At 71.6% G+C, this 112,620-nt stretch carries 100 protein-coding genes, 4 tRNA genes, 1 pseudogene and 1 riboswitch (2 of these 106 running past the window's edge); of the genes and pseudogenes, 51 read left to right on the top strand and 54 right to left on the bottom strand.

Features of this window, described 5'->3' with window-relative positions:
* Both ACGFSH_RS00965 and ACGFSH_RS00960 read right to left on the bottom strand, forming a co-directional pair.
* A protein-coding gene (locus tag ACGFSH_RS00965; RefSeq protein ID WP_393343641.1) for a carbohydrate ABC transporter permease crosses the window boundary here: on the bottom strand, positions 1–771 show its 5' portion. The gene continues 222 nt to the left of window position 1, outside the view; only the first 771 of its 993 coding nucleotides appear in the window; its start codon is at positions 769–771; the stop codon falls past the left edge of the window.
* Positions 772–1,108: 337 nt separating this feature from the next.
* On the bottom strand, positions 1,109–2,428 hold the full coding sequence (locus ACGFSH_RS00960; RefSeq protein WP_393343639.1) for an ABC transporter substrate-binding protein: 1,320 nt from the start codon (positions 2,426–2,428) through the stop codon (positions 1,109–1,111).
* A 940-nt stretch (positions 2,429–3,368) separates the two neighbouring features.
* Here ACGFSH_RS00960 and ACGFSH_RS00955 point away from each other — a divergent pair.
* A complete protein-coding gene (locus ACGFSH_RS00955) occupies positions 3,369–4,796 on the top strand; it encodes a GH1 family beta-glucosidase (RefSeq protein ID WP_393343637.1) in 1,428 nt (475 codons plus the stop codon).
* Between the two features lie 138 nt (positions 4,797–4,934).
* Here the strand turns inward: ACGFSH_RS00955 and ACGFSH_RS00950 are convergent, their stop codons facing one another.
* From ACGFSH_RS00950 to ACGFSH_RS00925, 6 genes are all read right to left on the bottom strand, one after another.
* Positions 4,935–5,822 carry a carbohydrate ABC transporter permease gene (locus tag ACGFSH_RS00950; protein ID WP_393343635.1) on the bottom strand — a complete coding sequence of 296 codons (888 nt, stop codon included), beginning with the start codon at positions 5,820–5,822 and terminating at the stop codon, positions 4,935–4,937.
* A complete protein-coding gene (locus ACGFSH_RS00945) occupies positions 5,819–6,799 on the bottom strand; it encodes a carbohydrate ABC transporter permease (protein ID WP_393343633.1) in 981 nt (326 codons plus the stop codon). The genes ACGFSH_RS00950 and ACGFSH_RS00945 overlap by 4 nt, the downstream gene beginning before the upstream one ends.
* Entirely contained in the window at positions 6,796–8,112 is a 1,317-nt protein-coding gene (locus tag ACGFSH_RS00940) for an ABC transporter substrate-binding protein (protein WP_393343631.1), read from the bottom strand. Before ACGFSH_RS00940 ends, ACGFSH_RS00945 begins: the two co-directional genes overlap by 4 nt.
* Positions 8,113–8,387: 275 nt before the next feature.
* Complete coding sequence (locus ACGFSH_RS00935) at positions 8,388–9,860, bottom strand: cellulose binding domain-containing protein (RefSeq protein ID WP_393343629.1); 1,473 nt, start codon at positions 9,858–9,860, stop codon at positions 8,388–8,390.
* 203 nt (positions 9,861–10,063) lie between these two features.
* Positions 10,064–11,434: an ATP-binding protein gene (locus ACGFSH_RS00930; protein ID WP_393343627.1), complete on the bottom strand. Its 1,371-nt coding sequence runs from the start codon at positions 11,432–11,434 to the stop codon at positions 10,064–10,066.
* Positions 11,431–12,138 carry a response regulator transcription factor gene (locus ACGFSH_RS00925; RefSeq protein WP_393343625.1) on the bottom strand — a complete coding sequence of 236 codons (708 nt, stop codon included), beginning with the start codon at positions 12,136–12,138 and terminating at the stop codon, positions 11,431–11,433. The genes ACGFSH_RS00930 and ACGFSH_RS00925 overlap by 4 nt, the downstream gene beginning before the upstream one ends.
* Positions 12,139–12,281: 143 nt before the next feature.
* On the opposite strand from ACGFSH_RS00925, the gene ACGFSH_RS00920 reads away from it, so the two are divergent.
* Positions 12,282–12,800: a hypothetical protein gene (locus ACGFSH_RS00920; protein ID WP_393343623.1), complete on the top strand. Its 519-nt coding sequence runs from the start codon at positions 12,282–12,284 to the stop codon at positions 12,798–12,800.
* A gap of 53 nt (positions 12,801–12,853) precedes the next feature.
* Here ACGFSH_RS00920 and ACGFSH_RS00915 read toward each other — a convergent pair whose 3' ends face one another.
* Both ACGFSH_RS00915 and ACGFSH_RS00910 read right to left on the bottom strand, forming a co-directional pair.
* Positions 12,854–13,720 carry a spermidine synthase gene (locus ACGFSH_RS00915; RefSeq protein ID WP_393343621.1) on the bottom strand — a complete coding sequence of 289 codons (867 nt, stop codon included), beginning with the start codon at positions 13,718–13,720 and terminating at the stop codon, positions 12,854–12,856.
* 250 nt (positions 13,721–13,970) lie between these two features.
* Positions 13,971–14,363 carry a hypothetical protein gene (locus ACGFSH_RS00910; protein ID WP_393343619.1) on the bottom strand — a complete coding sequence of 131 codons (393 nt, stop codon included), beginning with the start codon at positions 14,361–14,363 and terminating at the stop codon, positions 13,971–13,973.
* A 256-nt stretch (positions 14,364–14,619) separates the two neighbouring features.
* Here ACGFSH_RS00910 and ACGFSH_RS00905 point away from each other — a divergent pair, with 256 nt between their 5' ends.
* A complete protein-coding gene (locus ACGFSH_RS00905) occupies positions 14,620–16,080 on the top strand; it encodes a hypothetical protein (protein WP_393343617.1) in 1,461 nt (486 codons plus the stop codon).
* Positions 16,081–16,130: 50 nt separating this feature from the next.
* On the opposite strand, the gene ACGFSH_RS00900 is transcribed toward ACGFSH_RS00905, so the two are convergent.
* Positions 16,131–16,724 (bottom strand): histidine phosphatase family protein, encoded by a 594-nt coding sequence (locus ACGFSH_RS00900; protein ID WP_393343615.1) that lies wholly within the window; start codon positions 16,722–16,724, stop codon positions 16,131–16,133.
* A 221-nt stretch (positions 16,725–16,945) separates the two neighbouring features.
* Here ACGFSH_RS00900 and ACGFSH_RS00895 point away from each other — a divergent pair, with 221 nt between their 5' ends.
* From ACGFSH_RS00895 to ACGFSH_RS00865, 7 genes are all read left to right on the top strand, one after another.
* Positions 16,946–17,899: a phosphatase PAP2 family protein gene (locus ACGFSH_RS00895; protein WP_393343613.1), complete on the top strand. Its 954-nt coding sequence runs from the start codon at positions 16,946–16,948 to the stop codon at positions 17,897–17,899.
* A gap of 1 nt (position 17,900) precedes the next feature.
* Positions 17,901–19,040: a hypothetical protein gene (locus tag ACGFSH_RS00890; RefSeq protein ID WP_393345440.1), complete on the top strand. Its 1,140-nt coding sequence runs from the start codon at positions 17,901–17,903 to the stop codon at positions 19,038–19,040.
* Complete coding sequence (locus tag ACGFSH_RS00885) at positions 19,031–20,719, top strand: hypothetical protein (protein WP_393343611.1); 1,689 nt, start codon at positions 19,031–19,033, stop codon at positions 20,717–20,719. Before ACGFSH_RS00890 ends, ACGFSH_RS00885 begins: the two co-directional genes overlap by 10 nt.
* On the top strand, positions 20,716–22,056 hold the full coding sequence (locus tag ACGFSH_RS00880) for an AAA family ATPase (RefSeq protein WP_393343609.1): 1,341 nt from the start codon (positions 20,716–20,718) through the stop codon (positions 22,054–22,056). Before ACGFSH_RS00885 ends, ACGFSH_RS00880 begins: the two co-directional genes overlap by 4 nt.
* A 191-nt stretch (positions 22,057–22,247) precedes the next feature.
* Positions 22,248–22,616 (top strand): hypothetical protein, encoded by a 369-nt coding sequence (locus ACGFSH_RS00875; RefSeq protein WP_393343607.1) that lies wholly within the window; start codon positions 22,248–22,250, stop codon positions 22,614–22,616.
* A gap of 228 nt (positions 22,617–22,844) precedes the next feature.
* Positions 22,845–23,432: a bifunctional DNA primase/polymerase gene (locus tag ACGFSH_RS00870; protein ID WP_393343605.1), complete on the top strand. Its 588-nt coding sequence runs from the start codon at positions 22,845–22,847 to the stop codon at positions 23,430–23,432.
* A tRNA-Lys gene (locus ACGFSH_RS00865) sits at positions 23,423–23,496 on the top strand. The genes ACGFSH_RS00870 and ACGFSH_RS00865 overlap by 10 nt, the downstream gene beginning before the upstream one ends.
* A 62-nt stretch (positions 23,497–23,558) precedes the next feature.
* Here ACGFSH_RS00865 and ACGFSH_RS00860 read toward each other — a convergent pair.
* On the bottom strand, positions 23,559–24,878 hold the full coding sequence (locus ACGFSH_RS00860; protein ID WP_393345439.1) for a M6 family metalloprotease domain-containing protein: 1,320 nt from the start codon (positions 24,876–24,878) through the stop codon (positions 23,559–23,561).
* A 285-nt stretch (positions 24,879–25,163) separates the two neighbouring features.
* Here ACGFSH_RS00860 and ACGFSH_RS00855 point away from each other — a divergent pair, with 285 nt between their 5' ends.
* Complete coding sequence (locus tag ACGFSH_RS00855) at positions 25,164–27,044, top strand: putative bifunctional diguanylate cyclase/phosphodiesterase (protein WP_393343603.1); 1,881 nt, start codon at positions 25,164–25,166, stop codon at positions 27,042–27,044.
* Here the strand turns inward: ACGFSH_RS00855 and ACGFSH_RS00850 are convergent.
* A complete protein-coding gene (locus ACGFSH_RS00850; RefSeq protein WP_393343601.1) occupies positions 27,023–28,201 on the bottom strand; it encodes an LLM class flavin-dependent oxidoreductase in 1,179 nt (392 codons plus the stop codon). The two genes, ACGFSH_RS00855 and ACGFSH_RS00850, sit on opposite strands and share 22 nt — an antisense overlap.
* 92 nt (positions 28,202–28,293) lie before the next feature.
* Positions 28,294–29,025, bottom strand: coding sequence for a decarboxylase (locus ACGFSH_RS00845; RefSeq protein WP_393343599.1), 732 nt, complete (start codon positions 29,023–29,025; stop codon positions 28,294–28,296).
* A 407-nt stretch (positions 29,026–29,432) separates the two neighbouring features.
* Here ACGFSH_RS00845 and ACGFSH_RS00840 point away from each other — a divergent pair, with 407 nt between their 5' ends.
* Complete coding sequence (locus ACGFSH_RS00840) at positions 29,433–30,395, top strand: D-2-hydroxyacid dehydrogenase (RefSeq protein WP_393343597.1); 963 nt, start codon at positions 29,433–29,435, stop codon at positions 30,393–30,395.
* A 38-nt stretch (positions 30,396–30,433) separates the two neighbouring features.
* Here the strand turns inward: ACGFSH_RS00840 and ACGFSH_RS00835 are convergent, their stop codons facing one another.
* Positions 30,434–30,931 carry a cupin domain-containing protein gene (locus ACGFSH_RS00835; RefSeq protein ID WP_393343595.1) on the bottom strand — a complete coding sequence of 166 codons (498 nt, stop codon included), beginning with the start codon at positions 30,929–30,931 and terminating at the stop codon, positions 30,434–30,436.
* Positions 30,932–31,366: 435 nt separating this feature from the next.
* Here ACGFSH_RS00835 and ehuB point away from each other — a divergent pair, with 435 nt between their 5' ends.
* The 6 genes from ehuB to ACGFSH_RS00805 all read left to right on the top strand — a co-directional run bounded on the left by ehuB (position 31,367) and on the right by ACGFSH_RS00805 (position 35,671).
* Positions 31,367–32,293: an ectoine/hydroxyectoine ABC transporter substrate-binding protein EhuB gene (gene ehuB, locus ACGFSH_RS00830; RefSeq protein ID WP_393343593.1), complete on the top strand. Its 927-nt coding sequence runs from the start codon at positions 31,367–31,369 to the stop codon at positions 32,291–32,293.
* Positions 32,293–33,042 carry an ectoine/hydroxyectoine ABC transporter permease subunit EhuC gene (gene ehuC / locus ACGFSH_RS00825; protein ID WP_393343591.1) on the top strand — a complete coding sequence of 250 codons (750 nt, stop codon included), beginning with the start codon at positions 32,293–32,295 and terminating at the stop codon, positions 33,040–33,042. The genes ehuB and ehuC overlap by 1 nt, the downstream gene beginning before the upstream one ends.
* A complete protein-coding gene (ehuD, locus tag ACGFSH_RS00820; RefSeq protein ID WP_393343589.1) occupies positions 33,039–33,686 on the top strand; it encodes an ectoine/hydroxyectoine ABC transporter permease subunit EhuD in 648 nt (215 codons plus the stop codon). Before ehuC ends, ehuD begins: the two co-directional genes overlap by 4 nt.
* On the top strand, positions 33,676–34,500 hold the full coding sequence (ehuA, locus tag ACGFSH_RS00815; RefSeq protein ID WP_393343587.1) for an ectoine/hydroxyectoine ABC transporter ATP-binding protein EhuA: 825 nt from the start codon (positions 33,676–33,678) through the stop codon (positions 34,498–34,500). Before ehuD ends, ehuA begins: the two co-directional genes overlap by 11 nt.
* A gap of 225 nt (positions 34,501–34,725) precedes the next feature.
* Positions 34,726–35,484, top strand: a complete 759-nt coding sequence (locus tag ACGFSH_RS00810; RefSeq protein WP_393343585.1) for an IclR family transcriptional regulator — start codon at positions 34,726–34,728, stop codon at positions 35,482–35,484.
* A gap of 113 nt (positions 35,485–35,597) precedes the next feature.
* Positions 35,598–35,671 (top strand) — tRNA-Lys (locus ACGFSH_RS00805).
* Here ACGFSH_RS00805 and ACGFSH_RS00800 read toward each other — a convergent pair.
* The 5 genes from ACGFSH_RS00800 to ACGFSH_RS00780 all read right to left on the bottom strand — a co-directional run bounded on the left by ACGFSH_RS00800 (position 35,637) and on the right by ACGFSH_RS00780 (position 41,310).
* A complete protein-coding gene (locus ACGFSH_RS00800) occupies positions 35,637–37,328 on the bottom strand; it encodes an AMP-binding protein (protein ID WP_393343583.1) in 1,692 nt (563 codons plus the stop codon). The genes ACGFSH_RS00805 and ACGFSH_RS00800 overlap by 35 nt on opposite strands.
* Positions 37,329–37,368: 40 nt before the next feature.
* Positions 37,369–37,836, bottom strand: coding sequence for a DUF3592 domain-containing protein (locus tag ACGFSH_RS00795; RefSeq protein WP_393343581.1), 468 nt, complete (start codon positions 37,834–37,836; stop codon positions 37,369–37,371).
* Positions 37,837–37,946: 110 nt separating this feature from the next.
* Positions 37,947–38,576, bottom strand: a complete 630-nt coding sequence (locus ACGFSH_RS00790) for a lytic polysaccharide monooxygenase (RefSeq protein ID WP_393343579.1) — start codon at positions 38,574–38,576, stop codon at positions 37,947–37,949.
* Between the two features lie 108 nt (positions 38,577–38,684).
* The gene (locus tag ACGFSH_RS00785; RefSeq protein ID WP_393343577.1) at positions 38,685–39,791 is read right to left on the bottom strand and encodes an SPFH domain-containing protein; all 1,107 of its coding nucleotides are present in this window, start codon (positions 39,789–39,791) and stop codon (positions 38,685–38,687) included.
* 130 nt (positions 39,792–39,921) lie between these two features.
* Positions 39,922–41,310 carry a peptidoglycan-binding protein gene (locus tag ACGFSH_RS00780; RefSeq protein ID WP_393343575.1) on the bottom strand — a complete coding sequence of 463 codons (1,389 nt, stop codon included), beginning with the start codon at positions 41,308–41,310 and terminating at the stop codon, positions 39,922–39,924.
* A gap of 204 nt (positions 41,311–41,514) precedes the next feature.
* Here ACGFSH_RS00780 and ACGFSH_RS00775 point away from each other — a divergent pair.
* A tRNA-Lys gene (locus ACGFSH_RS00775) sits at positions 41,515–41,588 on the top strand.
* A gap of 290 nt (positions 41,589–41,878) precedes the next feature.
* Here ACGFSH_RS00775 and ACGFSH_RS00770 read toward each other — a convergent pair.
* The 4 genes from ACGFSH_RS00770 to ACGFSH_RS00755 all read right to left on the bottom strand — a co-directional run bounded on the left by ACGFSH_RS00770 (position 41,879) and on the right by ACGFSH_RS00755 (position 46,104).
* On the bottom strand, positions 41,879–42,706 hold the full coding sequence (locus ACGFSH_RS00770; RefSeq protein WP_393343573.1) for a hypothetical protein: 828 nt from the start codon (positions 42,704–42,706) through the stop codon (positions 41,879–41,881).
* Positions 42,707–42,810: 104 nt separating this feature from the next.
* Positions 42,811–43,590, bottom strand: coding sequence for an HAD-IIA family hydrolase (locus ACGFSH_RS00765; protein WP_069769631.1), 780 nt, complete (start codon positions 43,588–43,590; stop codon positions 42,811–42,813).
* 159 nt (positions 43,591–43,749) lie between these two features.
* Positions 43,750–44,646 (bottom strand): LPXTG cell wall anchor domain-containing protein, encoded by an 897-nt coding sequence (locus ACGFSH_RS00760; RefSeq protein WP_393343571.1) that lies wholly within the window; start codon positions 44,644–44,646, stop codon positions 43,750–43,752.
* A 207-nt stretch (positions 44,647–44,853) separates the two neighbouring features.
* A complete protein-coding gene (locus ACGFSH_RS00755) occupies positions 44,854–46,104 on the bottom strand; it encodes an ROK family protein (protein ID WP_393343569.1) in 1,251 nt (416 codons plus the stop codon).
* An 82-nt stretch (positions 46,105–46,186) separates the two neighbouring features.
* On the opposite strand from ACGFSH_RS00755, the gene ACGFSH_RS00750 reads away from it, so the two are divergent.
* Both ACGFSH_RS00750 and ACGFSH_RS00745 read left to right on the top strand, forming a co-directional pair.
* On the top strand, positions 46,187–47,263 hold the full coding sequence (locus ACGFSH_RS00750) for a Gfo/Idh/MocA family oxidoreductase (protein ID WP_393343567.1): 1,077 nt from the start codon (positions 46,187–46,189) through the stop codon (positions 47,261–47,263).
* Positions 47,263–47,769 carry a heme-degrading domain-containing protein gene (locus ACGFSH_RS00745; RefSeq protein ID WP_393343565.1) on the top strand — a complete coding sequence of 169 codons (507 nt, stop codon included), beginning with the start codon at positions 47,263–47,265 and terminating at the stop codon, positions 47,767–47,769. The genes ACGFSH_RS00750 and ACGFSH_RS00745 overlap by 1 nt, the downstream gene beginning before the upstream one ends.
* A gap of 338 nt (positions 47,770–48,107) precedes the next feature.
* On the opposite strand, the gene ACGFSH_RS00740 is transcribed toward ACGFSH_RS00745, so the two are convergent.
* The 3 genes from ACGFSH_RS00740 to ACGFSH_RS00730 form a co-directional block, all read right to left on the bottom strand.
* Complete coding sequence (locus ACGFSH_RS00740; RefSeq protein WP_393343563.1) at positions 48,108–48,965, bottom strand: fumarylacetoacetate hydrolase family protein; 858 nt, start codon at positions 48,963–48,965, stop codon at positions 48,108–48,110.
* Between the two features lie 115 nt (positions 48,966–49,080).
* Positions 49,081–49,779 (bottom strand): YidC/Oxa1 family membrane protein insertase, encoded by a 699-nt coding sequence (locus ACGFSH_RS00735; protein WP_393343561.1) that lies wholly within the window; start codon positions 49,777–49,779, stop codon positions 49,081–49,083.
* A gap of 131 nt (positions 49,780–49,910) precedes the next feature.
* On the bottom strand, positions 49,911–50,192 hold the full coding sequence (locus ACGFSH_RS00730; RefSeq protein ID WP_393345437.1) for a DUF6412 domain-containing protein: 282 nt from the start codon (positions 50,190–50,192) through the stop codon (positions 49,911–49,913).
* A gap of 285 nt (positions 50,193–50,477) precedes the next feature.
* Between ACGFSH_RS00730 and ACGFSH_RS00725 the strand changes: the two genes are divergently transcribed.
* The 3 genes and pseudogenes from ACGFSH_RS00725 to ACGFSH_RS00715 all read left to right on the top strand — a co-directional run.
* Positions 50,478–51,233 carry a hypothetical protein gene (locus ACGFSH_RS00725; RefSeq protein ID WP_329410318.1) on the top strand — a complete coding sequence of 252 codons (756 nt, stop codon included), beginning with the start codon at positions 50,478–50,480 and terminating at the stop codon, positions 51,231–51,233.
* A complete protein-coding gene (locus ACGFSH_RS00720; RefSeq protein ID WP_393343559.1) occupies positions 51,226–51,609 on the top strand; it encodes a GntR family transcriptional regulator in 384 nt (127 codons plus the stop codon). Before ACGFSH_RS00725 ends, ACGFSH_RS00720 begins: the two co-directional genes overlap by 8 nt.
* A gap of 106 nt (positions 51,610–51,715) precedes the next feature.
* Positions 51,716–52,543: pseudogene (locus ACGFSH_RS00715) on the top strand (DUF817 domain-containing protein); the annotation flags it as partial.
* A 51-nt stretch (positions 52,544–52,594) separates the two neighbouring features.
* Here ACGFSH_RS00715 and ACGFSH_RS00710 read toward each other — a convergent pair.
* Positions 52,595–53,410 carry a class E sortase gene (locus tag ACGFSH_RS00710; protein WP_393343557.1) on the bottom strand — a complete coding sequence of 272 codons (816 nt, stop codon included), beginning with the start codon at positions 53,408–53,410 and terminating at the stop codon, positions 52,595–52,597.
* 351 nt (positions 53,411–53,761) lie between these two features.
* Here ACGFSH_RS00710 and ACGFSH_RS00705 point away from each other — a divergent pair, with 351 nt between their 5' ends.
* The 5 genes from ACGFSH_RS00705 (at position 53,762) to ACGFSH_RS00685 (ending at position 59,526) form a co-directional block, all read left to right on the top strand.
* Entirely contained in the window at positions 53,762–55,237 is a 1,476-nt protein-coding gene (locus tag ACGFSH_RS00705; protein ID WP_393343555.1) for a beta-1,6-galactanase, read from the top strand.
* A gap of 119 nt (positions 55,238–55,356) precedes the next feature.
* Entirely contained in the window at positions 55,357–56,379 is a 1,023-nt protein-coding gene (locus ACGFSH_RS00700; RefSeq protein ID WP_393343553.1) for an SEC-C metal-binding domain-containing protein, read from the top strand.
* A gap of 124 nt (positions 56,380–56,503) precedes the next feature.
* The gene (locus ACGFSH_RS00695; protein ID WP_393345436.1) at positions 56,504–56,962 is read left to right on the top strand and encodes a very short patch repair endonuclease; all 459 of its coding nucleotides are present in this window, start codon (positions 56,504–56,506) and stop codon (positions 56,960–56,962) included.
* Complete coding sequence (locus tag ACGFSH_RS00690) at positions 56,922–57,932, top strand: DNA cytosine methyltransferase (RefSeq protein WP_393343552.1); 1,011 nt, start codon at positions 56,922–56,924, stop codon at positions 57,930–57,932. The genes ACGFSH_RS00695 and ACGFSH_RS00690 overlap by 41 nt, the downstream gene beginning before the upstream one ends.
* A 55-nt stretch (positions 57,933–57,987) precedes the next feature.
* A complete protein-coding gene (locus ACGFSH_RS00685) occupies positions 57,988–59,526 on the top strand; it encodes a DNA cytosine methyltransferase (protein WP_393343551.1) in 1,539 nt (512 codons plus the stop codon).
* 9 nt (positions 59,527–59,535) lie between these two features.
* On the opposite strand, the gene ACGFSH_RS00680 is transcribed toward ACGFSH_RS00685, so the two are convergent.
* Genes ACGFSH_RS00680 through ACGFSH_RS00670 form a run of 3 tightly spaced genes read right to left on the bottom strand, consistent with a single transcriptional unit; the run spans position 59,536 to position 63,553 of the window.
* Entirely contained in the window at positions 59,536–60,429 is an 894-nt protein-coding gene (locus ACGFSH_RS00680; RefSeq protein ID WP_393343550.1) for a DUF6339 family protein, read from the bottom strand.
* Positions 60,426–61,421, bottom strand: a complete 996-nt coding sequence (locus ACGFSH_RS00675; protein ID WP_393343548.1) for a hypothetical protein — start codon at positions 61,419–61,421, stop codon at positions 60,426–60,428. Before ACGFSH_RS00675 ends, ACGFSH_RS00680 begins: the two co-directional genes overlap by 4 nt.
* Complete coding sequence (locus tag ACGFSH_RS00670) at positions 61,418–63,553, bottom strand: helix-turn-helix domain-containing protein (RefSeq protein ID WP_393343546.1); 2,136 nt, start codon at positions 63,551–63,553, stop codon at positions 61,418–61,420. The genes ACGFSH_RS00675 and ACGFSH_RS00670 overlap by 4 nt, the downstream gene beginning before the upstream one ends.
* Before the next feature lie 771 nt (positions 63,554–64,324).
* Here ACGFSH_RS00670 and ACGFSH_RS00665 point away from each other — a divergent pair.
* The 6 genes from ACGFSH_RS00665 (at position 64,325) to ACGFSH_RS00640 (ending at position 78,167) form a co-directional block, all read left to right on the top strand.
* Positions 64,325–69,079 (top strand): DEAD/DEAH box helicase, encoded by a 4,755-nt coding sequence (locus ACGFSH_RS00665; protein WP_393343544.1) that lies wholly within the window; start codon positions 64,325–64,327, stop codon positions 69,077–69,079.
* Positions 69,076–70,980, top strand: a complete 1,905-nt coding sequence (locus ACGFSH_RS00660) for a UvrD-helicase domain-containing protein (protein WP_393343542.1) — start codon at positions 69,076–69,078, stop codon at positions 70,978–70,980. The genes ACGFSH_RS00665 and ACGFSH_RS00660 overlap by 4 nt, the downstream gene beginning before the upstream one ends.
* On the top strand, positions 70,977–74,249 hold the full coding sequence (locus ACGFSH_RS00655; RefSeq protein WP_393343540.1) for a helicase-related protein: 3,273 nt from the start codon (positions 70,977–70,979) through the stop codon (positions 74,247–74,249). Before ACGFSH_RS00660 ends, ACGFSH_RS00655 begins: the two co-directional genes overlap by 4 nt.
* Positions 74,246–76,102 carry a DrmB family protein gene (drmB, locus tag ACGFSH_RS00650; RefSeq protein ID WP_393343538.1) on the top strand — a complete coding sequence of 619 codons (1,857 nt, stop codon included), beginning with the start codon at positions 74,246–74,248 and terminating at the stop codon, positions 76,100–76,102. Before ACGFSH_RS00655 ends, drmB begins: the two co-directional genes overlap by 4 nt.
* 281 nt (positions 76,103–76,383) lie before the next feature.
* On the top strand, positions 76,384–77,034 hold the full coding sequence (locus ACGFSH_RS00645; RefSeq protein ID WP_393345435.1) for an RNA polymerase sigma factor: 651 nt from the start codon (positions 76,384–76,386) through the stop codon (positions 77,032–77,034).
* The gene (locus tag ACGFSH_RS00640) at positions 77,031–78,167 is read left to right on the top strand and encodes a CU044_5270 family protein (protein WP_393343536.1); all 1,137 of its coding nucleotides are present in this window, start codon (positions 77,031–77,033) and stop codon (positions 78,165–78,167) included. Before ACGFSH_RS00645 ends, ACGFSH_RS00640 begins: the two co-directional genes overlap by 4 nt.
* On the opposite strand, the gene ACGFSH_RS00635 is transcribed toward ACGFSH_RS00640, so the two are convergent.
* Positions 78,164–78,724, bottom strand: a complete 561-nt coding sequence (locus tag ACGFSH_RS00635; protein ID WP_393343534.1) for a hypothetical protein — start codon at positions 78,722–78,724, stop codon at positions 78,164–78,166. The two genes, ACGFSH_RS00640 and ACGFSH_RS00635, sit on opposite strands and share 4 nt — an antisense overlap.
* A 117-nt stretch (positions 78,725–78,841) precedes the next feature.
* Between ACGFSH_RS00635 and ACGFSH_RS00630 the strand changes: the two genes are divergently transcribed.
* On the top strand, positions 78,842–79,144 hold the full coding sequence (locus ACGFSH_RS00630; RefSeq protein WP_393343532.1) for a hypothetical protein: 303 nt from the start codon (positions 78,842–78,844) through the stop codon (positions 79,142–79,144).
* Between the two features lie 171 nt (positions 79,145–79,315).
* On the opposite strand, the gene ACGFSH_RS00625 is transcribed toward ACGFSH_RS00630, so the two are convergent.
* A complete protein-coding gene (locus ACGFSH_RS00625) occupies positions 79,316–80,335 on the bottom strand; it encodes a GlxA family transcriptional regulator (RefSeq protein WP_393343530.1) in 1,020 nt (339 codons plus the stop codon).
* 218 nt (positions 80,336–80,553) lie between these two features.
* On the opposite strand from ACGFSH_RS00625, the gene ACGFSH_RS00620 reads away from it, so the two are divergent.
* Complete coding sequence (locus ACGFSH_RS00620) at positions 80,554–81,003, top strand: hypothetical protein (RefSeq protein ID WP_393343528.1); 450 nt, start codon at positions 80,554–80,556, stop codon at positions 81,001–81,003.
* 87 nt (positions 81,004–81,090) lie between these two features.
* Here ACGFSH_RS00620 and ACGFSH_RS00615 read toward each other — a convergent pair whose 3' ends face one another.
* Complete coding sequence (locus tag ACGFSH_RS00615) at positions 81,091–82,566, bottom strand: MFS transporter (RefSeq protein ID WP_393343526.1); 1,476 nt, start codon at positions 82,564–82,566, stop codon at positions 81,091–81,093.
* A 141-nt stretch (positions 82,567–82,707) separates the two neighbouring features.
* Positions 82,708–84,021 (bottom strand): DUF445 domain-containing protein, encoded by a 1,314-nt coding sequence (locus tag ACGFSH_RS00610; RefSeq protein ID WP_393343524.1) that lies wholly within the window; start codon positions 84,019–84,021, stop codon positions 82,708–82,710.
* 163 nt (positions 84,022–84,184) lie between these two features.
* Here ACGFSH_RS00610 and ACGFSH_RS00605 point away from each other — a divergent pair, with 163 nt between their 5' ends.
* On the top strand, positions 84,185–85,519 hold the full coding sequence (locus ACGFSH_RS00605) for an SGNH/GDSL hydrolase family protein (RefSeq protein ID WP_393343522.1): 1,335 nt from the start codon (positions 84,185–84,187) through the stop codon (positions 85,517–85,519).
* A 67-nt stretch (positions 85,520–85,586) separates the two neighbouring features.
* Here ACGFSH_RS00605 and ACGFSH_RS00600 read toward each other — a convergent pair whose 3' ends face one another.
* From ACGFSH_RS00600 to ACGFSH_RS00585, 4 genes are read right to left on the bottom strand one after another with little or no spacing between them, the layout of a single operon-like run.
* Positions 85,587–86,444 carry a DUF1707 domain-containing protein gene (locus ACGFSH_RS00600; protein WP_393343520.1) on the bottom strand — a complete coding sequence of 286 codons (858 nt, stop codon included), beginning with the start codon at positions 86,442–86,444 and terminating at the stop codon, positions 85,587–85,589.
* Between the two features lie 9 nt (positions 86,445–86,453).
* A complete protein-coding gene (locus ACGFSH_RS00595; RefSeq protein ID WP_393343518.1) occupies positions 86,454–87,482 on the bottom strand; it encodes an ATP-binding cassette domain-containing protein in 1,029 nt (342 codons plus the stop codon).
* Positions 87,483–87,484: 2 nt separating this feature from the next.
* Positions 87,485–88,249, bottom strand: coding sequence for an ABC transporter permease (locus ACGFSH_RS00590; protein ID WP_393345434.1), 765 nt, complete (start codon positions 88,247–88,249; stop codon positions 87,485–87,487).
* 49 nt (positions 88,250–88,298) lie between these two features.
* Positions 88,299–89,099: an ABC transporter permease gene (locus ACGFSH_RS00585; RefSeq protein WP_393343516.1), complete on the bottom strand. Its 801-nt coding sequence runs from the start codon at positions 89,097–89,099 to the stop codon at positions 88,299–88,301.
* A 233-nt stretch (positions 89,100–89,332) separates the two neighbouring features.
* On the opposite strand from ACGFSH_RS00585, the gene ACGFSH_RS00580 reads away from it, so the two are divergent.
* Positions 89,333–91,756 carry a transglycosylase domain-containing protein gene (locus tag ACGFSH_RS00580; RefSeq protein ID WP_393343514.1) on the top strand — a complete coding sequence of 808 codons (2,424 nt, stop codon included), beginning with the start codon at positions 89,333–89,335 and terminating at the stop codon, positions 91,754–91,756.
* 58 nt (positions 91,757–91,814) lie between these two features.
* Here ACGFSH_RS00580 and ACGFSH_RS00575 read toward each other — a convergent pair whose 3' ends face one another.
* The 3 genes from ACGFSH_RS00575 to ACGFSH_RS00565 form a co-directional block, all read right to left on the bottom strand.
* Positions 91,815–92,135: an SMR family transporter gene (locus ACGFSH_RS00575; protein ID WP_329410381.1), complete on the bottom strand. Its 321-nt coding sequence runs from the start codon at positions 92,133–92,135 to the stop codon at positions 91,815–91,817.
* A 33-nt stretch (positions 92,136–92,168) separates the two neighbouring features.
* Positions 92,169–92,237, bottom strand: a riboswitch (guanidine-III (ykkC-III) riboswitch).
* Positions 92,238–92,310: 73 nt separating this feature from the next.
* Positions 92,311–92,613: a GroES family chaperonin gene (locus ACGFSH_RS00570; RefSeq protein WP_393345432.1), complete on the bottom strand. Its 303-nt coding sequence runs from the start codon at positions 92,611–92,613 to the stop codon at positions 92,311–92,313.
* Between the two features lie 120 nt (positions 92,614–92,733).
* Positions 92,734–93,063, bottom strand: a complete 330-nt coding sequence (locus ACGFSH_RS00565; RefSeq protein ID WP_351368793.1) for a DUF3618 domain-containing protein — start codon at positions 93,061–93,063, stop codon at positions 92,734–92,736.
* A 109-nt stretch (positions 93,064–93,172) separates the two neighbouring features.
* Here ACGFSH_RS00565 and bcp point away from each other — a divergent pair, with 109 nt between their 5' ends.
* The 4 genes from bcp (at position 93,173) to ACGFSH_RS00545 (ending at position 95,348) form a co-directional block, all read left to right on the top strand.
* Entirely contained in the window at positions 93,173–93,640 is a 468-nt protein-coding gene (bcp, locus tag ACGFSH_RS00560) for a thioredoxin-dependent thiol peroxidase (protein ID WP_256910197.1), read from the top strand.
* 137 nt (positions 93,641–93,777) lie between these two features.
* Positions 93,778–94,401, top strand: coding sequence for an HNH endonuclease (locus tag ACGFSH_RS00555; RefSeq protein WP_393343511.1), 624 nt, complete (start codon positions 93,778–93,780; stop codon positions 94,399–94,401).
* Positions 94,398–95,252: an HNH endonuclease gene (locus ACGFSH_RS00550; RefSeq protein ID WP_393343509.1), complete on the top strand. Its 855-nt coding sequence runs from the start codon at positions 94,398–94,400 to the stop codon at positions 95,250–95,252. The genes ACGFSH_RS00555 and ACGFSH_RS00550 overlap by 4 nt, the downstream gene beginning before the upstream one ends.
* Positions 95,253–95,273: 21 nt before the next feature.
* Positions 95,274–95,348 (top strand) — tRNA-Leu (locus ACGFSH_RS00545).
* Between the two features lie 57 nt (positions 95,349–95,405).
* Here ACGFSH_RS00545 and rdgB read toward each other — a convergent pair.
* The 4 genes from rdgB to ACGFSH_RS00525 form a co-directional block, all read right to left on the bottom strand.
* On the bottom strand, positions 95,406–96,008 hold the full coding sequence (gene rdgB / locus ACGFSH_RS00540; RefSeq protein ID WP_393343507.1) for an RdgB/HAM1 family non-canonical purine NTP pyrophosphatase: 603 nt from the start codon (positions 96,006–96,008) through the stop codon (positions 95,406–95,408).
* Between the two features lie 32 nt (positions 96,009–96,040).
* Positions 96,041–96,457, bottom strand: a complete 417-nt coding sequence (locus ACGFSH_RS00535; protein ID WP_393343505.1) for a hypothetical protein — start codon at positions 96,455–96,457, stop codon at positions 96,041–96,043.
* A 109-nt stretch (positions 96,458–96,566) separates the two neighbouring features.
* Complete coding sequence (rph, locus tag ACGFSH_RS00530) at positions 96,567–97,304, bottom strand: ribonuclease PH (protein ID WP_393343503.1); 738 nt, start codon at positions 97,302–97,304, stop codon at positions 96,567–96,569.
* Between the two features lie 78 nt (positions 97,305–97,382).
* Positions 97,383–97,616 (bottom strand): PTS glucose/sucrose transporter subunit IIB, encoded by a 234-nt coding sequence (locus ACGFSH_RS00525; protein WP_329410395.1) that lies wholly within the window; start codon positions 97,614–97,616, stop codon positions 97,383–97,385.
* A 177-nt stretch (positions 97,617–97,793) separates the two neighbouring features.
* Between ACGFSH_RS00525 and ACGFSH_RS00520 the strand changes: the two genes are divergently transcribed.
* The gene (locus tag ACGFSH_RS00520) at positions 97,794–99,092 is read left to right on the top strand and encodes a PTS transporter subunit EIIC (RefSeq protein ID WP_393343501.1); all 1,299 of its coding nucleotides are present in this window, start codon (positions 97,794–97,796) and stop codon (positions 99,090–99,092) included.
* A gap of 156 nt (positions 99,093–99,248) precedes the next feature.
* Positions 99,249–100,499, top strand: coding sequence for a PTS transporter subunit EIIC (locus ACGFSH_RS00515; RefSeq protein ID WP_393343499.1), 1,251 nt, complete (start codon positions 99,249–99,251; stop codon positions 100,497–100,499).
* A 110-nt stretch (positions 100,500–100,609) separates the two neighbouring features.
* On the opposite strand, the gene ACGFSH_RS00510 is transcribed toward ACGFSH_RS00515, so the two are convergent.
* Positions 100,610–101,362 (bottom strand): MBL fold metallo-hydrolase, encoded by a 753-nt coding sequence (locus tag ACGFSH_RS00510; protein WP_393343497.1) that lies wholly within the window; start codon positions 101,360–101,362, stop codon positions 100,610–100,612.
* Between the two features lie 260 nt (positions 101,363–101,622).
* On the opposite strand from ACGFSH_RS00510, the gene ACGFSH_RS00505 reads away from it, so the two are divergent.
* On the top strand, positions 101,623–102,135 hold the full coding sequence (locus tag ACGFSH_RS00505) for a type II toxin-antitoxin system PemK/MazF family toxin (RefSeq protein ID WP_393343495.1): 513 nt from the start codon (positions 101,623–101,625) through the stop codon (positions 102,133–102,135).
* Here the strand turns inward: ACGFSH_RS00505 and ACGFSH_RS00500 are convergent.
* The 5 genes from ACGFSH_RS00500 to ACGFSH_RS00480 form a co-directional block, all read right to left on the bottom strand.
* Positions 102,132–103,082 (bottom strand): PLP-dependent cysteine synthase family protein, encoded by a 951-nt coding sequence (locus ACGFSH_RS00500; RefSeq protein ID WP_393343493.1) that lies wholly within the window; start codon positions 103,080–103,082, stop codon positions 102,132–102,134. The two genes, ACGFSH_RS00505 and ACGFSH_RS00500, sit on opposite strands and share 4 nt — an antisense overlap.
* A gap of 16 nt (positions 103,083–103,098) precedes the next feature.
* Positions 103,099–103,377 carry a MoaD/ThiS family protein gene (locus ACGFSH_RS00495; RefSeq protein WP_079661963.1) on the bottom strand — a complete coding sequence of 93 codons (279 nt, stop codon included), beginning with the start codon at positions 103,375–103,377 and terminating at the stop codon, positions 103,099–103,101.
* Between the two features lie 127 nt (positions 103,378–103,504).
* Entirely contained in the window at positions 103,505–103,600 is a 96-nt protein-coding gene (locus tag ACGFSH_RS00490; protein WP_319301368.1) for a putative leader peptide, read from the bottom strand.
* A gap of 283 nt (positions 103,601–103,883) precedes the next feature.
* Positions 103,884–104,468 (bottom strand): isochorismatase family protein, encoded by a 585-nt coding sequence (locus ACGFSH_RS00485; RefSeq protein WP_329410410.1) that lies wholly within the window; start codon positions 104,466–104,468, stop codon positions 103,884–103,886.
* 125 nt (positions 104,469–104,593) lie between these two features.
* The gene (locus ACGFSH_RS00480) at positions 104,594–105,940 is read right to left on the bottom strand and encodes a nicotinate phosphoribosyltransferase (RefSeq protein ID WP_393343490.1); all 1,347 of its coding nucleotides are present in this window, start codon (positions 105,938–105,940) and stop codon (positions 104,594–104,596) included.
* A gap of 57 nt (positions 105,941–105,997) precedes the next feature.
* On the opposite strand from ACGFSH_RS00480, the gene clpS reads away from it, so the two are divergent.
* The 4 genes from clpS (at position 105,998) to ACGFSH_RS00460 (ending at position 109,339) form a co-directional block, all read left to right on the top strand.
* Positions 105,998–106,315 (top strand): ATP-dependent Clp protease adapter ClpS, encoded by a 318-nt coding sequence (gene clpS, locus ACGFSH_RS00475; RefSeq protein WP_190147340.1) that lies wholly within the window; start codon positions 105,998–106,000, stop codon positions 106,313–106,315.
* Positions 106,316–106,326: 11 nt separating this feature from the next.
* On the top strand, positions 106,327–106,935 hold the full coding sequence (locus ACGFSH_RS00470) for a DUF2017 domain-containing protein (protein ID WP_393343488.1): 609 nt from the start codon (positions 106,327–106,329) through the stop codon (positions 106,933–106,935).
* A gap of 320 nt (positions 106,936–107,255) precedes the next feature.
* On the top strand, positions 107,256–108,689 hold the full coding sequence (locus ACGFSH_RS00465; RefSeq protein ID WP_393343486.1) for an amino acid permease: 1,434 nt from the start codon (positions 107,256–107,258) through the stop codon (positions 108,687–108,689).
* Between the two features lie 227 nt (positions 108,690–108,916).
* A complete protein-coding gene (locus ACGFSH_RS00460; RefSeq protein WP_329410421.1) occupies positions 108,917–109,339 on the top strand; it encodes a M67 family metallopeptidase in 423 nt (140 codons plus the stop codon).
* Between the two features lie 26 nt (positions 109,340–109,365).
* Here ACGFSH_RS00460 and ACGFSH_RS00455 read toward each other — a convergent pair whose 3' ends face one another.
* Both ACGFSH_RS00455 and ACGFSH_RS00450 read right to left on the bottom strand, forming a co-directional pair.
* Positions 109,366–109,719 carry a hypothetical protein gene (locus ACGFSH_RS00455; protein ID WP_329410423.1) on the bottom strand — a complete coding sequence of 118 codons (354 nt, stop codon included), beginning with the start codon at positions 109,717–109,719 and terminating at the stop codon, positions 109,366–109,368.
* 132 nt (positions 109,720–109,851) lie between these two features.
* Positions 109,852–112,200: an immune inhibitor A domain-containing protein gene (locus ACGFSH_RS00450; RefSeq protein WP_393343483.1), complete on the bottom strand. Its 2,349-nt coding sequence runs from the start codon at positions 112,198–112,200 to the stop codon at positions 109,852–109,854.
* Between the two features lie 373 nt (positions 112,201–112,573).
* Between ACGFSH_RS00450 and ACGFSH_RS00445 the strand changes: the two genes are divergently transcribed.
* Positions 112,574–112,620, top strand: the beginning of a protein-coding gene (locus tag ACGFSH_RS00445; RefSeq protein ID WP_393343481.1) for a hypothetical protein. 322 nt of this gene lie beyond the right edge of the window; only the first 47 of its 369 coding nucleotides appear in the window; it begins with the start codon at positions 112,574–112,576; the stop codon falls past the right edge of the window.

The following is a 112,620-nucleotide window of genomic DNA, read 5'->3' as shown; positions in this document are numbered from 1 at the left end:
CTGCATGGAACCGATCGTCGAGATGACGATGGTGAACAGGATCGTCGGTCGCAGCGAGGGAATGGTCACCTTGCGGAACTGCTGCCAGCGCGTGGCGCCGTCGATCGACGCCGCTTCGTAGAGGTCGGTGGGCACGGCCTGCATGGCCGCGAGGTAGATCAGGGCGTTGTAGCCGGTCCAGCGCCAGATCACGATGATGGAGATGGCGATCTTGGACGTCCACTCGCCGTCGCCCCAGTCGGTGTTGCCGATGCCGACGAAATGGAGCACCCAGTTGAGCAGGCCGCCGTCGGCCCGGAACACCAGGGCGAAGACCAGGGCCGCGGTGGCCACCGAGGTGGCGTACGGGGTGAGGATCACCGTCCGCCAGAACGTGCTGGCACGCAGCTTGTAGTTGAGCAGATGGGCGAGGCCCAGCGCCACGAGGAGCTGCGGGACGGTCGAGATGACGCCGATCACGAAGGTGTTCGTGACGGCGGTCCAGAACTCGGAGTCCTGGAGGATCTTGGCGAAGTTGTCGAAGCCGACCCACTCGGACTGGTCGAGGCCCGTCATCTCCACCCGGTGCAGGGCTATCCAGCCCGTGTACAGGAGCGGGTAGAGCCCGAAGGCTCCGAAGATGAGGAAGAAGGGGGCGATGTACGCGTAGGGCGACGCCTTGTCGTCGAAGCGCCACAGCCGCGTGCGCCACGCGCTGGGTCCGTTCGGCGCGACGCCGGAGCCGCCGGTCGGCGGGGTGTGGGCACCCCGTGCAGGGGTTGTGGTTGCCACGGAGGGAGTCCTTCCCTTGATGCTTGGGCCGGGTGGGGCGGGAGGCGGGGGCACGGGCCGGGGGGCGGTGCGCCGCCCGGCCGCGGATCGGTACGACGCCGAGCGGTCACGCGTCCCGGCGGACCTGCGCCTCCTGCTCGAGCGGAGCCTGTCACGGGGCTCGCGTCACGTCCTCGGGCTCCGGTCACCAGCCCGTACGACACGGTGCCGCGACGTCCGGTCAGTATCTGCCGGACGCCGCGGAGCGGACCGGCGCCGGATGGCCGGCCCGGTGTGGACGACCCCCGCGCCGCAACGCGGTGCGGGCGGCCCGTCGGGCCGCCCGCACCGGCGGGTGTCAGCCGATCACCTTGTCGATCGTGTCGGTAGCGGCCTTCCACGCGTCGGCGGGCTTGGTGCCGCGCTTCTCCATGTTGTTGATCTGCGTGGAGATCGTGTCCTTGATCGTGGCGTCCTTCGGGCCGAGCACGGTCTCCGGGATGGCCTTGGCCTCCTCGGCGTAGATCTGGCCGATGGGGGCGTCGCTGAAGTACGGGAGCTTCGCGTCCTTGACGTCGGCGAGCTCGTAGGCGCCCTTGTTGGAGGGGAAGACGCCGATCGCCTTGAACACGGCGGCCTGCTGCTCGGGAGCCGTCAGCCACTTGACCAGCTCGGTGGCCTCCTTGACGTGCTTGCCGCCCTTGGGAACGGCCAGGAAGGAGCCGCCCCAGTTGGCCGCGGTGGCGCCGGGCGCCCGGCTGATGTCCCACTTGCCCTTGTAGGCGTCACCGGAGTTGATGGAGATCTGGCCGGCCATCCACGCGGGGCACGCCACGGTGGCCACGGTGCCCTTGCGGAGCGCGGCCTTCCACGGGTCGGTGAACTGCGGCAGACCCTGGGTCAGCTTCTTCGACGCGGCCTCGGCCGACAGGTTCCAGGCCTGCTGCACGGAGGGGCTGTCCTTGTAGATCGCCTTGCCGTCGGCGTCGTAGTACTGCTTCGCCGAGGAGCCGACGACGGCGTTGTACATGGCGCTCGCGGAGTCCATGAAGTAGGTGCCCGCCGGCGCCTTCGCCTTGAACTTCTCGCCGAGCTTGATGTAGTCCTCCCAGCCGCCCTTGACCGCCGCGGCGACGGCCTCACGGTCGGCCGGCAGGCCCGCCTGCGCGAAGAGGTCCTTGCGATAGCACAGGGACATCGGGCCGATGTCGGTGCCGGCGCCTATGACCGAGCCGTCCTTCGCGGTGGCCTGCTTCTCCTTCCAGGAGACCCAGTCGGCCACGTTGATCGTCTTGCTCAGGTCGGCGAACTTGGCCGCCTGGGTGTCGACGACCTCCTTGATGCGGCCGACCTCGATGCCGGTGACGTCCGCCAGACCGCTGCCCGTGTTCAGCTGCTGAAGGAGCTTCGGGTAGTAGTCCTGCTCGTTGGCGGTCGTCTCCTCCTTCACCGTGATGTTCGGGTGCAACGTGTGGTACTTGGCGAACAGACCGGCTTCCTTGTAACCGAACTGCCCGAAGTCGGCCACCTTGAGAGTGATGTTCCCGTTGGAGTCCGAGGCGTCCGAGTCGCCGTCGTCGCTGCAGCCGGTCAGCAGCAGCGCCGAGGCCGTCAGGACCGTGGTGGTCAGGGCCGCTGCTCTGCGGCCACGACCGCCGCTGGTACGGGTGATGCGCATTCCACTACTCCTTGTTCCAGTGGGAACGGGGTCTCAGGAATCGGACCGCCGGGGGTTCGACGCTCCCGACCTGCCCTCTCGAATCGAGCGCCGGCCAACCCACAGCACTCGGGGTGCGGTGAAAAGGTGCTGGTCAACGGTGCGCCATATGAGGCAGAGGGAAGGACTGTTGGTGGTTCGGTTTACGGAGGAGAGGGCCCTCGACTGTCCGTGGGACCGCTCCCACGCGGCATGCCGGAAGACTCCTTGCTGCCGGACCGGGTGTCAAGACTTGAAAACGGCGTTGTTGCGCAAGCGTGTTCTCCACGTCACGTGAACGTGTCGCACCGGGGCGGGCCGACGGCCCGGACACCGGCCCGTTCCCCGACGGAATCACGCAGGTCACGAACGGATCGGCGCGCGGCGCGGGAGGACGGCGCCGCCCGGCGGCGGCCGCGCGGGGATTTCCGGGGCCGTGACCGCGAGCCGTCGGACGGACCCGCCGGAAGGTGAACGATCAGCTGACCCCGGCCCCGCACGACGCCGGAGCGGACGGCCGCCCGGGCGGCGCACGGACGACACGCGACGGCCGGACTCCGGGACTTCCGGAAAACAGGAACTCCCGAACCCGGACTCCGGGGGTTCCGGAACCGGAGGACTCGGGACTCCGGAACCGAGGGACGGGACTCCGGAACCAAGGCACTCCAGGGCTCCGGGGCTACAGCACCCGGACTCCAGAACCCCGGGGCTCCGGAACTCCGGGGACTTCGGGGCCCGGGGACTCCCCTCGCGAGGCCGGAGCGGGCGGGGCGGAAGGGCCGGAGGTCGCGCCCGTGCCCGCGCCCGAGCCGGTGCCGGACGAGGGAGCCGACCCTGGGACGGACTCGTTCGGCATGGCCCCTTTTGCCGTGGGAGCGCTCCCATGCATAATGGGCGCTCACCCGACCACGGGAGCGACTCCATGTCCGACCTGACGACCCCGGTCTTCCCTCCCTCCTTCCTCTGGGGCGCCGCGACGTCCGCCTACCAGATCGAGGGGGCGGTGCGGGAGGACGGCCGTACGCCGTCGATCTGGGACACCTTCAGCCACACGCCGGGCAAGACGGCCGGCGGCGACACCGGCGACATCGCCGTCGACCACTACCACCGCTACCGCGACGACGTGGCGCTGATGGCGGACCTCGGCCTGACCGCGTACCGCTTCTCCGTGTCCTGGTCCCGGGTGCAGCCGACGGGCCGCGGGCCCGCGGTGCAGGTGGGCCTCGACTTCTACCGCCGCCTGGTGGACGAGCTGCTGGCGAAGGGCATCAAGCCGGCCGTCACCCTCTACCACTGGGACCTCCCGCAGGAGCTGGAGGACGCGGGCGGCTGGCCCGAGCGGGACACCGCTTACCGGTTCGCCGAGTACGCGCAGATCGTCGGCGAGGCGCTGGGCGACCGGGTGGAGAACTGGATCACGCTGAACGAGCCGTGGTGCAGCGCCTTCCTGGGCTACGCGTCCGGCGTGCACGCGCCGGGCCGCACCGAACCGGTGGCGTCGCTGAGGGCGGCCCACCACCTGAACCTGGCGCACGGGCTGGGCGTCTCGGCGCTGCGCTCGGTGATGCCGGCCCGCAACGCGGTGGCGATCAGCCTCAACTCGTCGGTCGTGCGGCCGCTCTCGCCGGGCAACGCCGAGGACCTGACGGCCGTCCGGAAGATCGACGACCTCGCCAACGGCGTCTTCCACGGCCCGATCCTGCGGGGCGCCTATCCGCGGACGCTGCTGGCGGCGACGTCGTCGCTGACGGACTGGTCGTTCGTCCAGGACGGCGACCTGCGCACCGTCAACCAGCCGCTGGACGCCCTGGGGCTGAACTACTACACGCCCACGCTGGTCTCGGCGGCGGACGCGGAGCCGAAGGGGCCGCGCTCCGACGGCCACGGTGCGAGCGACCACTCCCCCTGGCCGGGCGCGGAGGACGTCGCCTTCCACCAGACCCCGGGCGAGCGCACGGAGATGGGCTGGACGATCGACCCGACCGGGCTGCACGAGCTGATCATGCGCTACACCGAGGAGGCCCCGGGCCTGCCGCTGTACATCACCGAGAACGGCGCGGCCTACGACGACAAGCCGGACTCGGACGGGCGCGTCCACGACCCGGAGCGCGTCGCGTACCTGCACGGTCACCTCTCGGCGGTGCGTCGCGCGATCGCGGACGGCGCGGACGTCCGCGGCTACTACCTGTGGTCCCTGCTCGACAACTTCGAGTGGGCGTACGGCTACGAGAAGCGCTTCGGGGCGGTGTACGTCGACTACGCGACGCTGGCCCGCACGCCGAAGTCGAGCGCGCTCTGGTACGGCCGGGCGGCCAGGGCGGGGGCCCTGCCGGAGGTCGGTACGGCCTGACCAGGAGACCACCTGCTGGGGGGCAGGAGGAGGGGGAGGGCGCGGCAGGCCGTGGGGGCCTGCCGCGCCCCGGCCGTTGCGGGGACCGCTCCGCGTGCCGAGTGGTGGTGGCCGGGTAATTCTCGTCGAGGACGGGGCTCAGCCCTTGTTGGCGCCCAGGGTGAGGCCGCTGACGAACTGGCGCTGGAGCACGAAGTACACGGTCAGGGTGGGGATCGCGGTGAGCAGGGCGCCGGCGGCGACGAGGTTGGGGTCGGTGAAGTACTGGCCGGAGAGGTTGTTCAGCGCGGAGGTGATCGGCATGTTCTCGCCGGTGGAGATGAGCACGATCGCCCAGAAGAAGTCGTTGTAGATCCAGATGGACAGCAGGGTCGCCAGGGCGGCCATCGCCGGCTTGCACAGCGGGAGCACGATCTGCCAGTACATGCGCCACACCGAGGCGCCGTCGACGAGGGCGGCCTCGGTCAGTTCGTGCGGCAGCATCCGCATGTAGTTGCTGAGGACGAAGGCGCAGAAGCCGGACTGGAAGGCGACGTGGATGAGGACCAGGCCGAGGGCTGAGTCGTAGAGCTTGCCGCTCGTGGTGACGCCGGGCAGGTCGACGAGGAGGTAGAGGCGGTACAGGGGGGTGATGATGACCTGCTGCGGGAGCAGGTTGCCGGCGGTGAAGACGAGCAGCAGCGCGATGTTGAGCCGGAAGTCGAAGCGGCTGACGTAGAAGGCGACCATCGACGCCAGGAGCAGGGTGAGCAGCACGGCCGGGACCGCGATGATCAGCGTGTTGCCGAAGTAGTGCAGCATGTCGGACTGCTGGAAGGCGTTGGTGAAGTTGTCGAGGCTGAGCTTGTCGGGCCAGGAGACGTATCCCTTGTCGCTGGTCTCCGCGTAGGGGCGCAGGGCCGCGAACACCGCCCACAGCAGGGGGGCGAGCCATGCCAGAGCCGTGACGACGAGGAAGGCGTGCAGCAGGATCCGGGCGGGCCGCAGTGGGGCGCGCTGCTTTCCGAGCGCGTTCACGGTGCTCATGCGCGCCGCTCCTTCCGGAAGGTCGCGATCAGGTACGGGATGATCACGGCGAGGGAGATGACGAGCAGGACGACGGCGATCGCGGAGCCGTAGCCGATCCGGCTGGACTCTCCGATGATGTTGTTGGTGATCAGGATCGACAGCAGCTCGGTGCCCTGGGCGCCCTTGTTGAAGACGAAGACCAGGTCGAAGGCGCGCAGTGCCTCGATGATCGTGACGACGAGGACGACGGTGTTGGTGGGGCGCAGGGTGGGGAAGACGACATTCTTGAAGGTCTGCCACTCGTTGGCGCCGTCCAGTGCGGACGCCTCCCGCAGCGAGGGGTCGACGCCCTTCAGGCCGGCGAGGTAGAGGATCATCATGTAGCCGGTGTGCCGCCAGGAGGCGGCGACCAGGACGGCCCACAGGTTCAGGTGCGGGTCGCCGATCCAGTCGATGTAGTGGCCGGGCTCGTTGGCCCCGATGAGGCTGTTGATCAGTCCGGTGTCGGGGTTGTAGACGAGCTGCCAGACGAATCCGGTGACCGCCAGCGACATCACGACCGGCAGGAAGAACGCGGTCTGGTAGACCCGGCTGAAGCGGATCTTCTTGTCCAGCTGCACGGCCAGGAACAGCCCGAGCGGGGTCGGCACCAGGATGAGCACGACGAACCAGACGACGTTGTGCTGGAGCGCGGGCCAGAACTGCGGGTTGTCGGTGAACAGCTGGCGGAAGTTGTCCAGGCCGACCCACTTGATGGAGCCGAAGCCGATGCCGTCCCAATTGGTGAACGCCAGGGCGACCGAAGCCAGTGCGGTGAGCCAGACCAGGGCGACGTGCAGGACCGTCGGCACGCCCGCCATGAGGGCGAGCGTGACGCGGTCACGGCGGGTCAGCAGACGTCGCGGGCCGCGCGGGGTCCGCTCGCCGGCGGGCGCGGGGCGCGGAGGCGGCACGGCGGCCGCCTCCGGGCTCTTCGGAGAGGTGTCGGTGGTCATGCGGACGCGAAGATCGTCTTCTTCTGGCGCTCGATCGACGCCAGCAGGCCGTCGACGCCCTTGGGGTTCTGGAGGAACTTCTGGAGGCCGGGCTGCATCACCGTGGAGGTGAAGTCGGGGCGCGAGTCGCGGTCCATGAACTGGGTGAGGCTCTTGGCCTCGCTGATCATGGTGTACGCCTTCTTCTGAAGCGGCGTGTACGACGAGGTGTCGGCCTTGCTGGAGGCGGCCACCACGCTGGAGTCGGCCTTCAGGTAGATCTGCTCGGCCGCCGGCGTGCCCAGGAACTCCAGGAGCTTGACGACGCCGTCGTGGTTCTTCGGGGATTTGCTGACCATGAAGCCGTCGGTGGGAGCCTCGACGGTGTCCTGTCCGAACGCGGAGTCGATCTCCGGGAACGCGAAGAAGTCCAGGTCGTCGGCGTCGGCCTTGTTCGTGAACTGCTGCGCCACGAACGAGCCCAGCAGGTACATGCCGGCCTTCTTCGACACCAGCGTCTGCGCGGCGTTCTGCCAGGTGCGGCCCATGAAGCCGTCCTGATGGTAGGGCAGCAGCTCGGCCCAGTGGTCGAAGACCGCCTTGACCTTCGGGTCCGTCCACGCCTCCTTGCCCGCCATCAGGGACTTGTGGAAGTCGTAGCCGTTGAGGCGGAAGTTGATCTGGTCGAAGGTGCCCATCGCCGGCCAGGCGTCCTTGTCGCCGAAGGCGATCGGGACCAGGCCGTCCTTCTTCATCTGCTTGCACAGGGCGACCAGCTGGTCCCACGTGGTGGGGACCTGGTAGCCGTGCTGCTGGAAGACGCTTCTGCGGTAGAAGAGCGCCCACGGGTACGTGTACAGCGGCACGAAGTAGTACTTGCCGTCCTCACCCTTGGACAGCTGCTTCATCGCGTCGGGGAAGTCGCCCCCGATCTTCTGCCACACGTCGTCGATCGGGGAGGCGAGCTTCTTGGCCGCGAAGAACTGCATGCGGTACCCGGCGAACCAGTTGAACACGTCGTCCGGGGTGCCCTGGAGGTAGGAGTTGATCTGCTCCTGGAACGTGTTGTGGTCCTTGGTGTTCACGTCGACCGCGATGCCGGACTGCTTCGTGAACGCCGCGTAGATCTCGGCGAAGGCCTTCTTCGGGACCGCGTCGGAGGCGTTCGAGCCGAGGGTGACGGTCTTCGGGTCGGCGGCCGTGCCGCTGGAGCCGCATGCGGACAGCAGCGGCACGCCGGCGCCCAGGACGGCCGCCCCGCCTATGCCGCGCAGCAGCGTGCGGCGGCTCGGGGAGGGGAGGGAGAGGCGGCCGGAGGGGGTGAGGTGAGGCATGAGCGGCTCCTGACGCGAGGTTCAGCCATGGAGGGCGACTGAAAGCTGATCACAACCGATCAGAAATCAACTTGACCGAACACGAGGTGGCGTAATAACAGCCGCATGTCCGGTCATGCGTCAAGAGCCGTCACTTTCATTTGTCGAAACGTAATCGACACACCTTGATCACCTTTTGTCCACACCCTTGATCGTCGGGCGACCGACCGTCGGGCGACGGGCCCCGGTCACCTGGCCACCTGGCCACCTGGTCATCCGGTCACCAGGTCACCCGGTCACTTGAACGCCGCGAAGGCCTTCGAGAAGGCGGAAGGGGACTGCACGACCGAGCTGCACGTGGCGTCCGCCGAGCCCTTGGCGCCGCCCGGGCACTGCTTGTCGCGGGTCGCCGACCACATCGACAGCCATCCCAGTCCCTTCGACTTCGCGAAGGCGACGAGCTGACCGGCGTCCTCGACCGTGAAGATCTCGGAGGCGACGTCGTTCACGCCGATCATCGGGGTGACGGCCACCGCCTTCCACGCGGCGCCGTCGCTCAGCCCGAGCACGCTCTTGACCTGGGCCTGGGTGGCGGTCGCGGCCTGCACGGCGTAGCCGCCCATGTCACCGCTGTACGCGGGACCGTAGTCCATCGCCATGATGTTGACAGTGGCGATGCTCACGTTGTTGGCCTTCGCGTCCGCGAGCAGACTCACACCGGCCTGGGTCAGCCCCTCCGGCATCACCGGCAGCGTGAACGACACGTCCAGGCCGGGATGCTGCCGCTGGAGCTTGGCTATGGCCTGCGCACGCCGGGTGTTCGCGGCGGCGTTCGGCAGCGCCCCGCCCTCCACGTCGAAGTCGACCTTGGTGAGCCGGTAGGCGTCGACCACCTTCCCGTACGCGGCCGCCAGCGCGTCCGCCGAGGAGCAGGTGGTGGCCAGCTCGGAGCCGGACGCCCCGCCGAAGGAGACCCGCACGTCGCCGCCCTTGGCCCGCAGCGCGCCGATCTGCGCGGCCACGGCGTCGCTCGCGAGGTCGCTCACCCCGCCCCACTTGGGCGTGCAGCCGCCGCCGTCGGTCACGAAGGCCAGGTTGTAGTCCTTGACGCCGGTCGCGCTCAGGTTCCCCAGCAGGTCGAAGGCCGGATACAGGGAGGTGTCGACGTAGGGGGAGAAACCGGCGGACGCGGGGGCGCCGGTCCCGGGAGTGCCGCTCGCGGTCGGGGAGGGTGAGGCGGGGACCGTGGGGGTGGGGCTGGAGGAGGGCACGGTCGGCGAGGACGTGGGGGAGGCGCTGGGCGCGGCGGTCGTCGGCCGCCCGCTCGGCTCGGGGGTCGCCCCGCCGTCGGCGGAGCAGCGGGCCCCGTCGACGCGACAGCCGACCGGATCGCCGGCGCCCTGCACCACGAATCCGACGGTGACCGACTCCCCGGCGGCCAGCCCGTCGGTGTCCCACTTCGGCGGCGTCACCGTGACGTGCCGCCCGGCCACGCTCGACGTCGCGTTCCACAGCGAACCGAGCGTCGCCCCGGCAGGCAGGTCGAACTCCAGCTTCCAGTCGGCCTCGGCCGCGCCGCTGTCGTTGGTCACCACGTACTGCGCGGTGTAGCCCGTCGACCAGTCGCTGGTCCGGGTGTAGGCGGCCCCCACCCCGGCCGCGTGCGCGGTGCCGGTGACGAGCGCGATCCCGCCGCCCGCCACGGCCGCGGCGACCGCGCCCCCGATGACCTTGTTCCTGCCGCTGATCCTGCGCCGGTGCGTGCTCATGCCGTGCCTGCCTTCACTGTTCACGGAGGTTCCCGAGGGGGGTGAGGCAGCACGCTAGCGACCATGAAACGGACAAAAGGCCTGACAGGGACGGGAGCCGGGGATCTTAGGCCGCGCTTAAGGAAGGCATCGGGACCGGTTAAAGGTAGAGACCAATCGTGGCCGTCGCGGGGCTGGTGGAGCCCCGCGGGTCCGGGGCGGTGTCATCTCAGCGCGAGGCGTCCGCGGCGGCGGACGGAGCCCCGGTGGCCCCTGCGGACCGGTTCGCGGCCGTCCAGCTGTATCCAGACGCGCACCTCGGCGCCGCCCAGCACCGAGGAGCCGATGCGGACGTCGCCCCCGGTCGACTCGGCGAGACGGCGGACGATGTCCAGGCCGAGCCCCGTGGAGCCGGCCGTGCCCGAGCCCCGGCCGCGGGCCATCGCCGTCTCGGGGTCGGGTATGCCGGGGCCCGCGTCCGAGACGAGCACGATCACCGCGTCGTCGCCGTTGTGGACGTCGACCGCGAACGCCGTGCCCTCCGGGGTGTGCCGGAAGACGTTGCCGAGCAGGGCGTCGAGAGCCGCGGCCAGGTCGGCGCGGGCCACGGGGACGCGCACCGGCCGGTCGACGCCGGCCGTGCGCACCTTGCGGCCCTCGTCCTCGGCGAGCGCCGACCAGAACGCCATCCGCTCGCGCACCACCTCCGCCGCGTCGCACCCCGCGCCGGGACCGGGGGCCGCCGTCTGCGGTTTCGCCTCCCGGGCGGTGCGGATGATCGTGTCGACCTCGCGCTCCAGCTGGGCGACCGCCGTACGGGTCTGCTCGGCGGCCGGGGAGTCGCCGAGGGAGGCCGCGTTGAGCCGCAGCACGGTGAGCGGGGTGCGCAGCCGGTGGGACAGATCCGCCGCCAGCTCCCTCTCGTTGGCGAGGAGTTGCACCACCTGGTCGGCCATCGAGTTGAACGCGACCGCCGCCAGGCGCAGTTCGTTCGGCCCCTCCTCCGGGACCCGCGCGCCGAGCTTGCCCTCCCCCAGCTCGTGCGCGCCCTCGACGAGCCGCCGGGCCGGCTGCACCATGCGCACGCCCAGCCGGTCGGCGACCGCGACCGAGCCGACGACCAGCGCGACGCCGACCGCCGCCAGCACCGCCCAGGCCGTGCCCACGCCGTTGCTCATCGCGGACTCGGGGACGTACACCTCGATCACCGCGGTCCCCAGGCCCAGCGCGACGGGCTGGAGCAGCGCGGAGCCGCCCGGGACGTCCGTCGTCGAGGCCCGGCCCAGCTTCCGCACGGCCGCGACGTCCGCGGCGGCGGCGCGCTGCCTGCCGAGGTCGACGGCCGCCCGGCCGTCGCCCGCGGGCAGGTGCACGGCCATGCCGTCGTCGGAACCGGCCGCGGCCACCACCCGCTCCAACTGGTCGCGGTCGGTGGTGATGGACAGGGCCGGGACCACCACCGCGGCCTCCCGCTCCGCGTTGGTGAACGCGCGGTCGCGGGCCATCTCCTCGACGACCAGGCCGAGCGGGACGGCGAAGGCGACCACGACCATGGTGGTGACCGCCAGGCACACCTTGACCAGAGCCCATCTCACAGCGCCGACGCCCCTTCCCCCGGTGGTTCGAGCTTCACCCCGACACCCCGCAGGGTGTGCAGATAGCGCGGCCTCGCCGCCGTCTCCCCCAGCTTGCGGCGCAGCCAGGACAGATGGACGTCGATGGTCTGGTCGTCGCCGTAGGACTGCTGCCAGACCTCGGCGAGCAGTTCACGGCGCGGGACGACGACCCCGGGCCGGCCCGCGAGGAAGGCGAGCAGGTCGAACTCGCGGCGGGTGAGGTCGAGTCGCGCACCGTCCAGCACGGCCTGCCGGCGCAGCGGGTCCACGGCCAGTCCGCCGACGCGCAGGACGCTGGAGGGCGCGGGCTCCCCGGCCGCGGACCGGGCCCGGCGCAGCACGGCCGCCATCCTCGCCGACAGGTGCTCCACCGAGAACGGCTTGGTCAGGTAGTCGTCCGCGCCCGCGTTCAGCAGGCGGACGATCTCCGCCTCGTCGTCGCGCGCCGTCGCGATGATGACCGGGACGTCCGTGATGCCGCGCAGCATCTTCAGGGCCTCGGAGCCGTCCAGATCGGGCAGGCCAAGGTCCAGCACGACCACGTCGAAGCGGAAATGGGCGACCTCGCGCAGCGCCTCCAACGCCGTGCCCACACTACGCACGGTGTGCGAGGCGTCGGTCAGCTGCCGGATGAGCGCCGAACGCACGAACTGGTCGTCCTCGACCACGAGCACACTTGCCATGCGCCGCAACCTACGCCATGCCGGCGAGCCCCTCCCGGGCCTGTGGACAACTCCGCGGCTGTGGACGACCGGTGGGGCGCGCGCCCGGGGCTCGCGCACAACTGTGCGGCACGGGTGAGGCGGGTGGGGCAAGATGGCCCGCGATGCGCAGAGGACTCGTACACGTACTGGCCTGGTCGTCCGCCACCGGCGCGGCGGCCACCTTGTCGTGGTGGGGCGTCCACACGGCGATGGCGGGCACGGTCTACGACCCCCCGCGCGCCCTGCCGCTCACCGCGGGCGGCCGGGAGCCGGGACCCGACGTCTCCCCGACGCCTCCTCCCGCCCCGCCCGCGAGCGCCTCCCCGCGCCCGAGCCACACGCCCGCCGCGCCGGCTCCGTCGAGGACGGCGAAAACAGCGACGACCGGTCCCTCCTCCACCGCCTCCGCGACGGCCGGGAGCACGGTCAGAAGTTACGACACCGACGGGGGCCGGGCCGTCTTCGACCTCGGCCGGACCTCGGCGACGCTCGTCTCGGCGACGCCGGGCGCGGGCTGGTCGATGCAGGTGTGGAAGACGCAGTCGTGGATCCGGGTGGAGTTCGCCTCCGGCGCGGACCGGGTGTCGGTCTTCTGCACCTGGCACGACGGGCCGCCCCGGGTGGAGATCGGGACGTACTGACCGGCCGCGGGGCCGATGCGCCCTCGGCGGGCCGTCCGCCGCCCGCCCCGGTGTCAGCGGAACGCCGAGGGCGGGGGCGCGGGCGAGGCCACCGCCGTGGCGTCGGCGACCGGCGCCGCCCCGCCGGTGAAGTCGGTGAGCGCCCGGCCGTGTTCGACCCGGCCGGGGTGCGGATCGGAGGCGGCCCGGCGGGTCAGTTCGGCGATCGGCAGGGGCAGGTCGGAGGCGACGAGCACGGCGTTGCCGAACCGTCTGCCCCGCAGCACGGTCGGGTCGGCGACCAGCGCGAGATCCGGGAAGCGCGCGGCCGCGGTGGCGATCTGACCGCGCAGGTGGGCCAGCGGCGGGCCGTCGGCGATGTTGGCGGCGTAGCGCCCGCCGGGCTTCAGCGCCCTGCGGACCTCGTCGAGGAACTCGGTCGAGGTGAGGTGTGCCGGGGTGCGGGCCCCGCTGAACACGTCGGCGACGACCAGGTCCGCCCAGCCGTCCGGCACCTTGGCGAGCCCCTCGCGCGCGTCGACGGAGCGGACCCTGATCCTCGCGTTCGGGTCCAGCGGCAGTTCACGGCGGACCAGTCGGACGAGGGCGGCGTCGCGTTCGACGACCTGCTGGGTGGAGCGGGGGCGGGTGGCGGCGACGTACCGCGCGAGGGTGAGGGCGCCGCCGCCGAGGTGCACGACCTGGAGCGGTCTGCCGGGCGGGGAGGCGAGGTCGATGACATGGCCCAGGCGCCGCTGGTACTCGAAGGACAGATGGGCGGGGTCGTCGAGGTCGACGTGCGACTGGGGGGCTCCGTCGAGGAGCAGCGTCCAGGCCCGCGGCCGGTCCCGGTCGGGCACGAGCTGGGCGAGTCCGCCGTCGACGGTCTCGACGACGGCGTCGGCTTCCCGCCCGCGCCGCGTGTTCCTGGACTTTGCCATGACAACATTTTCGCAGGCCGGGGAGGCGTTCTGCGCGCCCGGCCGAAGCGGGGCCCGTCACACGCGCGTGGGAGCGGCCGGCGGCTCGTGCGGGCCGGCCGCGCACGGCTCGCGGGCCCGCGCACCGCCCCGCTCCACCCGGCGGCGGAAGCCTTCAGCCGAGTGCCGCGCGACAACCACCATGCAGCCGCCGCCGAGAGCCGTCGGGCAGGTCAGGCAGGTCACGCACGTCGGGCACGTCAGGCCGACGTCACCGGCAGCTGTCCGCCGCCTCGATCAGCCGGGCCGCCTCGCCCAGTGCCCGCCGCAGGGCCGCCGGATCCGTCGCGAGGTCGGCCTCACCGGGCGGCACCAGCCAGTCCGGGCCCCGGGGGGCGGGCTCGGGGGCGAGTCTCAGCCCGCGGCCGTCGGTCCCGGTGCAGGTGCTGCCCGGCACGTCCCAGGCCGCCGCCGTCCCGGCCGGCACCACGAAGCCGAGGGTGTCGTCGCCGTCGTCGTGCAGCACGGGTCCCATCCCGTCCCCGGGCGACGACGCCCTTCGCAGGATGTCGACCGCCTCCAGCCCCTGACGGGTGGGCACCGTCACCACGTCGCACGCCGCCCCTGGCGGCGTACAAGGATCGTCGCTCTGCCTGGTCTCCATCCCGGCCTCCACCGCGCAGCCCGCCTGTAGTCCACAAGGTTCAACGGCGCTCGGCGTCAAGGGCTACGGCGGAAGTCCGCCGCAAAGGATGGCAGTTCATGGCAGATCACGGATGAGATATCCGGTTTGTAGCCAAACACCGCGTGACGGCCCGATCACAGCAGGTACGTTCTTGCCCGCCGGGAACAAGGGTGCCACAAGGACACGTCACCCCTGCTCCGGCATGGTTCGACGGTTCGCACGAGAGGACCCGGCCATGGCGTCGTCAACGGTGACACCACCTCGGCCCGACCGGCCACCACGGCCCAACCTCACCTTCCGCCGGCTGCGCGGACAACGCTCGCCGGCCGAGTTCGCCGCACTCGTGCGGCGGGCAGCGCGCGAGATCGGCGAGCGGGTCAGCTGCGACGCGCGCTACATCGGGCGGGTCGAGGCCGGTGAGATCCGCTGCCCCAACTACGCGTACGAGCGGGTGTTCCTGCACATGTTCCCCGGCCGCACGCTCACCGACCTGGGCTTCGCGCCCCGCTCGACCGTTCGCGGCCGGGGGGCGCGCGGCTTCGGTGAAGCGCCCCGCGCGCACCTGACCGGGCCGGCGCGCATCGCGGGTGACGAGCCCGACACGGGTGAGACGAGCGGAGCGGGCGAGCCGTATGACACGCAGAACCCGTACGACACGCACCACGACCACGAGGAGAGCGACGTGCTGCGTCGCGCATTCATGACCGGTGGGGGCGCCACCATGGCCGTCGCCACCCTGGGCCCCTTCGGGTTCGCCCACGACGCGTCCACTCCGGCGCGCTCCGTGCGCCGGGCCGGGACGAGCGAGGCGGGCGCCCTCGAAGAGGCGGTCCGCAGGATCCGGCTGCTGGACGACCGGCACGGGGCCGACGGCCTCTACCGGCGCGCGGCCGCTCCGCTGCGCGCCGCCTACGCGCTGCTGGACGCCGGGACCACCCGGCAGACGACGGCCGACCGGCTCCACTCGGGCGCCGGGGAGCTGGCCATCTCGGTGGGCTGGCTCGCGCACGACTCCGGCCGATTCGACGACGCCCGCTCGCACTACGCCGAAGCCCTGGCGACGGCGAGGATGACCGGAGACGAGGCCTTGGAGGCCCACGCGTTCTGCAACACCGCGTTCCTCGCCCGGGACGCCGGCCGCCCGCGCGAGGCCGTGCGGGCCGCCCAGGCCGCCCAGCGCGTCGCCCGCCCGCTGGGCTCACCCCGGCTGATGTCGCTGCTCGCGCTGCGCGAGGCGGGCGGCTGGGCCGGGCTCGCCGACCGGGCCGGCTGCGAACAGGCCCTGGTGCGCGCGCAGGCCCTCTACGACCGGGGCCCCTGCGACGACGACCCCGAGTGGATGAGCTTCTACGGCGAGGCCGAGCTGGAGGGGCTCACCGCGCAGTGCTGGTCCACGCTGGGCGAGTGGCCGCGCGCGGCCCGGCACGCCGGGCGGGCCGCGCAGCTCCAGGACCCGCACTTCACCCGCAACATCGCCCTGTACACGGCCGAGTTCGCCGACGATCTCGCGCGCGGGGGGCGGCCGGACGAGGCCGCGGTCGCCGGGATGCGGGTCCTGGACCTGCTGGACCAGGTCCAGTCGTCCCGGATCCAGACCATGCTGGCGGGAACGGCGCGGGTGCTGCTGCCGCACCGGCGCGCCGGAGGCGTCTCCGCGTTCCTGGAGCGGCACGCCTCGACACCCCGCGTGCCCTGAACGCGGACGGTGCGGGGGTGGGCCGGCCCGGCGCCGGGGGGGCGGGCCGGTCAGGCCAGGTGGCCGAGGTCGTTCCAGCTCTCGATCGCCGGTTCGCCGTACGCCCAGCCCAGCACCGACAGCGACGTCGGGTTGAGACGGATCCGCGCCGCGAAGTCCAGCGGCAGCCCCAGCCAGCGTGCCCCTATGGAGCGGAGGATGTGACCGTGGGCGAAGACCAGGACGTCCCGGTCGGCCGAGCGGGCCCAGGCGACCACCTCGTCCGCGCGGGCCGTCACCTCGGCCAGGGTCTCCCCCTCGGGCACGCCGTCGCGCCAGATGAGCCAGCCGGGCCGGACGGCCTGGATCTCGGCGGGAGTCATGCCCTCGTAGGCGCCGTAGTGCCACTCCATGAGGGTGTCCCAGGCCTCGGCCCGTTCGCCGAAACCGGCCAGCTCGCACGTCTCCCGCGCGCGGACCAGCGGACTGGTGCGCGTCTCCACGCCCTCGAGGCCCCCGTACGGCGCCCGGTGCAGCCGCTCGCCCAGCAGTTTCGCGCCCCGTCGGCCCTCCTCCAGGAGGGGAACGTCGGTCCTGCCGGTGTGCTTTCCGGACAGCGACCACTCCGTCTGTCCGTGCCGGGCCAGCAGGATGCGCGGTGCCATGGGGGACCTTTCCGGGAGAACCCTGGGAGGAACCAGGGCTGCGATCAGGGGCGGATCCCCTCCATCATCGCTCACCCTGAACAGGGGCAACCCGGCGGGCGATCTCAGCGTCTTTGAGATCCGGGGCGCTCATCGCCGACTCGCCCACACGCCGTAAAGTGGCCTGTCCCGCGCCATCGGCGCCGCAGCGACCACACAGACCAGAAGGGGGAGGCGATCGGATGCCGCAGACCGAGACACCAGGCACCGAGGCGGCCCCGCGGGCGCGGCTGCGCTGGTGGACCGAGCTGCCCCTGATCCTGCTGGTGTACGTCTGCTACTCGGCGGGCCGGCTGCTCGCGCGGGGCGACGTGAGCACCGCCGTCGACCACGGCCTGGCGATCCTGCGCATCGAGAAGTTCCTGCACATCAACGCCGAGCACCCGCTCAACAGACTGTTCAGGACCGAGGCGTGGATCGGCGTGCCGGCCGACTTCTGGTACGCGTCGCTGCACTACGTGGTCACCCCGGCGATCCTGGTGTGGCTGTTCCGGTCCCGGACGCTGCACTACCGGGCGGCCCGCACCTGGCTGCTGACGTCCACCTTCCTGGGCCTCATCGGCTTCACGCTGATGCCCACCTGCCCGCCCCGGCTGCTGTCGGCGGGCCACGGCTTCGTCGACACGATGGCGCAGTACAGCTCGTACGGCTGGTGGGGCGGCGAGGCGAGCGCTCCGCGCGGCATGGGCGGGATGACCAACCAGTACGCCGCCATGCCCAGCCTGCACGTGGGCTGGGCCCTGTGGTGCGGTGTGATGCTGTGGCGGCACGGCGGCACCCGCACGGCCAAGACGGCCGGCGTCCTCTACCCGCTGGTGACGACGCTCGTGGTGATGGGCACCGCCAACCACTACTTCCTCGACGCCGTCGCGGGCGCGGCCGTCATGGGTCTCGCCCTGCTGCTGACCCCGCCGGTGATGCGCGGCGCGGACCGCGCGCGGGCGTATCTCATGGCCCGCACCCCGCTCGCCCCGGCGGCCTCCGCGGACGCACCGGCCTCGATTGTCAGTGACGGATGCCAGACTTCCACGGGTGAGCGAATTCCACGGCAGCGCGAGTCACGGCCCCGGCCGGGAGCCGACCCCGAAGCCTCTCCCGCCGACGCGGGGGACGGCGCTCCGGCAGCGGCTCGCTGAGCTGCGCGGTCCGGACGTCCCGGCCAAGGCGCTGGACGCCCGTGCCCTCGCGGCGCTCGCCGCGAACCCGGGCTGCAAGCGGCGCGCCATCCTCGACGGCGCCGGGGTCGACAAGGCGGCGCTGGCCGGCGCGCTGGGCTCGCCCTCGGCCTTCGGGCAGTCGCAGTTCGCCCTGACCCGCGGCAACGCCTTCGAGGCGAAGGTGAAGGCGGACGGCGGCGCGGAACTGCTGCGGCTGGTCCACGAACGGCTGGACCCGGCGGCGCCGCCGCCCGTCGACGCGGCGGTGCCCGAGCTGTCGGCGATCGGCCCCGAGGGTCGCACCGCGCGCACCGCGCTGGCCCTGCGCGAGGCCACCGCGGCGACGGGCGGCTGGACGCTCCTGGACCACCCGATGCTCTCGCTCGACGTCGCGGGCTCCGCCGCCTTCCTGGAACCGGACGCCGTCGTGGTGCACCCGGACGGCAGCTGGACGGTCGTGGAGATCAAGTCCTTCCCGATGCTGGACGGCTCGGCGGACCCGGCCAAGGTCGGCGCCGCCGCCCGGCAGGCCGCCGTCTACGTGCTGGCCCTGGAGGAGGTCGCCGCGCGCCTCGACCCGCCCCCGCGCGTGCGCCACCGCGTGCTGCTCGTCTGCCCCAAGGACTTCTCCAACCTGCCCACCGCGTCCGCCGTCGACGTGCGCAAGCAGCGCGCGGTCACCAGCCGCCAGCTGGCCCGGCTCACCCGGGTCCAGGACATCGCCGACGCCCTCCCCGAGGACGCCTGCTTCTCCCCCGCGCTGCCCGCCGAACAGCTCACGGCGGCCGTCGAATCGGTCGCGGCGACCTACGCGCCCGAGTGCCTGGCCGCCTGCGAGCTGGCCTTCCACTGCCGTGACCGCTCCCGCGCGGCCGGCGCGGTCACCTCCCTGGGCCGGTCGGTGCGGGCCGAACTGGGCTCCCTGACGACCGTCGACGAGGTCCTGGCGGCCTCCCGCGGCGAGGCCGGCGATCCACGGGACCCGGCGGTGGCCGCGCTGCGCAGAGCCGCCGCGCTGCGGGCCGAGGCGCTGGAGACGGCCGTCCCGCACGCACGGTCGGCGCACGCGCCGTGGGACGGGCGGACGCCGGACGCCGGGGCGGTGCCCGCGTGTCGCTGATCGCCACCCTCGCCCGGCTCGAGGCGGTCGCCACCGGCCGCGCCCAGCCCACCGCCACCGTCCGCCACCGGCGCCTGTCCGAGCGGCCGCTCGTCTTCGTGCCGCTGACCACCGCCGGTGAGGCCGGCGCCCCGCTGGGCGCGCTGGTCGGCACCGACCGGGACGCGCCGCGCCTGCTCGTCGTGCCGCAGCCCCGCGACCGCGACCTGCGGTTCGCGTTCCTCGCGGAACTGGCCGACATCGTGCTGCCCCACATCGACTCCTACGCCGACGACGTGGAGGCCGCCGAGCGCAACGAGACCGACCCGGAGACCGGCAAACGCGTCAAGGTCGAGGTCGAACTGTGCGCCGACGCGCCCCAGCTGATCGTCCCGAGCCGCGCGGGCGTCGACTACGTGCGCCTCCTGGGCCGCTCCATGCGCTTTCGGCGCACGGCCGAGCAGGATCCGCAGACGCCGTATCCCGCGCCCCCGCGCGTGCCGCTGCTCGGGCGGTGGCTGACCCACTTCGGGGAGCGTTCCCGGGTGCCCGGCTCGTCCCTGCTGCTCGCCGTCACGGAACTGCTGGGCCGCCACTGGGCCACGGGGCAGTCCAGCCTGGAGGACCAGCACCTGGGGGCGCTGCTGGCCTGGATCGACCCCCCGCCGGGCGAGACGGGCGCGCGGGCGGCGCTGCGGGCGGAGCTGGCGCGGGACGCCGGCGGCCAGCTGCTGTGCCCGCCGGCCGGCCCGGCGACCGACCCCGCCTTCGACAACAAGCTGCTCGCCCCGGCCATCGAGCGCTACGACCGCGCGCGCACCGCCCTGGCCGCCGCCGAGGACGGTCTGGAGGCCGACGACCGGCTGGGCGCGCTCACCGCCGCCGAGGGCGAGATCCGCGCGCTGGTGAGCAGCCGGACGCTGCCCACCTGGGACGCGGTGTGGCGCGGTCTGGACCTGCTGCGGTCGCTGCCGGAGGGCGCGCACGTCGAGGAGCGGTGGACACGCGACCGCTGGTCGTTCACCGGCCACCGCGACCGGGTCGTCGCGGGGGAGCCGCCGCAGCCGCGCCGGGACGACGCGGTCACCGCCGCGAACAAGCTCGCCACGCGCGAGCGCGAACAGGCCCGCCTGGAGGCCCAGGAGGCGCTGGACGACCCGCTGGTGATGGCGGCGCGGCGGCTGGCCGGGGAGGCGTTCACGGGCGAGGTCGTCGACGTCGTCATGGCGTACGGCGAGGGCAAGAGGCCGAGCCCGCGCCCGCTGGTCACCGTCCGCACGGAGGACATGCCGCATCTCGCGGAGCGCGCCAAGGTGTACCGGTCGCTGGGCGGAAAGCCGCAGGCGGCGGAGTTCGTGCGCTGGGAGGACCCGGACGGCGCAACCCATCCGGACGGCGCGCACGGCGCGGACGGCGCGGGCTTCGAGGACGGCACGGGCCGCGGGGGCGGGGGGCACGGGGTCGCGGACACCGGTCTGCTGGTGCTGCGGATCGTCGACAAGATGGGCCGCGGCAAGGAGCCGGAGGCGGGGTCCGTGCCGGAGAAGGGCGACCGGCTCTGCTTCACCCTCTTCGAGCACGAACAGCGCGGCGGCGCCAAGCTGCCCGACCCGGAGGAGACGCCGTGGACGCACGGCGGGCCGCCCGGCGAGCAGCCGCCCGAGTCCCCCGACTCCGTCACCCAGGAGGACCTTCTGTGACCGTCGAGGCCGCCGTCGACCCGGGCACCGCCGCGACCCGGGCCACCGACGCCATCCTGCGCGACACGCTGCACGGCACCGCGCGCGGGGTGGTCGTCGACTCCCCGCCGGGGGCCGGCAAGTCCACGCTCGTCGTCCGCGCCGCGCTCGAACTGGCCGACGCGGGGCGCTCGCTGATGGTGGTCGCCCAGACCAACGCCCAGGTGGACGACCTGGTCGCGCGGTTGGCGCGCAAGAGCCCCGAGCTGCCGGTGGGCCGGTTGCACAGCAGCGACGCCGACCCGTACGACAAGGCGCTGGACCGGCTGCCGAACGTGCGCAAGTCGGCGAAGGCGGGCGAGCTGACCGGGCTGCCGGTGGTCGTCTCCACCGCCGCCAAGTGGGCGCACGTGAAAGTGGACGAGCCCTGGCGGCACGCCATCGTGGACGAGGCGTACCAGATGCGGTCGGACGGGCTGCTCGCGGTGGCCGGGCTGTTCGAGCGGGCGCTGTTCGTGGGAGACCCGGGACAGCTGGACCCGTTCTCGATCGTGGGCGGCGAGCAGTGGGCGGGCCTGTCCTACGACCCGTCGGCGTCGGCGGTGTCCACCCTGCTCGCCCACAACCCGCAGCTGCCGCAGCACCGGCTTCCGGTGTCCTGGCGGCTCCCCGCGTCCGCCGCGCCTCTGGTCTCCGACGCGTTCTACCCGTACACCCCGTTCCGCAGCGGGACGGACCACGGCGACCGGTCGCTGTCCTTCGCCGTGCCCTCGGACGGCTCGGGCGCCGACCGGGTGATCGACGAGGCGGCGGAGTCGGGCTGGGGCCTGCTGGAGCTGCCCGCCCGGCACACCCCGCGCACCGACCCGGAGGCGGTGCGGGCGGTCGCCACGGTGGTGCGGCGCCTCCTGGACCGGGGCGGAGCGGCCCTCTCGGAGGGCTCCCCCGACCCGGCCCCGCTGACCGCCGGCCGGGTCGCCGTCGGCACGGCGCACCGCGACCAGGCGGCCGCGGTGCGCGCGGCGCTGAGCGAACTGGGCGTGGCGGACGTGACCGTGGACACGGCGAACCGGCTCCAGGGCATGGAGTTCGACGTCACGGTGATCCTGCACCCGCTCTCCGGCCGCCCCGACGCCACGGCCTTCCACCTGGAGACGGGGCGCCTGTGCGTCCTGGCCTCCCGCCACCGGCACGCGTGCGTGGTGGTGTGCCGGGCGGGAGTGGGCGACCTGCTGGACGAGTACCCCTCGACGGAACCCGTCCAGCTCGGGACGCTGGTGAAGTTCCCGGACGGCTGGGAGGCCAACCACGCCGTCCTGGCCCACCTCGCGGAACACCGCGTCCCCTGGGCACCGTGAGCCCGGGGCGCGCGCCCGGCGGGGTGAGCCGGCGCGTGGGCCCGGCGGCGCCGGGAACATCGGGGGGCGTTCGAGGCTTGAGAGTCGGGGGCCGAATGGCTCCCGTGTCACCGGGGGACAATGGAAGGTGGTCCACTCCACCGGCGCCGTCCACCGGTGGCGTCATACGAACCGTACGAGGAGGTCGAGACATGGCGGAGCCCACGCCGCGTCGGAACGAACCGCGGCTACGCCCCGCGCCCCTGCTCTTCGAGCCCGCCGCCGCGACCGGTGACCCGGAGCACTTCTTCGACCTGGAGTCGATGGACGATCCGGGGGCGCTGCTGGCGCGGGCGACGGAGCTGACGCTCGCGTTCCGGGCGGCGGCCGACCGGGCGGTGGAGTTCCAGGCCGTGGCGGCCGCGCAACTCGCCGATCCGCGCCGCTTCGACCGGCTGACGGCGGCGGACATCGCCGACCGGGCCGAGTGGACCGAGGACTACGCGAAGAAGATGGTCGAGTTCGGCCGCGATCTGCTGCGCGGCGACGCCGAGGGCCGGGGCCCCGCCGACACCGTCTGAACACCACCCGGCGGCCCCCACGGCGCCGCCCTCGCTCGCCCGCGCCCCCCGGTCCCCGCGCGCGGGCACCCTGCGCCCCTCCCGCCGACACGGCCGACGCCCGCTGAGCCGGTACTTCAGCCCCCCTGGCATATGCCGGGCGGGCAAGATACTCCTCCTCGTCGCCCGGCGTCCCGTTTTCCGGCAACCCTGCGAAATCACCCGTTCACTCCAGGTAGACCTGACGGCATGAGCAGCGCATACGACGAACCTCTCGGCGTCACCCCGGACGGCGCGGCCTGGCTGGCGTCCGCCGGAACGTATCCGCGCAGCACGCTCGCGTTCTGGGAGGAGCGGCCACAGGCCCCGGTGGTCCTGCCGTGCGGCTCGGTGTTCGACATCGTGAGCGCGCCCGCGCTGTTCGGGCGGCTGATGCTCGACCGGCTGTGGGCCGAGGGGCCGGGCTCCGGCCCGGTGGCCGCGTTCCGCGGACGCACGCTGCTGTTCGCCGCTCCGGGCACCGCCCATCGCCTTCCGTCGCTGCTGGAGTGGGAGGAGTGGGGCGCCGACGGCCGCCGGGAGGGCCGCGCCGCGACCGTGCCGCCACTGCTGTGCCACGGCACCGGCGACGCGGTGACCGTGCCCGCGCTCACCCCCTCCGACGCCGGGTGCGCCACCCGCTGGATGGTGGCCCCGGACACCCGTCACCCCTGGCTGCCGGGGCCCGAGATCCTGCTGTGGGCGGCGGTCCGGGCGGCCCGCTCGGCGGTGCGCATATCGATTTCTCCTCCCCCCGACCAGGATGCTAAGGTCTACGACGTCAGCAGGCGCCGCTAGCTCAGTTGGTTAGAGCAGCTGACTCTTAATCAGCGGGTCCGGGGTTCGAGTCCCTGGCGGCGCACAGACGGCAGAGGCCCCTCGCGGAAGCGAGGGGCCTTTCGCATGCCCGGCGCGGGCGCGCTCTCAGAGGTTCACGCCCGGCGTGATCTTCACCGCCCACTCCCCCGACGCGGTGCGCGCCTCCACGTCGACGCGGACGCCGCTGCCGGGGACGGTGAAGCTCTCGCCGAGGCCCACCGGGGCGTCGGCGAGGGGCGGATAGACCGAGTTCTCCCAGCAGGCCTCGGTGTGCGGGTGGGCGTCGAGCACCTCCACGGGACCGCGGCCCGAACGGGCGCCGCTGCTCACGCGGTAGACGAGGATGCCGGTGCGGCAGGCCGCGCGGTCGCTGCCCAACGGGCCGCGCGCCTCGAAGGCGAGCGCGCTGTCGGGGCCGGTGCGCACCACCGCGAGCTTGAGGCCCTCGCCGAGTCCGAAGGCCGGCGGCCCGGAGGCGCGGGCGACCGGCACTCCGGGTCCCGCGGCCAGCGGCTCCAGGGTCAGCCGGGTCGGGCCCGGGCCGTGCACGCACGCCACCTGGCGGTCGTCCAGCCAGCCCAGCTTCCACTTGTGCCAGGCGAACAGGTCGGGGGCCAGGCCGAACTGGCTTCCCATCAGGTCCCAGTCGCCCACGTAGGTGTCCCAGTCGCCCTTGCCGTCGGCGGGCCGGTGGTAGAGGTCGGGCAGGTCGAAGACGTGCCCGGTCTCGTGGGCGAGGACGAGCCGGTCCGGGGGGTGCTTTTCGAAGACGGTGACGACGCGGGGGATGTCCGTGCCGTCTGCGTGCAGCGGGGTCTGGAGGTTGACGACCTTCGTGGCGTCCGAGTCGACGCCGGGTGCGTCCGGGTCGGCCACGAAGTAGACGAGGTCGTAGCGGGAGAAGTCGACGTGCGGGTCGGCCGCGGCGAGGGCGTCGCGCAGATAGGCGGCCCGGCCCTCGGGGCTCCAGTCGCGCTGTATGGCGTAGGCGGTGGACGGCTTCGGCATGCGGATCCACCGCTTGAGCGGGTGCGGGCGCAGGGTGAACCTGCCGTAGGAGGCCTGGCGGAAGAAGCGGGTGGTGGCCGGGAAGTGGTCGGCGGCCAGTTCGGCGGGGGTGGCCATGGGCGTCCAGTCGGGGAAGGACAGGAAGACCATGACCGCGTCCAGGGCGCGCGTCGGGCGGGGGTAGGCGGTGTTCCAGGTGTCCAGGCCCTCGGAGTGGTGGGCGTCGGTGCGGGCCAGGGCGCACGGCGTCGCGGAGTAGGGCCCGGCGACCGAGGGGCCGCCGATCAGGGAGGTGGCCGCGAGCGCGGAGAGGGTGGTGAACACGGCCGCCGTACTGCGCAGTCGGGGGCAGGGGAACAGTCGCACGGGTCGCGGCAGACGCGGCACAGAGACCTCCGGGGGCGGTTCACGGGACACCGCCACCCAGCCTGTGTGAATTTGTCGTACTACGCCCTGTTTGTCTGCCCCAGACGAGTGAGGCGACGGGAAACGGGCATCACCCCGACACCCCCGGAATTCTCACGGAACGTCACAAGCGGTCGTCCGCCCTCAGAACGGGGCCAGGTGCGGGCAGAAACGATCTGTCAGAAGAGCGGGTTGTTCCGGGACACTGGGCAGTGGCTGCGCGGGTCCGGGGGCAGCATCTATGATCGGCAGACTTTCCTGCACGGACAGAGATCGAGTGCACTGCGGGAGCGAGCGGTGAGCGGAACGTCCGAAGGGCCGACGCCCGCGGCAGACCTCGACCGGTCAGCCGTCACAGAGAGTGACATCGACAGTACGGAAGGCGGCCCTCCGGGGCGCCGGCCGCCGGCCTACCGCTCCGTCTTCGGCGCGGCGCCCCTCGCCATGGCCGTCGTCGACGGCGAGGGCCGTGTCGTCGACGCCAACGACGCGCTCGGCGCGCTCCTCGGCGGCGGCAGCGCGGCGCTGGTCGGACGGGTCGCCTCCGACCTGCTGGACCTGGCCTCCGACCCGCGGACCTGGCACGCGTACCGCGAGGTGCTGCGCGGCCGGCGGGCGAAACTGCGCTGCACCCGGCGGCTGAAGCAGCCCGACGGCCGCTCGCTGTGGACGCAGATCACCGTCTCCCCGCTCGACGCCGGCGAGCCCGGCGTACTGCTGTCCGTCACCGACGTCAGCGCCCACCGCGACCTCCAGGCACGGCTGCGCCACTTGCAGATGCACGACCCGGTGACCCGGCTGCCCAACCGCACCCTGTTCTTCGAGCGGGTGTCGGCCGCACTGGAGGCGGAGGCGTACGAACAGAGCGGAACCGGCCGGATCGGCCTGTGCTACCTGGACCTGGACGGTTTCAAGGCCGTCAACGACACCCTCGGGCACCGCGTCGGCGACCGGCTGCTGGCCGCCGTCGCCCAGCGGCTCACGGAGTGCGCCGCCGCGGCCGGGCAGACCCGGCCGAGCGTTCCGCTGGTGGCGCGGCTCGGCGGCGACGAGTTCGCCCTGCTGGTCGAGGACTCCACCGGCACCGACCAGCTCGCCGACCTGGCCGAGTGCGCGCTCAAGGCGCTCCAGGCGCCCTTCGACCTGGCCGGGCACCGGCTGAACGTCTCGGCGTCGATCGGGGTCGTGGAACGGCACGCCGCCGGCACCACGGCGACCGGGCTGATGCAGGCCGCCGACACGACCCTGTACTGGGCGAAGGTGGACGGCAAGGACCGCTGGACGCTGTTCGACCCCGAGCGCAACGCCCATCTGATGACCCGGCAGGCGCTGGCGTCGACGCTGCGGCCCGCCATCGAACGTGGCGAGTTCCGCCTCGACTACCAGCCGCTGGTCGGCATGTCCGACGGCCGGCTGCGCGGGGTGGAGGCGCTGGTGCGGTGGGACCACCCCCGGTTCGGGCTGCTGTCGCCGAATCGGTTCGTCGCGCTCGCCGAGGAGGACGGCTCGATCGTCCCGCTCGGACGATGGGTTCTGGCCACCGCCTGCCGGCAGGCCCGGCAGTGGCAGCTGGACAACCCCGACGAGGAGCCGCTGTTCGTCAGCGTCAACGTGGCGGTCCGTCAGGTGTGGGACTCCGACCTGGTGGCGGACGTGGCGAGGATCCTCGCCGAGACCGGGCTGCCGCCGCGTCTGCTGCAACTGGAGCTGACCGAGTCCGCGGTGATGGGCTCGGCGGGACGGCCGTTGCAGGCATTGCAGGCGCTCAGCGAGATGGGCGTGGGGATCGCCATCGACGACTTCGGCACCGGCTACTCCAACCTGGCCTATCTGAGCCGGCTGCCGGTGTCGGTGCTGAAACTGGACGGGTCCTTCGTGCGCGGCTTCCAGTACGAGAGCGACAAGGAGGGGGCCGCCCCGCCGAACCCGGCCGACCAGGTGGTCGTCGAGGCGATGATCGACCTCGCGCACCGGCTGGGGCTGACCGTCACCGCCGAGTGCGTGGAGACGTCCGCGCAGGCGACCCGGCTGCGCAGCATCGGCTGCGACACCGGGCAGGGGTGGCTGTACTCCCGCCCGGTGTCGCCGGACCGCATCTCCGAACTGCTCGGGGCGGACGCCGGGACGCGGCCCGCCCCGGACTCCGGGTCGCAGTCCTACGCCGTCGGCAACCCGTAGGCGTCGGCGACCAGTTCGTAGGAGCGCAGGCGCAGTTCGCCGCGGTGGGCGTGGCTGGTGAGCATCAACTCGTCGGCGCCGGTGCGCTTGTGGAGTTCATCGAGTCCGGCGCGGACCTCCTCGGCGGCGCCGTGGACGATGTTCGCGGTCCAGGAGTCGATGAACTCCCGCTCCATGGGGCCCAGTTCGTAGCCCTCCGCCTCTTCGGGGGAGGGGAACAGGCCGGGGCGGCCGGTGCGCAGGCGGAGCATGTTGACGCCGGTGGCCAGGACCTGGCGGCGGGCCTCGCGCTCGTCGTCGGCGGCGAGCACGGAGACGCCGATCAGGGCGTAGGGCTCTTCCAGCACCGCGGACGGCCGGAACGACTCCCGGTACAGGTCGAGCGCCGGGACGGTGTTCTGCGCGGAGAAGTGGTGCGCGAAGGCGAAGGGCAGGCCGAGCACCGCGGCCAGCCGGGCGCTGAAGCCGGAGGAGCCGAGCAGCCAGACCGGCGGCCGGTGCGGTGACTGGACGCCGCCCGGCGACGAGCCCTGCACCGGGCCGGGGATGGCGTGGATCCTGCGGTAGGGGTGGCCGTCGGGGAAGTCGTCGTCCAGGAAGCGGATCAGCTCGGCGAGCTGCTCGGGGAAGTCGTCGGCGCCCTCGTTCAGCGTGGCCGACCTGCGCAGGGCGGCGGCCGTCGCGCCGTCGGTGCCCGGGGCGCGGCCCAGTCCGAGGTCGACGCGGTGCGGGGCCAGCGCCTCCAGGGTGCCGAACTGCTCGGCGATGACCAGGGGGGCGTGGTTGGGCAGCATGACGCCGCCGGAGCCGAGCCGGATGCGCTCGGTGTGCGCGGCGAGGTGGGCCAGGATCACGGCGGGCGAGGAGGACGCGACGCCCGGCATGGAGTGGTGCTCGGCGACCCAGTAGCGGTGGAAGCCGCGGGACTCGGTGAGCCGGGCGAGGTCGACGCTGGTGCGCAGGGCGTCGGTCGCGGTCCGGCCGGAGCCGACGGTGACCAGGTCCAGCACGGACAGGGGCACGGGGGCGCTCCCGAGCGCCGTGCCGCGGATCTCGTCCGCGGCCGTGGCACCGGTCGCCGCCGTCCCGGTGGCCGGCGCATCGGCTCCGGCCGTCCCGGTGGCCGTCGTCTCGTCCGCCGTCTCGTCCGCCGCCACGGGGGTCCTCCTGTCGTCGACCGTGTGTCCGTCCTCGTCGCACCAACAGGAGGCTGTCCCCGCTTATTCCCGGCCGCGGGCGGCCCACCGGCTCAGACCTGCACGGTCGGCTCCCGCACGAACAGCGCGCCGAGCCCCGGCGCGTGCACGCGGCGGTCCGTCAGGCGCAGCGCCTCCCAGACGGTGACCTGGTTGGCGGTCAGGACGGGCTTGCCGAGTGCCTCCTCCAGCGCGGGCAGCCAGGCGGCCGTGTGCAGGGCGGTGCTGGGCAGCAGGACCGCCTGCGCGTCGGGGGTGTCGGCCGCCCGGGCGAGGGCGAGCACCTCCGCCTCGCCCCACGCGCCGGCCTCGGCCGCGCCGGCGGCCCCGCCGCCGCGCACGCCGGTCACCTCCAGTCCGCCCGCGCGCAGGAAGTCGGCGAACAGCGCGGTCACGTCCTGCGGGTAGACCGCGGCGACGGCGACCCTGGCGGCCCCGACCTCGCGGGCCGCGTACACGAAGGCGAAGGAGGTGGAGGAGGCCGGCATCCCGGCGGTGACGGCCAGGGTGCGCACCTGCTCCTGGGCGCCGTCCCAGCCGTGCACGAAGCCGCCGCTCGTGCAGGCCCACACGACCGCCTCGGCGCCGGCGAGCCGCAGCTGCTCGACGCCCTTCGCGAGCCGTTCGGGCGCGCCGAGCCCCCTGAGCGCGTCGACCCGGTGGGTGTCCTCGCCGACGTCCGTGTGGACCAGGTCCACCCGGATGTCGCTGCCCAGGAGCTGCTCGATGCGGGGGTAGTCGTCCTCGGCCGAGTGGCCCGGGTAGAGGATTCCGAGTGCGGTCATGTCCAGCCTTCCTGCTGCTGCTCATCGTCCGGCGGTACCGGGCCTCCCGCGGTGCGGAGCGTCGCCGCGGCGCACGGGTGTCCGGCGGTTCGGCGGGCCGCACGCGCGCCGGGGCTTCCAGCAACGCCTGTACGGTCCCACCGCTCGGGTACCCAGTCGGCGCAACGCCGCCCACACGGTCACCTGGTTGGCCGAGATGACCGGTATGCACGATTCGGGCTCCGGACGGGGGCCGGGCGGGTCCGGGGCCCGGGAGCGGCGCGGGGCGGCCGGGCCGCGCGCAGCGGCGGACGGGCCGGGACGCAACGCGGCGGCGCGGCGGCCGTGTTGACGACCGCGGGTCCGGGTGCCAACGTGGTCGATCCGCGCACGTCGGACACATGGGTCACGGACGAGGGGGGCACCGGATGGGCGACGCCCCGGAGGCTCTCCCGACGCTGCTCGTCCTCGACGCCGACCCCCTCCCCCGGCTGGGGCGGCTCACCGGACGGGCCCGGGTGCTGCACACCGACGAGGCCTCGCTCGCAAAACGGCTCCCGGCCGCGGACGTGCTGCTCGTCTGGGACTTCACCTCGCACGCGGTGCGCGCCGCCTGGCCGGGCGAAGGGCCGCGGCCGCGCTGGGTGCACACCGCGAGCGCGGGCGTGGACCACGTGATGTGCCCGGAACTGGCCGCGTCGGACACGGTGGTGACGAACGCCCGCGGCGTCTTCGACGAGCCGATCGCCGAGTACGTCGCCGCGCTGGTGCTGTCGATGGCCAAGGACCTGCCCCGCACCTGGGAGTTCCAGCAGCGCGGCGCGTGGGTGCACCGGGAGACCCGGCGGGTCGCCGGGGGCCGGGCCGTGGTCGTCGGGTCCGGGCCGATCGGACGGGCGATCGCCCGCACGCTGAAGGCGCTCGGGCTGACCGTCGCGGTCGTCGGCCGGGTCCCGCGCACCGGCATCCACGGCCCTCAGGACCTGGACCGGCTCCTGGCCCGCGCCGACTGGGTGATCGCCGCCGCCCCGCTCACCGAGCAGACGCGCGGCATGTTCGACACCCGCCGGTTCGGCGTGATGCAGCCCTCCGCCCGGTTCGTGAACGTCGGCCGCGGACAGCTGGTCGTCGAGGACGCGCTGGTGCGGGCGCTGGAGCGGCGCTGGATCGCGGGCGCCGCGCTGGACGTCGTCTCCGACGAGCCGCTCGCCCCCGACAGCCGGCTGTGGCGGGTTCCGGGGCTGCTGATCTCACCCCACATGAGCGGCGACACCATCGGGTCGTCCGACGAACTCGGCGCTCAGTTCGTGGACCTGTTCGAGCGGTGGGCGGCGGGCCGGCCGCTGAAGAACGTGGTCGACAAGCAGCGCGGCTACGTGCCCGGCCACTGACGGCCCAGGGGGCCGGTGCCGCAGAGGGGCACGGACGGTCAGGCGGTGGCCGGGGCGGTGCGGCGCAGCTCCTCCTGCCAGACCGGGCTCGCGAAGTAGTGGTTGTCGTACCGCTCGGAGCTCGCCCGGATCTCCTCGACGTCCGCCTCGCCGCGGTACACCCGCTCCAGCAGCCGGTAGTAGTCGAAGCGGTGCAGGCCGGGGGTGAACAGGACGAGCAGTTCGGCGGTGCTGTCGACGCCCGGCGCGAACGCGTGCGGGACGGTCGGCGGGACGGTCAGGAAGTCGCCGGCGCCCAGGGTGCGCACCTCGTCGCCGACCAGGAAGCGCATCGTGCCGTCCAGGACGAGGAAGACCTCGGTCGCCTTGGTGTGGAAGTGGGCGGGGGCGCCGGGCGAGCCCTTGGCGAAGGTCGCCTTGTTGGCGGTGAGGGCCCCGTCGGTGGCGCCCGCGTCGGCGAGCAGGGTGATCAGGCTGAGGGCGCCGTCCTGCACGGTCTCGGCGTGGTCGGCGCGGACGAGGAGGGGGCTGCTCATGGGGACTCCCGGAGGTCGGTCGATGGTCCCGCGGACGAAGCCGCAGGACCGGCACACAGATCAATCTAGGCGGCCGAAAGACCCGGCGAGGGGTTCAATTCCGAGGCACTCTCGTGGGTCAATTCGGGAGTCGATGTCATGGGTCGACGTCACGGGTCGACGTCGTGGGTCGATCCGGCCGACAGCCGCACGCGCGCGGCGGGACCGCCCGCCGGGCGACGGCCCCGTCCACGGCGGAACGGGGGCGCTCGCGCGGGCCGGCCGGGGCGGGCCCGCGGGCGTCTTTGCCATGGCGACGGTCCGGTCCGCACCTGCGCGACTCCCGCGGACGGACGGACGGGGCAGGCGGGCCCGCCCGGCAGACCGCGGGGCGGGCGGTCAGCCGTGCCGAAAGCCACCGGCATGACTCGTGTGATGTCGGGTAGCTGCGCGCCCATGGCTCGACCACATGCAAACCGACCAGAAACCGCCGGCAGACCCTCCCGTGGGCTGAGCCGCCGTTCGCTCTTTGCGGGAGCGGTGTCGCTGGGCATCGCGGGAAGCCTCGGGGCGGCCGGGTGCAGCCGTGTCCCGGACGGCGGAAAGGTGCTGGGAGGCAGCCTCCTGGACACCCTGCGCGATCAGGGATCCGTGAAGATCGGCATCGCGAGCGAGCCACCCTTCGGCTACGTCGGGGAGGACGGCCGGGCCACCGGAGAGGCGCCCGCGATCGCGGAGGCGGTGTTCAAGAAGCTCGGCATCGACGACGTCAAGCCGGTGCCCGTGGACTTCGGCGCCCTGATACCCGGCCTGAAGGCGCGGCAGTTCGACGTGGTGTCCGCGGGGATGTACATCAACCCGGTCCGCTGCGAGCAGGTGCTGTTCGCCGACCCGGACTATCTGATGCTGGACTCCTTCATCGTCAGGAAGGGCAACCCGCACGGCATCAGGACGTACGCCGACATCGAGAAGAAGGGGCTGAAACTCGCCTCCGGAAAGGCGTACGCCCAGATCGACTACGCCAGGGCGGCCGGCATCGGCGACGTCCTGGTCCTGCCGGACCAGGTGGCCGGGCTGGACGCGGTGGCCCAGGGCCGGGTGGACGCGTTCGCGGGCACCCGCATCACGGTCAGGTCGGCGGTGGCGGGCTCCGCGCGCGTGTCGGCGACCGAGCCGTTCCAGCCGGTGGTCGACGGCAAGCCCGCCTACGGCGCGGGCGGCTTCGCCTTCCGGCAGTCCGAGCGCAACCTCCGCGACGCCTTCAACGCGGAACTGCTGAAGCTGAAGCGGGACGGCTACCGGGAACTCCTGAAGATCGTCGGCCCGTTCGGCTTCACCGAGGCCGACATGACCGACCTGACGGCGAAGGAGCTGTGCGGCTGATGATGAGTGCGCAGTTCTTCACGACCTGGTTCCTGCCGGGCGTCTGGATCACCGTCCAGGTGACCTTCCTCTCGGCCGTCCTGGCTGCGGCGGTCTCCTTCGGGATCGGTCTCGCCCGCGGCTCGCGCCTGTGGATCGTCCGCTTCGTGGCCGGCGTCTACTTCGAGGTCTTCCGCGGCATGTCGGCACTGGTGCTGATGTTCTGGATGTTCTTCGCGCTGCCCCTCTTCGGCTGGCAGCTGGAGCCCTTGTGGGCGGGCGTGAGCGCGCTGGGCCTGACCTACGGGGCCTACGGCTCCGAGATCGTCCGCGGCTCGCTGGCCGCCGTCCCGACGGCGCAGAAGGAGGCGGGCGTGGCGCTCGACTTCACCCGGTGGCAGCGGCTGCGCCTGATCGAACTGCCGCAGGCCTGGCCCGAGATGATGCCGCCGTTCAACAATCTGCTGATCGAGCTGCTGAAGGGCACCGCCCTGGTCTCGGTGATCACGGTGGCCGACATGACGTTCGCGGGCAACCTGCTGCGGCTGGGCACCAACGAGACCACCCCGGTCTACACGCTGCTGCTGGTCCTGTACTTCCTCCTCGCCTTCGTCATCACCCGCGGCATGCGGATGCTGGAGCGCAGGGCCAAGGCCGGGGTCGGCGAACTGCCGAGGAAGACGCGCGGCGGTGGCGGGACCGGCACGGGCGGCGGCGCGCGCGGCGCGGGCCTGCCCGCCGGTCCGCGGTCCGCGGGAGGTGTGCGATGAACTGGGACTGGAACGTCGTCGACGACTTCATGCCGCGGTTCTGGGACGGGGTGCTGGTCACCCTCCAGGCGCTGGCCGTCGGCAGCCTGATCGCCTTCGCCCTGGGCCTGGTCTGGGCCCTCGCGCAGCGCTCCGCGCGCGTGTGGGTGCGCTGGCCGGTCGTCGCGGTGACGGAGTTCATCCGCAACACCCCGCTGCTGGTGCAGCTGTTCTTCCTGTTCTACGTGGTGCCGAACTTCGGCCCCTCGATGTCGCCGCTCACCACCGGGATCGTCGGCCTCGGGCTGCACTACTCCACGTACACCGCCGAGGTCTACCGGGCGGGCATCGACGGCGTCCCGGCCGGCCAGTGGGAGGCGGCCACGGCGCTGAGCCTGTCCAGGGGCCGCACCTGGCGGGTGGTGATCCTTCCGCAGGCGATCCGCCGGGTCGTCCCGCCGCTGGGCAACTACGTCATCGCCATGCTCAAGGACTCGCCGATGATCGCCACCATCGGCGCGTTCGACATGCTCGGCGAGGCCCAGACCTTCAGCAACGAGACCTTCACCACGGAGGCGCTCACCGTGGTGGGCGTGGCGTTCATCGTCATCGCCTACCCCGCCTCCCTCCTGATCCGACTCCTGGAGCGACGCCTTGTCCGCTGACACCGACACCGCACAGACCGCCGACGCCGTCGCCAACCCGCCGGTGGACGGCAGCGAACTGATCCGCTTCGACCAGGTCACCAAGCGGTTCGGCGACAACACCGTCCTCGACCGGCTCGACTTCTCCGTCGACTCCGGCAAGCACGTCACCCTGATCGGCCCGTCCGGTTCCGGCAAGACGACGATCCTGCGGCTGCTGATGACGCTGGCCACGCCCGACGAGGGCACGATCAGGGTCGGCGGCCAGTACCTCACCCACGAGGAACGCAACGGCAAGCTCGTCCGGGCCGGCGAGAAGCACGTGCGCGAAGTCCGCAAGAACATCGGCATGGTGTTCCAGCAGTTCAACCTCTTCCCGAACATGAAGGTGCTGCGCAACATCACCGAGGCACCGGTCACCGTCCTCGGCCTGTCCAGGGACGAGGCCGAGGAGCGCGCCCGTGACCTGCTCGAACTCGTCGGGCTGAGCGAGCACGTCGACAAGTACCCCACGCAGTTGTCCGGCGGCCAGCAGCAGCGGGTGGCGATCGCCCGGGCGCTGGCGATGCGGCCCCAGGTCCTGCTGCTGGACGAGGTGACCTCCGCGCTGGACCCGGAGCTGGTGGCCGGCGTCCTGGACGTGCTGCGGGACATCGCCCGCACCACCGACATCACGATGCTCTGTGTGACGCACGAGATGAGCTTCGCGCGGGACATCTCGGACCAGGTCCTGATGTTCGACGCCGGCCGCGTCATCGAGTCGGGCCCGCCGGAGAAGATCTTCAGCGAGCCGGAGCGGGAACGGACCCGGGAGTTCCTCGGCGCCGTGCTGTGACCCGGCCCGGCCCCCCGCGCCCGGTCCGGGCACACGGTCCGGACGCACAGTCCGGACACAGAGGGGCGGGCATATGCCGTCGGAACAGTCCGCGTGCGGGGAGGAGGCGGAATCCTCTCCACCCCCTCCCCGCAGGGCAGTTGGCCGTTATGGTGGAAGCGGTTCACTGACCGGATTACGGCCCACTACAGCAGCGCAGCCGGCACGGCTGACGCAGGGGGAACCGTGGCGCTGAAGCACGAGCCGACCGCGCCGTACCACTCGGCCCAGGAGGCGCTGCGCGTCCTGGAGACGGTGGCACGGCACTCCACCGGTGTCACCGACGACGAACTCGCCCGCGGGAGCGGCCTCGGCGCGGAGCGGCTGACCACGCTCCTGCGCATGCTGCGCCGCGAGGGCTACGTGGAGCAGATCGCCGACGGGGCGTACGTCTCCGGCGACGCCCTCGCCCGGCTGGGATCCGCGCACCACCGGGAACAGGCCCTGCGCGACAAGCTCCAGCACACCCTGGACCGGCTCCGCGACTGCGTCGGCGCCGCCGTCTACATCAGCCGGTACGTCGACGGCGAGGTCACCATCACCCAGTACGCCGACGGTCCCGCCACGCCGGCCGTCCACGAATGGGTCGACTTCCGCTCCTCGGCGCACGCCACCGCGCTCGGCAAGAGCCTGCTGGGCCAGCTCGACCACAACGGCCGCCGCGACCACCTCTCGCGGCACAGGATGGCCCGGCTCACCTCGCGCACCATCACCAGCGACAAACTGCTGCTCTCCCGTCTGGAGGCGCAGCCGCCCACGGTCCCGGTGCTCGATCTCCAGGAGTACGCGATCGGCACGGTCTGCGCGGCCGTCCCGCTCACCGCCGGGGCCACGGCCGGCTGTCTGGCCCTGTCCCTGCCGGTCGCCCACGCCCACCGGCTGCGCCAGGCGGCCGAGACGCTGAACAGGAACGCGGCGCCGGTGCTGCTGTCGCTGGCCATCTGAGACCCGCCCGCGGGGGCGCGGCGGCGGGTGCGGCGGGGTGGTCGGAAGCACCCCCGCGGACCAGGTAGTATTTTCTCCGTCGCCAGCCGCCGAAGGCGGAGGGCGGGAGTCATGCGCCGCTAGCTCAGTTGGTTAGAGCAGCTGACTCTTAATCAGCGGGTCCGGGGTTCGAGTCCCTGGCGGCGCACAGTGGAAGGGCCTCTCGTGGACACGGGAGGCCCTTCGCCTTGCCCGGCGGGACCGGTCAGGCCGGCCTCCCCCGCCGCGAGCCGGCGATAGCCGCCCTCCCCGGGCGGACGCCACCACACGGGATCGGCGCAGTGCGGTCCCTCGCGCCGCAGCAGCGCCCGGTGGATCTTGTTCGTGGCGGTGACGGGCATCCACTCCACCACCCGCACGAACCGGGGCGCCATCTTCGTGCCGAGGTCGGGCTGGGCGTCCAGGAAGGCGGCGAAGTCCGCGGGATCGAAGGTCCCGGCCAGCGCCGCCATCACCTGGTCCCCGGTCACCGGGTCCGGCACCGCGTAGACGGCGACGGCCGCCGCCCCCTCGTACCGGGCGAGGATGTTCTCGATCATCGCCGCGGCCAGGTTCTCGCCGTCGACGCGGAGCCGGTCGTCGGTGCGGCCCGCGAAGTACAGGTAGCCCGCCCGGTCGCGGAAGAAGAGGTCGCCGGTCCGGTACGCGCCGTCCGCGCCGCGCCGCTCCGCCTCCGCCGCGGGATTGCGCCAGTAGCCCTCGAAGGGGTTCGGCCCCCGGTTGACCAGTTCGCCGATCGCCTCGTCGCCGTTCAGCAGCCGTCCCGCCGCGTCGAACACGGCCGGCGGACACTCCGCGCCCGATTGCGGGTCGAGGACGACGAGACCGGCGCCCGCCGGGCCGACCGCTCCCGCCGGAGTCCCCGGCGACCACTGCACCGCCGCCCCGCCCTCGGAGGAGCCGTACCCCTCCACCAGGCGCACGCCGAACCGCCGCTCGAACGCCGCCGCGTCCACCGCGCCCGCCTCGGTGCCGAAGCCCAGCCGGAGCACGTGGTCGCGGTCGTGCGGGCCCGGCTCGGTGGCCAGGACGTACTGGACGGCCCGGCCGACGTAGGTGAAGTAGGTCGCCCGGTAGCGCCGCACGTCGGCCAGGAACCCGGAGGCCGAGAAGCGCCGGCGCAGCGCGACCCCGGCGCCGGCCGTCAGCGCGGGCGCCCAGTCGGCGATCACCGCGTTGCCGTGGAACATCGGCATGCAGACGTAGTGGACGTCGTCCGGGCCGACGGAGAACTGCCCGGCCAGCGAGCGGCCGGCGGCGGCCAGCCGGCCCTGGGTGCAGATCGCGGCCTTGGGCGCGCCGGTCGAGCCGGAGGTGAAACAGAGCAGGAGCCGGTCGGCCGGGGTGGCCCGCGAGGGGTCCGGGCGGGCGTCCGCGTAGGGGGCCAGCAGGGCGCCGTACTCCGCCGTGTCCGTGCCGAGCAGCCGGACGCCCGGAAGGTCGAGGCCCCGGAGGAGCCGCAGGTGGGCGGAGTCGGTGATCAGCAGCCGGCACTGGGTGTGCAGGATGTCGCGGGCCAGTTCGGGGCCGCGCCGGGTGGAGTTGATCCCGGCGACGGCCGCCCCCGCGAGGGCCGCGGCCGACAGCCACAGGGGGTACTCCGGTGTGTTGTCCAGCAGCACGCCCAGGTGCGGCGGGCCGTCCGGTGGCAGCAGGTCGTGCAGCAGGGCGGCGCGGGCGGCGGCGCCCGCGGCGACCTCGTGGTGCGTGAGGACGGTGTCCTCGCACCACAGTCCCGGCCGGCGATCGCCCCAGCGGGCCGCGACGAGTTCGGCGACCGTGCCCGCCGCCCTGATGGAGTCCATGGCCGCGCAGGGTAGTTGACGCTCCGTCAGATGTGGAGGGTCACGGCATCGGCATCACTTCGCCCGCCTCGTCGAACATCAGGTGGACGCCGATCATGAAGAAGACGCAGAAGGCGAGGGCGGCGGCCAGGAAGCCCAGCAGGCATCCCGACTCGGCGAAGAGCCGGCCACGGGCCGGGGCCTTGGCGGTCGCCTCCTCGGGACGGACCGCCGCGTAGCGGACGGTGACGACGTCGCCCTCCAGGATCGTCCCCGGGCCGTCCGCCTCCTCGAAGCGCACGACCCGGCCGTCACGGGTGGTGAACTCGAAGACATGGTGAAGGGTCGTGCCGATCGCGGTGTCACCGCCACCGCTGAGCGTCGTGTACGCCCGCAGGCAGCGCGCCTGCGCGGTCAGGCCGCTGCTCCAGGCCCGCGCGATCCGCCGGGACTTGGCCAGCACGCGGGACATGCCGAACAGCAGTCCCGCCGCCATCACGCCCGGGACGACGTAGAAGAACGCTTCCATGAACTCCCCCGATGTTCCCTGTACGCCGGCCTGGTCGGGCCGGCGTGCAGGGAACGTACCCGTGCGCGGGCACGGGGGACCTCAAGCGATGCTCAGGAATGCCGTCCCGTTCAGAACGTGACGTCCGAGCACGCGTAGAAGGCGTTGGCCGTGTCGGCGATCGTCCACACCGCGACGATCATGTGACGTCCGCTGAGCCCGGACGGCAGCGTGCCGCTGTGGGAGAGGGTCGACGGGGGCCGCTGACCGCCGTAGGGCACGGTCAGGAACGGGGTGAGGGTGAGGTCGGAGCGGGCCAGGTCGTGGTTCTGGTTCCAGCCCTGCCGGGTGACGTAGTACTTGAAGTCGGTCGTGGCGTGCATCGCGGTGAACTGCCAGCGGAAGGTGTAGCTCTGACCGCCGGTCAGCCTGGTCGTGGGCCATGCCCCGCCCGAGGGGGTCCTCGGGCTGTCGAGCTGGGCGAAGCGGGTGTTGCCGCCGGAACAGATCCGGCCGTCCGCGGGGCCGGAGGCCGGGAAGCCCTTCGGCCCCTCGACGCTCTGCGGCTCCCACTGGATGTCGCCGCAGTTGGCGACCGAGCCGTTCTGGCAGAGCTTCTGCCGGCTCACGGGGAGGTCGGTGTAGCCGTGGCCGCTCGCGCCCCCGGCGGTGAGCACGAAGGCCCCCGCCGTGGTGAGTCCGAGCGCGGCCGCGTACCACCTGGTCTTCTTGCCGGTTCCTCTTCGGGTCTTCTCGCGCATGCTGGCGCTCCTGGTGAACGTGGGGAGTTCAGGAGTTCGGTGAACCGTGCCGTGCAGGTCTAGACCAAGTTTGAGATTATTGCCGATTCTTGGCCATGTCCAGACCAATCACGCCTGCTCCTGCCGCCCCGCGCAGAACGCCACCGTCAGGTCCTTCACCAGCGCCTTGCGCTCGTAGTCGTCCAGCTCCACCAGCCCCCGCATCGTCAGCCGGGTCACCGTGTCCTCCACCGAGTCGACCACGGACGTCAGCACCGTCGCCCGGTGCTGGGCGTCGAGCGCGGCGATCCGGCGGCGGTGCATCGCGGCGGCCACCTCGGGCGCGTACTCGATCCGGACCGGCCGCACCGAGAACACCTCCAAACCGATCGCACCGGCCTCCGCCGCCACCAGCCTGCTCAACGCCTCCGCCGACGCCTCCACCGAACCGCGCCCCGCCGCCGGCGTCTCCACCGGGACCCGCACCAGCGCCGCCTCCACGCACTCGCGCAGATACGTCTCGTGGTCCTCCACACCCAGCGTGGCCCGCGCGGTGTCCCGCACCCGCCACACCACCAGCGCCACCACCCGCAGCGCCACACCGCTGCCGTCCGCGGCCGGCATCGGCTCACTGCGCCAGTGCCGCAGCCGCACGTCCACCCGCCGGCGCAACAGCAACGGGTTCACCCACAGCAGGCCGGTGCGCCGCACGGTCCCCCGGTAGCGGCCGAATAGGCCGAGCACCCAGGCCCGGCCGGTCCGGCCCCGGGCGAGCCCGCCGAAGCCGAACAGCCCCAGCGCGCCCGCCCCCGCGTACACCGCCCACTGCGCCGGTCCCAGCCCGGCGCCCGCGAACTCCGGCAGCCGCAGCGCCCGCACCGCGACCCGCGGCAGCACCCCGGCCCACCACGAGGCGGCCACACAGCCCGCCACCCCGCAGGCCCCGGCGAACACGCCCAGGACGCCCGGCAGCACCCGGGCCGGCCGCTCCACCAGGCCGGGGTCGACCTGCGCCGCCGGACGCGGCTTGACCGACGCTGGGCGGCGCAGCCGCGGCTGCTCCCCGGTGCCCGTCCGGCTGCCCACCACGGCGGGCGCCAGCGGCACCGGCCGCGGCTCCGGCTCGTCCCGGAACAGCAGGTGGACGGGGATCTCCGTGGTCGCCTCGTTCTGGATGAGCCGGGCGGGCCGGGCCGGCCCCTCGGGCTCGGGTGTCGGTGAAGTGGTCGTGTGCACTGCGTGCCTCCAGCCTCCGCGCCAGATACGCCATGACAGGGGTGACGAGGGTTACCAGGATTACGAGAGTGACGTGGAATGACGAGTGACGAGAGCGAGGGGGACGACGGGCGACGAGGGTGACGGGCGGCTACGAGAAGAGGCGGCGCCAGGTCTCGGGGCCCGGGTAGCCGTCGGCGGCGCCGCCGCGCCAGCCCTGGGCACGCTGGAAGGCCTCGACCGCGCGCCGGTCCGCCTCGCCCCAGAGCGGACCCGGACCCGTCGTGTAGAACCTGCCGAACCCCTTCGCCGCCAGCCGCGCCCCCAACTGCGTGACGGACGCGCTCCGCACCCCTGGCCGGAACACCGCCCGGCCCGGATAGGCGGGAACGCGCGCCCCGGCGGGCGTGCCGGGCGCCCCCGCCGCGCCGCTCCCGGCCCCCGCGCCCGCAACCCCACCGGCGCCGCCCGCCCCGATGTTCCGGCCCTTGCCGGTGACCAGCAGCGACCAGGTCCGGGGGCCCGGCAGGCCGTCGGCGTCGGCCCCGCTCCAGCCCTGCGCCAGCTGGAACGCCTGCGTGGCCCTGCCGTCGGCCGCCGACCAGCGCGGGCCCGGCCCCGAGCCGTAGAAGCGCCCGCCGCCGCGCTCGACGAGGAGCCGGCCGAGCAGGGTGACGTACGCGTTGTCCGCGCCGGGTCCGAAGGCCGCCCGCCCCGGGAACGGCGTCGTCGGCGCGCTCCCGCCCGCGGCCTTGCCCCCGCCCCCGGCGGCCCCCGCCTCCGGGCCGGCCGGCGCGGGTGAGGTGAGCCCCTTGTAGCGATAGGGGATGTACTGGTCCGAATGGCTCCAATAGGCATAGGGAGTGGCCTGGCGGCGAGTGGTCGGACGGGTCTGCTCGTAGACGACGTAGTAGCTGTGCGTGTAGTCCGTCCAGCCACCGAAAAGGACGACGTGCGAGCCTTTCTCGGGGTCGGACGCGTTATGGAACAGCAGAATGTCGCCGGGCTGGAGTTCCTCCTTGGTAATTCTCGTGCCGAACTGGTTGAGGCTGCCCGTCCACTCGTTGCCGGGCAGGTTCCAGGCCATGGAGACGAATCCGGAGCAGTCCTGCCGGTAACCGTCGTACCAGTAGGCGCCCATGCTGTACGGAACCTGGGCCGAGACCCACAGTTTCGCCCGCCGGACGATGTCCGCCCGGGTGGTCGGGGGCGTCCGGACCGGCCCCGTCAGCCCCGGGGGACGCGCCGGCTGTCCGGCCGGTCCGTGCAGCGGCGCCTTGCGTCCCTGGGGGGTCGCGGGTTCGTCACCTGCAGGGACACCGGGCCGGTCCGGCGCGTGCGGTGCCGCGACGGCGGGTGCGGCGTGCGCCGCGCCGAGCGTCGCGGCCGTCGCGGTGGCGACGACCAGGGCACGGCGGGCGGAGGGGTGGCCGCCGAACGCGACGGGCGGGGAAAGGCGGGCCGCCCGCCGCCGCGCCACGCATCCGGGACAGTCGCAGTCGCTCTCGGGATCGAATTCCTCGAATACCGGAGCCTCCATGCGATTCCCCTCACACTGCAGCTGGAAATGTCCGCGACTGTGCACGCCCGCAGTTTCTCAACTGTCTTCCGGACGCGCATGCTGACGGTCCGAATGATGTAAGGGGAACCCGCCCGGCCCAATGCGGCCGTCCGCCGACCGGGGCGCGGGCCGCGGGTGGTCCTGGGCACCCTCGCAGGTCCTGTAGAGTTGTCCCGTCAGCAGGCGCCGCTAGCTCAGTTGGTTAGAGCAGCTGACTCTTAATCAGCGGGTCCGGGGTTCGAGTCCCTGGCGGCGCACAGACATCGAAGGCCTCTCGCGAGAGCGAGGGGCCTTCGTTCGTGTCGCACCTTTGCTGGGTACCTCTTGTGTCAGAGCCCCGGCCGCCCCCGACCGTCCGTGGCTTCGCGCAGCCTCCCGCGCCGGACGCCGGGTCACTCCCGCAACCCGAGCGCGCGCGGTCGAGGACCGGTCCGGTCGACGGTTTCGGGGGAGCGGGCCGCCGACCGGACCAGGTGACGTCGCCCCGGGCCGCCCGGCCTCGCACGACGACGCCCCGGGCGCCCGGCCCGCAGGGCGACGGCAGCGGTCAGTCCGCCCCGGGCCGCCGTCGCAGACCGCGCAACGCGACGACGGCCGCGGCGACGCCCGCGAGCACCAGCCCGACGACGGCCTGCACCGTCCCCGGACCGCGAGCGTCCACCCGCACCTCCTCGACCGACGCCGGCGGAGCCGCCCCGCCCCCGCCCGCCCGCACCGGAGCACCGGGGGAGGCCGAAACGACGGGAGGCGCGGGAGGGGAGAGAGGCGCGGGAGGGCCGGGAACGGCCGACGCGGCGGGCGGGGCTGACGCCACGGGAACGGCGGGAGGCGCCGGAGGGCCGGCGGGGGACGGAGAAGCGGGAGGAACCGGACGGGCGGACGGGGCGTCCGAGTGGCGCGCCCCGACGTCGATGCCTACTTCGATTCGCGCATCGGCCCCCGCATCGACTTCCTCACCCGCCCCGGTCCCGGGAACGTGGGTCACCGGCTTGTGCACCTCGATCCGGCTCCGGGTCTTCCCGCCCTTCACCGGACCGCCCTCGCAGGTGATCCGCACGTCGTAGCCGCCCGCGGCGAGCGTGGAGCGGACCCGGGTGTCGCCGACGAGTGCGCCTTCGGCATCGTCCGCGACGACGAGCCGCGCGTCCGCCACGAAGGCGGCCGAAGCCGCGGTGGCCGTCCTGCCGCGGCACCCGGTGGCCTTCAGCGTGACCTCGGATCCCGGCGACGGCCTGGCCGGCGTCACGGACACGCCGCCGCCCCCGCCCCGGCCCGCAGTGTCACGCCCGCCGTCGCCCGAGGCGTACCCCGCGGGGACGAGCACCGCGGCGACGACCGCGGCGCCCGCACAGACGGTGATCTTCAAGAAACCCATCGTGAACCTCCAGCTCTCTGGAGACTCCCCCGCCGTGACCCCCGGCGCATCCTGCTGCGGGACGCCGCTGCTCCGTACGGGTGGGCAGCGCGCAGCCGCGGGTTTCAGATCCGGTCGACGAGATCCGCGATCGAGTCCACGACCTTCGACGGGCGGTAGGGGAAGTCCTCGACCTGCTCGGGGCGGGTCAGACCGGTGAGGACCAGGAAGGTCTGCATCCCGGCCTCCATGCCCGCCAGCACGTCGGTGTCCATGCGGTCGCCGATCATCGCGCTGGTCTCGGAGTGGGCGCCGATGGTGTTCAGCCCGGTGCGCATCATCAGCGGGTTGGGCTTGCCCGCGAAGTACGGCTTCTTGCCGGTGGCCTTGGTGATCAGCGCGGCGACCGCCCCCGTGGCCGGCAGCGCGCCCTCGGCGGAGGGACCGGTCTCGTCGGGGTTGGTGCAGATGAAGCGGGCGCCGTCGTTGATGAGCCGGACGGCCTTGGTCATGGCCTCGAACGAGTAGGTGCGGGTCTCGCCGAGGACGACGTAGTCGGGCTCGTGGTCGGTGAGGATGTAGCCGATGTCGTGCAGCGCGGTGGTCAGGCCCGCCTCGCCGATGACGTACGCGGTGCCCTCGGGCCGCTGGTCGTCCAGGAACTGGGCGGTGGCCAGCGCGGAGGTCCAGATGTTCTCGATCGGCACGTCCAGACCCATCCGCCGCAGACGGGCGTGCAGGTCGCGCGGGGTGTAGATCGAATTGTTGGTGAGGACCAGGAACGGCTTTCCGGACTCGCGCAGTCTCTTCAGGAAGGCGTCGGCGCCGGGGATCGGAACGCCCTCGTGGATGAGCACACCGTCCATGTCGGTGAGCCACGACTCGATGGGCCTGCGGTCTGCCATGTGCGGGGTCTCCCTGCCGTACGCGAGTACGCGGTTGCTGCGCGTGCATGCGGTCGCTGCGTGCGCCTCAGCCTAGTCACAGGCCCGATCTTGAGGGAATGGCCGGTTCCGTACCGTCCACCGGCTGGGACGCGGGCGGGCGCGCGGGCGCGGGGCGGTTCAACGGCGCCGACGGGCCAGCAGCAGGGCCGCGCCGGCGGTGAGGAGGCAGCCGGCGGCCGCGGCGAGCACCGCGGGCGACGCCAGGCCGGTGCGCGCCAGCTCCTCGGCCTCGTCGGCGAGGGAGAGGCCGCCGGTGCCGGCGGAGGCGTCGGGACGGGGGACGGGCGGTGTCGCGTCGCCCGCCGCGGCCCCGCCCGTGGCGTCGCTCCTCGGGTCGGCCGTCGTCCCGGCCGTCGTCCCGGCCGTGGGAGCGGTGGTGGCGTCGGTGGCCGGGCCGGTCGTGGGGTCTTTCGTGTCGCGGCCCGTGGCCGGGCCGGAGTCGGCCTCGACGGAGAAGCGGTAGTCGTTGGACTGCCCGATCCAGTCTCCGTCGTCGCCGTGCCGCTGGACGACCGCCGCGTTGACGGTGACGGCGTTGGCCTCGGCGTCCGGGGCCAGGGCGAGCCGCAGCTTGACGGTGAGGGTCCGGCCGGGGCCCACGCTGAACCCCGGGAAGGCGGCGCACGCGTCGTCGCCGGTGAACGCGCCGACGAGTTCGTCGTCGTCCGTGTGCTCGAAGCGGACCGGGCAGGGCCGGCCGCCGGCGTAGAAGTCCAGTCGCGGCTGGGACGGTTTCAGATTCCGTCCGGCGTCGACCAGGACGACCACCGGGTGGACCGCGGCGCAGGCGCTGCGGGTGGTGTTGGTGAGGTCGAGATACCAGACGCCGTATCCGCCGCCCGCCCGGTAGGAGGCGGGGCCGCCGTGGATACGGGTCCTGAGGGGGAAGTCACCGGCGGCGGCGCCGGAACAGCCCGGACCGGGTTCCGCCCGGGCGGGGGCGGGGAGGAGGGCGGCGGGGAGGAAGGCGGCGGCCGCGGCGAGGCACAGGGAGACGGGCGGGCACAGTCGCATGAACACGTGAGCCTGCCCGGCCTCCCGCCCGGCCCCCCGAAGGCGCACCGCACGACCGTGCGAATCCCCTCGTTCGGGCGAGCCCGGCCCGAGCCGCCGGACCCGGCCCGGTTCACCCCGCTCGGGCCGCCCGACAGCCGTGCCGGACCTGTCGTGCCGGACCGCCGTGCCGGACCTGTCGCACCGGACCTGTCGCGCCGGACCGTGTCAGCCCGTCTCGCGGCCGAAGAGGGGGGCCAGGAGCAGTTGGGCCGCGCCCCGGGCCACCGCGCCGGCGCCGTGGGGGGCGAGGCGGACCCGGACGGCGTCCTCCGGCGAGCCCTCCCGGCGGGCCCGGGCCCGCAGAACGGCCGTCACACCGTGGAGGAACGGCTCCGGCGCGGCCGCGATCGCGCGGCCGCCCAGCAGTACGGCGTCGATGTCGAGCAGCCCGGCCAGGTTCGCCGCGCCCTCGCCGAGGACGCGCGCCGCCTCGCCGGCGTCCCCCCGGCCGAGGGCGGCCAGGCACAGGGCCTCGACACAGCCCCGGTTGCCGCAGGAGCAGGGCGGCCCGTCCAGCTGGATGACCTGGTGCCCGAACTCGCCCGCGCCGGTGCGTGCGCCACGGTGCAGGGTCCCGCCGATGACGAGTCCCGCGCCGAGGCCGGTGCCCAGATGGACGCAGGCGAACGAGCCGCCCTCGCCGTCGACCGCGAGACCGAGCGCGGCCGCGTTGGTGTCCTTGTCGACGACCACGGGCGCGCCGAGCCGCTCCGCCAGGGCGTCGCGCAACGGGAACCCGTCCCACTCGGGGAAGCCGGTGACCCGGTGCAGCACCCCCCTGGCATGGTCGAGCGGCCCGGGAAGGGCCACCCCGACCCCGAGAAGGGGCGGCGAGACAGGGATGCGGTCCGGCGCGACGACAGCCACGGCACTGCCGTCCGCTGCTGTCGCGGTGCCGTCCGCGGCCACTGCGGAGGGCTCCGCATCCCCTGCCCCCGCCGCTCCCGCCGACATTTCCGTTGCCGTTGCCGTCGCGGAAGGAGGGCCGGGGGGTGCGGCTTCGAGGAGCCCTGTCACCTCCCGGGTCACCGCGTCCAGCACCGGCCGCGCCCCGGCGCCCAGGGACAGCGGGGCCCGCCGCTCCCGCACCACTCGTCCGTCGAGCCGGGCGAGCACCACTCTCAGCTCGTCGCGGTCGAGGTGGACCCCCACCGCGTGGCCCGCCTCGGGCACCAGCCGCAGCACCGTGCGCGGCTTGCCGCCGGTGGACGCGCGGCGGCCCGCCTCCGCCGCCAGCCCCTCCTGCCGCAGCCGTGCGGTGATCTTGCTGACGGCCTGCGGGGTGAGCCCGGTGCGCTCGGCGAGTTCCAGGCGGCTGATGCCGTCCGGGCCCGCCGTGCGCAGCAGGTCGAGCACGAGCGCGGTGTTGTGGCTGCGCAGGCCCAGGAGGTTGACGCCCGCGTCCGTCCTGTTCACTGCCGGCCTCCGGCGGTCCTGTTCACGGACCCATTCTGCCCCCTGCTTGCACTTTGGCAACAGCGTTGCGAAAGTGGGGACCATGACAGGTACTCCTCTCCGCGTGGGTCTGATCGGTTACGGCCTGGCCGGTTCCGTCTTCCACGCCCCGCTGATCGCGGCCACCGAGGGCCTCGTCCTCGACACGGTGGTCACCTCGAACCCCGAGCGGCAGGAGCAGGCCCGCGCCGAGTTCCCGGACGTACGGGTCGCCGTCTCCGCCGACGAGCTGCTCGCGCGCGCCGACGAGCTGGATCTGGTCGTCATCGCCTCCCCCAACAAGACGCACGTCCCGCTCGCGACCGCCGCGCTGAAGGCCGGCCTGCCGGTCGTCGTCGACAAGCCGGTCGCGGGCACGGCGGCCGAGGCGCGTGAGCTGGCCGCCCTCGCCGAGGAGCGCGGGCTGCTCCTCTCCGTCTTCCAGAACCGCCGCTGGGACAACGACTTCCTGACCCTGCGCAAGCTGCTGGACGAGGGCGAACTGGGCGACGTCCGGCGGTTCGAGTCCCGGTTCGAGCGGTGGCGGCCGCTGCCCAAGGGAGGCTGGCGGGAGTCCGGCGACCCCGCAGAGATCGGAGGTCTGCTCTACGACCTCGGCAGTCACGTCGTCGACCAGGCGCTGGTCCTCTTCGGCCCGGCGCAGTCCGTGTACGCGGAGGCCGACGTCCGCCGGCCCGGGGCGCAGACCGACGACGACACCTTCATCGCGCTGACCCACGCCAGCGGGGTCCGGTCCCACCTGTACGTCTCGGCGACGACCGCTCAACTCGGCCCGCGGTTCCGGGTGCTGGGCTCGAAGGCGGGCTATGTGAAGTACGGCCTCGACCCGCAGGAGGCGGCGCTGCGGGAGGGCGAGCGGCCCGGCGGCGCGGGAACGGAGTGGGGCACGGAGCCCGAGGAGCTGTGGGGCCGGGTGGGCGCCGGGGAGTCCCCGGCGACCGGCGGCGGCCGACCCGAACGGACCCTCCCCGGCGACTACCCGGCCTATTACGCTGCGGTGGCCAGGGCACTGACCGACGGCGGCCCCAACCCGGTGACCGCCGTCGAGGCGGCCGCCGCCCTCGACGTCCTGGAGGCGGCCCGCCGTTCGGCACGAGACAAGGTGGCGGTGACGCTGTAATGGGCACCCACGAACTCACCCCCAAGTTCACCCCGGAGATCACCCCGAGTCTGGAGGAGCTCCAGGCCCAGGAACGGCGGCTCGTCTTCCGCCGGTTCACGTACGACGACGCGTGGGCGCTCGGCTCGCTCCTGGTGGAGCTGGCCCGTGAACGTCAGGCGCCGGTCGCCGTCGACATCCACCGCGCCGGCCAGCAGCTGTTCCACGCGGCGCTGCCCGGATCGGCCCCCGACAACGACGCCTGGATCGCGCGCAAGCGGCGGGTGGTCGAGCGCTTCGGCGCCTCGTCCTACCTGGTCGGGACGCGCTACCGCGCAAAGGGCACGACGTTCGAGGACTCCTCCCGCCTGGACCCGGACATGTACGCGGCCCACGGCGGCTCCTTCCCGATCACCGTGGACGGAGTGGGCGTGATCGGCGCGGTGACGGTCTCGGGCCTGCCCCAACTGGAAGACCACCGCTTCGTGGTGGAAGCACTGGAACAGTTCCTGGAAAAGGACCTGTAGCCCCCCGACGGCCCCACCGAGGGCCAGCAACCGACCCGCGCTCCGCTGCCCCCGACCCGAGAAGGTCGGGGCACCTCCCGGAGAAGGTCGGGGCACCCCCCGGATCGCTCCGCAGGAGCGCCTCAAGGGGCGCGGGGAACTGCGCGCCCAGCCACAACCGCCCCGCACCCGACGGACGACGGCAGCCCCCACCCCCTCGGTCCCGCCCGGACAACCCCCGACCGGCCGGGACCGCCGGCCCAGTGGAGGCCCCCGGCCCGGTGGGTCCCCCGCCTCGGTGGAGGCCCCCGGCCAGGTGGGTCCCCCGGCCCGGAACCACCAGCTCACCCAGCGGAGCGCTACGCGTCCTTGAACGCCTGCCGCTGCCTCCCCAGCCCCTCGATCTCCAGTTCCACCACGTCCCCGGCCCGCAGGAACGGCTTGGGCTCGGGCGCGCCCAGCGCCACGCCCGCGGGCGTCCCGGTGTTGATGACGTCACCGGGGTACAGGGTCATGAACTGGCTGACGTAGCGCACGACCTCCCCCACGGGGAAGATCTGCTCGGCCGTGGTGCCGTCCTGCTTCAGCTCGCCGTTCACCCAGAGTTTCAGGGACAGGCCCTGCGGGTCGGGGACCTCGTCGGCCGTCACCAGCCAGGGCCCCAGCGGGTTGAACGTCTCGCAGTTCTTCCCCTTGTCCCACGTTCCGCCGCGCTCGATCTGGAACTCCCGCTCGGACACGTCGTGGGCGACGGCGTACCCGGCGACGTGCGCGAGCCCCTCCTCGGCCGACTCCAGGTAGCGGGCCGTGCGCCCGACGACCACCGCCAGCTCGACCTCCCAGTCCGTCTTGACGGACCGGCGCGGCACCAGGACGGTGTCGTACGGCCCCACGACGGTGTCCGCCGCCTTGAAGAAGACGACGGGCTCGGCGGGCGGCTCGGCCCCCGTCTCCCGGGCGTGGTCGTGGTAGTTCAGCCCGATGCACACGATCTTGCCGATCCGCGCGAGCGGCGGTCCGACCCGCAGCCCGGTCGCGTCCAGGGCCGGCAGCTCCCCGGACTCGGCGGCGGCCCGGACCCGGCCGAGCGCCGCGTCGTCGGCGAGCAGCGCCCCGTCGACGTCCGGGACGACCCCGGAGAGGTCCCGCAGGACCCCGTCGGAGTCGAGCAGCGCGGGACGCTCCGTTCCGGCCGTACCGACTCGCAGCAGCTTCATGGTGACAATCTCCCTCGATCGCGGGTCGTCCGCCGACGGGTGCAGCCATCGGATGACTGGTCGATCCTCCAGACCGGGCGTCCGCTCCGCAATACCCGGTTCACGTACTGGACCGTCACCGGTGCAGGACGGCGCGCTCGACCGCGCTCCAGGTCGTGCTCGTGATCACGTACAGCGCGGCGGCCAGCGGTACGACGGCCACGGTGACCAGCGTGAAGAAGGACATGAACGGCATGGCCTTGGTGAGCGCGCCGACGCCGGGCGTCTCCTGGCCGCCGGTCACCGGCAGCGGCGTCCGCCTGGCGCGCCGGCAGTTGAAGGACGCGACGGCCGTGACGACGGCGAAGAGCACGAGGTAGACCAGCCCGGCCTCGCCGAACGGGCCGCCGTGGGCGAGCGCGTCCGTCCAGCGGTCGGCGAGGGGCGCGGTGAACAGGTGGTGGTCGAGCAGCGCGTGGCCCGCGCCGTCGGCGGAGGAGCCGGAGAAGAGGCGGTAGAGGAGGAAGAACGCGGGGAGCTGGAGCAGGCTGGGCAGGCAGCCGGAGAGCGGCGACACCTTCTCCGCCGCGTGCAGGTCCAGCACCGCCCGCTGGAGTTTCTCGGGGTTCCTGCCGTGCTTCTCGCGCAGTTTCGCGATGCGGGGCTGCAACGCCGCACGCGCCTTCTGCCCCCGGGCGGCGGCCCTGGACAGCGGATGCACGAGGAGTCGTACCGACGCGGTGAACAGGACGATCGCGGCGGCCGCGGACGCGGCGCCGCACAGGGGCTGGAGCAGGTCGGCCAGGTGCTCGACCAGGCCGGCCAGGACGGACACGGGCGCGGACAGAAGTGCTGACGGATGTACGGACATGGGTGAGGAGCCCTCCGGGGGTCTCGTCGTGCCGACGGTCGGGGAATGCGGCATGACGACCCGCGCGGGGTCACGGAGAAGAGGCGGTCCGGGCCCTACGCGGCAGTCGCCGGGAGGGCGTGGCCGGGAGCCCGGGGGCGGGGCCGGCCGGAGGCGTCGGGATCGCGTTGCGGCAGGAAGGCCGTACGCCGGGCCCGGTCCCTGATGGCCGTGCGGACGCGGGTGGGCGGGACGGCGGGCGCGCTGCGCGCGGCGATCAACGCGCAGACGGCGAGGGCCGATCCGGCGGCGGCGGTCGCCGCGAGCGCGACGGCGGCCGAGACGGCCGGGAGTCCGCCGGAGTCCAGGAGGAGGACGTCCACGACGAGCAGCAGCAGAAGCGGGACGGCACGCGGAAGCGGGCGGGACGTCCGTCGCGTCGCCGGACGCGAACGCCGACGCGGGCGCGGACGCGGCACCGGAACCCGGTCACGGAACACGTCTGCCCCTCCCCTCCGCCGCCGTCGGTAATCGGTTTATACCCCACTCCGGCGGCCGCGGTCAGGTCCCCGCCCGCCCAAGGCGCCTTTTGTATCAGGGGTTTGACACAAGATCCCGCTCACGGCATCTTGTACCCACCTCTTGTACTCACCACTTGATACAAGTATCGCCGGGGGCCCGACATGCTCGACACCGTCTCGCCAGAACGCCTGCTGGCCCGCGCCGACCTCTGCGCCCGCTGGGCCGGATTGACGCTGGGCGCCGTCCTCGCACAGGCGCTCGGGGCCATGGACAGCGACGACCTGGCCATGCGCTTCCTCAGCGCGGTCACCGCGTTCGGCCTGTGCGCGGTCGGCGGCGTCCTGCTCGGCGACTCCCTGACGCCGGCTCCGCAGGAAGCGGTCCGCACCGCCGCCCTCGCCCCCCGGCGGGTCCGCGACCACGTGCCGCCCCGGATGGCTCCGCTGCTGCTCTTCCAGACGGCGTGCCTCCTCGTCTTCCTCACCGTCGGATCGCTCGCCGCCTCCCCCGACCCGGCCGGCCGCGCGGGCCGGGCCATCACCGTCACCTGCCGGAGCGTGACCAGACCGCTGAGCCCCTGGCCCGGCCTCTACTACGCCGCGCCCCTCCTCGCCTCCCTCGCCGTCGGCACCGCCGCCTGCGTCTGGGCGCTGCGCCGCATCGCCCACCGCCCCGGCGACAACCAGCAGCGCCACGACCGCTCGTGGGCGATCACCGCGGCCTGGGGACTGCTGGTCTCCAGCCAGCTGCTGATGGTGCTCGGGATGATCGGCAGAGTGCTGTCCCGCACGACCTGCGCCGGCATGCTCGGCAACCTCACCGCGCTGGTGATCTACCCGCTGAGCCTGGTGACCCTGTTCAGTCTGGGATGGTGCCTGTTCACCATCGTCGTGCCCAGGGCCGTCGGCGATGAGTGAACCCGCGGTCCGCGTGGACACCACGAGCCAGGTGCCGCCGTTCGAGCAGATCCGCGCCCAGCTCGCGGCCCTGATCGTCACCGGCCGGCTGACCGAGGGGGAACGGCTGCCGACCGTGCGCCAGCTCGCCGCCGACCTCGGCCTCGCGCCGGGCACCGTGGCCCGCGCCTACCGCGAGCTGGAGGCCGCCGAACTCATCCGCACGCGCCGGGGCGCGGGCACCCGGGTGGCGGCGCCCCCGGCCGGGCCCGCCCACGCCGATCCCACCCGGCTCGCCACGCTCGCCCGTGACTTCACCGCCTCCGCCCGCGCCCTGGGCGCGGACACCGAGGCCGTCCTGACCGCCGTCAGAGAAGCCCTGGAGGAAGGGTCGTAGGCGAGCGGGGAAAGCCGCGAGACGCCCCGCGCGGACCGGGCCGAGGGCGCGCGAGGAACCTGTGGGGACCCCGTGGGGAACCGGCGGGGAACCCCGGCGCCTCTCCATGACCATGCACACGCTCCGCCGCCCCCACGCGATCACGCGCCGCGCCACAGCCCTGGCCCGGCGCGCATCGCGCCCCGCCCGGACCACAGGGCGCCCTGCCCGGAGCGCAGCAGCGCGCCTGGCCGGGCAGCTGGTGCGCTTCGCCCGGGTCCAGGCGCGCTGCTGCGCTTTCGCGGTCGCGCTGTTCGGCGGCATGGCCGTCTCCAAGCTGCTCGCGTCGCACCTGTCCTTCCCGGTGGCCCGCTACGACCTCCTCCTCGTCTACGGCGTGCTGCTCACCGCCGTGGGCTTCGCGCTCGGCTGGGAGACCCGGCGGGAGGTGGCCGTCGTGGCCGCCTGCCATGTCCTCGGGCTCGCCTTCGAGCTGGTCAAGGTGCGGGTGGGGTCCTGGAGCTATCCCGAGTCCGGACTGACCAAGATCGCCGGGGTGCCGCTGTACGGCGGCTTCATGTACGCGGCCGTCGGCAGCTACGTCTGCCGGTCCTGGCGGCTGCTCGGCCTCACCCTGACCGGCTACCGCGCCCGCGCCACCGCCGTGACGGCCGTCGGCCTGTACGCCAACTTCCTGAGCCACCACTGGCTGCCCGACCTGCGCCTGCCGCTGGGCGCCCTCCTGCTCGTCGCGACGGCGGGGACCTGGGTGCACTTCACGGTCGGCGAGCTGCGCCACCGCATGCCGCTGGCGCTCGCCTTCGCGCTGATCGGCTTCTTCCTCTGGCTCGCCGAGAACATCGCCACCTACCTCGGCGCCTGGACCTACCCGTCCCAGCTCCACGGCTGGGAGCCCGTCCCGGTGTCCAAGTGGATCTCGTGGGCCCTGCTGATCAGCGTCACGTTCGTCATCTGCGGGGCGCGACGCCACGGGCCTTCCCCGGCGCTACCCGCGAGAACGCGTCGCGACCAGCACGGCCCACACGACCATGCGGTACCGGGACGTGTACTCGGGCGTGCAGGTGGTGAGGGTCAGATAGCGGCCGGGGGCGTCGTAGCCGTAGGCGGGCCGGGTGAGGGACCGGGGGACGGGCCGGATGACACCCGTGTCACGGGGTGACGTCCGCGGCAGGATCCTGCCGACCACGTAGGTGTAGGCGGCGTTGCGGGTCTCGACCTCGACCTCGTCGCCGCTGCGCAGCCGGTCCAGCCGCCGGAACGGCTCACCGTGGGTGTTGCGATGCCCGGCCACCGCGAAGTTCCCCCGCCGGCCCGGCTGTTGGGTGCCGGCGTAGTGACCGACGTACCCCTTGTCGAGGACGTCCCGCCTGCTCGTGCCCTCGGCGACGGGGACCCGCAGACCGAGACGCGGGATGCGCAGGACGGCGTAGGCCTGCGAGGAACGGGGCGGCGCCCCGCCGCCCGGCCGCCCGCCGCCGCCCCCGGTGTCGGGACCGCCGTCGAACCCGCCGTCGTCGCCCCCCGAGGTGGAACCGGATCCGTCACCGACGCCCGGACCCGCCCCCTCCCCTGCGCCCGCTCCCGCTCCGGCACCGCCCCCGGCCCCCCATTCCCGCTCCAGCGCCTCCACCCGCCGCTCGGCGCCCGCCCTGGCCTCCCGGTTGGTCCACCACAGCTGATGAACGACGAGGAGCAGTACCAGCACCCCGGCGGTGACCAGCACTTCGGCGCCGCTCCAGAGCACCCGCCGGTACCGGGCGCGTCGGCGCCGCGTGCTGTGCTGAACGAGGGGGATCCGCACGCGGGCACGATAGGCGGCGAGGCCCGAGGTCTCCATACCGTTCGCACGCTCGAACCCGGCGCAGCCCTTCCTCCACAGGTTTGAGAAAGGGCCGTCAGAACTCTCGACAACACCACGGAGCACCCCCGATGCTTCGTGACGCACGGCCCCGCAGCCGCACCCCACGCACCGAAGCAGAGCCGCACACCCCCCGCACCGACGCAGAGCAGCGCACCCCACGCACCGACGCACCGACGCACCGACGCACGCAGGCACTCACGCACAGCCGCACTGCCGCACTGCCGTACAGCCGCACCGACGACGCCGGCCGGGACGACCGGGCGTCGATCGCAGTCATGAAGCGGAGAAGTCATGATCCGACGCAGGACACTGCTGACGGCCACCGGAGGCGCGCTCCTCGGAAGCGCCCTCGCGACGGGCACCGCCCGGGCCGACTCCACCGTCGCCGTCAACCCTTCGACGACGTACGGCACATGGGAGGGCTGGGGCACCTCCCTGGCCTGGTGGGCGAACGTCTTCGGCGCCCGGGACGACTTCGCGGACATCTTCTTCACGACCAAGTCCGTGTCCTACAACGGCAGGACCCTCCCCGGCCTCGGCCTCAACATCGCCCGCTACAACCTGGGCGCGTGCAGCTGGAACAGCGTGGGCGGCACGACGATGGCGGTCTCGCCCAACATCCCCGGCTTCAAGCAGATCGAGGGCTACTGGCAGGACTGGAACAACGAGGACCCGACGTCGTCGGCCTGGGACTGGAGCGCGGACGCCGCCCAGCGCGCGATGCTCCAGAAGGCGGCTTCGCGCGGCGCGACGACGGAGCTGTTCGCCAACTCCCCCATGTGGTGGATGTGCCTGAACCACAACCCGTCCGGCGCCTCGGGCGGCGGGAACAACCTCCAGTCCTGGAACTACCGCCAGCACGCCTCCCACCTGGCGGCGGTCGCCTCGTACGCCAAGGCGAACTGGGGCGTGAACTTCGCGACGGTCGACGCCTTCAACGAACCCTCGTCGTCCTGGTGGACGGCGACCGGAACGCAGGAGGGCTGCCACATGGACGCGACCGTCCAGGCGGCCGTACTCCCCTACCTGCGCAGCGAGTTGGACAAGCGCGGCCTGACGGCGACGAGGATCTCGGCGTCGGACGAGACCAGCTACGACCTGGCCCGCACCACCTGGAACTCCTTCTCGTCGACGACGAAGGGCTACGTCGACCGGGTCAACGTCCACGGCTACCAGGGCTCGGGCGGCCGCCGCGACCTGCTCTACACGGACGTGGTCACGACCGGCCGCAAGGCGCTGTGGAACTCCGAGACCGGCGACAAGGACGGCACCGGGCTCACCATGGCGGGCAACCTGCTCTACGACTTCCGCTGGCTGCACCCGACGGCGTGGGTCTACTGGCAGGTCATGGACCCGTCGGCCGGCTGGGCGATGATCCGGTACGACCCGGACACGCTGGCGGCCGGCGCGGTCACCACGAAGTACTACGTGATGGCCCAGTTCAGCCGGCACATCCGCCCCGGCATGACGATCCTCGACACCGGCGTCAGCTACGCGGCGGCGGCACTGGACAGGAACGCGAAGCGCCTGGTCATCGTCGCCGCGAACACGTCGTCCTCGGCCCAGACCCTGACCTTCGACCTGTCCCGCTTCACCACGGTGACGGGCGGCTCGTCGGGCCTGGTCCCCCGCTGGAACACCCTGACGAGCGGCTCCGGCGACCTCTACACCTCCCACTCGGACACGCACCTGAGCGGCAAGACGATCAGCGTCCCGTTCGCGGCGGGCGCGGTGCAGACCCTCCAGGTGGACGGCGTGACGATCTAGACCGTTTTCGAAAGTGCCGTCCACTGCGTGGACACCCCGACGACGGGCTGATCTGCAATCCGTGCCCCTGGCCTGCAGATATCTCTCCTTCGTCAGTGGGCGGCGCTACGGTGTCATCCATGCGCCCCGACACGCCTGCCGAGAACGTCGACCACACCGCCGAAGCGGCACGCCTGGAGCGGACCGCCGGCCTGTACCCCGAGGACGCGGAAGCCCTGCTGTTGCAGTCCGCGGCCCACCTGGAACTGGCCGGCGACCGCCCCGCCGCGACGACCCTGTACGACCGCCTGCTGTCGTCCTCGGACAGCCTGGAGAACCCGCACCTGATCCGCGCCCTGAAGGCCGCGAACCTGTGGGAGTACGGACACGAGGCCGAGGCCCGAGCCATCATCGACGGCATCCGCGCCACCGCCCCCCGCGACCCGGCGCCCTGGGTCATCGTCGCCGAGTCGCTGGAGGCCCACGACGAGCTGGAGGCCGCGCACAAGACGTTCACCGAGGGCGTCACCCTGCTCCTGGCGGACGTCCCCGAACCCCCGCCGCACTCCTGCCACCCCCTGCTCTTCGGCCGCCACCGCGTACGCCGCATGCTGGGCGCGGGCCACGACGACTGGGATGTGCTGGCCGACACCCTCCACTCCTCGCCCGTCCCCCTGGACGAGCTGCACGACCCCAAGCGCGTCTGGTCCCTGGGCTCGGACAACCCGGCCGAACTGCGGGCGGAGATCTCCCGCCTGCGCGCCGAGCTGGGCGCCTACCGCGAGGAGCTGTCCCGCCCGTTCCCGGTGGCGGTCCTGCACTGGCCCACGGGCGAGCTGGCGGAACTGGTCGCCGCCTACCCGACGCTCTCGGACGAGTACCCCTCGCACGAGGAGCACCTGGCGACCATAGAGGCGTCCCTGCGCGAACTCGCCGCCTCCGGCACGGCCAACCTGGGCATCGTCACCGGCACGGTCCCCTCCTACGAGGCCTTCGCGGCCTCGGAAGCCTCCTCCCCGGCAGACACCGACCTCCTCCCCCAGTACGCGACGACCCTGGCAGCAAGGGGAAGGGCCACGGAATGGCCGCCGGAGCGGGGGGCGGCGTGCTGGTGCGGGTCGGGAAAGACCTACGGGGTGTGTCATGGGACGGGAAGGGTCTGAGACCGGAATCCCGGCGCTACGGAGCACCCCCCGGCGGCGACACACCCACCGTGACCTGATGTATGCGTGAGGCTGGACGACAGTGAACAGCGTGACGCCTTCCTCTCCCGGCGTCTCGGCCCGGATGAGCAGGCAGGCGAGCAAGGACACCGGTGTCGAGCTCGCCGTACGGCGGCTGCTGCACGCCGACGGCATGCGTTACCGCGTGGAGTACCCCGTCCCCGGCATGCCACGAAGACGGATCGACGTGGCGTTCCCCCGGGCGAAGGTGGCGGTCCTCATCGACGGCTGCTTCTGGCACGGCTGCCCGCTGCACGCCACCCGCCCCAAGGCGAACGCGGAGTGGTGGCGGATCAAGCTGGAGCGAAACATCGCACGGGACCGGGAGACGACCGAGCATCTCGCCGCCCAAGGGTGGACTGTGTTGAGGTTCTGGGAACACACCCGGCCGGAGGAGGTCGCCCACACGGTGCGCGCCACGGTGGAACGCCGGAGACGCGAGTTGCGGGAGAGTACCGCCCTGCGTCGGGAGGCAGGGGAGAATGGTCGGCGAACGAGCCGAGGGGGAAAGACGGTTGACTGACGGACTGACTTTCGTGGACGTCTGCTCCGGTGCGGGCGGGCTGGCGTCGGGCCTGGAGAGTGCGGGCTTCACACCCACGCTGCTCCTCGACGACAAACAGCAGGCGTGCGAGACGCTGCTGGCCAACCGACCGCACTGGAACGTCGTCCGTGAGGATCTGATCGACTTCGTTCCGGACGAGCACCGGGAGAGTCTGGACGTCGATCTGCTCTCGGCCGGTCTTCCACGAGTGAAGTCCACTGCCGCGGTGGGACGTCCGGACAGCGAGCCCGAGTTGCACCTGCTGCGGGCCGCGGTCTATCTCGTTCACGGAATCCAGCCGCGCGCAATGCTCCTGGAGAATCTTCCGGCACTCGTGCACTCGCCCGCGTACGAGGAGGTGCGTCGGTTCATCTCCGAGGAACTCACCCACCTCGGCTACCGGTTGTGCTGGTTCGTGTTGAACGCGGCGGACTTCGGCGTGCCCCAGGACCGGGAACAGGGCGTCCTGGTGGCGCTCAAGGAGCCCTGGTTCGCCGGCTTCACCCCGCCCAGGGCGACGGTCGACACGCATGTCCCGCTCGGAGAGGCGCTGCGGAAGTCCATGGCGGCGCGGGGCTGGGCCGAGGCCGACGCCTGGGCGGATCAGGCGAGCACCGTGGCTCCGACACTCGTCGGCGGTTCGGACAATCGCGGGGGTGCCGACGTCGGCCCCACCGGCACGAAGCGCGCCTGGGCACGGATGGGGATCAACGGGGGTGCGTTCGCCGACGAGGTGCCAGGACCGGACTACGTGTGGCCGCGCTCGGACGACGTGGCACATATGCCGAAAATCACGGTGGACCAGGCCGCCGTCGTGCAGGCATTTCCCCCCGACTGGCAGATCATGGGCCAGAAGACCGCCCGATACCGGCAGATCGGCCACGCCACCCCGCCGCCGGTCGGCAGGGCACTCGGCGTGGCGATCGCGGCGGCTCTCAGGTCCTTGTGATCACGTCGATTTGTCGGTCGTGACACCACCCGATCGCCGGCTACACTTCTCGCACATGAGCCAAGTCACGCATCCACCCTCCTCACCTGCGGTTTTTCGCATCCTGGACCTGTTCGCGGGGCCGGGAGGGCTGGATGTGGCGGCGGCCGTCCTGGGATATTCGGTCACCGGCATCGAATGGGACGAGAACGCCTGCGCCACGCGGGCGGCGGCGGGCATGGACACGTTCGCCGGTGACGTGCGCGAATACCGGGCTGCGCTCTTCCCGCGCGCCCAGGTCCTGACCGGCGGCCCGCCCTGCCAGACCTTCACGGTCGCGGGGCACGGCGCGGGGCGCAGGGCGCTCGACGAGGTACTGGCGTACATCGGGCAACTGCACGACGCGGTGCGCGAGGAGGCGACGCCCTGGCGGGAGATCTACCGGGTCTGGCGCGGGATCTCCGAGGAGCTTCGGCGCAAAGCGGTCGAGGCGGACGTGGTCAAGGAGGAGAAGCGGGCCGCCGAGGCGGCCCGTTCGGTCGCCCGCAAGGCGGCCAGGGCGTCCCTCCTCGGGCACGGCTGCTCGGACGCGGAGATCAAGGCCACGTTGAAGACGCTGGAGGCGCCTCAGGGGCCCGCGCTGGAGGACACCGCCCTTCGGGACCTGCTCGTCGGCCTCACCTCCCTGGAGGAGGTTCTCGACGGATGCCGGGCTCGGCTCGAGGAGTTGGGCGACGAACGCACGGGGCTCGTCCTGCAACCTCTCTGGTGGGTGATCGAACGAAGCCGGCGCCCGGGACTCGATCCTTACGAGGCCGTCGTGCTGGAGCAGGTGCCCGCGGTGCTGCCGGTGTGGGAAAGGTACGCCGAGGTGCTCACCACCCTGGGCTATCGGGCCCGGACCCAGATGATGCACACCGAGGCGTTCGGGGTCCCGCAGACCCGCAGGCGCGCGGTGCTCATGGCGAGGCTCGGAGATGTCGACGTCCCGGAAGTCGTGGAGACCCACGAGCGCTACCGGCCTGGCGGGACCCCCTCCGTCGCTCGAGGTGCGGACCGCGGCGACGCTCTCTTCTGGGAAACCGACGACAGCGGCCCGGGTGGTACGACCAAGGACCCCTGGGTGTCCATGGAGGCAGCCTTGAAGAAGGCCAGGGGCATCGCGCCGGAACTTCCCGATCGCCCCGCGTTCACCGTCGTGTCGAACTACGGAACCGGTGGCGACCCGGGCGCCCGCGGACGCCGTGATCACGACGCCCCGTCTTCGACCGTCACCGGGAAGGTGTCCCGGAACCGACTCGTGTACAAGGGCACCGACACCGACCTCGCCGAGTTCGACCGTTTCGACCTGGCCGAGGCGGGGGTGCTCCAGACGTTCCCGGTCAACTATCCCTGGCGGGGGCGAGACCGATCCCAGCAGATCGGCAACGCGGTACCGCCCAGGCTCGCACTCCACGTCCTGCGACAGGTGCTGGAGCCGGGAGCGGGCGACGAGGAGGCGCGCTCCCGGCTGGAGCAGGCCCTGACGGATCTGGAGAGCTGGCGTCCGCCGGCCGGACCGACGCAGGTCCGGCGACGGACCGACTTGGAGGGTCACCCACTCACCGGTGGGTGACCCGTCCCGTCAGACCTGGGGCGTCCGCCCTCTGACCGGGGCCGTCTCGAAGAGTTCCGCGAAGTACGCGGTCAGCCTCTCGATCGACTCCTCGGACACAGGTTCTTCGTCGGGGCCGCTCGGCAGGTCGATGCGGTCCACGGCGGGGGCGTTCTCGGCCTCGGCGATCCAGCGCCGCAGATCGTCGGGGTCTCTCGGCGCGTCCTCGACCATGGCGTCGTAGACGAGGGTGGCGCCGGCGGTGTTCACCGCGGCCATCAGGCCGTTGATCTCCCGACCGGTGGTGGCGATCCCCTTCTGGAGGACTCGGACCAGTGCCTGGGCCGTGGGCCGGTGGTCGATGAGGGACACGCGCAGGACGGTGTGGATCAGGTCCTGGTTGGAACAGGCGGCCTCCACCGGCGAGTAGTCCGGACCGTTGCGGAACAGTTCGGCCGCCCACCACAGACGCGAGAAACACTGGCGGTCGGCGACGCCCTTGAATCGGGCCGGGCTGATGCGCGGCTCGGGACTCTTCGCCGTGGGCGTGCCCATGTGCCGCCATGCCACGTAGTCCGGGGCGACGCCCAACGCGAGGTGATTCCAGATCCGCTGGTCTGCCGCTTCCCGCCGATTGATACGGAGCGCGGCGTGAAGTCGGGGGGCCAGCCACGCGTCGGCCGCGGTCCGGTTCTCCGTGCCCTTGTAAGGCGCGTCCTCGATCAGGTCCCGCAGCGGTTCGACCTTCCAGCGGGGATCGTCCTCCGACAACGGCTCGACGACCTTTGCCAGGTCGACTCCACCGTGCCCCTGGATCCCCCGCAGAAGATCCTCGGTCAGGAAGGGGTCGGCGGCCGTGGCGGAGAGCAGACCCAGTCGCTCGGGAATGTGCTGAGGCGCGAGGTGCTGGTACCGGTCGTTCACGGCTGGTCCTCCCGATTGTTCCGCTGGAGCGCACGCAGCATGTTGGTGAGCGACTGGCGCGCTCCCGCCCGACGTACGGCCGCGTAGTGGATGCGGGTCTGGAGTTCGACCCACCCCGCGTCCTGGGTCCGTCGGCGCTGGACCTGACGGAGGGCGTCCTCGGGACGCAGGCCGGGTACCACGTCGGGGAGCATGTCCCGCAGCACCTCCCCTCTCCAATCGGTGGGAAAGACCGGCGACCCATCGGGTTCGATCTCCAGATCCCCGATCGCGCTGTGGAAGACGGCCGTCCACACGTCCGTGGCCATCTGGGACAGCAACAATTCGTGGACCTTGTTCTCCATCCCGCCGGCTTCTCCGTCGAGAAGGTCCGAGAACCCCTCCACGTCGGTGTTGACCATCACCAGGGGAAGCCGGCCCGAGGCGTCGACGATCCAGGGCACGTCGGCGTACGGGCGGAGCCATTCACGGGCGCTCTTGGAGAAGCTCGTCTGTTTCACGTCCAGTGCCAGGCCTTCGAGCGGTTCCTCCGCCGTGGTGTCGATCTTCCAATCGGCGTCCGTCTCGGTGATCATCCTGCCGGGGATGTCATCGACGGTGGCCACGGCATGGACCATGAGGGAGGCACGCCCCGCGTGGTCGTCACGGCGTACGTCGATCGTCCCGGACCACTCCTTGCTGTCCGGGCCCTCCTGGGTGAGCTCCACGGAGGTACGCACGTTGGTGTCGCCGTCGGTCAGCACCGCGAGGACCCGCAGCTCGCTCCACGGGGCGTCGGCGTCCGTGGCCCCGGGCGGCAAGGTGGCGGACAGGGCGATCCTGGCCGTCACCCAGTCCTCGTGCTGGGCGACGCCCAGAGCGACGGTTCGCTTCGGGGTGGAGAAGGACGAGGTGTCCAGACGGTCACGCGAACCGTCGGGCAGCTTCAGGGAGACCGAGGTCACCCTGAGCGTGACGGGACGGTTGAGTCGCTTGTACGGGTAGAACTTCATGCCTCACTTCCGGCACGGAGTTCGAGTACGAGCCGCGTCAGTTCGGTGCGGACCGGATGGCTGGTGGGATCGGTGGCGCCGCGGAAGACGGCCCGGCGGGCACCGGGCGTGAAGTGCAGGACGTTGTCCCGGACCTCGCAACCCTCCACTCCGACCAGTTCGGCCCAGTCGAGCCGTGGCCGCCCACCGGAGCGGACGTCGAGAAGGACCATCGGGGTCATGGCGGGCAGTTCGTCGGCACGCGGCAATTTCACTTCCGCGGTGATACGCCATTCCCTCTTCTCACCGATCGTGGCGTCCAGTTCGGAGAGTTCCGGCAGGCCCGAACCGGCCGGGCGTCCGGCCGGCGCGGACCTGCGCGGGACGGTGAGCTTCTTGCGGAGCTTGGTGCTCTCCTGCGCTCCGGGACGCTTGGGACGCACGACCAGTTCCTTCACCGCGGAATTGACGTCCGTGGTGAGCCGGGCGATCCGATGGTGGGCGCTGTGGGACCAGCGGAGCGTCAGCTCCTCGGTCTGGCCCCACCGATCGTGCTCGGGCGGCTCGGCGGCCCGCAGAAACTCCTCGGCCTCACTCGCGAAGGGCGCCGACTCCCCCGCCGCGTGCCCCACCAGCAATACCGCCTGGAAGGCCGTGACACCCAGCGGCAGACCGTGGACGGACGACTTCTTGATGGTCATCCGGTTGCCGCGCAGGGAGTGGACCTGGTTCGGAGTCCCGTCCCTGTCCTCGCCCTCCGTCACGAGGAGCACACCCTGATGGACGCCGAGGGTGCCCTGTCGACCGCCGGACAGGGGAAGCTTGAACGGGATGTGCCGGAGCGCGACCTGGCCCGACTCGGTGAGCCGGTCCACGGTCGTGCCCTCGTAGAAAGCTCGTAGGGCCCGGCTGCGGGAAGGCTCCTCCTCCATGGGATCGACCTGCTGCTCCTCCACGACGACCTCGCCGTTGCGCAGGGTCCGCACCGAGGTCTCCAGCAGCGGGAGACGGGAGCCCCCTCCCGTCATGGCCGCCCAGAAGTCGCGACCCAGCGCCTCGACCAGGCGCTTGTGCATGCTCCTGATGTCACGGGTGCCGTCATCGCCGCCCTCGGTCTCGGCGGAGGAGTCCTTGGCCGGGTCGAGGCTCGCCACGTCATGGGCGCCGACGATGAGGAAGGAGGTGCCGGGCTCGGCACTGTCACGCGTGAGGTGGAGGCGTTCGACGGTCTCCTCGTCGGCCCACCAGGACCGTACGACCTCGGCACTGTGCGTCTCGGGGTCGGGGCGCCCGAGCCATGCGGGGCCCGCGTACGCCGTGCCGCCCACGGAACGCCACGGCAGTTCCAGCCGCCCGATGACCCGACGCTCGGTACGCCCCTCGTGCGGGACGGAGAGAGTGGAGTTGATCAGCACCAGGCCCAGCGCGCTGGTCGCCCACAGAGTGGCCTTGCCGAGGCCGTACGAGCCGCCGGCTCCGGAACCGGACTTGAGGCTCTCCAGCTGTCGGCGGACGACGGCCGCGAACTTACCGTCGTCGTAGTCGTCTCCGGTGAGGCCGGAGGCGTTGTAGTCGTCGACCCGCAACAGGATCAGGCGACCCTTCTCGAACATGTCGCGCACACCGGCGTCGACGACCCGGCCCACTTTCTGGTCCGCGGACGATTCTGAGACAGCCGAATAGTGCGGCTGGAGCTCGTCCCAGAGGAGCGCGGCGCGAAAGGCCTCCAGTTTCTCGCCGGTGAGTTCATGGATGGTGTAGCGCACGCGCACCGGGCGGCCGTTGTGGACGATCCGCTCGTCGAGGCTGTTCTGACAGGTTTCCCGCGCGAGGACCTGGACGTCCGCATCGAAAGCGAAGGCCGCGGCGTTGCCGCCGTCGCGCCCTCCGTCCCGGTAGCCGGGTCGGTGGTACCAGGTGACGGGCAGACCGGCCTGGGTGTCCGCGGTGCGGGTGTGGACCGTGCCGAGGTCCGTGCCGAGCGCCTCGGCGATCTGCGCCATGACAGAGGGGCGCGGCACCGAGCGCCGAGTGACCCATGCGGAGACCGCCGCGCGGGTCATGTTGAGTTCCTTCGCCAGCTCTGTCTGGCTCATGTTCGAGATCGCAAGCTGACGGGCCAGCCAGGGCCCGAACTCTTCGCCGGCCTCCATGTGCCTCCCCAACTCCTTGTGCTTTCACCGTTGTGTCCACGGCCCCGGACAGGCTAATTTGACAGACAACTGCTCGTCAACAAACGTTTGACGGAAGTTCGACATCGACGACCGATCGACGAGTGTCCCATTTGGGCATATTGCACCGAATAGGCCTGTTGCAACACCGAACCAGACTTCCCCGCCGCAAACGTTTGCGGCGAATTGGAATACCGCAATCCGGAAATCCGCTCGCCAAATTTGGTACCCCGAACGAGTGAACCTGCTACGGTCGTCGAAGGCGGTTTCTACCTCCTGGCTCAGAAATTCCTGAGCGACATACGGCACAGCCATGTCTTCAGCATGCATATTCCCGGAAGCCCTCACCCGGCGAGGACCCGGGACCAGGCAGGAGGAATCGGAACGCCATGGAACAGCCTTCCGTGGAAACGACTGCCCCGTGCGCCGAAGAACCACTTTCTGGACGCGAGATCCACTGCGTCGAACTCCAGCTTTTATTAGCAGGGAATGAAGCCCGGAAGAAGCAGATCCACAATTTTTCCGGACTTACAGCCGCAGATCTTGACGACTCCTGATGTCACGCTCCAGGATTCAGTGAGAACCACGAGGCTGGAATCTGCGAAATCAAGGAGCGGACATCCCGGCCACCCGGCCGGTTGCTCGGCCACACCTACTCAGCTGCACACTTCAGAGCAGACTCGCATCTTTGTTTCCGCTCTCCTCCTTTCCTCAGTTCCGTCACCCGCCCACCGCAGGAGCAGTGAAGAAGCAGTGTCCGAATCCTCGTCGTCGCTGTCGCCGGTCGTCGCCACCGTCATCGAGCAGTCCTCGCGTGTTCTCCAGACGTACGAAGTGGACCCCGGCCTCATCCCCGAGCACGCCAATGGTGAGCGCCGGATCACCCAGGGCGGATACGGGGACCGGCAGCTTTTCGAGCTCGTCCAGAACGCAGCCGACGAAATCGCGAACGCACCCGGTGGCACCACCCACGTGGTTCTCACCACTACCCATCTCTACTGCGCCAACGAGGGCACGCCGGTGACGGCCGAAGGTGCCGAAACCATTCTCCGGATGAGCATGTCCCGAAAGAGGGGCGGCCAGATCGGGCGATTCGGTGTAGGGGTCAAGTCCGTTCTGGTGGTCACCGACGCCCCCCAGTTCTTCAGCACCTCCGGGGCCTTCGGATTCGATCGCGAATGGGCATGCCGGCAGATCCGCTCGGTTCCCGGCGTGCGGGAACGTCTGGGCGACCGGTTCGAGGCTCCGGTGCTCCGGATGGCCCGCCCCTTGGACGCGGATGCCGAGCGGGCGACGGACCCGGTGCTCGACGAACTGCTCGGCTGGGCCACCACCGTCGTACGGTTGCCCCTGCTCCCCGGGGCCGCCGGCAAGCTGGCGTCGGACATGCACGGGGGAAAGACCTCCACCGGGGCGAGCCGTGAGGAGTTCCCTCTCGGGTTCCAGCTCCTCTCCCCGCACGTGGCGCGGGTGGTGCTGGAGGACCGCAGGACCCTTCCCCCGACCTCTCGCCTGCTCACCACCGAGCGGGACGGGAACCTCCACACGGTGCGGGAGGAACGGACGGGCAGGTCGCCCCGCGAGGCCCGGTGGCGGGTCTTCACCGCGACTCACCAGCCCGGCCCGGTGGCCCGCGCCGACGCCGGTGAACTGCACGACCGTCTCGATCTCGAACTGGCTTGGGCGGTGCCGGCGTTCGAGAGGGAAAGGGAGAGCGGACTCCACATCGCTCGAACCCGAGGACGTGGCCGCTTCTGGTCCTTCTTCCCCACCAAGTACGAGATGTCGTTGAGCGGCATCCTCAACGGTGCGTGGAAGACGAACGAGGACCGGCAGAATCTGCTCGACTCGTCCGCGTTCAACGAAGAGATGATCCGAGTCTCCGCAGCCCTGGTGGTCGACTCTCTCCCTGCCCTGTCACCGGCCGAGGACCCTGCCGCGTACCTCCCGCTCCTGCCCGGCCGTACGAAGGAATCGATCAGCTGGGCCGACGACTTCCTGACCCAGGAGATCTGGAAGCGAGCGGCCCGTCACCCCTCACTGCCCGATCAGGAAGGCGTGCTTCGCGTACCCGCCGACCTGCGGATTCCCCCGCGCCTCGACAAGGACCGCAGCACCGCCTGGGCACGGATGTGGCACGAGACACCCGGTCGACCGTCGAACTGGCTCCACCCCTCGGCCGAGGTCAACGTCCTGCGTTCGGGGAAGGTCCAGCACGTCCTCGAAGCGGCCGAACACGAGCGGTCCAGCGTCCGTGAGTGGCTGGAGGCTCTGGTCTCGGACGGCTCCGCGGTGGCTTCCGCGACCGCCGTCCGCGTCCTGGCAGACATGGTCAGGACGGGTTCGTCATACGTCGACGAAGCGCGCAGGGCACGGATCGTGCTCACCGAGGAGCACGGCCTGGTGCCGCCGGTCCCCGGTCAGGTGTTCCGCCGCGCCGACGACGACGGGCCACGCGAGTCCCTGGTCTATGTGGCGCCCGAGATCTCCGAGGACCCCGAGCTGGCCTCCGCCCTCGACGCTCTCGGCATCCGCGAGGCCGATGTGGAGGGCCGTTTCGTCAGCGTCCTCGACCGAGGCCTCGACGGCTACGGCGACGCCGACTGGGAACGCTTCTGGACTCTCTTCCGGCAGGCCGGCGGGCACCGGCTGATCGACACCGTGCTCCAGCACGTACCGGACGTGACGCGGACGCTGAAAGTGCGGACGGCCGACGGTCGATTCCGGCCGCTGCGGGACTGCATGCTGCCGGGCGCGGTGGTGAGCGCCGAACGCGACCCGCGTGTCGCCGTCGACATGCACTTCCACTCCGACGACCTCGCCGTCTTCCGCCAAGTGGGACCGAGGGAGCGCCCCACGACGGCGCGCCCCGAGGGCGAGGCCTGGTTCGAGGAGTACCGCGAGGCGGTCCACGCGAGCTATCTGAACGGGCTGGACAAGCGCGCCCCCAGGCCCACGCTCAATCGACTGAAGGTGGAGGGAGCCCCCATCGGCGGACCGCTGCACCTGTTCCCCTCGCTGTCGGAGGAGTCCCGCGCCGCCTTCCTCAAGGCTCTGCCCGACGACGCCGTGGTGGACAACTGGACGCGGCAGATCGGAGCACAGTCGAGCACCCGGCAGGCCGTCGAGTCGCCGATCCGCTGGATGCTCAGGAAGCACGGCAGGGTCCTCACCTCCCAGGGCGTCAAGCCGCTGGCCGAGGCGGTGGGACCTCAGCTGGCCTCCTACCGCGACGTCCTCCCGGTGGCCGACCTGTCCCCCGAGAAGGCCCGCAAGCTGCGGTTGCCCACCACTGTCGACGACGTGCCGGCCGAGCGCTGGGCACCGCTCCTCGTGGAGTTGACCCGCAGCGAGGACGACAGGTTCGTAGGCAACACGTACGTCATGCTCACTCGGCTCGGCGCGGCCTTCCCCGAGGATTCCCTGACCCGTTGCCGGATCGGGGACACCTGGAGCACCCGCCCCGACAGCGAGATCGTCGTCGCCGTCGGCGCGGCCGAGTACCGCGCCCTGCGCGCGGAACAGCTTCCCGCGCTGCTCGTGGGGACGGCAGCCGACGCGGAACTGATGATCGAGCAGTGGGGCATGAAGCCCTACAAGGGGGCGATCACCCGTGAGACCCGCGAGGTCCCGGAGGCCGAACCGGTCCCGCTCGTCGAGCTGTACCCCGCGCTGCGTCAGCGGCTCGGCAGCGCTCAGCGCGGCAGCCTGGTATTGCGGTGCACGGAGTTGGAGGAGGTGACCCGCACGGACAACGGGACCAAGTCCCGCACGCTGGACGCGGTCCGCCAGGGGGACACCGTCAAGGTCCTGGTCCCTCTGGAGCGGGAGCCGATGCTCCGTCTCATTGACCGTGAGCTGAAGCTCGGGCTGGGTGCGAACGGTTGCCGAGCGGTACTGGAGCGCGAGGAACAGATCGCACGGGACAGCGCCGTCCAAGCCGCTGTGAAGGCCGTGCGCGACGCGACGGACGTCGTCACCAAGATCGAGTTGCTGATCGGCGCCGAGGCTCTCCGCTCGGGGCTGCCGGACGGTCTGCTGGATGCCGAGGCGGAGGCGACCGGGGGCACGGAGCCGTCCCCGCACCGGATCGCTCAGATGGCGTTCAACGCGCGCGGTGACAGGGTGCTGCATCACCATGCCCGCGACATCCAGGCCCGCTTCCCCAATGCGCCTGTCGGGTACGGGGGTTCGGCCGCGGCCATCTCGTTCGTGTCCGGTCTCGGCCTGCCGATGACCTTCGCGGGCTCCCGTACGCCTTCTCCGCCGGCCTCCGAGACGGTCGACGGACCGCGGGACTTTCCCGCGCTGCACGCCTACCAGGAAGACCTGGTCCGCAACATCACCACCCTGCTCGACCGGCTCGCGCCGCAGCGGGCCATGCTCTCCCTGCCCACCGGCGCGGGCAAGACCCGGGTCACCGCCGAGGCCGTGATCCGCTGGGTGAAACGCTTGGGCGAACTGGAGGGGCCGCTGCTGTGGATCGCTCAGACCGACGAGCTGTGCGAACAGGCCTTTCAGAGCTGGAAGTTCGTATGGGGCAAGGTGGGCGCGGAAAGTCCGCTCACCATCAGCCGGCTCTGGGGAGGCAACGAAGCCGGTGACGTCCAGGGACACCCTCATCTGGTGGTGGCGACGGACGCCAAGCTGGAGCGGTGCCTGGAGGGCGACGCCTACGAATGGCTGCGGAAGGCCTCCTTGGTGATCGTGGACGAGGCGCACACGGCCATCTCACCGCGATACACCGCCATTCTCGGCCAGTTGGGCCTCACTCAGTACGAGACCCGACGACATCTGCTCGGTCTGACCGCCACCCCGTTCCGCAACACCAACGAGGAGGAGACCAGCCGTCTGGTGGGCCGCTTCGGACGACGCCGCCTTGACGAAGGCGTCTTCCCTTCGGGCAATCCTTACCAGGACCTCCAGGAGTGGGGCATGCTCGCCCAGGTCGAGCATCGCACCCTGGAGGGTGGCAGCATCGAGCTGACCAGCGACGAGAAGGTGCAGGCCGAACGCATGGCCATGCTTTCCCGCTCGGCGGAGCAGCGCCTGGTGGAGGACCACGCGCGCAGCCTCCGTATCGTCGAGGAAGTGGCCGGCCTCCCCGCGGACTGGCCGACCCTGCTGTTCGCGACGTCCGTCGACCACGCCAACTCGCTGGCAGCCCTGCTGAACGACCGAGGCGTCGCCTCGGCGGCCGTCGATTCGACCAGCAGCATGCCGGACCGTCGTAGGCGCATCGACGACTTCCGTGAAGGGCGTATCCGCGTACTCACCAACTACGGCGTGCTGACACAAGGGTTCGACGCCCCTGCCACCCGCGTCGTGGTGGTGGCCCGCCCGGTGTACAGCACCAACGTCTACCAGCAGATGATCGGCCGCGGTCTGCGCGGTCCGAAGAACGGTGGCAAGCCGACCTGCCTGATCCTCAACGTCAGCGACAACATCGCCAACTTCGACACACAGCTCGCGTTCACCCAGTTCGAACACCTCTGGAGCCGTAAGTGACCGACGCCTATCTGGACAGCCCGGAGCTGACCGCCGAGCAACTGGAGGTCGTCGAACAGCCCTGGGACGCTCGGGTGTTGGTGACGGCGGGAGCCGGAGCCGGCAAGACGCACACCCTGGTGCGTCGACTGGACGCGCTCTGCGGCCACGAGGATCAGGAGGAAGCGTTGGAGGCCGCCGAGATCCTGGTCCTGACCTTCTCCCGGGCCGCCGCCCGCGAACTGCGCGAGCGGATCGCCCGGCACGGCGACCGGGCCCGCCGGGTCCGGGCGCAGACGTTCGACGCCTGGGCTTACGGCGTGCTGGCCCGCGCCCATCCGGACGGGGACTGGGGAAGTACGAGTTTCGACGAGCGGATCTCGGCGGCGGTCGACGCGGTGGAGAAGGGGGCCCTGGAGATCGGCGACTCGGAGCCCCCCTCCCATGTCGTCGTGGACGAGGTTCAGGACCTGCTGGGCGTACGTCGCGAACTGGTGGAGGCACTGCTCGACCGCTACCGGGACAGTTGCGGTTTCACGGTCGTCGGCGACCTGGCCCAGTCCGTGTACGGGTTCCAGATCGCCGACCCGGACGAACGGCTCGACGAGACCGGCCGATTCTTCGACTGGTTGCGCGCTTCCTATCCCGACGACCTGCTGGAGCTGAAGCTCACCCGTAACTTCCGGGCCACGACCGAGGAGGCCCGGGTGGCGCTGGCGCACGGTCCGCGTCTCCAGCGGCTCACCGACCGGGACGAAGCCGGTGCGCTCTACGAAGACCTGCGCGACCTGCTCCTGCACCCGGCGAACGGCATCGGCGACCTCGACGACGAGTTCACCCTGTCCGGGCTGCGGGACCTGTCCGACACGTGCGCGATCCTCACCCGTGACAACCGGGAGGCCCTGGTGGTCGCCGAGTTGCTGCAGGCGCACGGCATCGAACACCGCTTGCGACGTCCGCTCGAAGAGCGTCCCGTTCCGTACTGGGTCGGCGAGTTGCTCCGTCGCACGGAGGCGACCGGTCTCTCCGAGGAGCGGTTCGGGACTCTCCTCGCCGAGATCCCTCTGCCGTTCGAACCGGACGCATCGATGCTGTGGACCGTCCTGCGGCGGGTCGCCCGCGGCTCCGCACGAGGCGTGCTCGACCTCGATCGACTGCGGCACGCCGTCGCGGGCGGCAGGTTCCCCGACGAGGCGGCCGACCCCGAATCCTCCCGGATCGTCGTCTCGACCGTCCACCGGGCCAAGGGACTGGAGTTCGACCGGGTGATCCTTCTGGCCCCTCCCACCGCCGAGGAACTCCACCGCCGGTACGCGGCCGACCTGGATCTGCCCGCCGAGGCGCGTGCCCTCTACGTGGCGATGACTCGTGCCCGACAGGACTTGTATTACGTGAAGCCCCCGGAGCTGCCGCACTTCAGGCGAACGTGCAACCGGGGAGACGGCCGGCGCTATCTCGGCGGCTGGCAGTCGTACAAGCGATTCGGGATCGTCGCCGAGGCGGGCGACGTGGATCGGGACGACCCGCCGGGAGCCGACGGGGACGCCCGCGACACCCAGTCGTACCTGTTGGAACGGGTCACACCCGGGCACACCGTGGTACTGCGCAAACGGCACGACATGCAGATGGGCGAGTATCAGAGCCCGCCCTACGCCCTGCTGCACGAAGGACGGGAGATCGGCGAGGCCTCGCAGCGGTTCCGCGAGGACCTGTTCCGGGTGCAGAAGGTGAACAGCAAGTGGGAACCTTCCTGGCCTGCCGAGATCCGCGGCCTGCGAATCGACGTCACGGAGACCGTGACGGGCAGCACCGCGGCAGGCGCCAACGCCGGTCTCGGCGACCGGGGCGTGTGGATCGCCCCCAGGATCACCGGCATCGGACGGTACCGGTGGACGAACCACGACGAGGAGCAGGACACGTGACGGACGGGGCGAACGGACACGCCGAGCACTACCGCGTGAGGGACGAAGACCTTCTTGTGGGGCTCCGCAGGGAACTGCTCGGCCCCGCCGAGGACGCGGACAAGGACGACCGGGACGAGGTCCTCACCCAGGACACGCCCATCGACCGCTACCTGACCGGAGTCCTGTACCCCGGTTCGGCGGACAAGGCCGAGGCCGAGGCGCGGAAGGAGGAGGCCGCCGAACACGACGGCTTGGACACCTCGCCGATGCTCAGCCGCGACAGTGTCGAGGAGTCCGGTGCGGAGCGGGATCCAGGAGGGCCCGGCGACCGTCGGCCTTCGTCCATGGGCCTGACCTTCGCCGTCGACCCGGCCATAAGCGGAACGATCGTGGTCTCGACGCGTGCCGCCGCGTACCGTCCGACCGACGCGGACGGCAGGCCGGTCGAAGCCCGCAGAGCCGAGGCACGCACGTTGTCCGCCCAGCACGAGCACTGGCGGCGGGAGGAACTCGCTCTACCTGACCACACGATCGACGTCACGGTGCCCGGCAGCGGCGTACGCACACGGCTGCACACCGACAGAAAGATCGACCTGCACGCGATCGTCCGTCGCCCCGACGCTCTGACCGGTAACGTCAGCGTCACGGTGACACTGATCAACTCGGAACAGGTCGGCAAGTACGACCTGAAGGACGCCTTCTCCCTGTTCCAGTGCGGCCTCCGGGTGCGCGCCGCCGACGGCTCCACCGCCTTCGTCGAACGCCCCGCCCGGACGGCCTCCCACGACCCGGAGATCGCCATGAGCCGGCTGCTGCACCGGCACGCCCCGACCTTCGCCGTCGGGCACGGCTGCTCGGCGGAATGGGACTGGACGCCCTCTCCCATCGGGGTGACCGACACCAACGACGACGGCAGCGGCGGCGTCTGCGAGGTGCGCAGCCAGTTCGTGCCGTCCGTGGAAGTTCTCCTCACCGATTCCAATCCGGAGAGCGACAGCCCGGCGCTGTCCATGCTGAGGCTGGCGGAGGATCCCGACGCCGAGATCCTGGCCGCCCTGGAGAATCTCGCCTCGGGGTACGAGCGGTGGATCGACCGCAAGCGGAACGAGGCCGAGGCCCTGACGGGCACTCAGCACGAGGAGGCCGCGCGTAAGCAGGTGTCGGCCTGCCATGAGGCTCTGGGACGCATCCGGGAGGGCATCGCACTGCTGCGGACCAAGCCGGACGTCATGCGGGCCTTCCGCCTGGCCAACCGGGCCATGGCCGACCAGCGCGCCCGCAGCGACTGGGTGAAGAAAGGCCGCCCCGGCACACCCGACCTGGCCAAGGGCCGCTGGCGCCCGTTCCAGATCGCGTTCGTGCTGCTCTGTCTGGCGGGGGTCGACGATCCCCACCACAAGGACCGCAAGCTCTCCGACCTGCTCTGGTTCCCCACCGGTGGTGGCAAGACGGAGGCCTATCTCGGCCTGATCGCGCTCACGTCGTTCCTGCGTCGTATCCGCAAGGGAGCGTCCGGCGGAGGGGTCACGGTCATCATGCGGTACACGTTGCGACTGCTCACCCTCCAGCAGTTCGAACGCGCGGCGATCCTGCTCTGCGCCATGGAACGACTGCGTCGCCGTACCCCGGCGCTGGGCACGGAGGAGTTCTCCGTCGGCATGTGGGTCGGCCGTTCGGCCACCCCCAACACGTTGGCCAAGGCCGAGGAGAAGCTCGACGAGCTGCGGCGGGACCTCGGCCGCAGCCTCGCCAAGGAGAACCCGGTCCAGTTGCACGCGTGTCCCTGGTGCGGGGAGCGACTCGACGCGCGTCACTACGAAGCCGACGTCGAAGCCCGACGGATGTTCGTCCGCTGCCCCGCCGGCGACTGCGACTTCACCGACGGACTGCCCGTCCACCTCGTCGACGAGGCGGTGTACGCGGCGCGGCCGACGCTGGTGATCGCCACCGTCGACAAATTCGCGTCCATGCCATGGCGCCCGGCCACCGCTGCGCTGTTCAACCGGAACGACGCCCATGACCCCACGCCGCCGCCCGAGTTGATCGTCCAGGACGAACTCCACCTGATCTCGGGGCCGCTGGGAACCCTGACCGGCCTCTACGAGACGGCGGTGGACGCCCTCGCGAACAGGCCCAAGGTCATCGCCTCCACCGCGACCATCCGTCGCGCCGCCGACCAGGGCAAGCACCTCTTCGCCCGTGGAGTACGCCAGTTCCCGCCCGCCGGCCTGGACGCCCGCGACTCGTGGTTCGCGGTGGAGACACTTCGTGACGAGAAGGCGACCCGCCGCTATGTCGGCCTTCTGGCCCCCGGCACCAGTCAGTCCACGCTGCTGATCCGCACGTACGCCACACTGCTGCACCGGGCCATGCACGCGGACACCGAGAACGACAGGGTGAAGGACACCTACTGGAGCCTCGTCGGTTACTTCAACAGCCTGAGGTTGCTCTCGGCCGCCGAACTCCAGGTCCACGACGACGTGGTGGCGTATATGGAGCTGCTCGCCGAGCGCGAGGGTAAGGAGGTCCGGCCGATCCCCAACTACTCGGAGCTGACGAGCCGTGTCGACGCCAGCGAGATCCCGACGCGTCTCAAGCGCATCGAGAAGTGCTACCCCGACGAGGACGCCGTCGACGTCCTGCTCGCCACCAACATGATCGCGGTCGGTGTGGACGTCGACCGCCTCGGCCTCATGGCCGTGATGGGCCAGCCGCAGACCACCGCGGAATACATCCAGGCGACCAGCCGTGTCGGTCGCGCGCACCCGGGGCTGGTGGCGGTCATGCTCAACTCCGCGCGTTCACGTGACCGTTCGCACTACGAGAGTTTCCAGCACTTCCATTCGGCTCTCTACCGGGAGGTCGAGTCGACCTCGGTCACCCCGTTCTCCGCGCGCGCCCGCGACCGGGGGCTGCACGCTGTGATCGTGGCCCTGGCCCGCATCCTGATCCCGGACGCCCGTCCCAACGACGGGGCCGCCAGGATCGAGTCGTACGAGGACGTGCTGCGGAACAAGGTGAAGGGCATCGTCCTGGACCGCGTCGGAGCAGTCGACAGCAAAGAGAGCACAGCCGTGTCCCAGGCGTTCGACGAGTTCGTGGACTGGTGGTGCGATGAGGCGGACACCCACAGCGGCCTGCTCTTCGAGCCTCAGCCGGGAAACCGCTCCCCGTCGATCCTGAAGTCGTACGACGACGAGACGGAGGACCGTGAGGCATGGCCCACCCTGTGGAGCCTGCGCGATGTCGACGCCGAGTCCGCCCTGTTCCTGGAGGGAAACCGATGACCCCGCCCCCCGCCCGCCGTCGACGCACAGGCCAGAGCGGCACGCCGGCCCACAACCTGCCCCGGCGGGGTTCGGTCCGCCGCGCTCAGGCCATCACGACCTACGGCGTCGGCTCGCTCATCGCGGTCGACCAGGAGTCCTTCGTCGTCTCGGGTCTGGACGACGCGGAAAGGAGCTGGCGGTCGGACGAAGCGCCCAGAATCTACGAGCGACGGCTGGCCCGCCTTCTGAACGTCGGATACTTCCGACTGCCTCCGGCGTCCGACGACGGCAGCAAGGACGGCATGCGGGTCCGGCGGTTTCCCCAGATGCACTCCTGTCCCGGGTGCGACGAACTCCAGCGACACCGCGCCTTCAACCCGCCGGAGGGGCGCAGTGTCTGCGGCGCCTGTGAGGTCGACCTGGTCCCCTCCCGCTTCGTCGTCGCATGCGAGGCCGGGCATCTCGACGAATTCCCGTACTGGCACTGGGTCCATCGGTCCACCGAACCCGGGGAAACCGCCGGGCGGTGTGGCGGGCGGCTCAGTCTGCGGTCATCCGGTCGTACGTCCTCGCTCCGCTCGATCGTCGTCTCCTGCGACTGCGCCCCGAAGCCCGAGGCGTCGATGGAGGGCTCCTTCCGCAGGGAGGCCCTCAAGAAGCTCGGGCTCAGGTGCCAAGGTGCCCGCCCCTGGCTGGGCGATTCGGCGAAGGAGCCGTGTGGACTGCCCCTGCGCACCCTCCAACGGGGTTCCTCCACGGTGTGGCAGCCGGTGTTGAAGTCGGCGCTGTCCATCCCTCCGTGGAGCGACGGCCGCTCGGATCCGCTCGCCGAACACTGGGACGCGCTGCGCGAGTGCGCAGGTCGCAGCGAGGTGGCGGGATACCTGAAGGCCGTCCTCAAGGACAAGGCGCCGATCCCCCTGGACGTGGTGATGACGCTCCTGGACGCGGAACGCGAGGAGGACCCCGACGGCGACACGGTTCACACCTTCGATCATCGATATCGCGCCCTGCGCAACAGGGAGTACGAGCGTCTCCGCGCAGGCAACGAGGACAGCGACCACACGCGGGACGAGCAGTTCCTCTGCGAGCCCCCGGATGATGACACGGCCGTGCTGAAGCCGCTCGGCGTCACCGGCCCGATGCTGGTCAAGCGGCTCCGCGAGGTGCGCGCGCTGAAGGCCTTCACCCGGCTCGCCGACCCCGACTCGTCCACCGAGGCGAAGGAGGTGCCGCTCGCCGGGGGCCCCTTGAAGTGGCTCCCGGCCATGGAGGTGCACGGCGAGGGCGTTTTCCTCCGCCTGGACGAGGAACGGCTCTGCTCCTGGGAGCGCGTGATCGGCGTGGCCGCCCGCTCGGAACGTCTGCGCACGGCTCATCAACGGGTCCTGGACGACAGGGCGGGCGAACGCCACGAGGCCGTCAGGTCCCCCGCCTCCCCTCGCATGGTGCTGCTCCACACGCTGGCTCATGTGCTCATCAACGAATGGAGTCTCGAGGCGGGTTACCCGGCGGCGGCACTCCGCGAGCGCCTGTACGCGGACGACGACATGGCCGGAATCCTGATCTACACGGCGACGAGCGACTCGGCGGGCAGTCTCGGCGGCCTGGTCGCGCAGGGTGAACCTCGTCTGCTGGATCAGACGGTCCGCTCGGCAGTCCTCCGGGCCGAGTGGTGTTCGTCCGACCCGCTGTGCATGGAGAGCGGGGTCTCCGGCACCGGTGGCACGAACATGGCCGCCTGCCACGCCTGCGTGATGCTCCCGGAGACGAGTTGCGAGCACAACAACGTGCTGCTGGACCGGGCGCTGCTCGTCGGCACGCCAGAGGATCCGTACGTGGGGTTCTTCGCGAATCTCCTGGAGCGTTGACACGACCGTGCGCGGTGATGTGGCGAGCAGTGGCTTGTCGCCCTGGTGCAGACCCGCCCTCCCAGGGCAGGGATGTCGGGTGGCCTGCACGATGCACTTCTGCTCGCCGCGCACGTCACGGATGTTCTCGAACAGATCCTGGTCCCTGGCATGCGGGAGACGCACGCGGAGCATGCGCTGTGACCGACGCCACCGGAACCTGCTCCGCTGTGCGGAGAGGTATGGGTGTGAGGGTCAACGGAGAGAGTGATGTGGCGGCCGGGGACGACGACGGGGCCCGGTTGCGGGGGCGGGTGCGGGAGGGGGAGCGGGGCGCTTTCGGGGAGTTGTACGAGTTGTACGCGACCGCCGTCTACAACCACGCCCTGCGGCTGACCGGCGACTGGTCGGTGGCCGAGGAGGTCATGTCGGAGACGTTTCTCGCCGCATGGCGGGGGCGGGCGGACGTGGCCGTCGAGAGTGGGTCGTTGCGGCCGTGGCTGTTCGGGATCGCCACCAACAAGGCGCGCAACGCCGACCGGAGTCTGCGGCGCCGGCTCGCCTTCCTCGCCCGGCGGGCGTCGGGGTCCCAGGAGGTCGACGACTTCGCCGAGGACGTCGCGGGCCGGGTGGACGACGCCCGGCGGCTGGCCGACGTGCGGCGGGTGCTGGGACGGCTCCGGCGGCACGAGCGGGAGGTCCTCGCGCTGTGCGTGTGGGGCGGGCTCGACTACGCGCAGGCCGCCGAGGCGCTCGGCGTTCCCGTCGGGACGGTCCGGTCGCGGCTGTCGCGGGCGCGGGCCCGGCTGCGGGAGTTCGTGGACGCGGAGGAACGCGGGAGACGTACGCCGCATTCCTCGCATACGGGTTTTATGGAACCGCGTTCCCGTCGCGGAGAGGTAGAGAGTGAGACCGCGTTCGCGGTCCTGCCCCTTCAGGAGGAAGCCCGATGAACGCCACTCCGGCCGGACCCGAGCAGGGTGAGCGCGCGGAACTCGACGAGTTGGGGGAACTGGCGCGGCTGTTGCCGGCCGGTCCCGTCGAGCAGGTGCTGCCTCCCGGGCGTCGTTCCCGTCACAAGGACGTTCTGATGCAGCTCATCGACCGCGATCGCCACGACCGCCATGACCGCCGCGACGAGGCGGAGGGCGCCCGGCCGCTGCCGGAACCCCGCCGGCTCTCCCTGCCCACCCGCTCCGCTCTCGTCGCCGGGGCCGTCGCCGTCGCGCTGGCGGCCGGGCTCACGCTCGGCGTCGGGGAGGGCCGGCACGGCGGGGACCCGGCCGTCCGGGCGGGCGCTTCCGGCACACGCCCGGACGTCAGCCGCAGCGCCGTCGTCACGCTGGACCGGATGGCCGCCGTCGCCATGGACACCGTCGTGCGGCCGGTGCGGGAGGACCAGTTCGTCTACGTGCGCAGCCGGGTCGCAGAGAACGTGGGCGAGTGGGAGAAGCCCGTGAAGCTCGGGCCGCTGCACGAGCGGCAGGTGTGGTTCTCGCAGGAGCAGGGGCCTGTGGTCGACGTCGGGCTGATCCGTGAGGACGGGCAGGACTGGCCGATCGAGGTCGGGGTGCCGGACGGGACGAACCCGAGGGACTCCGCCGTGCCGGCCGGCGTCCAGCGGCCCACGTACGCCTGGCTCGCCTCGCTGCCCACCGAACCCGGGCGCCTGCTGAAGCGGCTCTACCGCGAGATCCCGGTGGAGCAGGGCGACGACCGCGACCAGGAGGTCTTCGACCGGATCGGGGATCTGATCAGGGAGCAGATCATGCCGCCGGCGACGGCCGCCGCCTTCTTCAAGGCCACCGCCCGCATCCCCGGCGTCACCGAGGTGGACGACGCGGTGGACGCCGTGGGACGTCACGGCGTCGCCATCGCCCGGGAGGACGTGCGGCACGGCACCCGCGCCGAGTGGATCTTCGACGCCCGCACCCTGGACTACCTGGGCGAGCGCACCGTCTTCAGCCGGGACACCGCGCGGGCCAAGGCGGGGACGGTCTCGGACTCCGCGGCCGTGCTGGAGCGTGCCGTCGTCGACAAGCGGGGGCTGGAGCCGGGCGAGCGCCGCCGGGCCGGGCGGAGCTAGCGCGCGCGTCTCGCGGCGGCCGCACGGACCTTCCTCGTGCGGCCGTGCTCGGCGAGGAGGGCGAGGGCCTGGGGGGAGGCGTCCGGGGCTTCGACGAGCCTGCGCTGAAGCCAGTCCGAGGCGGTGGTGAGGGCGGCGGTCATGGCCCTCACGGCGGCGGTCGGCAGCGCGGCCCGGGCCCTCGCACGGCAGGGGGTGGTGAGGGCGCGGAGGAGGGTCCATTCACTGAGGCGGGTCGTCAGGAAGGGATCCTCGCCCACGGTCTTCCCCATCGCCTTCGTCCAGGCCTGCCAGCGCTCCTCGTCCTCGGCGGTGGTGCGGGGGAACGCGGTGGCCGTCCGGTCCAGGTGCCGGACCACCGCCGAGCGGGCCATCGTCGCGTCCTCGTCGGTGAGGACGTGTCGGATGAGGGGCATTTCCCCGGCCGCCGGGACGCGGGCGAGGGCGTCCAGGTAGGCGGCGAACCTCGCGTGCTCGGGGGGTTCGGCGCGGTCCGGTGAGGGCTGGTCTTCGGCGTCCTCGTGGGGCGTGCCGTCGGAGGTGCGGTGGGCGGGCAATGCGGGTCCTTTCCTAACTCGCAGGGCGCTCGCGGGGCGAGGGGCGGTCTGCGGGCGGAGGGCCGGGGCGGGTTAGCCTCGTCGGTGAGCTGGATGATCAGGGCGAGGAGGCAGACGATGGCGAAGGTTCCCAGTGCGGTGATCGCGGCGGGCGGGCTGGTCGGCGGGTACGGCGTGGCCCGGTGGACGCGGCAGCGGCCGCTGGGCGGGGCCGTCCTCGCCGTCGCCGGTGCCGCCGCCGCGCGGCAGTGGCGGCGGCAGGCCGGCGGGGCGGCCGCGGGCGCGCTGAGCGTCGCGTACATCGCCGCTTTCGCCGGGTCGCACCCGCTGTCGAAGAAGGTGGGGCCGTGGCCGTCGGTCTTCGGTGTGGCGGGAGCCGTCGCGCTGGCGTCCTGGGCGGTCGCCGACCGGCGTTCCTGAAACGCCCCCCGAGGCGCCCATCGAGCGCCCCTGACGCGCCCCTGCGGCGCCCCTGAACGGGTCCGGCCCGGGTGCGGAGGCTCCGCACCCGGGCCGACGCGTTCACCGGACTTCGTCGACTCCGGGGGCGCCGGCTCCGGGGCTCCGTGACGGGAGCGGACCCGCTGACGCCTACCCGCCCGGCGCCCGGCCCGCCCTCACTCCCGCACCCGGTTCCGGTTCGGCTCCCGTCCTCGCGTGTTCCCTCGACCGGAACGCCCGCCGGTAGCCCTGGGGGCTGGTGCCGGCGACCTTGCGGAAGCACTCCCGGAAGGCCGTCGGGGAACCGAAGCCCGACTGGGCGGCGATCCGTTCGACCGGGTAGGCAGTCGACTCCAGCAGGTACTGCGCGCGCCGGACCCGGGCCCGGTGCAGCCAGCGCAGCGGTGTCGTGCCGGTCTGCTCGCGGAACCGGCGGTTCAGCGTGCGGGTGCTCAGGCCGGCGTGCTCGGCGATCCGGTCCAGCGTGAGATCGTCGCCGCAGTTGTCCTCCAGCCAGACGAGGAGCGGTTCCAGGGTCGCGCCGGCCGGGGCCGGTGTCAGGTCCTGGGCGATGAACTGGGCCTGGCCGCCCTCCCGTTCGAGCGGCATGACCGACATCCTGGCCGCCTGTGCGGCGATCGCCGAGCCGTAGTCGCTGCGGATCATGTGCAGGCACATGTCGAGGGCCGCCGCCGCGCCCGCCGAGGTGAGGAAGCGGCCGTGGTCGACGTACAGGACGTTCGGATCCACCTCCACCTGCGGGTGGTGCAGGGCCAGTTCGCGTGCCGCCGCCCAGTGCGTGGTCGCGCGCAGCCCGTCCAGCAGGCCCGTCGCGGCGAACACGAACGCGCCGACGCACACGGAGGCGATCCGGGTGCCGTTCGCCGCGGCGTCGCGCAGCGCCTCGGCGACCCCCGGCGGCAGCTCGTGCGGCGGGTCCGCGACACCGGGCAGGATGATCGTGTCCGCGTCGGCCAGCGCTTCGAGCCCGTACGGCGCGCGCACGGTGAACGCCCCCGCGCTTACCTCCCCGGAGGGGGCCGGCGAGCAGACCCGCACCCGGTACGCGGGGCGGCCGTCGGGCAGCCGCGCCCAGCCGAAGGCGTCGATCGGGGCGGACAGATCGAAGGGGACGACCCCGTCCAGGACCAGTACGGCGACGGTGTGCATGGCGCGATCCTAGGCAGCCGACGGGATTTCGCCAAGCCCGCGACCGGCGGCCATGCGGGGGGAACGGCGGGGCGGTGGGCGGATGTGGGCGGCCCACCGCCCTGGTCACGTGCGGGTTCGACGGGACGGACGGTCGGGCGGGCTGCATGGCGGGAATCCGTCGGCCTCTGGCATTTCCGCCGCTTCCGCGTGATCTTCGTGCCGTCTAGCGTCGGTGCGTGACCAAGTTCCTCCTCGCCCTCCACGTCCTCGCCGCGATCGTCGCCGTCGGGCCCGTGACCGTCGCCGCCAGCATGTTCCCGCCCGCCGCGCGCAAGGCGCTGGCCGCGCCCGAGGACACGGGCGCGGCCGGGACCGTACGGCTGCTGCACCACATCTGCCAGGTGTACGCGGCCGTGGGCATCGCCGTCCCCGTCTTCGGGTTCACCACCGCGAGCGCGATGGGGGTGATGGGCGACCCGTGGCTGATCGCGTCGATCGTGCTGACCGTCCTGGCCGCCGGTGTCCTGCTGCTCCTGGTGCTGCCGCGGCAGGAGGTGCTCGTCGAGGGGCGGGGGGCGCGGGCGACGACCGTCCGGCTCGCCATGTTCACCGGCGTGTTCAACCTGCTGTGGGCGACGGTGACGGTCCTGATGATCGTCCGGCCCGGATCGACGACGGGGGCGTAGGCGGACCGGGGCGGGTCGGGGGACCCGCCCCGGTCCGCGAGGCGTCAGGCCGCGTCAGGCCGGCTTCGTGCCGCGGCCGGCCGCTCCCTACGCCTTCGCCGCCGCCGCGCTCAGCGGCTTGGCGATGTCCTCCAGGGACCGCCGCTCGGCGTTGACCGCCAGGAACGCCGCGACCAGGCCCGCCAGGCACATCAGCGTCGCGCCGACGCAGAAGGCGAGGACCGTGTCGGCGACCTTGCCGGTGTCGGTGAGGTCGGCGAACAGCAGGGGGCCGCTGATGCCGCCGGCCGCCGTGCCGAGGGCGTAGAAGAAGGCGATGGACATCGCGCGGGTCTCCATCGGGAAGACCTCGGAGACCGTCAGATAGGCGCTCGACGCGCCGGCCGAGGCGAAGAACAGCACCGCACACCAGCAGGCCGTCATCGTCGTCGCGTTCAGCGAGCCCTGGTCGAACAGCCAGGCCGTGCCGAACAGCAGCACACCCGACAGCAGGTACGTCGAGGAGATCATCACCCGGCGGCCGACCGTGTCGAACAGCTTGCCCAGCAGCAGCGGGCCGCAGAAGTTGCCGATCGCGATGACGGCGAAGTAGTAGCCGGTGTTGCCGCTCGGCACGTCGAAGAACTTCGTCAGGATCGCGCCGAAGCCGAAGGTGATCGCGTTGTAGAGGAACGCCTGGCCGATGAAGAGGGAGAAGCCGAGGATCGCGCGGCGCCGGTACTGCGAGAACACCGTGCGGGCGATCTCGACGAAGGACACGCTGCGCCGCTGGTGGATGGTCAGCTCGCCCTCGGCGCGCGGCAGCCGCTCCCCCTTGTCCTCCTCGATCTGCTTCTCGATGGAGGTGACGATCTCCTCGGCCTCGCGGTCGCGGCCGTGGATCAGCAGCCATCGTGGGCTCTCCGGGACGTGCCGCCGCACCAGGAGGATGACCAGGGCGAGGACGGCGCCCAGGGCGAACGTCAGCCGCCAGCCGACGTCGGCCGCGAAGATGTCCGTGTTCAGCGCGACGATCGACAGCAGCGAACCGGCGACCGCGCCCAGCCAGAAGCTGCCGTTGATGATGAGGTCGACGCGCCCCCGGTACTGCGCCGGGATCAGCTCGTCGATCGCCGAGTTGATGGCCGCGTACTCGCCGCCGATGCCGAAGCCGGTGAGGAAGCGGAAGAGCAGGAACCACCAGGTGTCGAAGGAGACGGCGGTCAGGGCGGTGGCCGCCAGATACACCGCGAGGGTGATCATGAAGAGCTTCTTGCGGCCCCACTTGTCGGTCAGCCGGCCCCAGAAGAGCGCGCCGATGCAGGCGCCGGCCACGTACAGCGCGGCCGCGATGCCGGTGACCTGCCCGGAGGTGATGGGCAGGCCGCTGCCCGGCTCGGACAGCCGGCTCGCGATGTTCCCGACGACCGTGACCTCCAGGCCGTCCAGGATCCACACGGTGCCCAGTCCGAAGACGATGGTCCAGTGCCAGCGCGACCAGGGCAGCCGGTCCAGGCGGGCGGGGATGTCTGTGGTGATCGTGCGGTCTCTCTCGGCCGGCACGGCAGCTTCGGCGCTGGTCATGGGCTCCCTCCTCGGCACGCACGCTCCTCGTCGAGCGGAACGCGGTCCGTGTTCCCGCGACCAGTGCCTTTAAGCCCCGCATACAGGGACGCCCCGCACACCCGCGCCGCCGGGCCCCGGGGGGCGGCGTCCGCGCCGGGGTCAGGCGCCCAGCGCCCGCGCCACGGTGTAGATCAGCAGGCCGGCCAGTGAGCCCACCACCGTGCCGTTGATGCGGATGAACTGCAGGTCCCGGCCGATGTTCGCCTCGATCTTGCGGGTGGTGTGCTCGGGGTCCCAGCTCGCCACCGTGTCGGTGATCAGCGAGGTGATCTCCTTGCGGTACGTCGTGACGACGTGCACCGCGGCCCCCTCGACCCAGCTGTCGACCTTCTCCTGCACCTTGGGCTCCGTCGCCATCCGGGTCCCCAGCGACAGCAGCGAGGCCCGCACCCGCAGACGCAGCTCGCTGCGCTCGTCCTCCGCCGCCGCGACGATCATCGAGCGGACGGCCGTCCAGGCGGACGCGATCAGGTCCTGGACCTCGCCCCGGCCCAGCACCTCGCCCTTGAGCCGCTCCACCCGCGCGCGGGTCTGCGTGTCGGACTGAAGGTCCGCGGCGAAGTCGGTGAGGAACCGGTCGAGGGCCCCACGGGCCGGGTGGGAGGGCATGTCCCGCATCTCCGCGCAAAAACGCAGCAGCTCCTTGTAGACGCGCTCCCCGACCTTCTTGTCGACGAACCGCGGGGTCCAGCCGGGCGCACCGCCCTGCACGGCGTCCATCACCGAGTCGGCGTGCAGCACCAGCCAGTCGTGCGCCCGCCCCACCACCAGGTCGACGGCGCGCCGGTGGCCGCCGTCCACCACGATCCGCTCCAGCAGCTTCCCCATGCCCGGCGCGATCTCCTGGGCGTCGGCGCGCCGCGTGATCGCCTCCCCCACCACCGCCTGCACGTCCGAGTCGCGCAGCACCGTCAGCGCGCCCCGCAGCGCCGTCGCCAGCTCGGCCGTCACCCGGTCGGCGTGGGCGGGATCCGCCAGCCAGACGCCCAGCCGGGTGCCGATGCCCACCGAGCGCAGCCGTTGGCGCACCACGTCCTCGGACAGGAAGTTCTCACCGACGAACTCGCCCAGCGAGACGCCCAGCTGGTCCTTCTTGTTCGGGATGATCGCCGTGTGCGGGATGGGCAGCCCGAGCGGGTGACGGAACAGCGCCGTGACCGCGAACCAGTCGGCGAGCGCGCCGACCATGCCCGCCTCCGCGGCGGCCGCCACATAGCCGGCCCAAGGGCCCGCGCCCCGGTGGGAGGCCCACTCGGCCAGGACGTACACCACCGCCACGAACAGCAGCAGCCCGGCCGCGGTGAGCTTCATCTGCCGTACCCCGCGCTGTTTCTCCTGGTCCGCGGGGGTGAAGGAGGTCATGGCCCGGTAGGACGGGGCCGCGTCCGGTGCTGCCGCTTCGGTACGTTCCATTTGCTCCACCCGTTCGGTGATCCCGCGCACATTGTCCCCTCCTGACCGACTCCCGGAACGGAACAGGAGTTCCCGTCGTCTGTCAGGGCGGGGAGATCAGGGCGAACTCCCGCACCGATCCGGAGCCACGGGCTCCCCCGCGCACGAGGAGACACGCACCCGCATGACCGCCAAGCATCATGGTTATGCCCTGCTGTCGGCGATCGTCGCCCTCGTCCTGGGCCTGTCCGCCGCGATCTACGTCACAGCCGCCGCCGAGCACGGCCCCGCCCACCGGCCCGCACCCGGCGCCGTCGCCGCGGGGCACGGCCCGTACCGCGCCGCTCCCGTGTCCACCGGCGTCTGGACGGGCGCCTGGGCCGCGGCCCCGGCCGGCGCAGAACCCGGCACCGCGGCCGACGGCACGGCGGGCCGCACGGTCCGCGACGTCGTGCACACCGGCGTCGGCGGGAGCGCCGCCCGCGTCACGCTGTCCAACCTCTACGGCGACCGCCCCCTCACCGTCACCCACGCCACGCTCGCCGTCGCCGCCCACGACGACGGCCCGGCCGCCGACCCCGGCACCCTGCGCCGGCTCTCCTTCGAGGGCTCCGCCTCCGTCGTCGTCCCGGCCGGCGGGCAGACCGTCAGCGACCCCGTCGCCGTCGCCGTCCCGGCCGACACGGACGTCCTGGTCAGCGTCTACTCCCCCACCTCGGCCGGGCCCGTCACCTACCACCCCCGCGCCCGGCAGACCAGCTACGTCGCCCAAGGCGAGTCCACCGAGGACACCAGCGGCGCCGCCTTCACCGCGACCACCCCCTACTGGCGCTACCTGACCGCGCTGGACGTCCTCGGCGACGAGGCCGACGGCACCGTCGTCGCGTTCGGCGACTCCCTCACCGACGGCGTCACCTCCACCGCCGACGCCAACCGCCGCTGGCCCGACGTCCTCGCCGACCGGCTCCGCTCCGCCCGCGCCGCCGACGGCTCCGCGCCCCGCTACGCCGTGGTGAACGCCGGCATCAGCGGCAACCGGCTCCTCGCCGACGACCCGCGGCGCGGCGCCTGCGGCCTGAACCGCTTCACCCGCGACGTCCTCGACCGCCCCCGCGTGAAGGCCGTCGTCATCGACCTCGGCATCAACGACATCCTGCGCGGCGCCGAGCCCGCCGCCCCGGACGCGATCGTGGCGGGCCTGCGCACCCTCGCCGACCGCGCCCACGCGCACGGCGTCAAGGCCGTCGGCGCCACCCTCATGCCGTTCCGCGGCCACCGCGGCTACAGCGCCGCCCGGGAAGAGGTACGGCAGCAGGTCAACCGGGCGATCCGCGCGGGCGGCGTGTTCGACGAGGTCGTCGACTTCGACAAGGCGCTGCGCGACCCCTACGACCCGCGCAGCCTGCGCCCGGAGTACGACTCCGGCGACCATCTGCACCCCGACGACCGCGGCTACCGCGCGATGGCCCGCACCCTGGACCTGGCGCACCTGACCGCCTCCGCACCGGCCCGGCTGTAGCGGCCCGCGCGCCACGGCGGACGCCCGCCGGCCCCGTCCCCGGCCCCGGCTACTGACCTGGCGGCCGTCAGTCCTCGAAGTACCGGTCCCGACCGCCCCGGCCCTCCCGGCGGTCGCGGCCCTCCCGCCCCTCTCGGCGTTCCTCCCGCCGCCGTTCCGGCCGCAGGCCGTGGTCGTGGCCCAGGTCCCGCCGCCCCTCCAGCACGGGCCGGGGCGCGTCGTACGCCTCGTGCGCCTCGTCCCGCAGCGCGGAGTGCGGCTCACGCCGGGCCGCCCGGCGGTCCCGCTTCTCCTGCTGCCGGGCCGCCCGCGTCTTCTTGCGCTCGATGCCGACCCCGCCCCAGAAGGCGAAGCCCGTGACGACCACCCGCGGCAGGCCCGGGTCCCCCGGCACCCCGCTCTCCCGGTGGTCGAACCCGCCCATCACCCCGACACCGCGCACCACGACCTCGACGCCCGGCGGCACGACGATCTGCATCCCGCCCATGACCGCCACACAGGTGATCTCGACCTCGCCCGCCGAGAAATCCGCCTCCCGCAGGTCGATCTCCCCGCCGCCCCAGAAGGCCACGCAGTTCAGACGCCGCGGAACCGTCCAGCGGCCCTTGCGCTGGAAGCCGGACATCACCCCCAGGGCCCACGACGACCCCCCGCCACCCACGATCCGCCCGTCCGGATCCCCGACGCGTGCGGGCTCCTTGTGCAGCGGGACCACCCCGGCGCCCGGCAGGTCCCGGGTGATCGGCGCCAACTCCCGGTACGTGCGCGCCCGGTACGTCTCCTCCAGCCGCTCCTCGAACTCCGCCATGTCGAGACGGCCGTCGGCGAGGGCATCCCGCAGCACCTCGACGACCCGCTCACGATCGGCGTCGGAGGCGCGAAGGTCCGGGGCGTCCGGGGAATCCGGGACTGCGTCGTCGGTCATGTCAGCAGCCTACGAGTTCGCGCTCCCCGGCACTACGGTGCGCCGCGGCGACGACTCCCCGCCCGAACTCCCCGGCCCGTACAGCATCTTGGCGATCACCGCCTCGATGTCCGGCTCCCGCACCGACAGGTCCACCAGCGGGTAGCGCTCCGCGATGCGCGCCACCAGCGAAGCCGCGGACGCCGACGCCGGGAACGCCAGCCACTGGCGCGGCCCCTCCACCCTCACCACCCGCGCCGCCTCCCCCGCCTCGATCGGCGGCAGCTCCCGCTCCAGGTCCACCACCAGCGTCCGCTCGCTCTCGCCCGCCTCGTGCAGCCCCGCCAGCGCGCCGTCGTACACCAGCCGGCCGTGGTCGATGACCATCACCCGCGAGCACAACTGCTCGATGTCCTGGAGGTCGTGCGTCGTGAGCAGCACCGTCGTGCCGCGCTCGGCGTTCAGCTCCCGCAGAAACTCCCGCACCCGCGCCTTGGACACCACGTCCAGACCGATCGTCGGCTCGTCCAGATACAGCACCTCCGGATCGTGCAGCAGCGCCGCCGCGATGTCGCCGCGCATCCGCTGCCCCAGCGACAGCTGCCGCACCGGCACCTCCAACAACGCCCCCAGATCCAGGAGTTCCACCAGCCGGGCGAGATTCTCCCGGTAACGGCCGTCCGGGATGCGGTACATGCGGTGCATCAACCGGTACGAGTCGATCAGCGGCAGGTCCCACCACAGCGTCGTACGCTGCCCGAACACCACGCCGATCCGGTGCGCCAGCCGCGTCCGCTCCCGCGACGGATCGATCCCGGCCACCCGCAGACGGCCCCCGCTCGGCGTCAGGATCCCCGTCAGCATCTTGATCGTCGTCGACTTGCCGGCCCCGTTCGGACCGATGTACCCGACCATCTCGCCCCGCGCCACCCGGAACGAGATCGCGTCGACCGCCCGCACCCGCCGCAGCTCCCGCTTCAGGAAACCGGTCCTGCGACGCACGTCGAAAACCTTCTCCAGCCGGTCCACCTCGATGAACGCACTCTCCGACACCGTCACCCTCAACTCCCCGTGCTCCGGTACGACCTCAGTCCGACCCGCCACGCCAGCCCCGCCGCCGCACAGCACACGGCCGCCACCAGCGGCGGCGCGAACGCCGCCCACCCCGGCAGCCCCAGCGGATACGGCCGCCCCAACACATACGACGCGGGCACCCAGTTGACGAACGCCAGCGGGAACACGAACGTCACCCCCCGCACCAGCTCCGTGCCGAACACCGTCGGCGGATACTGCAACAACGTCTGACCGCCGTACGTGAACGCCGCCTGCACCTCCGCCGCGTCCTGCGCGACGAACTGGAAGGCCGCGCCCGCCACGAACACCGACGCGAAGATCGCCCCGCCGCTCAGCAGCATCACCGGCACCAGCAGCACCTTCGGCGCCGACCACGCCACGTCCGTCGCCACCAGCGCGTACCCGAACACCACCGCCCCCTGCACGACCCGGCTCACCCGGCGCAACGCGAACCGGTCCGCCGCCACCTGGGCCAGCACGGGCGCCGGCCGCACCAGCAGCGTGTCCAGCGTCCCGTCCCGCACCCGCGTCCCCAGCCGGCCCGCCGAGCCGATCGCCAGATCCGCGCACCCGAACGACATCGCCGACAGCCCGTACAGAAACGCGATCTCCGGCAACGAATACCCGCCCAACGCGTCGACCTGCGAGAACATCAGCAAGATCGCGACAAAGTCCAGCCCCGTCACCAGCAGGCCGCCCAGCGCCGTCATCACGAACGACACCCGGTAGGCCAACGTCGAACGGATCCACATCCCGGCGATCAGCCGGTACGCCCGCAGCCCCTGCGCGAGCCGGCCCGCCTCACCCACCCTGCACCACCACCCGCCGCGTCGCCGCCCGCTGCACCAGCCGGCCCACCGCCAGCAGCGCCACCGCCCACCCCGCCTGGAACGCGAACGCCGGCCACGGATCGACCTCGCCCATCAGCACGTCCGCCGGCATCTGCAGCAACGCCGCCCACGGCAGCGCCGCCACCACCTCCCCGAGCGGCTGCGGAAACGCGTTCAACGGCAACGCCATCCCCGAACAGAACATCCCCGTCACCACCAGCGTCTGCAACGCACCCGTCCCGTCCAGCAGCCAGAACCCGCTCAACGCCACCAGGAACCGGATCCCGTAACTCACCACCATCGCCAGCCCCACCGCCACCAGGAACGCCGCCCACACCGCCGGATCACGCGGCAACGCCGTCGGGAACACCAACGCGCCGAACACGAACGGCACCACCCCGCGCCCCACCAGCTGGAACACCGCACGCCCCACGTCCACCGCCAGCCACCACGCCTGGAGATCCGCCGGCCGGTAAAGATCGACCGCCACCTCCCCCGTGCGGATGCGCTCGATCAGGTCCGCCTCGAACCCGCCGCCCTGGATCGCCAGCGTCGCGAACAGCGCCTGCCCCAGCCACACATAGGTCACCGCCTGTGACTGGTCGTAACCGCCCAGATGCGGCCGCGCACCCCACAACGCCAGATACGTGTAGACGAGGATCAGGCCGAAAACCGTGTTGGTGAACACCCCCGCGGCCGTGGCCACCCGATAGGTCGCGTACCTTCGGAAAGCCCCCACCGCGACGGCCGCGTACAACCGCGCCGATCCCAAGGCAACCCTCCTCCTCGCCCACGAGTCACCCCTGGCGCCCCCGTCGGCACCGAAGCGCAGGAGCCTAGTGCGCCGCCGCCGTCGCACGCCACGCGATTTCCGGCACGAACACGCGCCGATTGTCGGGAACGGAACGCAGGGTGCGAGAGTCTTCAACAGGGGGCGCAGAAGGCGTACGAGGCTTACGAGGCGTACGGGAACGTACCCACGCGAAATCAGGAGTCCTGCAACACATGAGTGACGATCCGCAGCCGCAGCAGCCGACCGAAGGCTGGGCACCAGGAAAGCCCGAGGCGGGTGACGGAGGAAGCGAGAAGAAGGTGAAGCGACCCAAGCGCACCGGATGGCGCCGCCTCCTGCCCACCTGGCGCATGGTGCTGGGCACGTTCGTCCTAGGCGTCCTGCTCGTCGTCGGCCTGTTCTTCCTCGGCTACTCCATGGTCAAGATCCCGCCGGCCAACGCCCTCGCCATGAAGCAGTCCAACGTCTACCTCTACGCCGACGGCACCGAGATCGCCCGCGACGGCACCGTCAACCGCGAGAACGTCGACCTCTCCCAGATCTCCAAGGACGCCCAGCACGCCGTCCTGGCCGCCGAGGACCGCGACTTCTACACCGAGTCCGCCATCGACCCCAAGGCGATGCTGCGGGCCGGCTGGAACACCGCCACCGGCAAGGGCAAGCAGTCCGGCTCCACCATCACCCAGCAGTACGTGAAGAACTACTACCTCGCGCAGGAACAGACGGTCACGCGCAAGTTCAAGGAGTTCTTCATCTCCATCAAGCTCGACCGCGAGAAGTCCAAGGACGACATCCTCGAGGGCTACCTCAACACCAGCTACTTCGGCCGCAACGCCTACGGCATGCAGGCCGCCGCCAAGGCCTACTACGGCGTCGACGCCGCGAAGCTCACCGCCGCCCAGGGCGCCTACCTCGCCGCACTGGTCAACGCGCCCAGCGAGTACGACGTCATCGCCCACCCCGAGAACAAGGCCGCCGCCCAGGCCCGCTGGAACTACGTCCTCGACGGCATGGTCACCAAGGGCTGGCTCAGCCAGACCGCCCGCACCGGCATGAAGTTCCCCGCGCCCAAGGAGACCTCCGGCGCCGACAACGGCATGTCCGGACAGCGCGGCTACCTGGTCAACGCGATCAAGGACCACCTCAAGAACAACAAGATCGTCACCTCGGACGAGCTGGAGAGCGGCGGCTACCGCATCACCACCACCCTCGACAAGGCCAAGCAGAAGGCCTTCGTCGACGCCGTCAACGACAAGCTCATGTCCAAGCTCGACCCGAAGAAGCGCAAGGTCGACTCCTACGTCCGCGCGGGCGGCGCCGCCGTCGACCCCAAGACCGGCAAGATCCTCGCGATGTACGGCGGCGTCGACTACGTCAAGCAGTACACCAACAACGCCACCCGCCAGGACTTCCAGGTCGGCTCCACCTTCAAGCCGTTCGTCTTCACCTCGGCCGTCCAGAACGACTCCACCACCCAGGACGGCCGGCAGATCACCCCCAACACGGTCTACGACGGCACCAACAAACGCCCCGTCCAGGGCTGGTCCGGCCCCTCCTACGCCCCCGAGAACGAGGACTACGTCAACTACGGCGACATCAACGTGCGCACCGCCACCGACAAGTCCGTCAACACGGTGTACGCGCAGATGGCCGTCGACGTCGGCCCCGCCAAGGTCAAGCAGACCGCGATCGACCTCGGCCTGCCCACCACCACCCCCGACCTCCAGCCCTACCCCTCCATCGCGCTGGGCACCGCCAACGCCAGCGTCCTGAACATGGCCGAGGCCTACGCCACCCTCGCCAACCACGGCAAGCACGGCGCCTACACCCTGATCGGCAAGGTCACCAAGAACGGCGCCGACGTGATGGAGCTGCCCGCGTACAAGGCCACCCAGGCCGTCAGCCGCGAAGCCGCCGACACCACCACCTCCGTCCTGCGCAGCGTCGTCGAGAACGGCACCGCCACCGAAGCCCTCGCCGCCGGCCGGCCCGCCGCCGGCAAGACCGGCACCGCGGAGGAGGACCAGGCCGCCTGGTTCGCCGGCTACACCCCCGACCTCGCCACCGTCGTCGCCGTCATGGGCCAGGACCCCGAGACCGCCCACCACAAGTCCCTCAAGGGCGCCATGGGCCTCCCCCGCATCAACGGCGGCGGCGCGCCCACCCAGATCTGGGCCCAGTTCACCAGGAACGCCCTCAAGGGCACCTCGGCCTCGGAGTTCAACCTCCAGATCCAGGACGGCGGCGAGGAGTCCGCCTACCCGTCCACCCCGCCCTCCTCGGACGAGCCCGGCGACGACGAGTCCACCGGCAGCACCCCCTCCGACGACGCCACCAAGGGCCGGACACAGGGCCAGACCCAGGGCCAGACGGGCGGCGCCCACACCACCGGCGGCGCCAACGGCGACACCACCTCCGGCGCCACCGGCAACGGCGGCACGAACACCGGCGCCACCTCGGCCGGCGCGACCGGCGGCAGCCCCACCACCGGGGGCGCCACCTCCGGCGCCGACTCCGGCGGCGCCGACGGCGGGGGCGGCACGGCCGGCACCACCGACGGCGGGGCCACCGGCGACCCCGGCAACTCGGGAGGCACCACCGTCGGCCCCCAGCTCACGCCGGTACGCCGCGACTGACGCCCGTGACAGGACAGGACGTCCGCCACGGCGGACGTCCCGCGTCAGTGGCCTCCGATCAGTGGCCTCCGGTCACCTTCAGTCCCACCACGGCGACCAGCAGCAGACACACGAAGAAGATCCGGGCGGCGGTCACCGGCTCCCCCAGCACCGCCATCCCCACCACCGCCGCCCCGGCCGCACCGATCCCCACCCACACCCCGTACGCCGTCCCGATCGGCAGCGAGCGCGCCGCGTACGACAGCAGCACCATGCTCGCGACGATCCCCGCGCCGGTGAACACACTCGGCACCAGCCGGGTGAACCCCTCCGTGAACTTCATCCCCACCGACCAGCCCACCTCCAGCAGACCGGCGACGACGAGCAGAACCCAGGCCATGAGGCACCTCCGGGGCGACGACTGACACAGGACAGTGCGTCGTCTTTGCGGATCCCGGTACGGCGCGTCTCGTCGGGTGCCTTCGACGATAACGAAGAAACGACGAAAAGGGCTGGTGACCGCGGTCACCAGCCCCTTCTCCGCCGTCGCCCCGCAAGGCTGCGACGCCGTCGGCTCAGAGGTACAGCCCCGTGGAGTCCTCCGACCCCTCGAAGCGGTCCGCGGCGACGGCGTGCAGATCGCGCTCCCGCATCAGCACATACGCCACGCCCCGCACCTCCACCTCCGCCCGGTCCTCCGGGTCGTACAGCACACGGTCCCCCGGCTCCACCGTCCGCACGTTCTGCCCCACCGCGACGACCTGCGCCCACGCCAGCCGGCGACCGACGGCCGCGGTGGCGGGAATCAGGATGCCGCCACCGGAACGCCGCTCGCCCTCGCCGGTCTCCTGCCGCACGAGCACACGGTCGTGCAGCATCCGGATGGGCAGCTTGTCGTGCTGGGGATCGAGGTCGTCTCTCTTGGCGCTCACAGCACTGAACCTACCTGCCCGGAGCCGATCCGTGAGCGGGCGGGTCCGGGGCGGCCCCGGACCCGGTCACCCCCGGCGCCGACGGGTCCCCAGGGCCAGCAGCCCCACGACTCCGACGACGACGAGCGCCACCGGCACCACCCGCTCCAGCCGGGGCGCGCCCTCCTCGTCCACGAACTGCGCCCGCACCTCGCTCACGACCCGGTTGACCTGCACATAGGCCCGGCCCAAGGTGTGATCGACGTTGGCGACGACCTTGGCCTTGGCGTCCCCGACGATGGTCTTCGGGTGCACCCGCACCCCGATCTCGTCCAGCGTCTCCGCCAGCACCTCGCGGCGGGCCCTGATGTCCGCCTCGATCTGCGCCGGGGTTCTGGTGTCCGACGTCTCCGCCACGGTAAGGCCTCCGAAGTCAGCCGATTCTTGTTCTGACGATCCCAGTCCCGGACAGTCTGTCAGCTCCGCGCGCCGCCGCACTGTCAGGACCCCCGGTTAGGCTGGCCCGATGAGCGAGCGACTCCAGCCCGGGGACGTGGCCCCCGACTTCACCCTCTCCGACGCCGACGGCAACCAGGTCTCCCTGTCGGACCACAAGGGCCGCAAGGTCATCGTCTACTTCTACCCGGCCGCGCTGACCCCAGGCTGCACCAAGCAGGCCTGTGACTTCACCGACAACCTCGAACTGCTGACCGGCGCCGGCTACGACGTCCTCGGCATCTCCCCGGACAGCCCCGAGAAGCTGGGGAAGTTCCGCGACAAGGAGTCCCTGAAGGTCACCCTCCTGGCCGACCCGGACAAGACCGCGCTCGACGCGTACGGCGCGTTCGGCGAGAAGAAGAACTACGGCAAGACGTACATGGGCGTCATCCGCTCGACCATCGTGGTGGACGAGGAGGGCAAGGTCGAACGAGCCCTCTACAACGTCCGCGCCACCGGCCATGTCGCCAAGATCATCAAGGACCTGGGCATCTGAGCCCCCTCCCCCGGACACCCGGCCCGAGTCGGACCCCCGACCCGGGCCGCTTCACCTCCCGCGCGTGACTGTCCGATAAACGGTTCGTTACTCCGTACGAGACCACGAACGGGTGGCCGGATACGGAGGGGGTTCGGATGAGGGCCAGATATACCCGTGAGCTGCTCGAAGAGGCGGCACGGGAGACGACGAACTGGGACGACGCCGTACGGTACTGCGGAGGAACCCCGACACCGGGCACCCGACGCTACCTGCGGCAGAAGATGGCCGAAGCGGGCGTGGACGTCTCCCACTTCCCGGCTCACTGGGCGCGCCACGGCGAAGCCCTGCTCCGGGAGACGGTGGCCGCGTCGAGCAGCGTCAAGGACGTGCTCCGCCGCCTGGGCATCAGCCCGGTGGGCGGTAACCACGCGCACATCAGCCGGCGTATCGCGGCACTCGGCATCGACACGTCCCACTTCACCGCGCGGCAGAGCTCTCCCAGAGGGACGCGCGGCAATCCGCTGACCCTGGGGACGCCGGACCTCGGCAGAATCCCCGGCAGCCGCCTGCGGCGCCGACTGCTGCAAAACGGCGTCACGGAAGTCTGCGTGACATGCGGGTCGGGACCCGAGTGGAACGGCAAGCCGCTTCAGCTGGAGGTCGACCACATCAACGGCGACTGGTGGGACAACCGTCCGGAGAACCTGCGGCTGCTCTGCCCCAACTGCCATGCCGTGACGGACACTTACCGAGGCCGCAAGCGAAGGGCGACGTCATGAACGAGCGGACGTTCACCCGCGCGGTGCTGACGCGGGCCGCCACCGACGCCACGAGTACGGTCGACCTGATGCGCGCGCTGGGCATGCCCATGGGCAGCGGCCCACGCCGCTACCTGTCCCAGCGCCTTAGGCACTACGGAATCGACACCTCCCACTTCCGCGCGGAAGCGCTGCCGGAACGTGAACGGCGAAGCTACCCCGAGGAACTGCTTCGGGAAGCGGCCGCCCGGTCCCACAGCATCAGGGAGATGCTGGAGCACATGGGCTTCTCCCCGCAGGACAGCCCGTACGGATACATCAAAAAGCAGCTCGACAGGTTCGGGATCGACACCTCGCACTTCACCGGGGGGCGCGGGTACGGCCCCGGCGTTCCCTCCCGCGCCGAACTGGCGCCCGCGGTCGCGGCGGCGACGAGTCTGGCCGGAGTGCTCGCCGCTCTGGGACGCGCAGGCTCCGGTGCGGCCCGGGCACGCGTGAAACGCGGTATCGAGGTCCACGGGCTGTCGACCGTCCACTTCACGGGTCAGGGCCACTATCGCGGGACGCGTTCCGCGAACCGCAAAACTGCTGCCGAGATCCTGGTGCTCCTCGCCCCGGGCAGCCCTCGCACCAAAACGGTGCTGCTCAGGCGAGCGCTCGACGATCTCTCCGTGCCGCATGTCTGTGAGGCGTGCGGGATCGGTGACACCTGGCAGGGACGAAGGCTCGTGCTGGAGATCGATCACGTCAACGGCGACCGCCTGGACAACCGGCGCGAGAACCTCAGGTACCTGTGCCCCTCCTGCCACAGCCAGACGAGCAGTTTCTCCAACCGCCGCCGGGGGGCGGTCTCTTCTTCGGCACAGAGCTGAGCACAGTAGAGTAGGCGCCCTGGGCCCGTACCCCAGCTGGCTAGAGGGTGCCGGTTTAGGTCCGGTATGTCGTGGGTTCAAATCCCACCGGGCTCATAGGCAGAACCGGCCTCACACCTTCGATTCGAAGGTGTGAGGCCTTTCCGTGTCCGCTCAGCCCAGCAGCTCTCGCACCGCCGGGACCAGTTCGCGGAACGCCTTGCCCCGGTGGCTGATCGCGTTCTTCTCCTGGGGGGACAGCTGCGCGCAGGTGCGCGTCTCGCCGTCCGGCTGGAGGATCGGGTCGTAGCCGAAGCCGTTCGTGCCCTCGGGCGCGAAGCGCAGCAGGCCCGTCAGCCGGCCCTCGACGACGCGTTCGGTGCCGTCCGGGAGGGCGAGGGCCGCGGCGCAGGCGAAGTGGGCGGCCCGGTGTTCCTCGGCGATGTCGGACAGCTGGGCCAGGAGGAGGTCCAGGTTGGCGCGGTCGTCGCCGTGGCGGCCGGACCAGCGGGCCGAGAAGATGCCGGGGGCGCCGTTGAGGACGTCGACGCAGAGGCCCGAGTCGTCGGCGACGGCCGGGTGGCCGGTGGCCTGTGCGAGGGCGTGGGCCTTGAGCAGGGCGTTCTCGGCGAAGGTGACGCCGGTTTCCTTGACGTCGGGGATGTCGGGGTAGGCGTCCGCGCCGACGAGGTCGTGGGGCAGTCCTGCGTCGGCGAGGATCGACCTGAGTTCGGTGATCTTTCCGGCGTTGCGGGTGGCGAGGATCAGGCGGGTCATGCGTCCAGTATCCCCAGCGCCGTGGGCGGTCCTTACGGTGTGCAGACCTTGGTGAGTTCGCCCGCCGCGTCGGTGACGGGGCTGAGGTCGGGCGTCTCGTCGCCGTTCTCGATGGCGGTGCGGACGTTGGCCACGGCTGCCTGGAGGTGGTCGACGGCCTTGTTGACGTCGGCGTTGTCGGACCTGTCGCCGATCGAGTCGAGGTCGTTCTCGATGGCGGTCAGGGACTCCTGGGTCTGGGTGGGATCGTTCGCGGCGTTGCGCACGGCCTGCTGGAGGTCGGTGACGCTGTCGGCGATGGAGTCGGCGGTCTGGACGCAGTCCAGTGCCTTGTCGACGGCGGCGCAGCCGGTCGCCGTGAGGGCCAGGCCGAGGGCGGCGGCCGCGGTGGCGGCGGCGATGAGGGTGCGGTGACGCCGGTGGGGGCGTGGGCTGGCGGCCGTGGTCATGGGTGGTTCCTCCCGTTGTCAGGCCCAGGAGGCCCCCGTCGGTGCACTGGCGAAGACGCGCCGGAGGGCGGGCCGGTTGCCCGTGCCCGCCGCGTTCTTGGCGTGCCGTTTACTTTTCCAGGACGGTGTCGAGTGCCGCGCGCTGGAGGGCGGTGAGTTCGGCGCAGCCGGAAACGGCGAGGTCGAGGAGGGAGTTGAGTTCGTCGCGGGCGAACGGCTCGGCCTCGGCGGTGCCTTGGACCTCGACGAAGCGGCCGTCGCCGGTGCAGACGACGTTCATGTCGGTGTCGGCGCGGACGTCTTCCTCGTAGCAGAGGTCGAGGAGCGGGACTCCGCCGACGATGCCGACGGAGACGGCGGACACCGTGCCGGTGAGGGGCCGGCGGCCGGCCTTGACGAGCTTCTTGCCCTGGGCCCAGGTGACGGCGTCGGCCAGGGCGACGTAGGCGCCGGTGATGGCGGCGGTGCGGGTTCCGCCGTCGGCCTGGAGGACGTCGCAGTCGAGGACGATGGTGTTCTCGCCGAGTGCCTTGTAGTCGATGACGGCGCGCAGGGAGCGTCCGATGAGGCGGGAGATCTCGTGGGTGCGGCCGCCGATCTTGCCGCGGACGGACTCGCGGTCGCCGCGGGTGTTGGTGGCGCGGGGGAGCATGGAGTACTCCGCGGTGACCCAGCCTTCGCCGCTGCCTTTGCGCCAGCGGGGGACGCCTTCGGTGACGGAGGCGGTGCAGAAGACCTTGGTGTCGCCGAAGGAGACGAGGACGGAGCCTTCGGCGTGCTTGCTCCAGCCGCGTTCGATGGTGACGGGGCGGAGCTGTTGGGGGGTGCGGCCGTCGATTCGAGACATGGCGCTGAGCCTAGCCGTACATGCGGAAGGGGCTCCTCCCGCGGTGGGGGGAGCCCCTGGGGTGAGCCGGGGGGCTCGTCACATCATGTCTTCGATCTCCGCCGCGATGGGGTCGGCGTCGGTGCCGATGACGACCTGGATGGCGGTGCCCATCTTGACGACGCCGTGGGCGCCGGCGGCCTTCAGGGCGGCTTCGTCGACCTTCGAGGGGTCGTTGACCTCGGTGCGCAGGCGGGTGATGCAGCCTTCGATCTCTTCGATGTTGTCGAGGCCGCCGAGTCCGGCGACGATCTTCTCAGCCTTGGTGGCCATGTTCCGCTCCCTGATTCCCTGATGCGCGCCGCAATTCTTGGCTGAACCGCTTTGTCGCAGTAACCCACAGTTGGCCCATCTTCGCGAGCGATTGCGCGGTGTGTGTCCGAGGATGACGTCACAGCAGCCCAATCGTCCGTAGCTGGTCTACACCACCTGACAGGCGGTCGCCAAACGATGAGTGCCGAGAGCGCGGGGACCGAGGTGAGCCCGGCGCGCCTGCGGTGGCAGCGCGCGTTCCAGGGTCTGCAGAAGATGGGGCGCAGTCTTCAGTTGCCGATCGCGGTGCTGCCGGCGGCCGGCATCCTCAACCGTCTTGGCCAGCCTGATGTGTTCGGGGACGACGGGCTGGGCTGGACGAACGTGTCGAAGGTGATGGCGGGTGCGGGCGGGGCGCTGCTCGACGGTTCGCTGGGGCTGCCGATGCTGTTCTGCGTCGGTGTGGCGATCGGGATGGCGAAGAAGGCGGACGGTTCGACGGCGCTGGCGGCGGTCGCCGGGTTCCTTGTCTATTACAACGTGCTGCGGCAGTTCCCTGAGGACTGCGGGCCGGGTTCGAAGGTGATCCCGAACATCGGGTGTCAGGCGACGGACAACACGGTGGGGGCTTTCACGTATCAGAATCCTGGGGTGTTCGGCGGGATCGTGATGGGTCTGCTGACCGCTTATCTGTGGCAGCGGTATCACCGGACGAAGCTGGTGGACTGGCTCGGGTTCTTCAACGGGCGGCGACTGGTGCCGATCATCATGGCGTTCGTGGCGATCGCGTTCGCCTCGTTGTGTCTGTGGGTGTGGCCGCCGATCGGTGACGGGCTGGAGAACTTCAGCGACTGGCTGAGCGGGCTGGGTTCGTGGGGTGCGGGGATCTTCGGTCTGGCGAACCGGGCGCTGCTGGTGATCGGGCTGCACCAGTTCCTGAACGTGCCCATCTGGTTCCAGTTCGGCACGTACACGAAGCCGGACGGGACGGAGGTGCACGGTGACATCAACATGTTCCTGGCGGGCGACCCGAACGCGGGTCAGTTCACGTCGGGGTTCTTCCCGATCATGATGTTCGCGCTTCCGGCGGCGGCGCTGGCGATCACGCACTGTGCGCGGCCGGGGCGGCGCAAGGAGGTCGGGGGGCTGATGCTGTCGGTGGCGCTGACGTCGTTCGTCACGGGCATCACGGAGCCGATCGAGTACTCGTTCCTGTTCGTGGCGCCGTTGCTGTACGCGGTGCACGCGTTGCTGACGGGTGCGTCGATGGCGGTGACGTGGGGGCTGGGCGTGCATGACGGGTTCAGCTTCTCGGCGGGGTTGATCGACTACGTCATCAACTGGAATCTGGCTACGCGGCCGTGGGCGATGATCCCGATCGGGCTGGGGTTCGCCGTCGTCTATTACGTGGTGTTCCGGTTCGCGATCACGCGGTTCGATCTGAAGACGCCGGGGCGGGAGCCGGAGGAGGAGCGGGAGGACGTCACGAAGGCCTGAGCGGAGGCCTGTGGAGACGGGGGCGGGCGTCCGAGATCCGGCACGGGGCGTAGTTCTTCGGTTGCACGTTTGACGGGTTCCTTATATCGCCACCATCGTGCTAGAACATGGTCTACACCACTCAGTGGTGTAGACCATCACCGATGGAGGAAGTCTATGAGCACCGCCACCGCGCCCACGGCGGCTCCCGCAAAGAAGCGGGGATCGGGCCTTTTCCAGGGCCTCCAGAAGGTCGGCCGAAGCCTTCAGCTGCCCATCGCCGTGCTGCCGGCGGCGGGCATCCTGCTGCGTCTGGGAGTCCCGGACATCGCACACAAGCTGCACCTCCCCTCCAAGGTCACGGAGGTCTTCGCCTCGGCCGGCGGTGCGATCTTCGACAACCTGCCGATGCTGTTCTGCATCGGTGTCGCGATCGGCTTCGCCAAGAAGGCGGACGGCTCCACCGCCCTCGCCGCCCTGGTCGGCTTCCTGGTCTACAGCAACGTCCTCAAGGCGTTCCCCGTGACCGAGGCGAAGGTCCAGGCGGGCGCGGACATAGCGGCGACCTACAACAACCCCGGTGTCTTCGGCGGCATCATCATGGGCCTGCTGTCCGCCGTGCTGTGGCAGCGCTACCACCGCAAGAAGCTGGTGGACTGGCTCGGCTTCTTCAACGGTCGCCGTCTGGTGCCGATCATCATGGCCTTCGTCGGCACGGCCATGGGCGTCTTCTTCGGCCTGGTCTGGGAACCGATCGGTGACGGCATCTCCAACTTCGGCGAGTGGATCACCGGCCTCGGCACCGTCGGCGCGGGCCTGTTCGGTCTGATCAACCGCGCGCTCATCCCGGTCGGCATGCACCAGTTCGTCAACTCCGTGGCGTGGTTCCAGATCGGTGACTTCAAGGACTCCGCCGGCGCCGTAGTGCACGGTGACCTGACCCGCTTCTTCGCCGGTGACGCGAGTGCGGGACAGTTCATGTCCGGCTTCTTCCCGATCATGATGTTCGGCCTCCCGGCCGCCGCGCTCGCCATCGCCCACACCGCGCGCCCCGAGCGCCGCAAGGCCGTCCTCGGCATGATGATCTCGCTCGCGCTGACGTCCTTCGTGACGGGCGTGACCGAGCCGATCGAGTTCTCGTTCATGTTCATCGCCCCGCTGCTCTACGCGATCCACGCGGTGCTCACCGCCCTGTCGATGGCGATCACCTGGGCGCTCGGCGTGCACGCGGGCTTCACCTTCTCCGCGGGCTTCATCGACTACGCGCTGAACTGGAACCTGGCCACCAAGCCGTGGCTGATCATCCCGATCGGTCTGGTCTTCGGCGCGATCTACTACGTGGTCTTCCGCTTCGCGATCACCAAGTGGAATCTCCCCACCCCGGGCCGTGAGCCCGAGGAAGAGGTCGAGGACCTCACGAAGGCGTAGCCGACAACGTGTCCGTGTCCGTGGACGGAGACCCCGTCCACGGACACGGACACGCGAAGACCCCCGGAGCCCTGAACCGCTCCGGGGGTCTTCGTCTGCGTGCGGGGGGATCAGATCTCGTACGTCTGCCGTGGTGCGGCCAGTTCCACCGGGCCCGCGAAGGTCGTCCGGGCGTCGGCCAGGTTGACCTGGGGGTCCGTCCACGGGGGGATGTGGGTCAGCACGAGCTTGCGCGCGCCCGCCCGGCTCGCCGCCTCGCCGGCCTCGCGGCCGTTGAGGTGCAGGTCGGGGATGCTCTCCTTGCCGTGGGTGAAGGCGGCCTCGCACAGGAACAGGTCGCTGTCGCGGGCGAGTTCCTCCAGGGCGGGGCTGACGCCGGTGTCGCCGGAGTAGGTCAGCGAGCGGCCGCCGTGCTCGACGCGGATGCCGTAGGCCTCGACCGGGTGCGCCACGCGCTCGGTGTGCACGGTGAAGGGGCCGACGTCGAAGGTGGACGGCTTGACCGTGTGGAAGTCGAAGACCTCGCTCATCGAGGAGGCGGAGGGCGTGTCGGCGTAGGCCGTGGTGAGGCGGTGCTCGGTGCCCTCGGGGCCGTAGACGGGGATCGGGTCGCAGCGCCCGCCGTCGTGCCGGTAGTAGCGCGCGACGAAGTAGGCGCACATGTCGATGCAGTGGTCGGCGTGCAGATGACTCAGGAAGATCGCGTCGAGGTCGTACAGACCGCAGTGGCGCTGCAGCTCGCCCAGGGCGCCGTTGCCCATGTCGAGAAGCAGCCGGAAGCCGTCGGCCTCGACGAGGTAGCTCGAGCAGGCCGATTCCGCGGACGGAAACGACCCCGAGCAGCCGACGACGGTGAGCTTCATAAAGCAGAATCCTCCGCTGGCGGGTGACCGAGAAGTACCGGAAGGGATCCGTGGGGCGGACCGTGGAACGAGTGATCGTCAAAGGGGGCGACAGGGGTCGTGCGGTCCGTCGAGCGTAAGGCGCAAAACCTCGGGTCGCTCCTCCACCAGGGGCTGTTGTGGGCGAACTCACCTGTGGTGTCACCGGTTCGGCTGGACCGGCGGCGCATGGGGTGCGGAGAGGGCGCGCGGCGGAAGTCGCACGCCGGTAACGTCATCGTATGCACACGTCCTGGTGGCTCGCGCTCGCGGCAGTGGTCCTTCTCGCGCTGATCGCGACGGTGGTGGACGGCTGGGGGCGGGGGCGGCGGCCGCGGCGCACGCGGCGTCCCGGGGCCCGGCCGCCCGGTCGGCGCGCGGACCGTCCGGCAGGTCGCTCGACCACCCGTCCGAAGGGCCGGCCGGCGCGGGACCGCGGTCCGGCGGGGCGGCCGAGGCCGGCGGAGATCTGGTGGGCGGACGTGCCGTTCGAGGACGGGCCGGGCGCGAAGGACCGGCCCTGTCTGGTGCTGGTGGTGCGCGGTGACCGGGTGACCGTCGTGAAGATCACCAGCAAGTACCACGAGGAGCGGCCCGGGGTGATCCTGCTCCCGCCGGGCTCCGTGGGCGACGCGCACGGGCGGCCGAGCTATCTGGAGACGGACGAGCTGCGCCAGGTCCGGCTGCGGGACTTCCGGCGCCGGGTCGGCGTGGTGGACCCGGCCCTGTGGGACCGGGTCCGGCACCTGGCCTAGGCCCAGAGCTGGCCCTGGACGGTTTCGATGGCTTCCTCGGTGGTGGCCGCGGTGTAGACGCCCGTCGAGAGGTACTTCCAGCCGCCGTCGGCCACGACGAACACGATGTCGGCGCTCTCGCCCGCCTTGACGGCCTTGTTGCCGACGCCGATCGCGGCGTGCAGGGCCGCGCCGGTGGACACGCCGGCGAAGATGCCCTCCTCGCGCAGCAGCTCGCGGGTGCGGGTGACGGCGTCCGCCGAGCCGACCGAGAAGCGGGTGGTGAGGACGGAGGCGTCGTACAGCTCGGGCACGAACCCCTCGTCGAGGTTGCGCAGGCCGTAGACCAGGTCGTCGTAGCGCGGCTCGGCGGCGACGATCCTGACGTCGGGCTTGTGTTCGCGCAGGTAGCGGCCGACGCCCATGAGGGTGCCGGTGGTGCCGAGGCCGGCGACGAAGTGGGTGATGGAGGGGAGGTCGGCGAGGATCTCGGGGCCGGTGCCGGTGTAGTGGGCGCCCGCGTTGTCGGCGTTGCCGTACTGGTAGAGCATCACCCAGTCGGGGTGCTCGGCGGCGAGTTCCTTGGCGACGCGCACGGCGGTGTTGGAGCCGCCCGCGGCCGGGGAGGAGATGATCTCGGCGCCCCACATGGCGAGCAGGTCCCGGCGTTCCCGGGAGGTGTTCTCCGGCATCACGCAGACCATGCGGTAGCCCTTGAGGCGGGCCGCCATGGCGAGGGAGATGCCGGTGTTGCCGCTCGTCGGCTCCAGGATGGTGCAGCCGGGGGTGAGGCGGCCGTCCTTCTCCGCCTGCTCGACCATGTGCAGGGCGGGACGGTCCTTGATGGAGCCGGTGGGGTTGCGGTCCTCCAGCTTCGCCCAGATGCGGACGTCGGTGGACGGCGAGAGCCGCGGCAGGCGTACCAGGGGGGTGTTGCCCACCGCGGCCAGCGGGGAGTCGTAGCGCATCGGGGTCGGCGGCCGATCAGGCCATGCCGCCGGCGACGGCCGGCAGGATGGTCACGGTGTCGCCGTCGGTCAGCTTGGTGTCGATGCCGTCGACGAAGCGGACGTCCTCGTCGTTGAGGTACACGTTCACGAAGCGGCGCAGCTTGCCGTCGTCCACGATGCGGGCGTGGATGCCCGCATGCCGGGTCTCGAGGTCGGTGAACAGGTCGGCGAGGGTGTCACCGCTGCCCTCCACCGCCTTCTGACCGTCGGTGTACTGGCGGAGGATGGTGGGGATGCGGACCTCGATGGCCATGGCTGTGGGCTCCTGTCGGATGGGGTGGGCAGCGCGGTTACGTGCGGGTGGTACTCCCCCGCGCTCGGCTGCGCCCGCGGGGGCGGTGCCCCCATCGGCTCTCGGCCGTACGGCGGCGGGTACAGCGTCAACAGATGGCGCTGGCGAGCCTGCACAGGTCGACGTGCAGCCGCGCCACGAGCAGTGCGCCCGGCGTCTTCGTGCTCACGTCGTTCAGAACCATGGGCTCATCGTATCGATTCCCGGTCCGCCTTCCGGAATGTGATCCCACATGATGGACGGTTTGTGGTCGTGCAGTGAGATGCGTGCCCCCGGGGCGGCCCGTTTCGGGGACGTCCCGGTGGACGGTGGTCAGCGGCGGGCCCGGTCGGTTCGGCGAGGAAGGCGAGGTCGTCCGAGCCGACGACGGCGGCGTCGAGGCCGGGGCGGCGGTCCAGCAGCGCGGCCATGGCGGCGGCGCCCCCTCCCGGGTGCGGTCGGCGCGCTCGACCGGGCCGGGGGGTGGGTCAGACGACCGGTTTTCCCGTCAGCTCCACGCCCGCCGCGCGCATCTCCGCCAGGGCCCGGTCGGTGGTGTTCTCGGCGACGCCTGCGGTCAGGTCCAGCAGGACCTGGGTGCGGAAGCCCTCGCGGGCCGCGTCCAGGGCGGTGGCGCGGACGCAGTGGTCGGTGGCGATGCCGACGACGTCCACCTCGTCGATCTGCCGGGCGCGCAGCCAGTCGCCGAGGGTGACGCCGTTCTCGTCGGCGCCCTCGAAGCCGCTGTAGGCGGCCGCGTAGTCGCCCTTGCTGAAGACGGCGTCGACGGCGCCGGAGGCGACGGCGGGGGCGAAGTTGGGGTGGAAGCCGACGCCCTCGGTGCCGGCGACGCAGTGCGCGGGCCAGGAGTGGACGTAGTCGGGGTTGTCGGCGAAGTGGCCGCCGGGCGCGATGTGGTGGTCGCGGGTGGCGACGACGTGCCGGTATCCGGCGGGGGCCTGTCCGATCAGCTCGGTGATCGCGGCGGCCACGTCGGCGCCGCCGGCCACCGCGAGGCTGCCTCCTTCGCAGAAGTCGTTCTGCACGTCAACGACGATCAGGGCGCGGCGCATGGGCGGTGTCCTTCGATGGCGGTCCCCCGGCTCCGCGAAGCGCGGGGGAGGATGAAGTAATCGAGCCTAGAGACTTTGCCGGTCGTACGGGAGGGGGCTGCGCCCGGCGGTCGCCGGGCACAGCACTAGCTACCCGACCGGTCGTGGACATACTCCGTGGGAATGACGGGTTCGCCGCGCGAGAGCTGGGTCGCGGACAAGGGCAGGCCGGCGCGGGCGGCCCGGTGCCGGTCGCGGACGACGTCCAGGGACTCGCGGGCGACGACGGAGCCGCCCTTGACGAGCGGGACGAGCAGGGGGCGGTCGGCGAGTTCGGGGGGCATCGCGCCGGTGCCGACGACCTCGGCCTCGGCGACGCCCTGGGCGTCCAGGCGGCGGGCGGCCCATTTGCGGCCGCCGACGGAGGTCTTGCCGCCGGAGGACTTCTTCGCCACGGGGACGAGGGGCGAGGCGGGGTCGTCGGACTCGGCGCGGGCGACGAGTTTGTAGACCATGGAGGCCGTCGGGTGGCCGGAGCCGGTGACCAGCTGGGTGCCGACGCCGTAGGCGTCCACGGGGGCGGCGGCGAGGGAGGCGATGGCGTACTCGTCGAGGTCGGAGGTGACGATGATGCGGGTGCCGGTGGCGCCGAGTTCGTCGAGCTGGCGGCGGACGCGGTGGGCGACGAGGAGGAGGTCGCCGGAGTCGATGCGGACGGCGCCCAGTTCGGGTCCGGCCACCTCGACGGCGAGCCGGACGGCCTCGGTGACGTCGTAGGTGTCGACGAGGAGGGTGGTGCCCCGGCCGAGGGAGTCGACCTGGGCGCGGAAGGCGTCCCGTTCGCTGTCGTGGAGGAGGGTGAAGGCGTGGGCGCTGGTGCCGACGGTGGGGATGCCGTAGCGGAAGCCGGCGGCCAGGTCGGAGGTGGTGGCGAAGCCGCCGATGTAGGCGGCGCGGGAGGCGGCGACCGCGGCGAGTTCGTGGGTGCGGCGGGCGCCCATCTCGATGAGGGGGCGGTCGCCCGCGGCGGAGGACATGCGGGAGGCGGCGGCGGCGATGGCGGAGTCGTGGTTGAGGATGGAGAGGATCACGGTCTCCAGCAGGACGCACTCGGCGAAGGTGCCCTCGACGCGCAGGAGCGGTGAGCCGGGGAAGTACACCTCGCCCTCGGGGTAGCCCCAGATGTCGCCCGAGAAGCGGTACCGGGCGAGCCGGTCCAGGGTGTCGTCGTCGACGATGGCGCGCTCACGCAGGAAGCGCAGGACGTCGGAGTCGAAGCGGAAGTTCTCCACGGCGTCCAGGACCCGCCCGGTGCCGGCGACGACGCCGTAGCGCCGGCCTTCGGGGAGGCGCCGGGTGAAGACCTCGAACACGCTGCGCCGTTCGGCGGTGCCCGCCTTGAGCGCGGCCTGCAGCATCGTCAGCTCGTACTGGTCGGTGAAGAGCGCCGTGGACGGAACTTCCACCGGCAGCCCAAGGTCCGCTGTGTTCATGGCAGGGGATGCTACCCCCTTTTCGTCGGTGTGACGATTTCAGTCCGCCGTGGCAGCATGGACGGTGTGACGTCACCCGCTCCCCTTGAGACCGAACGCACCGAGCCGGCGGAGGAGGTCTTCGCCGTTCCCGAGCCGGACGTCCCCTGGGTCACGATCGTCCACAACGATCCGGTCAACCTCATGAGCTACGTGACGTACGTCTTCCAGACGTACTTCGGGTACTCCAAGGACAAGGCCACCAAGCTCATGATGGACGTCCACCACAAGGGCCGGGCGGTCGTCTCCAGCGGCTCGCGCGAGGAGATGGAACGCGACGTGCAGGCCATGCACGGCTACGGCCTGTGGGCCACTCTTCAGCAGGACCGGAAGTAGCCTGCCCTCTTATGCCTGGACACTTCGAACCGCTCCCCGGCGGCGGCGCGGCCGTCGCGCTCGACGACGTCGAGATCTCCATCATCCGGTCGCTGGCCGTGCAGCTCCTGGAGCTGATCGGGCCCGGCCCGGCCGAGGACGCCTCCGACGACCCGCTCGCCGAGCTCTTCGCCGAGGGGCCGACCGAGCCGCCCGCCGACCCGGTGCTCAGAAGGCTCTTCCCGGACGCGTACACGGACCCCGGGGGCGCGGCGGGCGCGCGGGGCGCCGACGAGCAGAAGGCGCACTCGGCCGAGTTCCGCCGGTACACGGAGAACGACCTGCGGGCCGGCAAGCGCGACAACGCCCTCACGGTGGTGCGCTCGCTGGACGCGCTGGCGGCGGAGGCGGCCGACGCGGGCGGGGCGGTGCTGAAGCTGTCGCCGCAGGAGTCGCAGGCCTGGCTGCGCGCGCTGAACGATCTGCGGCTCGCGATCGGCTCCCGGCTGGAGATCACCGACGAGGACGACACCGACCTTCTCTACCGGCTGCCCGACGAGGATCCGCGCAAGCCGATGGTGATGGCGTACCTGTGGCTGGGCGGGCTCCAGGAGACCCTGGTGACGACCCTTATGCCGTAGTTCGCCCGCACTTTTGTTCGCTCAGAGGACGCTCAAATCCGGATAACGATCGCATTACCGCGACGGCCGGGAGTGTCCTCTTTGTGTCTCGTTCATCCGCTTCTTCTTGTGTCCTGTGCCACAGGCCGGCCGGGTGACCGATATTGCGGTCGTGATAAATCTTCACGACCGCCCGGCGAACACCACCCGTATGTTCGGCCGGGTGCGCCACCGAGCCGGTTGATCGCCGGCCAGGCACCGCTCCATCAATCCGGGGGGATCGAAACCCGATCCGGGACCGACGAGAGGCCCGGTTCGGCATGGAGAAAGGCGCACCACACATGACCTCTGAGAAGGTCACTGACACCGCTGTCACTGACACTCCCGAAGAGGGATACGAACGCGGACTCGGCAGCCGCCAGGTCCAGATGATCGCCATCGGCGGCGCCATCGGCGTCGGGCTCTTCCTGGGCGCCGGGGCGAACATCGCGAAGGCCGGTCCCAGTCTCATCCTGATGTACGCCCTCGCGGGCGGGATCATCTTCTTCATCATGCGGGCGCTGGGCGAGCTGTTGCTCTACCGCCCGGTCTCGGGCTCCTTCGCGGAGTACTCGCGCGAGTTCCTCGGCCCGTTCTTCGGCTACTTCACCGGCTGGACGTACTGGCTGATGTGGGTCGTCACCGGCATGGCCGAGCTGACGGCCGCCGCGATCTACGTCAACTACTGGTTCCCGGCCGTCCCGCAGTGGGTGACCGCGCTGGTGTTCCTGGTGATCCTGTTCGGGGTCAACCTGATCTCCGTGAAGCTCTTCGGCGAGCTGGAGTTCTGGTTCTCGATGGTGAAGGTCACCGCGCTCATCGGCATGATCGTCATCGGCCTGGGCGTCCTCACCTTCGGCTTCAGCAGCGCCGGCGACACGGCCGCGGTCTCCAACCTGTGGGCCTTCGACGGCTTCTTCCCCAAGGGCGTCGGCTCGTCCCTGATGACCCTCCAGGGCGTCATGTTCGCCTACCTGGCGGTCGAGCTGGTCGGCGTCACGGCGGGCGAGTCGCAGAACCCCGAGAAGACGCTCCCGAAGGCGATCAACACGCTGCCCTGGCGCATCGCGCTGTTCTACGTCGGCGCGCTGACCGTCATCCTGTGCGTGGTGAAGTGGACCGAGTTCGCCCCGGGCGTCTCGCCGTTCGTCGAGGCGTTCGCGAAGATCGGCATCCCGGCGGGCGCCGGCATCGTCAACTTCGTCGTGCTGACCGCGGCCCTGTCCTCGTGCAACTCGGGCATGTACTCCACCGGCCGCATGCTGCGCAACCTCGCCGACAGCGGAGAGGCCCCGGCGGCCTTCCGCAAGCTGTCGTCGACGAAGACGCCCGCCCTCGGCATCACGGTGTCCGTGCTGTTCATGGGCATCGGCGTGATCCTGAACTACGTCGTCCCGGAGAAGGCCTTCGGCTACGTCACGTCGGTGGCCACCGCGGCCGGCATCTGGACCTGGCTGATGATCCTGATCAGCCACGTGCTGTACCGCCGCGCGGTCGTCGCGGGCCGGCTGCCCGCGTCCAGCTTCCCGGCGCCGGGCGGCTCCGCGTTCAGCTGGGTGGCCATCGTGTTCCTGCTCTTCGTCACCGGCCTGATCGCCTACGACGCCGACTCGCGCGTGTGCCTGTACGTGATGGCCGGCTGGGCCGCCGCCCTCGGCGTCGGCTGGGCTGTCCTCAAGAGCCGCAACCCGCAGATCACCGACCGGCGCGAGCCGGAGCTCGAGAAGGTCGGCTGACCGGACGCGGACCGTCCCCGGGACGGCCGGCCGCAGGGAGCACTCGTGGCGCCCCCTGCGGCAGCCGCCCGGGACGCCCGCGAGCGGGCCGCCGCGCACCGTCCACCGGTGCGCGGCGGCCCGTTCGCCGTTTTCCGCACGGCCCGCCGGCCGCCCGCCGCATGCCCGCCGCCCGCCCGCCGGGACGCCACCGCGTGGCTGCGGGCCGGTTGCTTATCCTGGCGACCATGCTGACCATCACCCGGGCCCTGCACGACCAGATCGTCGCCCACGCCCGCAAGGACCACCCCGACGAGGCCTGCGGCGTCGTCGCGGGGCCGGCGGGCACGGACCGCCCCGAGCGCTTCGTCCCGATGCTGAACGCGGCCATGTCCCCCACGTTCTACGAGTTCGACTCGGGCGACCTGCTCAAGCTCTACCGCGAGATGGACGACCGCGACGAGGAGCCGGTGGTCGTCTACCACTCCCACACGGCGACGGAGGCGTACCCGTCGCGCACGGACATCTCCTACGCGAACGAGCCGGGCGCGCACTACGTCCTGGTCTCCACCGCCGACGCCGACGGCCTGGGCGAGTTCCAGTTCCGCTCGTTCCGCATCCTGGACGGCGTGGTCACCGAGGAGGACGTTCGCGTCGTCGAGGCGTACTGAGCGGCGCCACGCGGCCTTACGCGGCCCTACGCGGCCGCGCTCCCCAGCAGGGACCGTATGGGCCGCCACAACTCCGGCCCGGCCGTGACGCCGGCCGGGACGCCGCCGCCCGGCGGGGTGCGCCATATCAGGCCGTCGGGATGGTGCAGGACCGCCGTGATCTCGTCCGGGGTCGGCGGGGCGGCGTTGCCGCGCAGGTAGACGGCGCGCAGGCCCAGGTTGCGCAGCCTGGTCAGGGCGCGCGCCCGGTTGCGGGCGTGGACGAGGACGCGGACGTCCGGAACGGGGCCCGGGAGGCCCTCCCGGGCCGGGGGGCGGGGCAGGTTCAGCGCCACCACCACCATGCCGTCGGGCAGCTTGCAGAAGCCTCCTGCGGCCATGCGGTCACACCCCCGTGCGCGTCGGTGTCGAGGTCGGTGTCAATAAGAAGAGCACAGGAGGCACCTAAACACGATCGGCGACAACCCGCCAGGGGTTGCCGCCGATACGCGTCTGACCTGCTAGAACATGGGCTACTTAGCCGCGGGGCCGACCTTCACCTTGATCGTGGAGCCGTTCTTCGGCTCGCTGACGATCTTGATCGAGGTGTTGGTGTCAGTGATCTTGACACCGGCCAGCGGGGTCGAGGCATCCCAGTACGTCGACTTGCGGTCGTCGAAGACCGAGACGCCCGGACGGGACTTGACCTTGACCGCGACGTCCGCCTTGTGCAGCGTGATCGCGTCCGTCCGGTAGGTGCTGAAGGTCGAGTCGAAGCTCTGCAGACGGGCGTTCATCGCGGTGCCGTCGGCCCACTTCAGCGGGGTCGGGTGCGAGTCCACCGGCAGGATCAGACCCTCGCCCGGGTGCGCGGTGGTGTTGTTGTCCGCCTGGGAGGTGTCCCACTTCCAGATCAACAGGCCGTTCTGGTACGCGTAGTGCTCCACCCAGTCCGGACGGGTCTTCGAGAAGCCGAAGTTGTACGGGCCGACCTGGAGGGTCTTGTCGTACGACACGTACTGGCGGTTCTCGGCGATGTAGTACTGCGCGTAGTCGTCGCTGATGGACGCGCCGATGCGCGAGAAGCCGTTCGCCTTCCAGGCCGGGTCGGCGCTCTCGGCGTTGTCGGAGAAGAGCGCGGCGCCGTCGGCCGTCACCTTGATCTCGTCGGCCGTGAAGCCCTTCTGGGCCACGCCGCCGTCGGTGGCGTAGCGGAAGCGCAGGCTGATCTTCTTGCCGGCGTAGGCGTCCAGCGGGAACGTCAGCTTCTGGTACGAGGCGACGGTGCCGGTCAGCGCGGGCTTGCCGCTGCCGTCACGCGGGATGGCGGTGCCGTCGGCCAGCGTGCCGTCCACGGGCGTGTAGTTGGCGCCGTCCGTGGAGACCTCCACGTACGCGTAGTCGTAGTCCTGCTCGGCGTCCCACCAGGCGTCCATCGTCAGGGCGGCGGAGGACTTGCCGGTCAGGTCGACGTCACGGGTGAGCGTGTTGCGCAGGTCGTTGCCGCTGCCGCTCCACCACTGCGTGGCGCCCTCGGCCGGGGCGACCACCTCGGTCGTCACCTTCTTCTCCGGCAGCTGGACCACGAGCGCCTGGGCGTTCTTGGTGTTGTACTCCGCGACGCCCAGCGTGTGGCTGGACTTGCGGCCCGCCGCGGCGACGTCGTAGTCGAGCCAACCCAGCTGGAGCTTGTCCCAGGAGTTCATGTCGCCGGGCAGGTCGCCGATGGCCTTGCGGCCGGTGCCCAGCCAGGAACCGGAGGACATCAGGGTCCAGAAACCGGTGGAGTTCTCACCGGTGTTGGAGGTGTCGTACTCGTCCGGCAGGCCGAGGTCGTGGCCGTACTCGTGCGCGTAGACGCCGAGTCCGCCGTTCTCCGGCTGGATGGTGTAGTCGCCGACCCAGACGCCGGTGTCGCCGACCTGGGTGCCGCCGAGCTTGTTGGTGTCCGGGCCGGTGGCGCCGGCGTCGGTGCCGAAGGCGTACCAGCGGTGGGCCCAGATGGCGTCCTCGCCCTGAGCGCCGCCGCCCGCGGACTCGTCCTCGCCGGCGTGCACGATCTGGAAGTGGTCGATGTAGCCGTCGGGCTCGTTGAAGTTGCCGTCGCCGTCGTAGTCGTAGCGGTCCCACTGGTCGAAGGTGGCCAGCTCCGCCTTGATCTGCGCCGGGGTGGCGCCGGCCGCCTTGCGCTGGGCGACCCAGGCGTTGACGCCGTCCTGGACCGCGTACCAGGCGCCGGTGGAGGCCTTGTTGGAGCCGTAACGGGCCTCGTTGTACGGGACCTTGACCCAGTCGGTGACCTCGCCGTCGACCGAGTAGCGGCCCGAGGACTGCTTCTCGTAGTACTTCTTCAGCGACTCGGTGTTCTTGCCGGTGCCGAAGTACAGGTCCTGGAAGTGCTTCTGGTTGTAGTCCGCCTGCCAGGCCGTGGAGTTGTCCTTGGTCCGGTCGGGGGCGGCTATCTGGTTGTGCAGCGGGCCGGCCGTGCCGCCGTAACGGGCGTCGACCTGGTCGCCGAACTCGACCAGGATCGTGAAGATCTTGTCGGTCTTCTCGCGGCTCAGCTCGACGTACTTGCTGCTGCCCTTGCGGCTCTTGAGCTGGACGACCTTGGACCCGTTGCGGTCCTTGACCGTCGCCTTGCCGGATATGACCTGCTTGAGGGCTTCCTCACGCTGGGCGTCCTGCGTCTTGCTGAGCGGTCCGTCGAAGTCGTGCTCCTTGGCCTTCGCCGGCTGCGGGTCGCGGCGGTCGACCGCCGGGGCCTTCGCCGCGCCGTTCTCGGCGGCCTGCGCCACGGCGAACGTGGTGTACGTCGCCGAGGCCGCGGCCAGGGCGACGACGGTCGCGACCGTCCGATACGTCCAGGATCTACTGCTCACTTGATGTCCTCCCACGCACGCGCCCGTGCGCGCGGAAAGGGGGGATCCCTGTCAAGGAAGGTCCGCGCGCTGTTATACGCGTGTAGTCAAGTGACGCCATTTGACTACTGGTTTGCGAGAAAAGACAGACCTTGACTTGGACAAGTCAAATGCATTATCGGGAGCCCGTGTTCGCATTGCGGACATATGGCGGCAACATGACGGACCATGAGGGCGATGACGGGCGCGTGGGCCGTCCACCTGCTGGACGTCATGACTCCGTGCGCCCCCTGTGCACCGGCACCGTGGGTTAGGTCACGCTTACCGCTCGTTCCGCTCGGGCATGCAGGCGAATAGAGTCCGGACCGCCCCCGCTTCCGAGGACACGATTGCCATGCCTCGTCCGACCGCCGCACAGCTCACGTACGGTTCCTGCACCGT

It is taken from the genome of Streptomyces sp. NPDC048481, assembly GCF_043200075.1.
Classification (GTDB): Bacteria; Actinomycetota; Actinomycetes; order Streptomycetales; family Streptomycetaceae; genus Streptomyces.
Note: the sequence above shows the minus strand (reverse complement) of the source record. Positions and strands in the feature narration are given on the sequence as shown.

Excerpts from the sequence above, each read along its gene's own strand:
- ACGFSH_RS00955 (WP_393343637.1), top strand. The coding sequence starts at position 3,369 with ATGTCCGACCTGACGACCCCGGTCTTCCCTCCCTCCTTCCTCTGGGGC.
- ACGFSH_RS00615 (WP_393343526.1), bottom strand. The coding sequence starts at position 82,566 with ATGACCAGCGCCGAAGCTGCCGTGCCGGCCGAGAGAGACCGCACGATC.
- ehuB (WP_393343593.1), top strand. The coding sequence starts at position 31,367 with ATGGCTCGACCACATGCAAACCGACCAGAAACCGCCGGCAGACCCTCC.
- ACGFSH_RS00960 (WP_393343639.1), bottom strand. The coding sequence starts at position 2,428 with ATGCGCATCACCCGTACCAGCGGCGGTCGTGGCCGCAGAGCAGCGGCC.
- ACGFSH_RS00900 (WP_393343615.1), bottom strand. The coding sequence starts at position 16,724 with ATGGCACCGCGCATCCTGCTGGCCCGGCACGGACAGACGGAGTGGTCG.
- ACGFSH_RS00950 (WP_393343635.1), bottom strand. The coding sequence starts at position 5,822 with ATGAGCACCGTGAACGCGCTCGGAAAGCAGCGCGCCCCACTGCGGCCC.
- ehuC (WP_393343591.1), top strand. The coding sequence starts at position 32,293 with ATGATGAGTGCGCAGTTCTTCACGACCTGGTTCCTGCCGGGCGTCTGG.
- ACGFSH_RS00935 (WP_393343629.1), bottom strand. The coding sequence starts at position 9,860 with ATGAGCACGCACCGGCGCAGGATCAGCGGCAGGAACAAGGTCATCGGG.
- ACGFSH_RS00630 (WP_393343532.1), top strand. The coding sequence starts at position 78,842 with ATGGCGAAGGTTCCCAGTGCGGTGATCGCGGCGGGCGGGCTGGTCGGC.
- ACGFSH_RS00760 (WP_393343571.1), bottom strand. The coding sequence starts at position 44,646 with ATGCGACTGTGCCCGCCCGTCTCCCTGTGCCTCGCCGCGGCCGCCGCC.
- ACGFSH_RS00705 (WP_393343555.1), top strand. The coding sequence starts at position 53,762 with ATGATCCGACGCAGGACACTGCTGACGGCCACCGGAGGCGCGCTCCTC.
- ACGFSH_RS00685 (WP_393343551.1), top strand. The coding sequence starts at position 57,988 with ATGAGCCAAGTCACGCATCCACCCTCCTCACCTGCGGTTTTTCGCATC.
- ACGFSH_RS00470 (WP_393343488.1), top strand. The coding sequence starts at position 106,327 with ATGCCTGGACACTTCGAACCGCTCCCCGGCGGCGGCGCGGCCGTCGCG.
- ACGFSH_RS00725 (WP_329410318.1), top strand. The coding sequence starts at position 50,478 with ATGCTCGACACCGTCTCGCCAGAACGCCTGCTGGCCCGCGCCGACCTC.
- ACGFSH_RS00535 (WP_393343505.1), bottom strand. The coding sequence starts at position 96,457 with ATGACCACGGCCGCCAGCCCACGCCCCCACCGGCGTCACCGCACCCTC.
- ACGFSH_RS00840 (WP_393343597.1), top strand. The coding sequence starts at position 29,433 with ATGGGCGACGCCCCGGAGGCTCTCCCGACGCTGCTCGTCCTCGACGCC.
- ACGFSH_RS00610 (WP_393343524.1), bottom strand. The coding sequence starts at position 84,021 with ATGGAACGTACCGAAGCGGCAGCACCGGACGCGGCCCCGTCCTACCGG.
- ACGFSH_RS00485 (WP_329410410.1), bottom strand. The coding sequence starts at position 104,468 with ATGCGCCGCGCCCTGATCGTCGTTGACGTGCAGAACGACTTCTGCGAA.
- ACGFSH_RS00745 (WP_393343565.1), top strand. The coding sequence starts at position 47,263 with ATGGGCACCCACGAACTCACCCCCAAGTTCACCCCGGAGATCACCCCG.
- ACGFSH_RS00910 (WP_393343619.1), bottom strand. The coding sequence starts at position 14,363 with ATGGAGACCAGGCAGAGCGACGATCCTTGTACGCCGCCAGGGGCGGCG.
- ACGFSH_RS00490 (WP_319301368.1), bottom strand. The coding sequence starts at position 103,600 with ATGGTTCTGAACGACGTGAGCACGAAGACGCCGGGCGCACTGCTCGTG.
- ACGFSH_RS00845 (WP_393343599.1), bottom strand. The coding sequence starts at position 29,025 with ATGACCGCACTCGGAATCCTCTACCCGGGCCACTCGGCCGAGGACGAC.
- ACGFSH_RS00720 (WP_393343559.1), top strand. The coding sequence starts at position 51,226 with ATGAGTGAACCCGCGGTCCGCGTGGACACCACGAGCCAGGTGCCGCCG.
- ACGFSH_RS00905 (WP_393343617.1), top strand. The coding sequence starts at position 14,620 with ATGGCGTCGTCAACGGTGACACCACCTCGGCCCGACCGGCCACCACGG.
- bcp (WP_256910197.1), top strand. The coding sequence starts at position 93,173 with ATGAGCGAGCGACTCCAGCCCGGGGACGTGGCCCCCGACTTCACCCTC.
- ACGFSH_RS00690 (WP_393343552.1), top strand. The coding sequence starts at position 56,922 with ATGGTCGGCGAACGAGCCGAGGGGGAAAGACGGTTGACTGACGGACTG.
- ACGFSH_RS00500 (WP_393343493.1), bottom strand. The coding sequence starts at position 103,082 with ATGCGCTACGACTCCCCGCTGGCCGCGGTGGGCAACACCCCCCTGGTA.
- ehuD (WP_393343589.1), top strand. The coding sequence starts at position 33,039 with ATGAACTGGGACTGGAACGTCGTCGACGACTTCATGCCGCGGTTCTGG.
- ACGFSH_RS00480 (WP_393343490.1), bottom strand. The coding sequence starts at position 105,940 with ATGAACACAGCGGACCTTGGGCTGCCGGTGGAAGTTCCGTCCACGGCG.
- ACGFSH_RS00460 (WP_329410421.1), top strand. The coding sequence starts at position 108,917 with ATGCTGACCATCACCCGGGCCCTGCACGACCAGATCGTCGCCCACGCC.
- ACGFSH_RS00590 (WP_393345434.1), bottom strand. The coding sequence starts at position 88,249 with ATGTGGATCCGTTCGACGTTGGCCTACCGGGTGTCGTTCGTGATGACG.
- rdgB (WP_393343507.1), bottom strand. The coding sequence starts at position 96,008 with ATGACCCGCCTGATCCTCGCCACCCGCAACGCCGGAAAGATCACCGAA.
- ACGFSH_RS00640 (WP_393343536.1), top strand. The coding sequence starts at position 77,031 with ATGAACGCCACTCCGGCCGGACCCGAGCAGGGTGAGCGCGCGGAACTC.
- ACGFSH_RS00455 (WP_329410423.1), bottom strand. The coding sequence starts at position 109,719 with ATGGCCGCAGGAGGCTTCTGCAAGCTGCCCGACGGCATGGTGGTGGTG.
- ACGFSH_RS00870 (WP_393343605.1), top strand. The coding sequence starts at position 22,845 with ATGAGCAGCGCATACGACGAACCTCTCGGCGTCACCCCGGACGGCGCG.
- ACGFSH_RS00925 (WP_393343625.1), bottom strand. The coding sequence starts at position 12,138 with ATGGCAAGTGTGCTCGTGGTCGAGGACGACCAGTTCGTGCGTTCGGCG.
- ACGFSH_RS00875 (WP_393343607.1), top strand. The coding sequence starts at position 22,248 with ATGGCGGAGCCCACGCCGCGTCGGAACGAACCGCGGCTACGCCCCGCG.
- ACGFSH_RS00765 (WP_069769631.1), bottom strand. The coding sequence starts at position 43,590 with ATGGCAGACCGCAGGCCCATCGAGTCGTGGCTCACCGACATGGACGGT.
- ACGFSH_RS00465 (WP_393343486.1), top strand. The coding sequence starts at position 107,256 with ATGACCTCTGAGAAGGTCACTGACACCGCTGTCACTGACACTCCCGAA.
- ACGFSH_RS00550 (WP_393343509.1), top strand. The coding sequence starts at position 94,398 with ATGAACGAGCGGACGTTCACCCGCGCGGTGCTGACGCGGGCCGCCACC.
- ACGFSH_RS00945 (WP_393343633.1), bottom strand. The coding sequence starts at position 6,799 with ATGACCACCGACACCTCTCCGAAGAGCCCGGAGGCGGCCGCCGTGCCG.
- ACGFSH_RS00920 (WP_393343623.1), top strand. The coding sequence starts at position 12,282 with ATGCGCAGAGGACTCGTACACGTACTGGCCTGGTCGTCCGCCACCGGC.
- ACGFSH_RS00780 (WP_393343575.1), bottom strand. The coding sequence starts at position 41,310 with ATGGAGGCTCCGGTATTCGAGGAATTCGATCCCGAGAGCGACTGCGAC.
- ACGFSH_RS00670 (WP_393343546.1), bottom strand. The coding sequence starts at position 63,553 with ATGGAGGCCGGCGAAGAGTTCGGGCCCTGGCTGGCCCGTCAGCTTGCG.
- ACGFSH_RS00700 (WP_393343553.1), top strand. The coding sequence starts at position 55,357 with ATGCGCCCCGACACGCCTGCCGAGAACGTCGACCACACCGCCGAAGCG.
- ACGFSH_RS00895 (WP_393343613.1), top strand. The coding sequence starts at position 16,946 with ATGCCGCAGACCGAGACACCAGGCACCGAGGCGGCCCCGCGGGCGCGG.
- ACGFSH_RS00790 (WP_393343579.1), bottom strand. The coding sequence starts at position 38,576 with ATGCGCGAGAAGACCCGAAGAGGAACCGGCAAGAAGACCAGGTGGTAC.
- rph (WP_393343503.1), bottom strand. The coding sequence starts at position 97,304 with ATGTCTCGAATCGACGGCCGCACCCCCCAACAGCTCCGCCCCGTCACC.
- ACGFSH_RS00575 (WP_329410381.1), bottom strand. The coding sequence starts at position 92,135 with ATGGCCTGGGTTCTGCTCGTCGTCGCCGGTCTGCTGGAGGTGGGCTGG.
- ACGFSH_RS00940 (WP_393343631.1), bottom strand. The coding sequence starts at position 8,112 with ATGCCTCACCTCACCCCCTCCGGCCGCCTCTCCCTCCCCTCCCCGAGC.
- ACGFSH_RS00520 (WP_393343501.1), top strand. The coding sequence starts at position 97,794 with ATGAGTGCCGAGAGCGCGGGGACCGAGGTGAGCCCGGCGCGCCTGCGG.
- ACGFSH_RS00625 (WP_393343530.1), bottom strand. The coding sequence starts at position 80,335 with ATGCACACCGTCGCCGTACTGGTCCTGGACGGGGTCGTCCCCTTCGAT.
- ACGFSH_RS00795 (WP_393343581.1), bottom strand. The coding sequence starts at position 37,836 with ATGGAAGCGTTCTTCTACGTCGTCCCGGGCGTGATGGCGGCGGGACTG.
- ACGFSH_RS00800 (WP_393343583.1), bottom strand. The coding sequence starts at position 37,328 with ATGGACTCCATCAGGGCGGCGGGCACGGTCGCCGAACTCGTCGCGGCC.
- ACGFSH_RS00695 (WP_393345436.1), top strand. The coding sequence starts at position 56,504 with ATGAGCAGGCAGGCGAGCAAGGACACCGGTGTCGAGCTCGCCGTACGG.
- ACGFSH_RS00525 (WP_329410395.1), bottom strand. The coding sequence starts at position 97,616 with ATGGCCACCAAGGCTGAGAAGATCGTCGCCGGACTCGGCGGCCTCGAC.
- clpS (WP_190147340.1), top strand. The coding sequence starts at position 105,998 with ATGGACGGTGTGACGTCACCCGCTCCCCTTGAGACCGAACGCACCGAG.
- ACGFSH_RS00515 (WP_393343499.1), top strand. The coding sequence starts at position 99,249 with ATGAGCACCGCCACCGCGCCCACGGCGGCTCCCGCAAAGAAGCGGGGA.
- ACGFSH_RS00510 (WP_393343497.1), bottom strand. The coding sequence starts at position 101,362 with ATGAAGCTCACCGTCGTCGGCTGCTCGGGGTCGTTTCCGTCCGCGGAA.
- ACGFSH_RS00835 (WP_393343595.1), bottom strand. The coding sequence starts at position 30,931 with ATGAGCAGCCCCCTCCTCGTCCGCGCCGACCACGCCGAGACCGTGCAG.
- ACGFSH_RS00605 (WP_393343522.1), top strand. The coding sequence starts at position 84,185 with ATGACCGCCAAGCATCATGGTTATGCCCTGCTGTCGGCGATCGTCGCC.
- ACGFSH_RS00555 (WP_393343511.1), top strand. The coding sequence starts at position 93,778 with ATGAGGGCCAGATATACCCGTGAGCTGCTCGAAGAGGCGGCACGGGAG.
- ACGFSH_RS00600 (WP_393343520.1), bottom strand. The coding sequence starts at position 86,444 with ATGACCGACGACGCAGTCCCGGATTCCCCGGACGCCCCGGACCTTCGC.
- ACGFSH_RS00770 (WP_393343573.1), bottom strand. The coding sequence starts at position 42,706 with ATGGGTTTCTTGAAGATCACCGTCTGTGCGGGCGCCGCGGTCGTCGCC.
- ACGFSH_RS00740 (WP_393343563.1), bottom strand. The coding sequence starts at position 48,965 with ATGAAGCTGCTGCGAGTCGGTACGGCCGGAACGGAGCGTCCCGCGCTG.
- ACGFSH_RS00505 (WP_393343495.1), top strand. The coding sequence starts at position 101,623 with ATGCACACGTCCTGGTGGCTCGCGCTCGCGGCAGTGGTCCTTCTCGCG.
- ACGFSH_RS00915 (WP_393343621.1), bottom strand. The coding sequence starts at position 13,720 with ATGGCAAAGTCCAGGAACACGCGGCGCGGGCGGGAAGCCGACGCCGTC.
- ACGFSH_RS00750 (WP_393343567.1), top strand. The coding sequence starts at position 46,187 with ATGACAGGTACTCCTCTCCGCGTGGGTCTGATCGGTTACGGCCTGGCC.
- ACGFSH_RS00675 (WP_393343548.1), bottom strand. The coding sequence starts at position 61,421 with ATGAAGTTCTACCCGTACAAGCGACTCAACCGTCCCGTCACGCTCAGG.
- ACGFSH_RS00570 (WP_393345432.1), bottom strand. The coding sequence starts at position 92,613 with ATGCTGCACGACCGTGTGCTCGTGCGGCAGGAGACCGGCGAGGGCGAG.
- drmB (WP_393343538.1), top strand. The coding sequence starts at position 74,246 with ATGACCCCGCCCCCCGCCCGCCGTCGACGCACAGGCCAGAGCGGCACG.
- ACGFSH_RS00580 (WP_393343514.1), top strand. The coding sequence starts at position 89,333 with ATGAGTGACGATCCGCAGCCGCAGCAGCCGACCGAAGGCTGGGCACCA.
- ACGFSH_RS00495 (WP_079661963.1), bottom strand. The coding sequence starts at position 103,377 with ATGGCCATCGAGGTCCGCATCCCCACCATCCTCCGCCAGTACACCGAC.